This window comes from Geodermatophilus dictyosporus, from assembly GCF_900115505.1.
GTDB classification, from domain to species: Bacteria; Actinomycetota; Actinomycetes; order Mycobacteriales; family Geodermatophilaceae; genus Geodermatophilus; species Geodermatophilus dictyosporus.
Genome location: NZ_FOWQ01000010.1, coordinates 1 through 114,431 on the forward strand (window position 1 = coordinate 1; position 114,431 = coordinate 114,431).

General features: G+C 73.3%; 109 protein-coding genes. 56 read left to right on the forward strand and 53 right to left on the reverse strand.

The features are described from left to right. Positions 1-738, forward strand: a 738-nt coding sequence (locus BMZ33_RS19865) for an HNH endonuclease signature motif containing protein (RefSeq protein WP_136697364.1), incomplete at its 5' end; no start/stop codon positions are given. A gap of 35 nt (positions 739-773) precedes the next feature. Here the strand turns inward: BMZ33_RS19865 and BMZ33_RS19870 are convergent. Further along, positions 774-1,196, reverse strand: a complete 423-nt coding sequence (locus BMZ33_RS19870) for a hypothetical protein (RefSeq protein WP_091115372.1) — start codon at positions 1,194-1,196, stop codon at positions 774-776. After that, positions 1,189-4,461 (reverse strand): TM0106 family RecB-like putative nuclease, encoded by a 3,273-nt coding sequence (locus tag BMZ33_RS19875; RefSeq protein ID WP_091115375.1) that lies wholly within the window; start codon positions 4,459-4,461, stop codon positions 1,189-1,191. The genes BMZ33_RS19870 and BMZ33_RS19875 overlap by 8 nt, the downstream gene beginning before the upstream one ends. Positions 4,462-4,527: 66 nt before the next feature. Between BMZ33_RS19875 and BMZ33_RS19880 the strand changes: the two genes are divergently transcribed. Together BMZ33_RS19880 and BMZ33_RS19885 are read left to right on the forward strand one after the other, a co-directional pair. After that, entirely contained in the window at positions 4,528-5,931 is a 1,404-nt protein-coding gene (locus BMZ33_RS19880) for an ADP-ribosylglycohydrolase family protein (RefSeq protein ID WP_091115379.1), read from the forward strand. 385 nt (positions 5,932-6,316) lie between these two features. Continuing rightward, positions 6,317-6,943 (forward strand): Rv1352/Rv1906c domain-containing protein, encoded by a 627-nt coding sequence (locus BMZ33_RS19885; RefSeq protein WP_091115382.1) that lies wholly within the window; start codon positions 6,317-6,319, stop codon positions 6,941-6,943. Positions 6,944-6,994: 51 nt separating this feature from the next. Here BMZ33_RS19885 and BMZ33_RS19890 read toward each other — a convergent pair whose 3' ends face one another. The 4 genes from BMZ33_RS19890 to BMZ33_RS19905 all read right to left on the reverse strand — a co-directional run bounded on the left by BMZ33_RS19890 (position 6,995) and on the right by BMZ33_RS19905 (position 9,530). Then, positions 6,995-7,426 (reverse strand): ester cyclase, encoded by a 432-nt coding sequence (locus BMZ33_RS19890; RefSeq protein ID WP_091115386.1) that lies wholly within the window; start codon positions 7,424-7,426, stop codon positions 6,995-6,997. Between the two features lie 98 nt (positions 7,427-7,524). Then, positions 7,525-7,896 (reverse strand): type II toxin-antitoxin system death-on-curing family toxin, encoded by a 372-nt coding sequence (locus BMZ33_RS19895; RefSeq protein WP_091115390.1) that lies wholly within the window; start codon positions 7,894-7,896, stop codon positions 7,525-7,527. After that, complete coding sequence (locus tag BMZ33_RS19900; protein WP_244524314.1) at positions 7,893-8,093, reverse strand: ribbon-helix-helix domain-containing protein; 201 nt, start codon at positions 8,091-8,093, stop codon at positions 7,893-7,895. The genes BMZ33_RS19895 and BMZ33_RS19900 overlap by 4 nt, the downstream gene beginning before the upstream one ends. Before the next feature lie 45 nt (positions 8,094-8,138). Beyond that, positions 8,139-9,530, reverse strand: a complete 1,392-nt coding sequence (locus BMZ33_RS19905; RefSeq protein WP_091115398.1) for a DUF4407 domain-containing protein — start codon at positions 9,528-9,530, stop codon at positions 8,139-8,141. Between the two features lie 156 nt (positions 9,531-9,686). Here BMZ33_RS19905 and BMZ33_RS19910 point away from each other — a divergent pair, with 156 nt between their 5' ends. Both BMZ33_RS19910 and BMZ33_RS19915 read left to right on the forward strand, forming a co-directional pair. Beyond that, complete coding sequence (locus BMZ33_RS19910; protein WP_091115402.1) at positions 9,687-10,103, forward strand: cupin domain-containing protein; 417 nt, start codon at positions 9,687-9,689, stop codon at positions 10,101-10,103. A gap of 136 nt (positions 10,104-10,239) precedes the next feature. After that, positions 10,240-11,100, forward strand: coding sequence for a trypsin-like serine protease (locus BMZ33_RS19915; protein WP_091115406.1), 861 nt, complete (start codon positions 10,240-10,242; stop codon positions 11,098-11,100). 93 nt (positions 11,101-11,193) lie between these two features. Here BMZ33_RS19915 and BMZ33_RS19920 read toward each other — a convergent pair whose 3' ends face one another. Genes BMZ33_RS19920 through BMZ33_RS19930 form a run of 3 tightly spaced genes read right to left on the reverse strand, consistent with a single transcriptional unit; the run spans position 11,194 to position 12,218 of the window. Next, entirely contained in the window at positions 11,194-11,424 is a 231-nt protein-coding gene (locus BMZ33_RS19920) for a FitA-like ribbon-helix-helix domain-containing protein (RefSeq protein ID WP_091115409.1), read from the reverse strand. 18 nt (positions 11,425-11,442) lie between these two features. Beyond that, entirely contained in the window at positions 11,443-11,787 is a 345-nt protein-coding gene (locus BMZ33_RS19925; RefSeq protein WP_091115413.1) for a DUF5615 family PIN-like protein, read from the reverse strand. After that, positions 11,784-12,218, reverse strand: a complete 435-nt coding sequence (locus tag BMZ33_RS19930; RefSeq protein WP_091115960.1) for a ribbon-helix-helix protein, CopG family — start codon at positions 12,216-12,218, stop codon at positions 11,784-11,786. The genes BMZ33_RS19925 and BMZ33_RS19930 overlap by 4 nt, the downstream gene beginning before the upstream one ends. 182 nt (positions 12,219-12,400) lie before the next feature. Between BMZ33_RS19930 and BMZ33_RS19935 the strand changes: the two genes are divergently transcribed. Beyond that, complete coding sequence (locus BMZ33_RS19935; RefSeq protein ID WP_091115416.1) at positions 12,401-13,612, forward strand: hypothetical protein; 1,212 nt, start codon at positions 12,401-12,403, stop codon at positions 13,610-13,612. Positions 13,613-13,640: 28 nt separating this feature from the next. Next, positions 13,641-14,306 carry a DUF6308 family protein gene (locus tag BMZ33_RS19940; RefSeq protein ID WP_091115419.1) on the forward strand — a complete coding sequence of 222 codons (666 nt, stop codon included), beginning with the start codon at positions 13,641-13,643 and terminating at the stop codon, positions 14,304-14,306. Between the two features lie 12 nt (positions 14,307-14,318). Here BMZ33_RS19940 and BMZ33_RS19945 read toward each other — a convergent pair whose 3' ends face one another. The 3 genes from BMZ33_RS19945 to BMZ33_RS19955 form a co-directional block, all read right to left on the reverse strand. Then, positions 14,319-14,762, reverse strand: a complete 444-nt coding sequence (locus BMZ33_RS19945; protein ID WP_136697366.1) for a DUF4333 domain-containing protein — start codon at positions 14,760-14,762, stop codon at positions 14,319-14,321. Between the two features lie 73 nt (positions 14,763-14,835). Then, positions 14,836-16,200, reverse strand: coding sequence for a DUF4407 domain-containing protein (locus BMZ33_RS19950; RefSeq protein ID WP_091115426.1), 1,365 nt, complete (start codon positions 16,198-16,200; stop codon positions 14,836-14,838). Beyond that, positions 16,197-17,084 carry a hypothetical protein gene (locus BMZ33_RS19955; protein ID WP_091115430.1) on the reverse strand — a complete coding sequence of 296 codons (888 nt, stop codon included), beginning with the start codon at positions 17,082-17,084 and terminating at the stop codon, positions 16,197-16,199. Before BMZ33_RS19955 ends, BMZ33_RS19950 begins: the two co-directional genes overlap by 4 nt. 220 nt (positions 17,085-17,304) lie before the next feature. Here BMZ33_RS19955 and BMZ33_RS19960 point away from each other — a divergent pair, with 220 nt between their 5' ends. Both BMZ33_RS19960 and bla read left to right on the forward strand, forming a co-directional pair. Beyond that, positions 17,305-17,826 carry an HAD domain-containing protein gene (locus BMZ33_RS19960; protein WP_091115433.1) on the forward strand — a complete coding sequence of 174 codons (522 nt, stop codon included), beginning with the start codon at positions 17,305-17,307 and terminating at the stop codon, positions 17,824-17,826. A 10-nt stretch (positions 17,827-17,836) separates the two neighbouring features. Continuing rightward, positions 17,837-18,748, forward strand: coding sequence for a class A beta-lactamase (bla, locus tag BMZ33_RS19965; protein ID WP_169064605.1), 912 nt, complete (start codon positions 17,837-17,839; stop codon positions 18,746-18,748). On the opposite strand, the gene BMZ33_RS19970 is transcribed toward bla, so the two are convergent. Beyond that, complete coding sequence (locus BMZ33_RS19970) at positions 18,745-19,272, reverse strand: DUF4407 domain-containing protein (protein ID WP_169064606.1); 528 nt, start codon at positions 19,270-19,272, stop codon at positions 18,745-18,747. The two genes, bla and BMZ33_RS19970, sit on opposite strands and share 4 nt — an antisense overlap. Before the next feature lie 409 nt (positions 19,273-19,681). Here BMZ33_RS19970 and BMZ33_RS19975 point away from each other — a divergent pair, with 409 nt between their 5' ends. From BMZ33_RS19975 to BMZ33_RS22835, 4 genes are all read left to right on the forward strand, one after another. Then, complete coding sequence (locus BMZ33_RS19975; RefSeq protein WP_280139247.1) at positions 19,682-21,118, forward strand: DUF262 domain-containing protein; 1,437 nt, start codon at positions 19,682-19,684, stop codon at positions 21,116-21,118. A 42-nt stretch (positions 21,119-21,160) separates the two neighbouring features. Next, entirely contained in the window at positions 21,161-21,493 is a 333-nt protein-coding gene (locus BMZ33_RS24730) for an HNH endonuclease family protein (protein ID WP_169064607.1), read from the forward strand. 91 nt (positions 21,494-21,584) lie between these two features. Next, the gene (locus BMZ33_RS19985; protein WP_136697367.1) at positions 21,585-22,451 is read left to right on the forward strand and encodes a hypothetical protein; all 867 of its coding nucleotides are present in this window, start codon (positions 21,585-21,587) and stop codon (positions 22,449-22,451) included. 73 nt (positions 22,452-22,524) lie between these two features. Beyond that, on the forward strand, positions 22,525-23,244 hold the full coding sequence (locus tag BMZ33_RS22835; protein ID WP_136697368.1) for a hypothetical protein: 720 nt from the start codon (positions 22,525-22,527) through the stop codon (positions 23,242-23,244). A gap of 180 nt (positions 23,245-23,424) precedes the next feature. On the opposite strand, the gene dndE is transcribed toward BMZ33_RS22835, so the two are convergent. Genes dndE through dndB form a run of 4 tightly spaced genes read right to left on the reverse strand, consistent with a single transcriptional unit; the run spans position 23,425 to position 28,542 of the window. Continuing rightward, positions 23,425-23,859 (reverse strand): DNA sulfur modification protein DndE, encoded by a 435-nt coding sequence (gene dndE / locus BMZ33_RS24735; protein WP_425283690.1) that lies wholly within the window; start codon positions 23,857-23,859, stop codon positions 23,425-23,427. Next, complete coding sequence (gene dndD, locus BMZ33_RS19995; protein ID WP_091115454.1) at positions 23,856-25,865, reverse strand: DNA sulfur modification protein DndD; 2,010 nt, start codon at positions 25,863-25,865, stop codon at positions 23,856-23,858. The genes dndE and dndD overlap by 4 nt, the downstream gene beginning before the upstream one ends. Beyond that, positions 25,862-27,436: a DNA phosphorothioation system sulfurtransferase DndC gene (gene dndC / locus BMZ33_RS20000; protein WP_169064609.1), complete on the reverse strand. Its 1,575-nt coding sequence runs from the start codon at positions 27,434-27,436 to the stop codon at positions 25,862-25,864. The genes dndD and dndC overlap by 4 nt, the downstream gene beginning before the upstream one ends. Further along, complete coding sequence (dndB, locus tag BMZ33_RS20005; RefSeq protein WP_169064610.1) at positions 27,433-28,542, reverse strand: DNA sulfur modification protein DndB; 1,110 nt, start codon at positions 28,540-28,542, stop codon at positions 27,433-27,435. The genes dndC and dndB overlap by 4 nt, the downstream gene beginning before the upstream one ends. A 289-nt stretch (positions 28,543-28,831) precedes the next feature. Between dndB and dndA the strand changes: the two genes are divergently transcribed. Further along, positions 28,832-29,968, forward strand: a complete 1,137-nt coding sequence (gene dndA, locus BMZ33_RS20010) for a cysteine desulfurase DndA (protein ID WP_091115458.1) — start codon at positions 28,832-28,834, stop codon at positions 29,966-29,968. Here dndA and BMZ33_RS20015 read toward each other — a convergent pair. Beyond that, positions 29,965-31,614 (reverse strand): DNA phosphorothioation-associated putative methyltransferase, encoded by a 1,650-nt coding sequence (locus tag BMZ33_RS20015; protein WP_342027989.1) that lies wholly within the window; start codon positions 31,612-31,614, stop codon positions 29,965-29,967. The genes dndA and BMZ33_RS20015 overlap by 4 nt on opposite strands. On the opposite strand from BMZ33_RS20015, the gene BMZ33_RS20020 reads away from it, so the two are divergent. The 7 genes from BMZ33_RS20020 to BMZ33_RS20045 all read left to right on the forward strand — a co-directional run bounded on the left by BMZ33_RS20020 (position 31,613) and on the right by BMZ33_RS20045 (position 40,101). Further along, positions 31,613-33,850, forward strand: coding sequence for a sigma factor-like helix-turn-helix DNA-binding protein (locus tag BMZ33_RS20020; RefSeq protein WP_169064612.1), 2,238 nt, complete (start codon positions 31,613-31,615; stop codon positions 33,848-33,850). The genes BMZ33_RS20015 and BMZ33_RS20020 overlap by 2 nt on opposite strands. Beyond that, positions 33,847-35,991, forward strand: a complete 2,145-nt coding sequence (locus tag BMZ33_RS20025; protein ID WP_169064613.1) for a DEAD/DEAH box helicase family protein — start codon at positions 33,847-33,849, stop codon at positions 35,989-35,991. The genes BMZ33_RS20020 and BMZ33_RS20025 overlap by 4 nt, the downstream gene beginning before the upstream one ends. A 26-nt stretch (positions 35,992-36,017) precedes the next feature. After that, complete coding sequence (locus BMZ33_RS23540) at positions 36,018-36,182, forward strand: hypothetical protein (protein WP_169064614.1); 165 nt, start codon at positions 36,018-36,020, stop codon at positions 36,180-36,182. Then, a complete protein-coding gene (locus tag BMZ33_RS20030; protein WP_169064615.1) occupies positions 36,179-38,236 on the forward strand; it encodes an AAA family ATPase in 2,058 nt (685 codons plus the stop codon). Before BMZ33_RS23540 ends, BMZ33_RS20030 begins: the two co-directional genes overlap by 4 nt. Continuing rightward, positions 38,233-38,703: a DNA phosphorothioation-associated protein 4 gene (locus BMZ33_RS20035; RefSeq protein WP_091115475.1), complete on the forward strand. Its 471-nt coding sequence runs from the start codon at positions 38,233-38,235 to the stop codon at positions 38,701-38,703. The genes BMZ33_RS20030 and BMZ33_RS20035 overlap by 4 nt, the downstream gene beginning before the upstream one ends. Positions 38,704-38,806: 103 nt before the next feature. Beyond that, positions 38,807-39,490: a PD-(D/E)XK nuclease family protein gene (locus BMZ33_RS20040; protein WP_091115478.1), complete on the forward strand. Its 684-nt coding sequence runs from the start codon at positions 38,807-38,809 to the stop codon at positions 39,488-39,490. Continuing rightward, on the forward strand, positions 39,487-40,101 hold the full coding sequence (locus tag BMZ33_RS20045; RefSeq protein WP_091115481.1) for a hypothetical protein: 615 nt from the start codon (positions 39,487-39,489) through the stop codon (positions 40,099-40,101). Before BMZ33_RS20040 ends, BMZ33_RS20045 begins: the two co-directional genes overlap by 4 nt. Positions 40,102-40,204: 103 nt before the next feature. Here BMZ33_RS20045 and BMZ33_RS20050 read toward each other — a convergent pair whose 3' ends face one another. From BMZ33_RS20050 to BMZ33_RS20065, 4 genes are all read right to left on the reverse strand, one after another. Next, positions 40,205-42,175 (reverse strand): hypothetical protein, encoded by a 1,971-nt coding sequence (locus BMZ33_RS20050; RefSeq protein WP_091115486.1) that lies wholly within the window; start codon positions 42,173-42,175, stop codon positions 40,205-40,207. Between the two features lie 136 nt (positions 42,176-42,311). Then, positions 42,312-43,556 carry a sensor domain-containing diguanylate cyclase gene (locus tag BMZ33_RS20055; protein WP_091115490.1) on the reverse strand — a complete coding sequence of 415 codons (1,245 nt, stop codon included), beginning with the start codon at positions 43,554-43,556 and terminating at the stop codon, positions 42,312-42,314. A gap of 68 nt (positions 43,557-43,624) precedes the next feature. Further along, complete coding sequence (gene fmdA / locus BMZ33_RS20060; protein ID WP_091115493.1) at positions 43,625-44,878, reverse strand: formamidase; 1,254 nt, start codon at positions 44,876-44,878, stop codon at positions 43,625-43,627. A 15-nt stretch (positions 44,879-44,893) separates the two neighbouring features. After that, a complete protein-coding gene (locus BMZ33_RS20065; RefSeq protein ID WP_091115497.1) occupies positions 44,894-45,172 on the reverse strand; it encodes an FmdB family zinc ribbon protein in 279 nt (92 codons plus the stop codon). Between the two features lie 205 nt (positions 45,173-45,377). Here BMZ33_RS20065 and BMZ33_RS20070 point away from each other — a divergent pair, with 205 nt between their 5' ends. The 5 genes from BMZ33_RS20070 to BMZ33_RS20090 all read left to right on the forward strand — a co-directional run bounded on the left by BMZ33_RS20070 (position 45,378) and on the right by BMZ33_RS20090 (position 50,733). Next, a complete protein-coding gene (locus BMZ33_RS20070) occupies positions 45,378-45,818 on the forward strand; it encodes a VOC family protein (protein ID WP_091115501.1) in 441 nt (146 codons plus the stop codon). 9 nt (positions 45,819-45,827) lie between these two features. Beyond that, entirely contained in the window at positions 45,828-46,805 is a 978-nt protein-coding gene (locus BMZ33_RS20075) for a YncE family protein (RefSeq protein ID WP_091115505.1), read from the forward strand. Between the two features lie 75 nt (positions 46,806-46,880). After that, complete coding sequence (locus BMZ33_RS20080; protein ID WP_091115509.1) at positions 46,881-48,425, forward strand: long-chain-fatty-acid--CoA ligase; 1,545 nt, start codon at positions 46,881-46,883, stop codon at positions 48,423-48,425. Further along, positions 48,412-49,758, forward strand: a complete 1,347-nt coding sequence (locus BMZ33_RS20085; RefSeq protein ID WP_091115512.1) for an ABC1 kinase family protein — start codon at positions 48,412-48,414, stop codon at positions 49,756-49,758. The genes BMZ33_RS20080 and BMZ33_RS20085 overlap by 14 nt, the downstream gene beginning before the upstream one ends. A 3-nt stretch (positions 49,759-49,761) precedes the next feature. Continuing rightward, a complete protein-coding gene (locus BMZ33_RS20090) occupies positions 49,762-50,733 on the forward strand; it encodes an NAD(P)H-dependent flavin oxidoreductase (protein WP_091115516.1) in 972 nt (323 codons plus the stop codon). Here the strand turns inward: BMZ33_RS20090 and BMZ33_RS20095 are convergent. Both BMZ33_RS20095 and BMZ33_RS20100 read right to left on the reverse strand, forming a co-directional pair. Beyond that, complete coding sequence (locus BMZ33_RS20095; RefSeq protein ID WP_091115520.1) at positions 50,730-51,767, reverse strand: DUF2332 domain-containing protein; 1,038 nt, start codon at positions 51,765-51,767, stop codon at positions 50,730-50,732. The genes BMZ33_RS20090 and BMZ33_RS20095 overlap by 4 nt on opposite strands. 4 nt (positions 51,768-51,771) lie before the next feature. Next, a complete protein-coding gene (locus BMZ33_RS20100) occupies positions 51,772-52,515 on the reverse strand; it encodes an enoyl-CoA hydratase-related protein (protein WP_091115523.1) in 744 nt (247 codons plus the stop codon). Between the two features lie 124 nt (positions 52,516-52,639). Between BMZ33_RS20100 and BMZ33_RS20105 the strand changes: the two genes are divergently transcribed. Next, positions 52,640-53,698 (forward strand): WD40 repeat domain-containing protein, encoded by a 1,059-nt coding sequence (locus tag BMZ33_RS20105; protein WP_091115526.1) that lies wholly within the window; start codon positions 52,640-52,642, stop codon positions 53,696-53,698. Between the two features lie 61 nt (positions 53,699-53,759). Continuing rightward, on the forward strand, positions 53,760-54,938 hold the full coding sequence (locus tag BMZ33_RS20110; protein WP_091115530.1) for an LLM class flavin-dependent oxidoreductase: 1,179 nt from the start codon (positions 53,760-53,762) through the stop codon (positions 54,936-54,938). Positions 54,939-55,007: 69 nt separating this feature from the next. Here the strand turns inward: BMZ33_RS20110 and BMZ33_RS20115 are convergent, their stop codons facing one another. After that, positions 55,008-55,607, reverse strand: a complete 600-nt coding sequence (locus tag BMZ33_RS20115; protein ID WP_244524309.1) for a TIGR03086 family metal-binding protein — start codon at positions 55,605-55,607, stop codon at positions 55,008-55,010. 50 nt (positions 55,608-55,657) lie between these two features. On the opposite strand from BMZ33_RS20115, the gene BMZ33_RS20120 reads away from it, so the two are divergent. The 8 genes from BMZ33_RS20120 to BMZ33_RS20155 all read left to right on the forward strand — a co-directional run bounded on the left by BMZ33_RS20120 (position 55,658) and on the right by BMZ33_RS20155 (position 61,885). After that, entirely contained in the window at positions 55,658-56,431 is a 774-nt protein-coding gene (locus BMZ33_RS20120; RefSeq protein WP_169064617.1) for a DUF6308 family protein, read from the forward strand. Between the two features lie 109 nt (positions 56,432-56,540). Beyond that, positions 56,541-57,083, forward strand: a complete 543-nt coding sequence (locus BMZ33_RS20125) for a hypothetical protein (protein ID WP_091115536.1) — start codon at positions 56,541-56,543, stop codon at positions 57,081-57,083. 128 nt (positions 57,084-57,211) lie between these two features. Further along, entirely contained in the window at positions 57,212-57,994 is a 783-nt protein-coding gene (locus BMZ33_RS20130; RefSeq protein ID WP_091115540.1) for a hypothetical protein, read from the forward strand. 38 nt (positions 57,995-58,032) lie between these two features. After that, positions 58,033-58,254, forward strand: a complete 222-nt coding sequence (locus BMZ33_RS20135) for an antitoxin (protein WP_091115543.1) — start codon at positions 58,033-58,035, stop codon at positions 58,252-58,254. Then, positions 58,251-58,634 carry a type II toxin-antitoxin system VapC family toxin gene (locus BMZ33_RS20140; protein WP_091115547.1) on the forward strand — a complete coding sequence of 128 codons (384 nt, stop codon included), beginning with the start codon at positions 58,251-58,253 and terminating at the stop codon, positions 58,632-58,634. Before BMZ33_RS20135 ends, BMZ33_RS20140 begins: the two co-directional genes overlap by 4 nt. Positions 58,635-58,681: 47 nt before the next feature. Beyond that, the gene (locus BMZ33_RS20145; RefSeq protein WP_091115551.1) at positions 58,682-60,298 is read left to right on the forward strand and encodes a phytoene desaturase family protein; all 1,617 of its coding nucleotides are present in this window, start codon (positions 58,682-58,684) and stop codon (positions 60,296-60,298) included. Continuing rightward, a complete protein-coding gene (locus tag BMZ33_RS20150; RefSeq protein ID WP_091115554.1) occupies positions 60,295-60,717 on the forward strand; it encodes a DUF1810 domain-containing protein in 423 nt (140 codons plus the stop codon). The genes BMZ33_RS20145 and BMZ33_RS20150 overlap by 4 nt, the downstream gene beginning before the upstream one ends. Positions 60,718-60,826: 109 nt before the next feature. Continuing rightward, on the forward strand, positions 60,827-61,885 hold the full coding sequence (locus tag BMZ33_RS20155; RefSeq protein WP_091115557.1) for a glutathione S-transferase family protein: 1,059 nt from the start codon (positions 60,827-60,829) through the stop codon (positions 61,883-61,885). A gap of 4 nt (positions 61,886-61,889) precedes the next feature. On the opposite strand, the gene BMZ33_RS23545 is transcribed toward BMZ33_RS20155, so the two are convergent. From BMZ33_RS23545 to BMZ33_RS20185, 6 genes are all read right to left on the reverse strand, one after another. Then, a complete protein-coding gene (locus BMZ33_RS23545; RefSeq protein WP_091115560.1) occupies positions 61,890-62,147 on the reverse strand; it encodes a hypothetical protein in 258 nt (85 codons plus the stop codon). Positions 62,148-62,197: 50 nt separating this feature from the next. Further along, positions 62,198-62,416: a hypothetical protein gene (locus BMZ33_RS20165; RefSeq protein WP_136697370.1), complete on the reverse strand. Its 219-nt coding sequence runs from the start codon at positions 62,414-62,416 to the stop codon at positions 62,198-62,200. 320 nt (positions 62,417-62,736) lie between these two features. After that, on the reverse strand, positions 62,737-64,815 hold the full coding sequence (locus tag BMZ33_RS23550; protein WP_169064619.1) for a hypothetical protein: 2,079 nt from the start codon (positions 64,813-64,815) through the stop codon (positions 62,737-62,739). Positions 64,816-64,982: 167 nt separating this feature from the next. Further along, positions 64,983-65,858 carry a hypothetical protein gene (locus BMZ33_RS20175; protein ID WP_091115568.1) on the reverse strand — a complete coding sequence of 292 codons (876 nt, stop codon included), beginning with the start codon at positions 65,856-65,858 and terminating at the stop codon, positions 64,983-64,985. A 117-nt stretch (positions 65,859-65,975) separates the two neighbouring features. Then, positions 65,976-66,710, reverse strand: coding sequence for an alanyl-tRNA editing protein (locus BMZ33_RS20180; RefSeq protein WP_091115572.1), 735 nt, complete (start codon positions 66,708-66,710; stop codon positions 65,976-65,978). Positions 66,711-66,730: 20 nt separating this feature from the next. Then, a complete protein-coding gene (locus BMZ33_RS20185) occupies positions 66,731-67,456 on the reverse strand; it encodes a type 1 glutamine amidotransferase (RefSeq protein WP_091115576.1) in 726 nt (241 codons plus the stop codon). A 129-nt stretch (positions 67,457-67,585) separates the two neighbouring features. On the opposite strand from BMZ33_RS20185, the gene BMZ33_RS20190 reads away from it, so the two are divergent. After that, entirely contained in the window at positions 67,586-68,206 is a 621-nt protein-coding gene (locus tag BMZ33_RS20190; RefSeq protein ID WP_091115579.1) for a putative quinol monooxygenase, read from the forward strand. A gap of 40 nt (positions 68,207-68,246) precedes the next feature. On the opposite strand, the gene BMZ33_RS20195 is transcribed toward BMZ33_RS20190, so the two are convergent. From BMZ33_RS20195 to BMZ33_RS24555, 5 genes are all read right to left on the reverse strand, one after another. Further along, positions 68,247-69,320, reverse strand: coding sequence for an acyl-CoA dehydrogenase family protein (locus BMZ33_RS20195; protein ID WP_091115581.1), 1,074 nt, complete (start codon positions 69,318-69,320; stop codon positions 68,247-68,249). Continuing rightward, positions 69,317-70,486 (reverse strand): acyl-CoA dehydrogenase family protein, encoded by a 1,170-nt coding sequence (locus tag BMZ33_RS20200; protein ID WP_091115585.1) that lies wholly within the window; start codon positions 70,484-70,486, stop codon positions 69,317-69,319. Before BMZ33_RS20200 ends, BMZ33_RS20195 begins: the two co-directional genes overlap by 4 nt. Before the next feature lie 57 nt (positions 70,487-70,543). Continuing rightward, positions 70,544-73,165 carry a SpoIIE family protein phosphatase gene (locus tag BMZ33_RS20205; protein WP_169064620.1) on the reverse strand — a complete coding sequence of 874 codons (2,622 nt, stop codon included), beginning with the start codon at positions 73,163-73,165 and terminating at the stop codon, positions 70,544-70,546. A gap of 14 nt (positions 73,166-73,179) precedes the next feature. Next, complete coding sequence (locus BMZ33_RS20210; RefSeq protein WP_169064621.1) at positions 73,180-73,977, reverse strand: alpha/beta fold hydrolase; 798 nt, start codon at positions 73,975-73,977, stop codon at positions 73,180-73,182. A 90-nt stretch (positions 73,978-74,067) separates the two neighbouring features. Then, positions 74,068-74,202 carry a hypothetical protein gene (locus BMZ33_RS24555; RefSeq protein ID WP_280139243.1) on the reverse strand — a complete coding sequence of 45 codons (135 nt, stop codon included), beginning with the start codon at positions 74,200-74,202 and terminating at the stop codon, positions 74,068-74,070. A gap of 198 nt (positions 74,203-74,400) precedes the next feature. Here BMZ33_RS24555 and BMZ33_RS20215 point away from each other — a divergent pair, with 198 nt between their 5' ends. After that, positions 74,401-75,069 (forward strand): hypothetical protein, encoded by a 669-nt coding sequence (locus BMZ33_RS20215; protein WP_091115590.1) that lies wholly within the window; start codon positions 74,401-74,403, stop codon positions 75,067-75,069. A 202-nt stretch (positions 75,070-75,271) separates the two neighbouring features. Next, positions 75,272-77,596: a HelD family protein gene (locus BMZ33_RS20220; protein ID WP_169064622.1), complete on the forward strand. Its 2,325-nt coding sequence runs from the start codon at positions 75,272-75,274 to the stop codon at positions 77,594-77,596. Positions 77,597-77,728: 132 nt separating this feature from the next. On the opposite strand, the gene BMZ33_RS20225 is transcribed toward BMZ33_RS20220, so the two are convergent. Genes BMZ33_RS20225 through BMZ33_RS20235 form a run of 3 tightly spaced genes read right to left on the reverse strand, consistent with a single transcriptional unit; the run spans position 77,729 to position 81,302 of the window. Next, positions 77,729-78,985, reverse strand: coding sequence for a cytochrome P450 (locus BMZ33_RS20225; protein WP_091115597.1), 1,257 nt, complete (start codon positions 78,983-78,985; stop codon positions 77,729-77,731). A 50-nt stretch (positions 78,986-79,035) separates the two neighbouring features. After that, positions 79,036-80,655: an SIR2 family NAD-dependent protein deacylase gene (locus tag BMZ33_RS20230; RefSeq protein WP_091115601.1), complete on the reverse strand. Its 1,620-nt coding sequence runs from the start codon at positions 80,653-80,655 to the stop codon at positions 79,036-79,038. Positions 80,656-80,714: 59 nt separating this feature from the next. Then, positions 80,715-81,302 carry a hypothetical protein gene (locus tag BMZ33_RS20235; RefSeq protein WP_091115605.1) on the reverse strand — a complete coding sequence of 196 codons (588 nt, stop codon included), beginning with the start codon at positions 81,300-81,302 and terminating at the stop codon, positions 80,715-80,717. Between the two features lie 124 nt (positions 81,303-81,426). On the opposite strand from BMZ33_RS20235, the gene BMZ33_RS20240 reads away from it, so the two are divergent. From BMZ33_RS20240 to BMZ33_RS20250, 3 genes are all read left to right on the forward strand, one after another. After that, on the forward strand, positions 81,427-82,137 hold the full coding sequence (locus BMZ33_RS20240; protein ID WP_169064623.1) for a DUF1206 domain-containing protein: 711 nt from the start codon (positions 81,427-81,429) through the stop codon (positions 82,135-82,137). 66 nt (positions 82,138-82,203) lie between these two features. Then, on the forward strand, positions 82,204-83,046 hold the full coding sequence (locus BMZ33_RS20245; protein ID WP_091115608.1) for a DUF1206 domain-containing protein: 843 nt from the start codon (positions 82,204-82,206) through the stop codon (positions 83,044-83,046). A gap of 6 nt (positions 83,047-83,052) precedes the next feature. Continuing rightward, entirely contained in the window at positions 83,053-83,904 is an 852-nt protein-coding gene (locus BMZ33_RS20250) for a DUF1206 domain-containing protein (protein WP_091115612.1), read from the forward strand. Here the strand turns inward: BMZ33_RS20250 and BMZ33_RS20255 are convergent. The 3 genes from BMZ33_RS20255 to BMZ33_RS20265 form a co-directional block, all read right to left on the reverse strand. After that, complete coding sequence (locus BMZ33_RS20255) at positions 83,901-84,662, reverse strand: SDR family oxidoreductase (RefSeq protein WP_091115615.1); 762 nt, start codon at positions 84,660-84,662, stop codon at positions 83,901-83,903. The genes BMZ33_RS20250 and BMZ33_RS20255 overlap by 4 nt on opposite strands. A 72-nt stretch (positions 84,663-84,734) precedes the next feature. Beyond that, the gene (locus BMZ33_RS20260) at positions 84,735-85,946 is read right to left on the reverse strand and encodes an acetyl-CoA C-acetyltransferase (protein WP_091115619.1); all 1,212 of its coding nucleotides are present in this window, start codon (positions 85,944-85,946) and stop codon (positions 84,735-84,737) included. Positions 85,947-86,070: 124 nt separating this feature from the next. After that, complete coding sequence (locus BMZ33_RS20265; RefSeq protein WP_169064624.1) at positions 86,071-86,442, reverse strand: STAS domain-containing protein; 372 nt, start codon at positions 86,440-86,442, stop codon at positions 86,071-86,073. 272 nt (positions 86,443-86,714) lie between these two features. Here BMZ33_RS20265 and BMZ33_RS20270 point away from each other — a divergent pair, with 272 nt between their 5' ends. After that, complete coding sequence (locus BMZ33_RS20270; protein ID WP_136697371.1) at positions 86,715-87,029, forward strand: hypothetical protein; 315 nt, start codon at positions 86,715-86,717, stop codon at positions 87,027-87,029. Positions 87,030-87,276: 247 nt separating this feature from the next. Continuing rightward, positions 87,277-87,642: a hypothetical protein gene (locus BMZ33_RS20275; protein WP_091115626.1), complete on the forward strand. Its 366-nt coding sequence runs from the start codon at positions 87,277-87,279 to the stop codon at positions 87,640-87,642. A gap of 9 nt (positions 87,643-87,651) precedes the next feature. On the opposite strand, the gene BMZ33_RS20280 is transcribed toward BMZ33_RS20275, so the two are convergent. After that, entirely contained in the window at positions 87,652-90,681 is a 3,030-nt protein-coding gene (locus BMZ33_RS20280; RefSeq protein ID WP_169064625.1) for a hypothetical protein, read from the reverse strand. Between the two features lie 87 nt (positions 90,682-90,768). On the opposite strand from BMZ33_RS20280, the gene BMZ33_RS20285 reads away from it, so the two are divergent. From BMZ33_RS20285 to BMZ33_RS20300, 4 genes are all read left to right on the forward strand, one after another. After that, on the forward strand, positions 90,769-92,307 hold the full coding sequence (locus BMZ33_RS20285; RefSeq protein WP_091115633.1) for an aldehyde dehydrogenase family protein: 1,539 nt from the start codon (positions 90,769-90,771) through the stop codon (positions 92,305-92,307). A 321-nt stretch (positions 92,308-92,628) separates the two neighbouring features. Further along, positions 92,629-93,225, forward strand: coding sequence for a hypothetical protein (locus BMZ33_RS20290; protein WP_091115637.1), 597 nt, complete (start codon positions 92,629-92,631; stop codon positions 93,223-93,225). 28 nt (positions 93,226-93,253) lie between these two features. Continuing rightward, positions 93,254-95,299: a sensor histidine kinase gene (locus BMZ33_RS20295; RefSeq protein WP_091115640.1), complete on the forward strand. Its 2,046-nt coding sequence runs from the start codon at positions 93,254-93,256 to the stop codon at positions 95,297-95,299. Continuing rightward, positions 95,296-95,940 carry a response regulator transcription factor gene (locus tag BMZ33_RS20300; RefSeq protein WP_136697372.1) on the forward strand — a complete coding sequence of 215 codons (645 nt, stop codon included), beginning with the start codon at positions 95,296-95,298 and terminating at the stop codon, positions 95,938-95,940. Before BMZ33_RS20295 ends, BMZ33_RS20300 begins: the two co-directional genes overlap by 4 nt. A gap of 6 nt (positions 95,941-95,946) precedes the next feature. On the opposite strand, the gene BMZ33_RS20305 is transcribed toward BMZ33_RS20300, so the two are convergent. Beyond that, the gene (locus BMZ33_RS20305; RefSeq protein WP_169064626.1) at positions 95,947-97,263 is read right to left on the reverse strand and encodes an MFS transporter; all 1,317 of its coding nucleotides are present in this window, start codon (positions 97,261-97,263) and stop codon (positions 95,947-95,949) included. 73 nt (positions 97,264-97,336) lie between these two features. Between BMZ33_RS20305 and BMZ33_RS20310 the strand changes: the two genes are divergently transcribed. The 3 genes from BMZ33_RS20310 (at position 97,337) to BMZ33_RS20320 (ending at position 100,782) form a co-directional block, all read left to right on the forward strand. Further along, complete coding sequence (locus tag BMZ33_RS20310; protein WP_091115647.1) at positions 97,337-98,347, forward strand: GlxA family transcriptional regulator; 1,011 nt, start codon at positions 97,337-97,339, stop codon at positions 98,345-98,347. A gap of 250 nt (positions 98,348-98,597) precedes the next feature. Next, positions 98,598-100,184, forward strand: coding sequence for a DEAD/DEAH box helicase (locus tag BMZ33_RS20315; protein ID WP_091115994.1), 1,587 nt, complete (start codon positions 98,598-98,600; stop codon positions 100,182-100,184). Between the two features lie 73 nt (positions 100,185-100,257). Then, positions 100,258-100,782, forward strand: a complete 525-nt coding sequence (locus tag BMZ33_RS20320) for a hypothetical protein (RefSeq protein ID WP_091115651.1) — start codon at positions 100,258-100,260, stop codon at positions 100,780-100,782. A gap of 85 nt (positions 100,783-100,867) precedes the next feature. Here the strand turns inward: BMZ33_RS20320 and BMZ33_RS20325 are convergent, their stop codons facing one another. After that, positions 100,868-101,407 (reverse strand): helix-turn-helix domain-containing protein, encoded by a 540-nt coding sequence (locus BMZ33_RS20325; protein WP_169064627.1) that lies wholly within the window; start codon positions 101,405-101,407, stop codon positions 100,868-100,870. A 55-nt stretch (positions 101,408-101,462) separates the two neighbouring features. Between BMZ33_RS20325 and BMZ33_RS20330 the strand changes: the two genes are divergently transcribed. The 4 genes from BMZ33_RS20330 to BMZ33_RS20345 all read left to right on the forward strand — a co-directional run bounded on the left by BMZ33_RS20330 (position 101,463) and on the right by BMZ33_RS20345 (position 103,802). Then, positions 101,463-101,822, forward strand: a complete 360-nt coding sequence (locus BMZ33_RS20330; RefSeq protein WP_091115659.1) for a hypothetical protein — start codon at positions 101,463-101,465, stop codon at positions 101,820-101,822. 2 nt (positions 101,823-101,824) lie between these two features. Next, positions 101,825-102,751 (forward strand): alpha/beta hydrolase family protein, encoded by a 927-nt coding sequence (locus BMZ33_RS20335; RefSeq protein WP_169064628.1) that lies wholly within the window; start codon positions 101,825-101,827, stop codon positions 102,749-102,751. A gap of 107 nt (positions 102,752-102,858) precedes the next feature. Then, positions 102,859-103,383: a cupredoxin domain-containing protein gene (locus tag BMZ33_RS20340; protein ID WP_091115663.1), complete on the forward strand. Its 525-nt coding sequence runs from the start codon at positions 102,859-102,861 to the stop codon at positions 103,381-103,383. Continuing rightward, a complete protein-coding gene (locus BMZ33_RS20345) occupies positions 103,380-103,802 on the forward strand; it encodes a hypothetical protein (RefSeq protein ID WP_169064629.1) in 423 nt (140 codons plus the stop codon). Before BMZ33_RS20340 ends, BMZ33_RS20345 begins: the two co-directional genes overlap by 4 nt. A gap of 21 nt (positions 103,803-103,823) precedes the next feature. Here BMZ33_RS20345 and BMZ33_RS20350 read toward each other — a convergent pair whose 3' ends face one another. The 7 genes from BMZ33_RS20350 to BMZ33_RS20380 all read right to left on the reverse strand — a co-directional run bounded on the left by BMZ33_RS20350 (position 103,824) and on the right by BMZ33_RS20380 (position 112,122). Beyond that, complete coding sequence (locus BMZ33_RS20350) at positions 103,824-104,831, reverse strand: sugar phosphate isomerase/epimerase family protein (protein WP_091115667.1); 1,008 nt, start codon at positions 104,829-104,831, stop codon at positions 103,824-103,826. Beyond that, positions 104,831-106,033, reverse strand: coding sequence for a Gfo/Idh/MocA family protein (locus BMZ33_RS20355; protein WP_091115671.1), 1,203 nt, complete (start codon positions 106,031-106,033; stop codon positions 104,831-104,833). The genes BMZ33_RS20350 and BMZ33_RS20355 overlap by 1 nt, the downstream gene beginning before the upstream one ends. A gap of 61 nt (positions 106,034-106,094) precedes the next feature. Beyond that, on the reverse strand, positions 106,095-107,150 hold the full coding sequence (locus BMZ33_RS20360) for a substrate-binding domain-containing protein (RefSeq protein WP_091115675.1): 1,056 nt from the start codon (positions 107,148-107,150) through the stop codon (positions 106,095-106,097). Positions 107,151-107,252: 102 nt separating this feature from the next. After that, entirely contained in the window at positions 107,253-108,419 is a 1,167-nt protein-coding gene (locus BMZ33_RS20365) for an ABC transporter permease (protein WP_091115679.1), read from the reverse strand. Beyond that, complete coding sequence (locus BMZ33_RS20370; protein ID WP_169064630.1) at positions 108,416-110,116, reverse strand: sugar ABC transporter ATP-binding protein; 1,701 nt, start codon at positions 110,114-110,116, stop codon at positions 108,416-108,418. Before BMZ33_RS20370 ends, BMZ33_RS20365 begins: the two co-directional genes overlap by 4 nt. Before the next feature lie 133 nt (positions 110,117-110,249). Further along, entirely contained in the window at positions 110,250-111,431 is a 1,182-nt protein-coding gene (locus tag BMZ33_RS20375; RefSeq protein ID WP_091115682.1) for an ROK family protein, read from the reverse strand. A gap of 4 nt (positions 111,432-111,435) precedes the next feature. Next, the gene (locus tag BMZ33_RS20380; protein WP_169064631.1) at positions 111,436-112,122 is read right to left on the reverse strand and encodes an alpha/beta fold hydrolase; all 687 of its coding nucleotides are present in this window, start codon (positions 112,120-112,122) and stop codon (positions 111,436-111,438) included. A gap of 126 nt (positions 112,123-112,248) precedes the next feature. Here BMZ33_RS20380 and BMZ33_RS20385 point away from each other — a divergent pair, with 126 nt between their 5' ends. After that, the gene (locus BMZ33_RS20385) at positions 112,249-113,700 is read left to right on the forward strand and encodes an NAD(P)/FAD-dependent oxidoreductase (RefSeq protein ID WP_091115690.1); all 1,452 of its coding nucleotides are present in this window, start codon (positions 112,249-112,251) and stop codon (positions 113,698-113,700) included. Between the two features lie 24 nt (positions 113,701-113,724). On the opposite strand, the gene BMZ33_RS20390 is transcribed toward BMZ33_RS20385, so the two are convergent. Then, positions 113,725-114,408, reverse strand: coding sequence for an alpha/beta hydrolase (locus BMZ33_RS20390; protein ID WP_091115694.1), 684 nt, complete (start codon positions 114,406-114,408; stop codon positions 113,725-113,727). Between the last annotated feature and the right edge of the window lie 23 nt (positions 114,409-114,431).

A 114,431-nucleotide genomic window follows, 5' to 3' on the forward strand; every position in this document is an offset into this window, starting at 1 on the left:
CTGGACCCCGACGGTCCCGAACCCGACCCCACCGAGGGCCGCCGGCTGATGCTGGCCCGGCACGCCGACGGGACGCTCAGCGGCCGCTTCGAGCTCGACGCGGTCGGTGGGGAGAAGCTGCAGGCCGCACTGGAGTCCTTCGTGCAGGCCGACCGGCCGGCCGGGGACGAGCGCAGCCGCGCCCAGCGGCTGGGGGATGCGCTGGTGCAGCTGTGCGACACCGCGCTGGCCGCCGGGTCGCTGCCGGTGCTGCGCACGGTCAAGCCGCACGTCGCGGTGGTGATCGGCCTCGAGGACCTGGCCGGCCCCGCCACCGGCCGCGCGGCCGGGCGGATGGGCTTCGGCGCGGTCATCTCCGCCGCCCGCGCCCGCTGGATCGCCTGCGACGGCACCATCAGCCGCGTGGTGTTCGGCCCCGACGGGGTGCCGCTGGACCTCGGGCGCGAGCAGCGGCTGGCCGACCGGCACCTGCGCCGGGCGGTGGAGCTGCGCGACGGCGGCTGCGTGTTCACCGGCTGCGGAGCGCCCACCTGGTGGGCGGAAGTCCACCACCTGGTGCACTGGCTCGACGGCGGCGAGACCAACCTGGCGAACTCGGCGCTGCTGTGCGAGCGGCACCACACCAAGGTGCACCACGGCTTCCGCGTCGAACGACAACCGGACGGACGGTGGCGCACCTGGCGACCCGACGGCACCGAGATCGGCGTCCCCGAACCCCTGCTCCCTCGCGCCGCCTGACCGGGCTGCTCTGCGCGCGGGAGGCGGAGTCCGTCTCAGTACCGGACGCCGAGGTGCTCCGCCGCGCAGCCCGTGCAGAGGCCGGTGTTGTCGTGCACGTGCTCGCGGCCGTTGACCCGCCGGCAGACCGGACACCAGCGGAACGTCCGCCGCCGCCTGCGGGCGACCTCCTCGGCCGCCTCGGCCAGCTCCGCCCGCTCGTAGAGCACCTCGTCGGAGGAGAACCGGCGGTCGGCCACGAACTCCCACACGAGGTCGTTCCCGGCCCACCGCGGCTCGGGACGGGCCAGCGTGAAGCCGAAGCCATCCCAGCCGACCGCCACCTGCGCCGGCTCGCCGCTCACGAACCACCGCTCGTGCTCCGGTCCGGGCACCTCGGCCCAGCCGTCGCCCAGCGCCCGCACCAGCACGTCGGTCGCGACACCGACCAGCGTGGCCAACTCCGCGGTGTCAGACACCCGCCATCTCCGCCAGCCGGCACAGCGCGTTGACCTGCCGCAACTGCTCCGGCGTCCGCACCTGCGCGTCGAGCAGCAGCGGGCTCATCACCACCACCGCGAGCGCCTTGGCCCGCGAGACCGCGACGTTGAGCCGGTTGAGGTCGTAGAGGAACGACACACCGCGCGGGGCGTCGTCGGCCGACGTCGATGTCGTCGAGTACACGACCACCGGCGCCTCCTGGCCCTGGAACCGGTCGACGGTGCCCACCCGCGCGCCGTCGGGCAGCAGCGAGCGGATCAGCGCCACCTGGTTGTTGTACGGCGCGACGACGAGCACGTCGTCCGGCCCGATCGGCCGCTCGGCGCCCTCGGCGTCCACCCAGCCGACGCCCTGCAGCGACCGCCAGACGGCCGCGACCTCGGCCGCCTCCTCCCGGGACGACGCCGACGCCGACAGCGAGTGGGCCACGGAGCGCACCGCCAGGCCGCTGCCCGACACCAGCCCGCCCGGGCGCACGGTGATCCGCTCCCGCAGCGGCGCCGACTCGAGCCGGCCCTCGTACGCCAGGTCGGACACGAACGCCGTCAGCGCCGGGTGCATCCGGTAGGTCGTGTCGAGGAAGACGCCCCGGCCCTCCGGCACGGTCGGGTGGCCCTCCAGCAGGTGCTCGAGCGCCGAGAGCCCCGAGTCGCCGGGGTGCACGCCCTGCGAGGGCTGGGCGAGCTGCTGGGGGTCGCCGAGCAGCACCAGCGACCGCGCGGATCGCGCCACCGCGACGGCGTTGGCCAGCGAGAACTGCCCGGCCTCGTCGACGACGAGCACGTCGACGGCCTCGGCGAGGTCGGGCTGCGTCCAGAACCACGCCGTCCCGCCGACCAGCGACACGTCGCCGTCGAGCAGCCGGGAGGCGACCTCCCTGCCGTCCCTCGACCACTCGACGCCGGGCGCGCCGCAGGCCTGCTTCTCGTCGCACTTCTGCAGCGCGGGCCGCCCGACCGCCGACAGCACGTTGCCGATGACGGCGTGCGAGGTGGCGGTGACGCCGACCTTCTTGCCGGCGTCGAGCAGCGCGCGGATGAGGTGCGAGGCCGCCCGCGTCTTGCCGCTGCCGGGCGGGCCCTGGACGGCGAGCACCTCGCCGTCGAGTGCGAGCCCGATGCGGACGACGGCGTCGCCGGCCTGCTCGTCGGGACGGCGCAGGCAGTCGGCCGGCACCCGCCGCGCCAGCAGCGCCTGCCCGAGACAGGGCTGCCCGCCCAGGACGGCCTCGGCGGTGGCCGCGATCGCCCCGCGCATGCCCTTGTCGTCGATCGGCCCCTCCGGGCCGAGCGCCCGCGGGGAGGGCTCCTTCGTCGACTTCACGACGACGCGACCGGCGACGGCGTCCAGCTCGCGGATCTCCCCGACCCGGACGCGGGTGTCGACGTCCACGACCTTCGACCCGACCGACAGCTTGGTGTCCTGCGTCGGGAACCCGAGCGCGTAGAGCTTCGACCGCTTCTCGGTGCCCACCTCGACCGGCGCCGACAGCCCACCGAGCACCGTGCCGTCCTCGACCAGGGCGGCGTCGTCGAGGTCCTTGCGGCTGAAGAACTCCCACCAGCCGGGGCGGGCCTCGCGGCGGTGCCACTGGACGAGGTCGGCGAGCAGGTCGTGGCCGGCCTCCTGCAGCCGGCCGACCAGCGCCAGCTCGGCGAGCTCGGTCTCCGACCGCTCGGCCGGGCCGGTCGCCTCCGAGACGAGCGGGCGGTCCTGGCCGCCGAACTCGCGCTCCAGCTCCTCGCGCTGCGTCTCCAGCCAGTCGTGCAGCTCGCGGGTGGAGTCGACGTCGTCCTTGTTGTAGAGCTCGATGTCCCGCAGGCGCTGGGGGTCGCGGTCGGCGAGCCACTTCTCGTAGGCGATGACGCTGCCCATGGCGTCGGCGACGTCGCCGGTGTGCTGCCGGCCGTAGAACGCCTCGACCTTCTTGATCGAGTAGGAGCCCTTGCTGATCCGCATCGACTGCTTGACGACCGGATACAGGTCGACGAACCGCTCGGCGCGCAGCAGCTCGTCGAGCTCGGCCTCGCGGACGCCGTAGCGGCCGGTGAGCCGCTTGAGCGCGCTGACCTCGTAGGCGGCGTAGTGGTAGACGTGCATGCCGGCGTCCACCCGCCAGGCGGCGAGGACGAGGTCGATCAGGTCGCGAACCATCTGCTTCTCGGCGGCGGGGTCGTGCGCCCACAGCGCGGTGAAGCTGCCGTCGCGCCGCCCGATGCCGGCGAGGTACTCCAGGCCGGCGCCGTCGGCAGAGTGCGGGTCGCCCTCGAAGTCGAGGTAGAGGTCGCCGTGGCTGGGCTCGGGCAGCCGGAGCAGGCCGGTGCTCTTCGCCGGCGGTAGCAGGGTGCGGGTGGGGACGCCGGTGGCGCGCTCGCGCAGCTGCTCGCGGGCCTGCTCCTGGACGCGGGTGCGGGTGGCCGCGCCGATGCGCGCGGCCCGCAGCGCCGCGTCGTCGGCGCTGGCGAGCTGCTCGAGGGTGGTGATCCCGGCGGCGCGCAGGGCGGCGCGGGTGTCGGCGCGCATGCCGGCGACGAGGCTCAGGTCATCGGCCGCGAGCAGCTCGCCGTCGCAGCGCGGCTTCCAGGTGCACTGGCTGCAGTAGGGCGTCGGGACCGGCTCGGTGGCCGGCGGGTCGGCGACGAAGGCGTCCAGCTTGGCGCGGGCGCGGCGGGCGTAGGCGGCGACGTCGACCAGCCGCCACGGGTGGGCCACGCCATCGCCGGTGACCACGCAGACGCGGTCGGGTTGCTGGCCCTGGAGGACGGCGAGCCGCTCGGCGTAGGTGGCCATCTGCAGCAGCGCGGGCACCTTGACGCGGCGGGCGAGCTTGGCGTCGGCGACCTCGTAGGACCAGTCCCCCAGCGCCGACGGGGTGGGCACCTTCAGGAGGAAGTCGGCCGCGCCGGCCCACACGCCGTCGGTGAACTGCGCCTGGTGGACGACGTCGACGCCGGCCCGCATGGCCTGCAGGGTCTCGGCCTCGGCCTCCCGGCGGCCGCGCGCGTCGAGGCGGACGGGGATGCGCACGATGCTGCGCCCCTCGGCCTCCAGCGCGTCGAGGTAGCGCAGCTCGTGCTCGGTGCCGAGGTCGGCGATGAGCTCGGCGTGGTCGCCCGGGCCCTCGGCGAGCGGCGCGAGCCGGCCGTCGGCGACGGCGAGGTCGAGCGTCGTGAGGTGGGCGCAGGCCTGGTGGCGGGTCAGGTCGGTGGGGCTCAGGACCAGGGAGCCGTCGGTGCGGTACATCGAGACGGGACGGTCTCATGCGGGCGGCGGAATCGGGGTGACCCGCGCCGGAGGGAGGATGCGTGCGTGACCGCTGGACTGCACCGCTCGCACCGGGTGGCCGGGGCCCTGGTCGGGTCGGCCGTGGGGGACGCGCTGGGCGCGCCGTTCGAGTTCGGCCCGCCCGGGGCGTTCTCGGCGCGCTTCCCCGCGCCCGCCCGGGGCGCGGCCACCGAGATGTGCGGCGGCGGGTCGCTGGACCGGGAGCCGGGCGAGTTCACCGACGACACGCAGATGGCGCTGCTGGTGGCGCGGTCGCTGGTCGAGCGGGATGGGCTGGACGAAGCCGACCTGTTCGAGCGGTTCGCGACCTGGGCGGCGACCGGCCCGCCGGACATCGGCGTACAGACCCGCGCGGTGTTCGACTCGGGGCTGCCGTGGGACCGCGCGGCGGCCGAGCACTTCGCCCGCACCGGGCGGGCGGCGGGCAACGGCTCGCTGATGCGGACGACGCCGGCGGCGATCTGGTTCTCCCGGTCCGGCACCGCGGCCACGGTGGACGCCGCCCGGCGGATCTCGGCGCTGACCCACGGCGACCCCGCTGCTGGCGAGGGTTGCGCGGTGTTCCACGAGCTGCTGCGGGTGGCGCTCGACGGCGGTGACCCGCTGGCCGCCGTCCCCGCGGTGCTGGAGCTGGTCGCCCCTTCGGAACGCGAGCGGTGGGCGACCGTGCTGGCCCCGGACTGGGAGCCGTCGAAGGCGACGGAGTCGAACGGGGCGGTGTGGCCGACGCTCGGGCAGGCGCTGTGGGCGCTGCGGCACGGGCGTGACTTCGCCGAGGTGCTGCGGCTGGTGGTCGACCTCGGCGGCGACACCGACACGGGAGCCTGCGTGGCCGGCGGGCTGGCCGGGGCGGTGTACGGGATGGGCGGCATCCCGATGCGGTGGGCGTCGGTGGTGCACGGCCGCGTCCCCGGGCACGGCGAGCGGGTCTGGCGGCTGGCCGACCTGCTGCGGCTGGCCGCCGACCTCGACGGCAAGGAGTTCTTCCAGGCGGAGACGGGCGTGATCCCGAAGGTGGGTCCGGCGGAGGTGCTGCCGGGGATCTGGGCGGGCAACCTCGACGGCGCCCGCTGGAGCGAGGAGGACTTCGCCGTCATCAGCCTGTGCCGGCTGGCCGAACCGTTCCCGCACACGTTGCACCGGATGGCCTACCTGACCGACAACAACCACAACGTGGACGTCGACGTCGTGCTGGCCGACGTGCTCGACGACCTCGCCGCGCTGCACGCCGAGGGCCACCGGGTGCTCGTGCACTGCCACGGCGGGGCGTCGCGGACCGGGCTGGTGCTGCGCGCCTGGCTGGTGCGCGAGCAGGGCATGACGCCGGCCGAGGCGACGGCGCACGTGGCCGAGCGGTGGCCCCACCTCGGGTTGTGGAACGACAGCTTCACCGCCGCGCTGGAGCGACTGGCCGCCAGCAGGCAGTAGCGGTCCGACCCGTTCGGGCGACTCCTCACTCGACGGTCGATCTTGTGCCGGATACTCCTCCGGCTGCTGACGAGCCGACGAGAGGACCGCGCACATGACCCAGCCGGCGGACGGGAGCCATCCCCGGCCTGGGCAGCCGCCGCGGGGCGGTCCGCGGTCGCGATGGGGCCCGCCCGGTCAGTCGCCGTCCTGGGGTCCGGTACCGTCGTGGGGTCCGCCGCCGGGCACCCCGGCCGGGCCACCGGTGTGGGGTCCGCCGCCGGGACCACCTCCCGCGCCGCCCCTGGGTCCGCCGCCCGGGTGGCAGCCACCGCCACAGCCGTTCGGGAGCCCGCCGCCGAAGCGGCCGTACTCGATCCCGGGGGCGATCGGTGCCACGCTCCTCGTGCTGTTCCTGCTGAGCGCGGTCATCTCGGACATCACCTCGGACGACGAGTCGTCCGAGGCGGCGTCCGACACGACGGAGTCGTACTCCGCGCCCCCCGCCACGGGCGCGCCCACCTCCCCGGTGCTGCCTCCTGAGCCGGAGCCGCCGGGCTTCGGGGACGGGACGTACCTCGTCGGTACCGAGGTCCACCCAGGCCTCTACCGGTCCGACGGCGCGCACTACTGCTCCTGGAAACGGCTCAGCGACCTGAGTGGCGACTACGACGCCGTCCTGGCGTGGGACTACTTCGTCGAGGGACAGGTCTACGTCGAGGTCCTGCCCACCGACGTGGCGTTCACCACGGACGACTGCGGCCGATGGACAGCAGTGACCAGCGGCGGTCCCGACGTCAGCGGCGCCTTCGACGACGGCACTTACCTCGTCGGGAGCGAGATCCAGCCGGGCACCTATCGCTCGACCGGGGGCTCGGGCTGCTCCTGGAAGCGCCTCGCGGATCTGACCGGTGACTACGACGCCATCCTCGCCTCGGACCACTTCGTCGACGGGCAGGCCTACGTCGAGATCTCCCCGACCGACGTTGCCTTCTCCACGGACGACTGCGGCACCTGGAGCCGCGTCAGCTGACGGGCACCCTGTGGCCCGTCACGCCCTCCAGTTCCTCGGCGCGCGGAGCGCTCAGGCCATGGCGGGTGCCGGGACGGCGCCCAGCTGGACCATCAGGCCGAGGAAGTCGGCGGTCGTCCAGCGCTCGACCACCTGATCGCCGCGGAACCGCATGATCGTGACGCCGCCGATCTCGTAGGGTCGGCCCGTCGCAGGCACGCCCATGAAGTCGCCGTGGTGCTCACCGCTCACGACGAAGCGGCAGGCGAACATGTCGCCGTCCGTGAGCTGCTGGTGGAACTCGAGGTGCGGGTTCGGGCGGCCCGGTGCCCCCATGGCCGACCAGAACTGCCCGTAGAACGCCGCCACGGCCGCCTTGTCCATCGGACCCGGCTCGACGCCGTGGAACCGCAGGTCCTCGGCGTACAGCTCGAGGTAGCCGGGCAGGTCCCCGGCGTTCCACCGCTGCCGCGCCCGTTCGGCCAGTTCGGCGGGAGTGGTCATGGCTCCTCCTGGACGTCCCGACCCCGCAGCCTCCAGGGGGACCTTGGCAGCCCAGCCGTGCCGGCTCCCAGAGGCGTTCGTCCCCCGGAGCCGGTCGGTCAGCGTGCCGTGACGCGCAACCGCTCGGCGATGACCTCGACGGCGACGGAGCCCGCCGAGACGTCCATGACCAGCGCGAAGGCGGCGTCGTCGTCCAGGTCCGGCGCGTGCCCGTTGACGTCGAGGAACACGACCGCGGCGAGCCAGGCCAGTCGCTTGTTGCCGTCGACCAGCGGGTGGTTCTTGGCCAGCGAGTGCAGGAGGGCCGCTGCCTTGAGCGGGAGCGTCGGGTAGGCGTCCCGGCCGAATGCCTGCGCGCGCGGTCTGCCGGCGGAGGAGTCGAGCAGCCCGACGTCGGCCACCGGTCCGGCGCCGAGGATCCGCACGAGCAGGAGGAGGTCCTCCAGGTCGAGGTACTCGATCTCCGTCACACGGTGCCGAGGCGGTGGAGCACGTCACCCCACCGGCTCGCCAGCCGCTCGGCGCTCTCGGTCACCCGCGTGGAGTGGCCGCTACGGGCATAGCGCTCGAGCACGGCACGCCGGATGACCTCCTGCCGGGAAGCGCCCTCGGCCTCGGCGAGCGCGGTGAGCGCCCTGTCGAGTTCCTCGTCGGTGCGGAGCGTCATCGCCACCGATACATGATACCGCCGTGATACCAATGCTGTCCTGCGTCAGACCGCGACCCGGTCGCTCGGACGGCGACGGGCGGTGCGGACGGTCCGCGCGGCCGAGCGGGCCAGCCGGATCGGGCCGGTGTCCCAGATGCTGCCGGGCTCCTCGACCGGCGGCGCCGGCTGCGACGTCGCCGGACGGGCCGGCGCCGTCGCCTCGACCCGCGCGGCGGCGAGGGCGGCCTGCTGCCGCGCGACGATGACCGCCTTCTGCCGGTCGAGGCGCTCCTGCTCAGCCATCACGAGCAGCTCCTCCTTGGCCTCGGCCACAGTGCGCCGCGACTGCTGCTGCATCTCCTCAATGTCGACGTCGCCGGAGTCGCGCAGCGCCGCGAGCTGGTCGTAGGCGGTGGGCGGGCCGAAGTTCAGCAGCACCTTCATGAGCACCGGCAGGATCTCCACGCACATGAACAGCAGCGAGAGCATGAACTTCGCCGCGGCCAGGGTGGCGTTGCGGTCGCTGAGCCGGTCGAGCGCCTCCAGCCGCAGCAGGATGCCGCCGGAGCCCTCGTTGGTGGCGTCGAAGGCGGCCTGCAGCCGGTCGAGCTCGGCCGTCAGCCGGGCCAGCTCGGCGGAGTCGGTGGCCAGCGCGGCGGCGGCGAGGTCGGCGCTGCGCGACTCGGCGCCGTCGGCGGAGTCGAGGGCGGCGTCCAGCTCGCCGCGGGCGCTGGCGACGACGGCGGCCTGGGCGTCGGCGGCGGCGCGGGCCTGGACGTAGGCCTCGCCGGTGCCGGCGTCGCCGGTGCCACAGGTGCCGTCGAGCTCGCACTGGGCGCGGGCCTCGAGGTCGCGCTGGGTGGCCAGCGCGGCGTCGTAGGCGGCCTGCCTGGCGGTGACGTCGGCCTGGACGGCGATCAGCGCGGGGTCGGACTGCCCGCCGGTGGCCACGACGTCCTGCTCGCGCGTGACCTTCTCCTGCAGCTCGTCGAGGCCCGCGAAACGCGCGTCGGACTCCAGCGACTGCCGGTAGGCGTCGGCGGCCTCGGCCTGCATGACGGTGATCTCGGCGTCGATCTCCTTGTGGAACACCTGCAGCGTCAGCGGGGTGGCGACGACGACGCCGAGGATCAGCGCCAGCCCCACGCGCGGGACGGCGAGGGCGAGGTTCCGCTTGAGCGAGGCGTCGTGCGCCATGCCGACGAGCAGCATCCGGTCGAGGTTGACCACGACGGCGCCCCAGCCGAGGCCGAGCACCAGCGCGAACGGCCACCACACGCCGAGGGCCATGTGCAGCGCGAACGCCGCCGAGGCGACGGCGAGGCCGCCGGTACTGAGCAGGACGCCACCGAGGGCGGCGAACTTCGGCCGCGCGCCCGGCGCCGCCTCGAGCAGGTCGGGCCGCGCGCCACCGAGGACCGCGAGGCGGTCCTGCAGCCGTCGTCGTCCAGCCATGCGAGAGCCACTCCCCCGAACGACGGGGGTCTGACCGCCGCTCCCCTGGCTCATCGGCAGTCCCGATCGTGGTCGGGACCCCTCCGCCGTCGCGCTCGTCACACCCGTCCCACGCCTCGGCTTGACCGTGGCCCGGCCGCGCGGTCGGCTGGCGCCATGACCGAGCAGCAGGCCGACGGCTGGCACCAGCCGCTGCGGCACGTCCGGGCCGACGAGCTCACCGGGGACACCGGCCAGACCAGCGGCATGGACCGGCGGGAGGCGATCTCGGCGAAGACGGTCGGTTCCCAGCGGGTGTGGATGGGACAGACGCACGTGGCGCCGCGGACGTCGTCCGGCGACCACCACCACGGCGACTCCGAGACCGCCATCCACGTGCTGCGCGGCCACCCGGTGTTCGTCTTCGCGCAGGACGGTGAGGAGGTGCGGCTGGCCACCGGGCCGGGCGACTACGTCTTCGTGCCGCCGTACACCCCGCACCGCGAGGAGAACCCGACCGACGAGGAGGCCGTGGTCGTGATCGCCCGCAGCAGCCAGGAGGCGATCGTGGTCAACCTGCCCGGGCTGACCTGACCGCGCACGGTCACCACAGCCGTCACGCTCCGGAACCGTCCGTCTCCGCTCTGGCGTGTCCTTAGTTCTGCTGTCTAACCTCCCCCAACCGGTCCTGACCGGGACCGTAACCGACAGCAGATCGAGGGAGATCTGGATGCGGAAGACCGTGACCACGGTGGCGCTGACATCGGCGCTGGTGCTCGCCGGGGGGACCGCCGCACAGGCGATCACGGGCAACTTCACCGACGACCACGAGCACGAGTACGTGGGCCTCGCCGTCTTCTACGACGCCGACGGCAACGTGTCCCACCGCTGCTCCGGCAGCCTGCTCACCGACCGGGTGTTCGTGACCGCCGGGCACTGCGTGACCCTGGACGACGAGGGCACCGTGGCCACCAGCGCGCGCGTGTACTTCGAGCAGGACGTCCAGGCCGACGTGCCGGACTACCCGGAGTCCGGCGGGGTCGAGTCGCACACCATCTACTCGTACGGCTACACCGGCCTCGACGAGATCCCGGAGAGCAGGGACGCCGGGCTGATGCTGCTCGACGACCCGGTGCAGAGCGTGTACCCGGAGATCGACGAGTACGCGAAGCTGGCCACCGAGGGCGCGCTCGACCGGTACAAGGCGGCCCACCCGGGCAACTCGGCCACGACGACGATCTCCGGGTACGGCGTGCAGGAGAGCAACGGCAGCCAGACCAAGCGGGTCGCCTACCGCGAGCGGCTGACCGCCGAGAGCTTCATCATCGGGCTCAACGGCACCAACGCCGGCGGCTACAACGTCAAGCTGTCGACCAACCCGGGCAACGGCCAGGGGGGCACCTGCTTCGGCGACTCCGGCGGCCCGATCCTCATCGGCGACACGGTGACCGCGGTCAACTCGTTCGTGATGAACGGCGCCTGCGCCGGCACCGGGTTCGCCTATCGGGTCGACACGGCCGACGTGCTCGCCTGGATCGCCGAGACGGCCGGCAGCGAGGCGGGCGAGATCCAGTACGACACCGTCGCCTGACGGTCCCGACCGGAGGCCGTCCCGCCGTGGCTCGTTGCCGCGGCGGGGCGGCCTCCGTCACGTCGTCCTCCGTTGCGAGGGGCGACGGCCCCGTCACAGGTGGCCGCGGAATCCGAGGATCTCCTCGGCAATCAGCTTGGTCCCGGTCGTCCCGACGCGGTGCTCGACCCGGTCCCAGAGGTCCTCAGGGGCCGGCCGCCGGACCACCTCGATCAGCTGTGCGCGCACGTACTGCTCCAGCGACTGCCCCGCACGGGCGGCTCGCACGGCCAGCTCGTCACGCGTCTCGTCCGGCACGTCGTGGATCGTCAACGGCACGGGCACACGTGCAGGGTGCGCTGCTCACAGCCACTCGACGACCCCTCGGCGCGCCTCGTCACCTCCAGCCCGCGCGTCGAGCCAGGCCTGCAGCGCCGCCAGGAGTCGCGGCAGACCGCTCGGGGCGCGTGACCACCGACGGCCGTTGACCAGCAGCAGGCCGGCGTGCGCGTCGAGATCCAAGGGTGCGTAGTCGCGGACGTTCTCGGTGACGACGATGCGTCCGGTCTCCTGGGCCGAGCGCGCCACCTCGACGTCCTCCCGGCCGACGAGGTCCGGCAGCTCGACGACGGCGACGACGTCGTGCCCCGCGGCGCGCAGCTGCTCGGCGAGCCTCCTCGGGTACATCTCGTCGAGCAGCAGCCTCACCGGCCGGGACCGGCCAGGACCTCCTGCTGGCGGCGCCAGGCCGCCTCCGCCTCCTCCACCGCCTGCTCGTTCGCGGTGATCCGCGCGTCGATCTCGTCCCGGTGGTCGGCGTAGTAGGCGACGGCAGCAGCCACCTGTGCCGGGGACAGCGACATCGTCTCGGCGACCGTGGCCACGACGTCCGCAGGCCGTTCCTCCTGGACGGCCCGGAGCGTGCGGATCACCTCGTCGACGTCCGGCCCCTCGATCAGGCCGGCCCGCCGGCCGCTCGCTCCGTCCCGGAACGTGATCCCCGGGTGGGCCTCGCGGCGCAGCGCCTCATCCAGCAGCCGTTCGATGGTCGACGACACCGAGACACCCCGTCGCCCGGCCAGGTCGGCAAGGCGGCGCAGGACGTCGTCGGACAGCCGCACGGACCTCGGGCTACTCATGAATACATCGTAGTCATCCTGGGAGCGGTGTCCGTTCTGGCGCGCCACGGAGTCCCGTCGTCCGCCAGGGAGGCGAGTGGCCGCACCAGCACCACGGGTCCCTCGTCGGCGCGCCGGAACATCGCCGTCCGCCTCCACCAGCCAGCCTCCCGGGGACATCCGTCCGTCCGTGGGAGACACCCGTGCCCGACACCGCCGCTGCACGCGAGCTGTTCAACCGCTCGCGGGCCCCCGAGATCGCTGCGTCCGTCGACGACCGGCTGGTCCGTGAGCCCTGCCGGTCCGACCGCTTCGCCCAGTTCGGGGACGCCGACACCGTGCTGCTCGTTGCCGGCGACCAGGAGGAGCGGGCCGTCGAACTGGCGCTGGCGTACGGCGTGGCCTGGGCCGACGGGCGCCGCCTGCTCCTGGCACTGCCGGAGCGGTTCCGCACCGCCACCGCCCAGCGCATCCCGTGGCTGCGCTCCGCCGCCCGCCCGACGCTGTGGCTGCACGACGGCCGGCGCGCCGTCCCGGCACCCGAGCGCAGCCGCGAGGACACCGTCGCGGCCGTGACCGCCTCCCTCGGCGGGTCGACACCCGAGGACGAGTTCCGGCGGGCGGCCACCGCGCTGCACCTACGCGAGAGGAGCGACTGGGTCACCGAGCTGGTGGACCTGGCCACGCGCGACGACCGCCTCGACCCAGCGCACACCCAGTCGGAGCGGTCCTGGCACCACCGCGGCCAGCGGGTGCTCTCGGTCGTGCGCACCAGTGGCGGCGTCCGCGTCCGGGCGGGCATCCACCACTCCGCCGACCCTGAACGGAACACCTGGGCGGTGGACGGTCCGCTGTCGGCGGCCGAGCTCGGGGGGATCCGCGAGGTGGTGGACGCCGCGATCGCCTCGCGCTCGAGCGGGGACGACCCGGCCGTCCGGCGCGACGACGAGCACCTGCTGCAGGCCGTGCTGCGCCGCTCCCCCGCGGTGGTCGGCATCGAGCAGCAGGCGATGCGAGAGGTCCCGGCCTGGCGGCCGACGGACACCACCCGCGGGTGGGCGCGCGGGTACGTGGACCTGGTCGGCCTCGACGGCAACGGGGACGTGCTGGTCACCGAGACGAAGCTGGAGAAGAACGCCGACCCGCTCTTCCTGCTGCAGGGACTCGACTACCTGGTCTGGGCGCAGGCCTACCGATCCGCGCTCACCGGCCGGCTGGGCGCGGCCGACGGCGCCCGGATCCGCCTGGCGCTGGTGGTGGGGGCCCGCTCGGACGGCGCTCCGCACCTGCCCGCGTACACGCGCGCGCTGGCCGCCGCCCTGGACGACGACGTCCCGTGGACCGCCCGGGTGGTGCGCGGCTGGGCCGAGCCCGACCCGCGCCCGGTCGGCGAACCGCTCGACCTCCTCCCCTGACGACCCACCACACCGATCCGGAGTCCCCGTGAGCTACCGCCTGCCCGAGGCCCTGCAGACCGACGACGACACCCGCGCCCTCGCCTTCCTGCGCGAGTACTACGGCCGGGACGGGGGCTCGGCCTACACCGGGTCCTACTTCGACGGCTGGGGTGGGCAGCAGGACCCCGACCGCTTCACGGCCGAGGACGTCGTCGCCGTCACCTTCCTGTCCGTGGTCGTCCCGCCGATGGCCGCCCACCGCCTGCTGCACACGGAGGCGGAGCGGTTCTGCCGGCTGCTCCGCGACATCGGCCCGGACCGCGACTTCGCGCAGGAGGCCGAGCCGGTGCACCGCGACTGGCCGGGCTGGCGGCTCGAGACCGCCCTCCGGGAGCTCTCCGGGGTCGGGCGGACCATCGCGACCAAGCTCTGCGCGCGCAAGCGGCCCGGGCTGCTGCCGATCTACGACTCCGTCGTCGGCGAGGTGACCAGCGCGCAGTCGTGGCAGTGGGAGCCGCTGCGGCAGGTACTGCGGGCGGACGACGGAGCGCTGCAGACCCGGCTGCTCGGACTGCGCGACGCCGCGGGGTTGGACGCGTCGGTGTCCGCCCTGCGGGTCTACGACGTCATCGCCTGGATGGAGGGCAAGAAGAGGGGCGTTCAGCCGACCGACCCCGACGACCAGCTGGGTGCCGCGGTTACCGGATCGTGAGGCCCCGCGGCGTCACACGACCTCCCAGGTGTATGACGCGGACACCGCGTCGGTGATCACGACTCGGATGGCCATCGGTTCGTCGTCCTCCGTGCGTCCGGCGCACAGGTACTGCGCGCCGGCGACGACGTGCATCTGCTGGGTGCAGGAGACCTCGGCGGCGACGCCGAAGGTGTCCTCGAACTGCGAGGCGATGTCCCTCTCGGCACGGTCTGGGTCCAGCACCGAGGGGACACCGAAGGCCTGGTCGGCATAGGTCGCGATGCCCTGGACCGGATGCGCGCACGCCGCCGCGCCGAGGGACAGCCCCAAGCCGATGACGACGAGCCTCCGGCACCGCGCCGGAGACCTCACGCCGGCTCGCTTCTCGACCATGGATGAACGCACGGGCTCCCGCTCCTGAGTCGGACAGTCGACCGTGGATACAACGCCGTCGGCCGGATCGCGCTGCGGCACGCCATCGGCTCGGTCCGGTCCGACCTGCGACAGAGGAAGCGCATCTTCACAGCCACCCGGTCAGCGCGGACGTCTACAGGCGCTTGACGAAGTCCGTCTCGTGGCCGTTGACCCGGCGGGTGCCGGCGAGCTGCTCCTTGCGCCAGCGCTCGACGCCGTGACGGGTCACCTCGAGCTGTGCATCGAGCACCATCCCGGTCGCTCGTGACTCGGCCTCCAGCGTGCGCGCCGCCCGGGCCTCGGCCGCGGCGAGCCCCGACCGCGCCAGCACCTCGGCTTCCTCGTACTCGGCCTGCATCCGCAGCCGGACCCGCTCCTCGACCTTCTCCTCCTCCAGCGCGAGCAGCCGCTCGTAGAGGGACGGCGGAGCCAGCGCCAGCATCGTCTTGAAGATGATCGGCAGGCACTCGATCGCCGTCATGAAGGCGAACAGCAGCCAGTGCGCCGTCGCCAGCGTCGGGTTGTCCTCACCCATGCGGCCGAGCGCCGTCAGCCGGGCGAGGATGCCGTCGCTGGTACCGACCGCCGCCTCGTGCGCGGCGACCTCGGCGTCCCGGGCCTCCTGGGTGCCGGCGACCAGGGTCTCCAGCCGGTCGAGCTCGGTCTGCTGGGTGGCGGTGTTCTGCGCCTCCTCGGCGACCAGTTGCTCGAGCGTCCGCGCCTCGAGCGCCTCCAGCTGCTGCGCCAGGTCGTCCCGCTCGGCGCGCAGGCGGTCGCGATCGGCGCGCCGGGCGTCGGTGGCCGGCCCGAAGCCCGGGTCACCCGTCCCGCCGGACCCGTCGATCTCGGCGTTGTAGGCGGCCTCGGCGGTGTTGTAGCGCGCATCGACGTCGTCCAGGCGCTGCCGCAGGTCGGCGACGGCGGGGTCCTCGTCGACGTCGGCCTGCGTGACGCCATCGGCGATGTCGGCCTCCAGCACGGCGATCTGCTCGCGCAGCGCCGGCAGCTCGGCGTAGCGGCTGTCCTCGGCGAGCTGCCGGGTGAAGGCGTCCTCCTGCTCGGCGGCCATCTCCCGCACCTCGGTGCCGATCTCGGCGCTGAAGACGGCCAGCGTCAGCGGCGTCGAGACGACGGCGCCGATGAGGACGGCGAGCAGCACGCGCGGCGTCGCCATGGCCAGGGTGCCGGCCTTGCTCTTCAGCCGCGGCGAGGAGACGACGAGCCAGCGGTCGAGGTTGAGGATGACCAGGCCCCACACCAGGCCGCCGGCGATCGCGACCGGCCACCACAGGTGCAGCGCCAGGTGGAGCGCGTAGCTCGCCGACACCACCGCCAGCCCCGCGGTGGAGACGAGGACGGCGCCCATCGCGACCTGCTTGCCGCGCTCCTTGGGCGCCTCGCGCAGCACCTCGCGGTTGGCGCCGGCGACGGTGAGCAGTTGCTCGGTGACGACGGCGCGGCTGACCAGGCGGCGGGCCGCCGCCTTCCAGGAGCTCACTTGGGGTCCTTCCGGCCGGCGCTGCGGCGCAGGCTGTCGACGAGGGAGGAGGGCACGCCCACGACGCGGGGCGAGGTCTCGAGCCGCGGGCGCAGCGCCTCCTGGGTGGCCAGGAAGTCGTCGAGCCGCCGGGTGACCGACGACGGGGCGCCGACGGTCGCCGCGACGTCGCAGTGCAGGGACACCGGCGGCGGCGCGCTCACGGTCGGCAGGTCGAGCTGCGGCACGGTGACGGCGGCGACCACCGGCGTGGCCGCGGGCGTCGTGGTGAACCGGTTGCGGCCGGCGACGTCGATGCGCCGGCTGGTGTCGATCCGGACCGTCGCCTCGCCGCACGGCGGGTGGCCGCCGCGGCCGTCGACGACGACGTCGAGCGCGTGCTCGAAGCACCAGGTGACCAGCACGCGCGACCCGGGCCGGACGATCGTGTGGCTCACCGACAGCGCGCGCAGCACGGGCACCTGGCCGTCGTGCGGGCCGCCGTCCGCGGGGACGCCGTGCCGGCAGGCGACGGACCGCGACTCGCCGTCCGCCGTGCCGGACGCGCGTCGCTGGGCGTCCTCCTCGCGCCAGTCGCGGATCCAACGGTCGGTCCACGGGAGGGAGGAGTCCGGTCGCCGCGCTCCCCCACCGCTGCTCGCGCGGCGCACCGGACCGCCGCCGGTCCACCGCCACGCCCGCGCGCGCAGCCAGGCGAGCAGCAGGAGGAGGAAGAAGGACCAGAGGAAGGCCTCGGCGAGGTCCTTGAGGAAGCCGGCGACGCGGTCGGGCTGGAGGGAGCCGCTCCACTCGGTGTTGCCATCCAGCGCGACGAAGCCGGCGAGCAGCAGGACGACCGCCCAGCCGACGACGAGCGGATCCCGGTGCAGCGGTTCCCGGAACACGTCTCCCCCAGCCGCGGGTGACGCCCGCCCGTCCGACCATCCGGACTCCGCCGTTCCGGAGTCCTCGTGGTTCGTACCGGGCGCGGCCGACACGAGGCAGCGCCTCCTCACCCGTCCGGGTCAGGCGCGGCCAGGAGCTCAAGGACCTGGGAGCAACCTCACGGCCTCGGCTGGGTAGGGGCTGCCTGCTCGTTCGTCCGCCGCGGCCGGAGGACCGACCATGGGCTCGACCGGGGACCGCCCGATCCTGCTGCTCGACGTCGACGGCGTGCTCAACGCGCCGCGGCGGGAGCTGCCCGAGGGCTGGCGACGGGCCACGTTCAACGGCTTCCTGCTGTCGTGGGACCCCACGATTACCGCGCGGCTACGAGAGCTGCACGAGTCGGGCCGGGTGGAGATCCAGTGGCTGACCACCTGGACCACGGACGCCGACCGGCTGCTGGCCGAACCGATGGGGCTGCCGCGGGGGCTCACAACCCACGCCCGCGCCGACTCCGCGCCCACCGGCTTCCTCGGGGTGTTCGGCGGCGCCTCGGGCTGGTGGAAGCTCGACGCCGCCCGCGAGGTCGCCGAGTCGGAGCCGGACCGGCGGATCGTGTGGGTCGACGACGACCTGGCCGAGCAGGCCGCCGACACCGGCGACTGGCTGGCCGCGAACCCGCACGTGCTGGTGGTGGCCCCGGACCTCTATGTCGGACTCACCCACGAGCAGCTCGACCGGGTCGAGGAGTGGCTCGGGTAGAACGGCGGGCGTGCGCCGCGCCCCGCTGACCGGTCTCGTGTGCGTGCTCGTCGCCCTGGCGGGGTGCGGCTCGCCGTCGGCGCCCACTCCCCCGGCCGCCTCGACCGCTTCGTCCGCCACGAGCACACCAGCCCCCGACGTGTCCGCGGAGTTCGCCGCCCTCGAGGCACGCTTCGACGCCCGGCTCGGCGTCTTCGCCGTCGACACCGGTTCGGGCGCCATACTCGAGCACCGGGCCGACGAGCGGTTCGCCTACGCCAGCACGATCAAGGCGCTGGCGGCCGGCGCGCTGCTGACCCGGACGTCGCCGGCTGACCTGCAGCGGCCGGTGCCCGTCACCCCCGCGGACCTGACGACGGCGTACTCGCCGGTGACGGAGACCCGGGTCGGCGGGAGCATGACGCTCGCGGAGCTGTGCGACGCCGCCGTGCGCTTCAGCGACAACACCGCGCTCAACCTGCTGCTGCGCGAGCTCGGTGGGCCGGCCGGGCTCGACGCGGCGCTGGAGGCCATCGGCGACGACGTCACCGAGGTCGCGCGCACCGAGCCGGAGCTCAACAGCGCCGTCCCCGGCGAAACCCGCGATACGACGACGCCCCGTGCGCTGGCCGGGTCGCTGCGCGCCTACGCGGTGGACGGACCGGGCATCACCGAGGAGGACCGCGCGCAGCTCCTGGACTGGCTGCGGCGCAACACCACCGGCGACGCGCTCATCCGTGCCGGCGTGCCCGCCGACTGGGACGTCGGCGACAAGACCGGCACCGGCGCGTACGGCACCCGCAACGACGTCGCCGTGCTCACCCCGCCCGGGCGGGCGCCGATCGTGCTGGCGGTGATGTCGAGCCGGGACGAGCCGGACGCCGACCCCGACGACGCGCTGGTCGCGGAGGCGGCGCGGGTCGTCGTCGCCGCACTCGACTAGCGCTTGGTGAGGACGGTGCCGTTCATGTGCCGTGAGCGGGCGAGCTGCTCGTCGCGCCAGCGGTCGACGCCGTCGCGGGTGACGTCGAGCTGGGCCTCGAACACCATCCCGGTCGCCCGCGACTCGGCCTCCAGCGTGCGCGCCGCCGGCGCCTCGGCGGATGCGAGCGCCGAGCGCGCCAGCACCTCGGCCTCCTCGTACTCGGTCTGCATGCGCAGCCGCACCCGCTCCTCGACCTTCTCGTCGCCGAGGGCGAGCAGGCGCTCGTAGAGGGAGGGCGGGGCGAGCGCGAGCATCGTCTTGAACAGGATCGGCAGGCACTCGATCGCCGTCATGAACCAGAACAGCAGCCGGTGCGCCGTCGCCAGGGTCGGGTTGCCCTTTAGGCGGGACATCGCGGTGAGCCGCGCGAGGAGCCCGTCGCTGTCGTTGACGGTGGCGTTGTCTGCAGGTCCACAAGCTCCGCCTGCTGGTCGATCGTCTCCGCCTCCGTCCTGGACCTGGTCGAGGACCTGCGGCTGCACCTGGCCCCGCTGCCGGGTCAGCGTGTCCGCTTCGCCGTCAGATGTTCACGCGCTTCCGCCCAAGCCGATGACGCCGCCGAGGAAGTCGTGGAGACCTTCGCGGCTCCGCGGAGGCGCCGCAGAAGCTGCGGTGTCCCCGCGCAGGGAGGGCGATGGCCCGCAACCGCGGATTAGCACCCTCTTGTCGTTCATCACCTGGCGCCGCTGGCAAGTCGCCGTCGGCGAACCAGTGGCGCTTGCCCGAGACCCGCCACACCCCCTACCGACCCGTCCTATGAGGACACGGGCGGTTACCCTGAGCAACCCCAGCGCTTCGCAACGTCATTCCAGTCGCAAAGGAGATGCTTGAATGGCACAGTCGGCCCTCCCCTCCGCCACAGTGACTCCTAAGAGTCTTCCAATCGGCCATATGTTGGATGAAGGCCGCTGCTTTCGCGTCCCAAGGTACCAGCGAGCCTACGCTTGGGAATTGGACGACGTTGACGACCTCTGCGATGACATCGAGGCTGTCGTCGCGACCCAAGACGGACGTGGCACCCTCAAGGGGAGTCACTTCTTCGGCACCCTGGTGACGGTTCTCGTGCCGGAGACTGCGGCTAGTCGAAGCCACTACCACGAGGTTGTCGACGGTCAACAGCGGCTGACAACCTTCTGCTTGTTCCTGCGCGCTATAGCCATGCGCGCCACACAGGAAGCGGAGAGTGCAAAGGCGGAGCAGGATCGCACAGCTAAGAGCTTCAGTACTCTTGCTCAGGAAACAGAGAGCTTTCTCCGATACAACGACTTCGACGTCGCAGCCGGCACTGTCAGTCAGCAACCTCGCCTTTCTCTTTCACTTGTCGATGACCCCTATTTTCAGGACTTGCTGAGCAAGGAGTCGCTTGATTCCGCTAGTCGAGACAGCCACAAGCGACTTCTTGCAGCCTTCAATCGCCTAGACGAACGACTCATCGAGCCGATTGCGACCGAGTCGACCTATAAGGCCAAACTGAAGAGGCTTACCGCAATCAGAGATTCCCTGTTGGTTCGAGGCTACGTCATCCACGTGACAAGTAACGACCGAGCCAGCGGCTACACCCTCTTCAGCGTCTTGAACAACCGCGGCCAGGACCTGACAAACGCCGACCTCCTCAGGAATCACACATTGGAAGCGCTTAATGCATTCCCCAAGGCTCAGGAGAAGGCGGCTCGGGCGTGGGACCGTATTGCCGGAAGCGCAAATGTGGATGCATTTCTTAGGGCCTACTACCCGTCCGTCGCTGGACGACGAGCGAGTCAAGACAAGTTGTTCGAGGATGTTCGACAACTCCGCTTCCCCAAGCGACCACAAATCACGGCGGACGCAGATGACTACGTCGCGACGGTCGAGCGACTTGGCGCGGAACTCGATGTATACAAGTCCCTTATGACTGGCGACTGGCCTTTTGCAAGTCCCGTAGCGAGCTTGTGGCAACGCGACCGCCTTCGCCGTCTAATTATTAGCCTGCGACACGAACTCGCAATCCCCCTCCTGCTCTCGGCCTCCACCGCGGCAGACGAGACCGGCTTTGCGGACCTAGTCCATATGCTAGAACTGTTCGCCTTCAGATACAAGAATATCTGCAACGCGCATGCCACGCCCGCAGCCAACGCCTATTACCGCGCCGCTAGAGCTGCGCGGACCAGCCATGCCACTCGCAAGCCGGTGTCATGGAAGGATTTGCGAGCTGATCTGCGCGACCTGCTTAACACTCGAGCGGGAGCGGCCATCTTCGCATCCCAGCTCGACGAACTTTCGTACGAGTACCAGAGCGACAAGACCCTACTGCGGGAGCTTCTAACCACCATCGAGGACTATCACACCTAGCTGCAAAATACAGCCACTAAGCGTCGTGCGGACACCAGCCAGGTGATCGACCTGGCGCAGGCTACGCTTGAACACGTATACCCGCAGAACCCGCCAAGTACAGCACAGGTCGACTCCACCCTGGAGCGCCACAAGCACTCATTGGCAAACCTCAGCTTCTGGCCTCCCCAGGAAAACAGTCAGGCAGGAAATCGCCCCTTCGCACAGAAGAGATCGGCTTACGCAAACAGTAGGGTGAGCTTGAATCGTGACCTTAGCGCCCTGGCCAGCTGGGACGCGACGGAGCTTTCCAAGCGCCGCTCGCAACTTAAGAGCTGGGCGGAAAGGTCTTTATGTTATGAGCCACTTTCGGTGGGTGGGTGGGTGGGTGAGTGAGTATCTAACCACCCACCCACCAAAGAGGAAATCCGACGAGACGGATTGGCCTCCTCGGCAGGGTCGGACGCGCAGGCTTCAGCTTCCTTCCATGGTCACCGTACTGAACCGTGGTGACAGCCGCAGCTGGTTAGATCTGCAGCGAACTGCCGATTGGGTCAACGACGCGCTTGGTTCGGACTACGCGGCTCTGGGTGTCACATTCGGCGGCATGCTGCACGTCGACGACGTCGAGCGGTTGCGGCTCATTCAACCGGCTGCGCGACCAGGCACGGAAGAACGGACCAGCGCTCGTCTGCGTCGAAAGGCCGCGATGTTGCACTTCTCGCTGTTCGCCTCGCGGACCCCGTTCAGCAGCATGGAGGAGTTGCTAGCTCGGCTGCTGGCCACTTGCGGCCGCGCCGAGGAGCTCGTCGAGCTAGATGGCGTCCTACCCGAGCGGATCCACCTAGTGGCGCGCCCGCTCAGCGCTGCCGGCGACCGTCCACTACACGTCCATGCGCGCTACGGCCGCGACGTGGCGCTATCGGCCTTCCGGCTTGAGGGCCTTAACAGGCCATGCGGCTCCGGCGTGCGCTGGGTGTCCGGCGATGGCGCAGACGTCTTTTTCGTCACGCTGCCGAAGACGGCGGCGTACTTCTCTCCTACCACGATGCACGCCGACGACGCCATCACGCCGACACTGATCGGCGGGAGTCGCAGAACGCGATGGCCAAGCGATCACAGCCGGGGCAGCGCGACGTCAACCACCGGCATCGGGCACGTCCGTGCATCTCTCGTCCGCGAGTTCAAGACGGCGGACGGCACGCTTGGCACACGCCCTACCTTTACGCCGGACCGACGTCCTACGTCTCCCACACAGGCGAGCGGCCAAAGCGCATCCTTTGGGACCTTGAGGACGAGCTACCGGCGGTTATATTCCACGCAGCCAAGGTCGCATGACAATTTAACCAAGTGAAGTGGTGTTACCGGAGCTAGTGTGAGAGCCAACGCTTCAACTCTACAATTACCGCCAAGGAGGTCGCTCGGAGATGAACGAAGGAGCATACAAACCCAAGGAGACCGTATCCGTCGACGAGTTGCTGGGACTTCTCTCCCCTCCGGAGCGGAGCACTGAAGATCCCTTCGCTCATCAACTCGCTCCTCAATCCACGTCCGCAAGCTATAGGGAGATGTGGCAGGGCGTCTCCTTAAAGCCTGCCGTCATTGCAACGGTAAGACAGATGGGGACTGTAGCGCCTCTGACTAATCAGTCGGTGCGGGAGGAGTTAAGTCTTACGAGAGATGAAGCCCTCGAGGTCTTGCGCGTCCTCACACGGGACGGATATGTCGAGAGGCGTGGTTCAAAAAGAGGGACACACTACGTCCTCCGCAATCACGAGGCCCTTGAGGGGCGGCGCCTCAATCTATCCCCGACGCCAGCGCCCTCAATCCCGAAGCTTGCGGAAGTGCGAAATGATTTTGACATGCGGGTCCGCGCGGCGACGAATCGCGCATCTGCCTTGCTTGGGGAGTGGTACGTTGCACGACTCGAGAGGTTGGGGCCTTTGAGTTTCGCCCAAGAAACTCTGCAACGAGAAAAGCCACTGAGAAGTTTGAAGCGCCTGCATAGGGAGGGCATGCTTGAATCCAGCATAGAGGCGATCGCGATTGATCCCGCATACTCCCATCTTTTCTCGGACGTGGAGATAAAGACCGCCCGCCTTCGACTCCTTGAGCTGGGTGCCGTCCGCCGAGGACACAACGGATGAATCTGCGACGTGCTGTCGAATGTCGACCTGGCGACGTTGCAGTCCACGCAGGTCTCACCACCGGACTGCGAGGACCGTAACTGTCTGCGGTCCAGTGGATGCCATGCACTTCCGAGGGACGACCTTCACTACCGTCCCCACTCCGGAGGAGCGCTCGCCGGACTGTATGCGTTCGAGGTCCTACCGATCTGACGCGGATGTGAGTGCTAGGCGCCCAAGGCTTGATACATCCTTGATCGTCGGGTCCCCGACAAGATAGGACATGCCGCGAGCAACATGGCCCCGGAGCAATGCATCCGCCTCGGATGCCGATAGGCTGTCGCCAGAAGACGCGGAACGTTCGAGTAGTAGAGACCACCACAACAGTCCGCTAGCGCCGGCGAAGACTGCCCACTCGATCTCCGTCGCGGTATCCGTCGCTGGCGCAGGCGGCGGAGCCGATTCTAGCAGGGAGCGACATAGCGCCCACCTACAAAGCACGTTCATGTGCCTAATGCCGGTGCGACGCTTCAAAGTCGCGACCTGCTCCCGCGTTTGCTTGGACAACCGAAGCGACGGTGGCGGACTAGGAGGCGGCCCGCCGGGCATCTCGGTCTCTACGCTTGATTTCATCATGCGACCTCTCCACTCGACTCGGTCACGTAGCCGGTCTCGATGCGAGAACTGCGTGTCGTGGCGTCATGCACTAGGTGGACGGTATGGCTGACGGAGGATCCAAGCCGTCGAATCGCTTCCTCATCAACCTCAGCGTCTGTGGACAACACGATCACCTGATGGGAAGCGTTAGGCAGATAGTTGTCCACGAAGGTTCTGCGATGACTTCGGTCGAGGCGCCCTAGCGGCGTGTCGATTACGACGGGCAGCGGCCGGCCTGCGGCCTTCGCCAGGCCCCACAACAGGCTGACGGCAATCATCTGACGCTCGCCGGCTGAGAGCTTGGACGGAAGGATGTCCTTGCCAGCGGCGTCGATAAGCGTCAGCTTGTGCGTTGTAGGGTCAATCTCGACAGCCTTGAGGAGCCTGTCCTTCCGGAGCAGACTCTGTGCGGCCTCAAGAACATGGGCTTCGATCTGCTGAGCATGCCGCGCCGTGGCGATCCCCCGAAGCTGTCGAAGCGTGGCTCGAGCTTTCTCTGAATGACGGAGCAGCCGCTCGCCATCTTCCGCCGCCAAGCCGGTTCGGGCAGCTCTCTCGAGCTCAATCTTTCGCTTCGCCTCCGCCCGCGTCAGCTCAGCGAGGACCGCGGCGTGCGCCTCATGCGCACCGGCAAGAGCGTGGCTGGCTGCCTGCTCCGCCTCCGTGGCGCGCTCACGCTCGAGTACCAGCTCGTGAACGGCTTCTGCGTTGGGGACAGAGGCCAACTCCACATCGGCACGGTCGACAGCCTCGACCGCCTGCTCCCAATTCGCGAGGAGCTCCTCCACGGACTTGCGGAGCCTCGCCATCCCGCCGCTTGCAAGGTCCCGCAGCATTTCGGCGCTCTCTGGCGTAACTGCGAACACCGGCTCGACGTGAACCTGCGACCTGCGCTGCCTATCCTCAGTGAGGCTTGTTTCGACAACCCTTAGGGCCTCTCCCTGAACACTCCCCTCCTTGACGAGGTTGCTCAGGAGGGCAAGAAGCTCCTCGTCGCGGCTCGTCAGCGCCTGCACCACCCGACGGTCGTTCTCCTGGGTTTGCAGAGCGGACGCCCGTTGCGCGGTGGCCTTCACTAGATCGGGCACTAGGAGTAGGGGCGTGAAGTCTGCCATGGCCTCGATCAGGCGCGTTTCCGCGAGTCCTCGCGCCACCCGGGCATCCCGGACCTGCTCTTCGATTGCCAGCCGGCTCTCGTGCGACCGTCCACCTTCACGCTGAAACCGCTCTTCGGCAGCCTGCTTGCGCTCCGTGGCCCTGGCCAACTGTTGCGCCGCCTGGTCGACCTCCTGACGCGCGTCCCGCTCGCGCCCGCGCGTGCTGTCGAGTGCCGCCTCGAGGTTGCGGAGGTACCGCTCGTCCTCCTCGTCCTTAACGGCTTCGGTGCGCTTACGACGTTCGAGTACTTCAAGGTCCGCGACGAGGCGGTCAACGAGGTTCAGTCCCAGGAGTCCGCCGATCGCGGTCTCGAGGAGCCCTCGGCTGACATCGAGGTCAGCGAAGGCTTCGATCTGCTCGCCGTCGAAAAAGAAGAGTTGGGCCACACCACGGGGTACGAACGCTTCGACGTGCTCGACCCACCGCTCCGACAGCGCCGCGGACGGCAACCCCTCGACTTCGACAAGCACGTCCTCACGGATCTTGCCGTTACGGGCCTCCCACCAGGTGCGGCGGATGCGCAGCGGTCGAAATACACCGTCCATGTGCGCCCGAAAGGCCAGCTCGACTGCGGCTCCGACAGCCGGGTCCTGGGCGTCGTTGATCGCAGCCCGCAGGTAGGCCTCATAACTCATGCCGCGTCGACTACCCGCAGGAGCCAATGCACCGAAGAGCGCGAGCTGCAGCGCTTCGAGCACGGTCGTCTTGCCCGTGCCGTTCAAGGCACCGATCAGGATGACCGGACGGTCTTGCTGGGGCGTCAGCGGCAGGACCTGGCGACCGGCGAAGGCGCCGAAGTCCTTGAGGACCAGTTCATCGAGGATCACGGCGTCGCCTCAACCTCATGCTCGTCCCTGCGCTGAAGCCAGCCCGGTATGGCCTCGGCGTCCTCTGCGGCCTCAGCAAGCTTCTCCTTACGTCGCCGTGCTCTTGCAGCAGCGTCCTCAGCATCGTCATAGAAGCCCTTGTGGAGCGCGGACTCCAGGGCACCGAAGAGTCCACTGCGGCGCACCATGAGTCGGTGACGCTGCTCGACGTCGAGGAGCTCTCGCACCATCTCGAAGTGCACTCGATCGCCAGCACAGAGCTCGGCGAGGATCTCCACCTCGGTGCGCCCGAGTGCGAGTCGTTCGCTCAGCTCCGGACCGGTGTAGGACTGGCCGGTCGCTTCTTCGTAAATTCTCGGGAGGGCGTCCTCGAACTCGTGCTTGTCCACGACCCAGATCCGCCGGATCTCCTCGAGCTCGGCTGGGGTGATCAGCTGGATGTCCTTGACGTTCTCAGGACCGTGGGTGCGGATCTCCGTTTGAGCGGCAAGCAGCCGGCGCAGCCAGTCGTGCCGAGCTGACTGGAGGTAGGGGCCGTGGATCGGCTCGTCGTTGAAGAGCTGAACCCGGCCGTTCATGCGTCGGAAGTCCCGCAGCTCCCGGTCGTCGCCGAGGTCGAGTGCGTTGCGCAGTTCGAGAAGGGGACTCATCCACTCCTTGTCCGCGTCATTCGTGATCATCGCCGTCATGGACTTGTCCTGATCGACGAGCGTGCACGTCCAGCAGCCGAAACGGCTGGAGCCACAGGATGGTGTCGTCGAATCAACGACCAGAGGACACTCGCCGTCCGAGCTGGCGCCTTGATAGAGGGTGAGCAAGTCCCTATTCGAGTAACCCCACGGGTTGTCCACCTGCATGAGGAAGGTCCAGACGTCGTCGTTCGTCCAGTCCTCGATCGGCGAGTAGACGAGTGAGTTCGGAAGGCTGACGTTCGGCGAGAGGCGGTCTCGGATTCGTCCGGCAGCAGCCGCAGCAGCCATCGTCTTCGCTCGAGCCTGCGATTCGGCCTTGCGGACACCGAGCACGAGGATGGCCTCGCCGTGGCTCCGTACGACCGAGCGGATGAAGTTGTTGCTCGGCTTGATCTTGAGACGCTCGGTGCACCAGCGGAACTTCGGCCGTGGTGCTGGATAGCCACGTCCTATGAGGTTGACCCAGAAGCTGTCCTCAACCGCGGGCGTCAGGCGGTGGGGCTCGATCGGCAAACCCTGCGCCACAGCGGTCTCGCCGAGCACATCGAGGCTCCGGCCAACCCAGGCAGCCACGATGGGGTTCTCGACGAGCGTGTCAGTCGTGATGACGTAGACCGTCTTTCGACGCTGTCCGTCAGGGATCCGTGAGAGGGCGAGCCACACCAGCTGGAGTACGGCGGTGGAGTCCTTGCCGCCGGAGTAGCCGACCACCCAGGGCACGTCGTCCTCGAGGTACAGGCGTGCCGTTTCATCGACGAGCGCATCGACCGCAGCTCGCATGCCGTCGACGAAGGCGGACCGACGAGTCAAGCCAACGGCGACGGGCTTCGTCCGTCGGTCCGCCGGTCCTGTCGTCACGGTCTCCGGGCTGGTCGTCACGACTCACTCCTCGATGCAGTGTCTGATGCAGTGCTGAGACCTGCGCTGGTCAGTGCTTCTTCAGCGCGTCGTTCGTCCGGCGGCAAGTCCATACCGAGGTGCTGACGAATCACGGCCGTCGTGAGCAGTACGTTGGTCTGTCCCTTGACCACGCGTCCTCCCACGAGTGCGCGGCCCTCCCAGAGCGGGTTCTGCCGGCTCCAGTCGAGCGTGCGAAGGGCCCGCAACGTGGCCTGCCAGGCATCGATGTCCCGGTTCTCTCGAAGCATCGTGTTGCCTACGCGCGCCAGAGCGGCGAGCGTGATGCCGTGCGTGTGGATGAAATCGGCACGGACCTCGGGAGACCTCATCGCACGGTCACGGACGCCCTGCCACTCGGGGAGTTGCTCGTCAACCGCCCGCCACCAGCCATCAGCCAGCGCGAACGCTCCGTCCTGGTCCACATCACTGAGTCCCTCGAGCAGCGTCCGCGTCGCTCCGTGGATGGCCGAGAGGGTGAACAGCTTGCGTGAGGCCTTGGCGAGACTCGAGCTCTCCATCTCGACGAAGCCGCGAAAGACCGGACACCGGAGCACGAGGAGCCTCGAGAGACTCGCGTGCAGGTCTCGATGGTCGTAGAGAACACCGATCGACTTGGACGGGCGCACGGCGTGGCGGTTCAGGTCGGCGAACATCTGTTGGCACCGCTGCAGGCCGACGTCCAGGTAGAAGACGACGGCGATCATCTCTTGTCCCAGCTCGGGAAGCTGCTGGATCGCCTCTTTGATGGCGGCATGACGATGCTGCCCGTCGTTGATGACGAAGCGGGACTCCATCGGGATGCGGAGGTTGCCCAACAAGCTCGTCTGCGGTCCGTCTCCGACGGCATCAAATCGGACGGTGCCGTCGATGCTCGCCGTCAACGCGGAGAAGGTGTAACCGGTCGGGTTCTCCACCATGTACCGGACCATCTCGGGGAGGCGCCCCTTATTGAGGCTTCGCTGCGCGCGGAGCTCGGGGGCTAGTTCGTCCCCGTCGAAGAGGAAGAGCTTGGCGATGACCTTCAGTGGGATCATCGTCACGAAGAACGTCGTGCCGGCCTGGACACCGCGGATGGCGGGCAGCACATACTCGTAGCCCGACTCGCCACCGTCTCCTAGCTCCCCGACGGGGTCGGGGCCCCCTTCAACCGGTCCAGTGCTCCGGGCGTCCCGGGGCGCCTTCGTGCCACTGTCCATAGTGCCTGCCATGCTCGTGCCGCTCCTCCCCATGCCGCGGCCGCTTGCCACGACAGACGTTAAGTCGACGACGTCGTTACGTCAAAACTTTCACGTAACGTGTCGCTCTGCGCCGCTAGCATGGCGTCGTCGAGGGACGGGCTCCGCCGTTGTCCACAGCTCGAGTGGGAGGATCCCCATGCCGGCCTACTGGGACGTCAGCGCCACCACCCCGGTGGACCCGAGGGTGGCCGAGCTGGTCCTCCGGCTCATGACGGAGGAGTTCGGCAACGCTGGCAGTCGTACTCATGAGTACGGGGCTGCAGCCCTGTCTGAGGTGTCGACCGCACGGCGCCGCATCGCCAGCTGCCTTGCGGCCACGCCAGAGGAAGTGGTCTTCACCTCTGGAGCCACGGAGGCAGACAACCTCGCCCTCCTCGGCCTTCGGGCGCACGGCGAGACGACGGGAAGGCGACACGTCGTGACGACAGCCGTCGAGCACAAGGCGGTCCTCGAGCCAGTCGCCGAGCTACAGAAGTCCGGTTTCGACGTGGATGTCATCCCCCCGAACAGCAACGGGATCGTCGACGCAGAACGGGTGCTCTCTGCTGTTCGAGACGACACGCTGCTCGTCTCCGTCATGCACGCGAACAACGAGACGGGTGCGATTCAGCCCATCCCGGACATCAGCGCAGGCCTAGCGGGTCGAGAGGCCCATCTCCACGTCGATGCTGCACAGACGTTCGGCAAGCTGGATGACGAGTTGAGTCACCCGCGCATCGACCTCATCTCGCTCAGCGGCCACAAGGTGTTCGGCCCCAAGGGCGTTGGCGCCCTCATCACTCGACGTCGCGGCTGGCGGCGACCACCCCTCACGCCTCTCACCTTCGGCGGAGGGCAAGAGCGAGGCCTTCGTCCTGGCACGTTGCCTGTTCCCCTCGTGGCAGGACTCGGTCTTGCAGCCCGCCTGGCTCATGAGGAACGAGCGAGCCGCCATCAAGCCGCTGAGGCGTTGCGAACGACGGTGCTGGAGGCGCTCTCCCCCGCCGAACCCCAATTGAACGGTGACCCCGACCGCCGCCTACCGCACATCCTCAACATCTCTTTTCCCGATGCTGACGGGGAGGCTGTCATGCTGGCCTGGCGGGACCTGGTAGCAGTATCGAACGGCAGCGCTTGCACGTCGGCCAGTTACCAGCCGAGCCATGTGCTCACCGCAATGCAGCTACCCGAGGCGCGCGTACGGGGCGCCCTCCGTCTGTCCTGGGCTCACGACGCCGCGGAAGTGGACTGGAGTGAGGCAGCGCGTCGGGTCAACGGTCTCCGCGGCGTCTAGTCCGCCGGCCTCCTGACGAGGCGGTGTCCCCGCAGTTCGACGCCACAGCGGGCCAGTTCGTCCTTCCAACCCTTCTCCAGCCCGATCACCTCGGGCCGCTCATACAATCCCGCCCGAACCTCCTGCGCCGTCAGCCTGCGGTACTTGGGCACGGCAGGGTCATCGGGCGACACGAACTCTTCCTTGCGATGGAGCAGCGGTCGGTTTGCACGCTCCTCATATGAGGTGTGCACGGCGTCGAGCGTTGACATGGATACGGCGTACGACCAGGCCAACCGTGGGTGGGGGTCGGTGTCGAAGTCGGGGTAGGCCGACCACGACACCTGACGACCGCTGTGGTTGAGCTTCAAGACGTCCCAGCCGTCGGGCCGCCCTGCCGCTACGGCGCCACAGTGCTCGTAAAGTCGTAACACAACCGGCATGTGCTCGGTTGCGCGGCGATGGACGTACAGGGCTGTGGGCGTCAACTTGCCGACGCTGTTGCGCATGGCACCTCTGACATATGAGTCGTCCCTCAGCTTGAGCAGTAGCCGGTCCGCGCGCGCACAAGCTTCCCGATAGCTGTCAAAGCACGCGCGCAGGTCCAACTGCACGCTCAGCGGCAACTCCGAGGGCTTGGGTCGTCCCACGAACGCGGACACCCCCAGGAACAAGAGGGTGTCCAGGATCGCCTTCGTCCGTCCACGCTCCACTCGCTCAGGAGCCGCACCTTGTATCACGAGGCGACGCAGCTCCCCCTGCCTCACATGGCGGAGTAGTGGCAGCAAGTGGTCGGGATACTCCTCGATCGCAGGCAGACGACCCCGCCGCTCGAAGTAATCGATCACCGCGGCGAGGGCGGAGGCTTCGTCCTCCCCGGTGAGCCACACTCCTTGACCCGCGACTCGGTGAGCGAGGAACCGGAGTCGTTGACGCTCGCTCTTGAAGGCGTAGACGACCCCGGGAGCTCCCGCGGCCGTCCGCGCGCCGGTGACGGACTCCACGAGGTCCCTGAGCTCGCGTGGCCTGAAGAGTCGCTGGAAAGTCTGACGACTGGTGAGAGTGCCATCGGCGGAAGGCGTACCAGTGAGCTTGTGTCGCTCCCAGGAGAGGCGCGTACTCACGATCAACACCTGGTCAGCGAGCGCCCACGCTCTACGCAGAGTGTCGTTGCGCTCCCGTGGGTCCTCGATGACGTTGAGCACGTAGACGAGCAAGACCGCGTCATGTCGGGTGGGCACCGTGTCCTTGGCCCAGTGAGGGTCCCATCCCTGAACGTCGAAGCCCATGGATTGAAGCCGCTCGACGTCACCTCCGCGCCCACTACCGAAGTCGAGAACCGACATCTCGGTCTGGATGACTCCATCGAGGAGCGCCTGCTTCGTCGGCATGGACAGGCCCTGACGAACCAAGGCCGTTCGGTGCCGGAGAACAGGCTGCCCGCTCACGCGGCGGCTCGTCGACGAGCGATGACGGACCAAGGACATCCACCTCCTCAATAGCCACGTGCGTCTCAGACGCTCCTCTATGGGGGCACTCCGGCGGCGTCCTGCCATACGGATGCATCCGGTCGTCGGAGAATCTGGCACGCCGAACGGTGGGTGGTCGACATGGAGCCCTAGAGAACCTGACGGCATCGCATCGACGGGGATACGAGGAAGAACCATGCAGCAGACAAGCTCGTCAGCCGATCAGGACGTCGTCCTGCGATGGATTGACGCCTTCCCCTGGATCGGCGCGCTCAGCGGCGAGGGCGATGGCGAGGGCGGCTGGTGGCTACTCGCTGTGGATCCACCAGCCAGCACCGCTCGGTGGCAGCGTCTCGGCTGGCTCGCCGAGATGGCGATCGAGCGCCTGACGCGGTGGACCATCGGGCAGATCTTCCCCGGGCTCCCGGGCAGCACGGACCTCGGCGCACTCAACCTGCCGACCCGGATCCGCAACGCCTGTATGCGCGAGGGCTACTCGTCCGTGGCGGAGTTGCAGGTCCTCTACCTCGAGGACGTCCTCGGATGGCACTACGTCGGCGTCGGCAGTGTGGAGAGCTTGCTCCGGACCCTCGGGGACGCGGCGATGACCCGGACAGATCCCCTGCCCGAACGAGCGGCCGGTCCTGCCGCCCAATTGGACCTCCTGGAATGGTCCACTACGGTTTGGCCGGCTGACTGGACCTTGACGACGCCCACTGTCGCCCCGGTGCTCGATGAGATGCGGCGCTTGGCCACCTTTCAAGCTCTCATCGGGCGAGCGGACGAGTCGATGCTTGTCGAGACGCCTTCGGCGCTGCTGCCGTGGGAGCTACGAGAGCTGCAACGGCGGCTCCGCGACCTCAGCGCTACCGACGTCATCGGGGAGGACGTCGATCTGCTGAGCGCCTCAGCGGTGATCGATGCCGCCCTCCGAGTTTTCGAACCCCGCGTCCTCGCGATCCTCGCTCAACGCTTCTTCGCTGACGAACCGCGGACCCTGGACGAGATCGGACGCCAGCTTGAGGTCACACGCGAGCGCGTGCGGCAGCTGGAAGGGAAGGCCCGCGCTCGCCTCATCAGCTTGATCGATCAGGGTGGATCACTCGCGGATCTCGCTGCCGTCGTCCGCTCGCGTATCGACGGCTTGTTGCCGTTGGCGGATCTGCTGGTCGACATCCCCGCACTAGGTGAACGCGTCCCCGCTGTCGGCTGGCCTGCGTGGCGCGTCATCGACCGGATCGACGACGCCTACGAGATCGAGGACGGTTGGTGCGCAGCCCCGTCAATGGCCGCCGCTCGCGACAGAACCCATGCGCGACTGCAGGACCTGGCCGACCGTCACGGGGTCGTGCCCCTGGCCGACTACGGTGACCTGAATCAGGTGCATGCCGCACCTGATCCGCTCGAGACGCTGAGGAACTGGCTCCAGTACTGCGGCTACGTCGTTGACGGGACCTTCGTCTACATCCGCACGCAGTCGGTTGATGACCGAGCCGCGGCCATCCTGTCCGTCACCGGCTCACCCCTGTCGGCTCAGGAGCTCGTCGACCGCTTCGAGGTGGAGAGGAGTGCCGGCTCACTACGCAACGCAATGTCCACGGACGACCGTTTCATCCGGGTCGACCGCGATCGATGGGCCCTCGCTGAGTGGGGTCACGAGGCGTACGGCGGCATCAAGGACGTCATTCGACAGCAGGTGGCGCAGGGAGGGGGGTCGGTGCCTCTCACCGCGTTGATCGAGTATGCGACGAGTCGCTACAGCGTCTCAGCGAACAGCGTGACCGCCTACGCGAACGCCCATCCCTTCGAGACCATCGCCGGCACTGTCCGCCTGTCCCGTGGGGACCGAACCGCGAGGAAGACGCCCAGCCGGACCCGGCGCTTATATCGGCGAAGTGACAGCTGGGTCTACCGGATCACCGTGACGAACGACCACCTCCGCGGAAGTGGCTCCGTTGCGCCGATCGCCATCGCCGGCGTTGTGGACCTTGCACCGGACCGGACGGTCTACCTCGAGTCACCCCTAGGACGGCAAGCGATCGCCTGGACGGGGATTCAGCCCGCTTTCGGGACGATCAGACGATTCCTCGCTCGCGATGATGCCGCGCCGGGTGAAGAGTTCTTCTGTGTCATCGCGGACGGCGGATGGTTCGACCTACAGCGTGTGGCTCCGCTCAGCGGAGCACCGCTGCAGGCCGCCCTCCGACTGTCAGGGCAGGACGACGCGCTCACCGGGGCCGATGCACTTACCGCCCTGAGTGCCGCCATCGGACTTCCCGAGCACTCCACAGCGGTCACGGTCCTCGGTGGCTTCCGCGAGCGCGGCGACCAAGACATCGCGGACCTGCTCACGTCAGCTCGTCACCTGCTCGAAGAGACGCAGTCCTCTGCGTTCGTGGACGCAGATGTGAACGAGATCCTGGACCTGCTGTGACGGTGATTGGTGCTGTTGCACCGACCGGACTGCGCTCGATAGCCCTCGCCAGTCGATACCGCAGCGACCGCGAGGACGTCGTCCAGTCCTTCTACGTACCTGCGCTGTCGCAGGCCGTCAGCTACAGCCGGGCGGTCGGCTACTTCACGTCGACCAGCCTCGCTCTGTTCGCTCGCGGAATCCGCCGACTGGCAGACCGCGGCGGGAAGATGCGGCTCATCGCGTCACCGCACCTGGACGCGGCGGACATCGCTGACATCGAGCGGGGCTATGAACTCCGCGAGGTGATGGAACGAGCCATCGTTCGGGAGCTCGCTGCCGCAGACTCAGAACGATTGCTCGATGGGTTGAGCTTGGTCGGCCAGCTCATCGCCCAGGGCGTCCTCGACATCAAACTCGCTTTCGTCGAGCGCGATGGGCGAGTCGGGCTGTACCACGAAAAGCTCGGCATCTTGCGCGACGAGTCTGGCGACCTCGTGGCGTTCACGGGAAGTTCTAACGAGACGATGGGTGGACTCATTGCGAACTTCGAGTCCATCGAAGTTTACCAGGGTTGGGTTCCAGGAGACGGGTCGCGAGCGCTGCGCCTTGAGGCCGACTTCGACAACCTCTGGGCGAACGACACGTCTCATCTCCAGGTGATGGACTTCCCCGCGGTGGCACGAGATCGGTTGATCGAGGTCGCCAGGGACCGGCCGGACCGCGCACCCCACGAGAGTGATGAAGCTCTTACGCCGCGTCGCGCCGAGGTGTCCCACCTCGTCCACCTACGGCTGCCGGCCGGCTTCACGCCCCGGAACTACCAGGGCGAAGCAGTCAAGGGTTGGCTGAGCAACCGAGGCCGCGGCATCCTCAAGATGGCGACTGGCACCGGCAAGACCAAGACAGCCCTCGTGGCGGCGACTCACCTGAGTCACGTCCTGCAACGCCGCGAGGAACCCCTCGTCGTCGTGATCGTCGCGCCGCTCCAGCACCTGGTCGACCAGTGGGTCGATGAGGTGGAGACCTTCGGCGTCCGGCCGGTCGCCATCTATGAATCGAGCCAGCGATGGCTGCCGGCCGTCGAGGAGCAGCTGACTGCGTCTCGCCTCGGACAACGGCCGGTCGTCGTCTTCGTCGCGACCAATGCGTCCTTCTCGGGCGCACGCTTCCAGGAGATCCTCGCCCGGATCGCTCAACCTCTGCTGATCATCGCTGACGAGGCTCACAATCTGGGATCCGCGGCTTATCGCACGGCACTGCCGACGCGCGCAACGTACCGACTCGCTCTGTCCGCGACACCGGAGAGGTGGCTGGACGACGAGGGGACAGCTGCCCTCACTGAGTACTTCGGTCCTGTCGTCTATGAGCTCGACCTGGGCCGGGCGATCGAACTCGGGGCCCTGTGCCGCTATCGCTACATCCCTCGACTGGTGGAGCTGACGGATGCAGAGACCATCCTGTACACCGACCTCACCGCCCAGATCGCACAACGACTAGCCGCCGGTGAGTCCGTTACGGATGACTCGGATTCGCCCCTCGGCCAGTTGCTCCGTAAGAGAACGGGGGTCCTCGGGCACGCCGCCGGCAAGCTGACGGCAGTAGGGCAGGACGTCGAACAGCGCACAGGCGCTTGGTTCCAGCTCATCTACTGTGCCGAAGGTCGGCGACCCGGCGAGCCAGGCGACCCGCCTGGACCCAGGCAAATTGAGCAGGTCATGGACCTCGTCGGCAATCGACTGGGGCTGAGCGCACATACTTACGTGTCCGATACTCCGCGACGCGACCGCAGCGGGCTCCTACGGCGCTTTGGATCCGGCAACGATCTCCGAGCTCTCGTTGCGATGAAGTGCCTTGACGAGGGAGTCGACGTACCCGACGCCCGCGTCGCTTACCTATTGGCGAGCAGCAGCAACCCGCGCCAGTTCATCCAACGGCGCGGCAGGATCCTGCGCCGCGCACCTGGGAAGGAGCAGGCGGAGATCCTCGATTACATCGCTGTCCCAAGGGCGGATGCGCCCGTTAACTTCGATGTGGAGAGAAAGCTCCTCATCCGCGAGTTGGCAAGGGTGAATGAGTTCGGCCGGCTCGCAGAGAACTACGGAGACACGCTGGCGGCACTTCGTCCCCTCAAAGAGCGCTACCAACTTATGCACCTCTGACCCATCTCACGAAGAAGGACGAACCAATGACACAGAGCCGTCGCACCGAGCAAGAGGTGCTGCAGCAATTGTCCGCCGAGGAGAGGCTCCTCCTGAAGCGCGTATTGGAGATCGAACGAGCGAAGCTCCACATTACGGCTCACGATCCGACGGACGACATCATCCGAGCGGTCAAGGAGATCATCCCGTGAGACTCCACGAGATCACTCTCAAGAACTTCCGCCAGTTCGCGGGCGAGCAGAGACTTCCACTGACCTCGGACGGGCTTCGACCCGTGTCGCTGGTCTTCGGCGGCAACGGCGCAGGCAAGACCACCCTCCTGAACGCCTTCACGTGGGCTCTGTACGGCACTGTCTCCGAGGACGTCGAGGAGCAGCAGCGCATGGTGAGCGACGGCGTGTGGCGCCAGACGCCGATCGGGCTGAGCGTCGAGCTGTCCGTGGAACTCCTCTTCGACCATGACGGACTCAGGTATCGACTCCTGCGGACCGCAGATGTGCGGAAGGAGTCGGACGATCAGAGGCAGCCGACCGGCGTTCTGCACCTGTGGCAGACGCTCCACGACGGCTCCACCGAGGTGGTTAACGCACCTCAGGAGCGGGTTCTCAGCATCCTGCCCATGGGTGTCAGCCGCTTCTTCTTCTTCAACGGTGAGCGCATCGAGAAGCTGGTGCAGAAGGGCGCTTACAGCGAGGTGCAGGAGGACATCAAAGTCCTCCTCGACCTCGAGCAGGTCGAACGCGCCCTGCAGCATCTGCCTCGAGTGGACCGCCGACTCAGCGCCGACCTGAAGCGGCACGGCGGAGACCGAGCAAACGAGATCCAGACCGCCATCGAGGCACTGCAGGACCAAGAAGGCGCAACTCGCGAAGAGCTCTCGGTGATCGAAAGGGACCTGGCCCTCCTCATGGAGGAGCGCGAGCAGGTTACCGATCTGCTCCGCCAAAACGCCAGTGTCGCTCCCCTACAGCGAGAGCGTGACACCGTTGCTCAGGAGCTGGAAGAGGCCCGCTCCGCCCGGCGGACGGCAGAAGCTCAGCGGTCGACGATCATCGCCACGCGGGGCTTCATCGCCTTCACCGGTCGGCTGTCAGGCACCACGATCGCCATGGCCGAGAAGTTGTACGAACGGGGGGCACTTCCCGCACCCCTCAAGCGGGAGTTCGTCGATCAACTCCTCGAGCAGCAGGCATGCATCTGCGGCACCTCCTTGGCAGACCACTCCCCGGCGCGGCACGCCGTCCAGGACTGGAGGCAACGAGCGGGGCTGCAGGCGGTGGAGACCGCATGGCAACGTCTACACGGGCAGCTCGACCAGCTAGACAAGGCTCGCGACCAACTCCAGGAAGACCTTCAGCAGGTCGCCGGGCGCATGGTCGTCGAAAGCGACCGTGTCGAGCGCCTAGAGGCACGGAAGTCCGAGCTCGACCGGCAGCTCAAAGACAGCCGGCTGGAGGAAGTCCAGGAGCTCGAGAGCAAGCGCCTGGGCCTGGAAGCGCAGATCGCCAGCAAGCAGCAGCGACTCGGCCTCCTGCAAGCCACCCTCGAGTCCATCGCGAAGCAGCTGGGCCAGAAGGAGACGGAGCGGACCCGTGCCGCGGTGACCGACGAGCTGGCGACCAAGGCTCGCTCACGGTCGGAACTCGTACAGGCAGTACGCCGAGCGTTGAATGAGATCCTCACGATCCGCGCCGACGACATGCGGCGGCGGTTGGATCGCAAGCTCAAGGACGTCTTTGCGAGCATCTCCTTCAAGCCGTACGTACCCCAGCTCAGCGAGCGCTTCGAGTTGTCACTCACCCAGATGGTCGACGGAGTGGAACTTCCGGTCCCCAAGTCCACGGGAGAGAACCAGATCCTGAGCTTGTCCTTCGTCGCGGCGGTGTCCGAACTCGCTCGTGAGATCAGAAAGGGCAGACGAGCCGAAGGTGAGAGTTCTGAGGACGCGGGCGCTTACCCCATCGTGATGGATGCAGCCTTCGGCTCTCTGGACGAGAACTACCAGCGGGAGGTGTCGCGTGCGCTCGCGGAGATGGCGCCTCAGTTGGTCGTGTTCGTAAGCAAGAGCCAAGGCATGGGACATGTCGTCGAGAATCTGCTACCGCACGTCAGTCATCTCGGCGTCATCGTCACTCACACCTCGCAGCCCGACGTCGGCGAGACGATCGAGCTCGAAGGCATGACGTACCCCTACATCATGTCAGGGGTTGAGATGAACCGCGCAGAACTGAAGGTGATCCGATGACGGCGCCACTGCTCGACGTCCGAATCAGGCGACCAAAGCAGCACGAGAGACTGCTGCAGGAACTTCGGGACGAGGCCGGCTTTCCGACGTTTCGCGATGGTCTACTCTTCGCCGCGGCCTTGGGTGTCCGACACGAACGCCGAGAGCCCTTCACTGAGACGGCCGGCGATCCCATTCGGTACGAGACCCTGACTGTCCCGGCCTTCGCGGAAGCCTTCGTCAGCATGCTGGCTGCGAATGAGGTGCCGGACGATCCCGAGGTCATGGACGACCGACGTCTCGAGGAGAGGGTGCGGATCTTCGAGGAGTACGCCCACGGCGGACTCAGCTATCTCCAAGGGGAGATAAACGTAAGGCACCAACCCATCTCGGCGATCGTTTGCGACGAGGTGACCAATGCCCTGACGGAGAGTGAAGGTGCGGAGGCCGCATCGGTCGAAGAACTCCTTGGCGGAGTGAGTTGGTGACCCCTCAGTCCGCTGACTTGCTCTCCCCCCATGTCGCGTCCCGACTCCTGTCCCGGATGCCATACATCGCGCGGTCCGCCATGAGGGCGGAGGTGAGGTCAGAGTGAAGGACGTGCTGACATGGAGTGATCGACTCGCTCAGATGACGGATGAGTGGTCGGAGCTCCGTGACTCATCCGCTGCCGACGCCATGAAGATCGCCGGGTGGGAGCAAGACCTGCGCACGATGACGGTGGAGGAGCATGCCCTCCGCCGTGCAGGACGGTGGCGCTCAGGTCCGCGCACGCTCCTCGCCGCACTCGGCCTACAACAGCGGGAGTTGGCACTCACCGCAGGACTAGCTTGGATCCTCAATCCCGAGGGCCATCACGGACTCGGGTCGCTGTTCGTGAAGGAGTTTGCCGTCCTCTGCGGAGCTGATGCACCCGACGGCGGTCCCGTCACCATCACCGTGGAGGAGACCCGTGAGGACACCCGGGCAGACCTGGTGCTGCGGTGCTCGACGTTCACGCTCGTACTCGAGTGCAAGGTGTGGGCCCTCGAGCAGCCCGATCAGTGTCGAAGGCTGGCGAACCTCTGGGCAGACGAAGACCCCGTTCTGGTCTTCCTGACGCCACGCGGGCTGGCACCAGTCACAGCCGGCGACACGGAGGAGCGGTGGCGATGCCTGACGTGGGCGGATGTGACCAACAGGCTGCGCGCAGCGACTCTCGAAGCGCCACAGCCGGCGTACGGCGTCCTCGACTATCTCGAGACCCTGGCCAACGACCTTGGGAGGACCATATGACCAACCCCGCTGGCGCGGACGCGAAGACCGACTTCTACTTCCGGCACCGAGCCGTCATCGAGGAGTGGGCCGCGCTCCGAGCCACGGCCAGGGCCGAGTTCAACCTCGGATTGAGGTCTTCCCTCTCTGTCTTCGAACCCACGGACGTTAGCGAGGGCGTCATCACCATCGATGAGACTGGGCCGTGGTCCAAGATTGGGCTGGCTGACCCGGAGTGGGGACAGCGAGGATGGCCTCTGGCCATCGTGCTCGGCTGGAACACGGGTCAGGTGCTCGACCCCATGGGACATGGCCTGCCGTGGGTAGGCCTCTTTGTGGCTGACAGTCCGGACCGTGCCGCGCGGTCCAAGCAGATCGCGACAGCCCTGGGGATGCCTGCACGAGCCCTCGGTTGGACCGCCCCCAGGGAGGACGGGTACCCGTTGTGGCGGCACGTCGAGCAGCCAACCGGGTCAGAGACCATGCAGGCCTGGCTGCGAGACTGCCGGCAAGCGCTCAATGAAGGCTGGGCCAGCATGGCGCCAGCCGTCACGGACTTCTGCCGCAGCAATGAGAGGAAGCCGGAAGCTGTATCGGACTCATTCGAGTCCGATAGACGTACCCGAGCCTGACCGCTGTCGCGGGCTCAACCACACGGGTTGAGCCCACGATCAGCAATGCGAAACGCCCTCGTCCTTCGCGATCGTGCAGTCGTGCGACCTCTGCGCTGAGCAACTACTTCGTGTCGGCCGGAGGACGCCCAGACTCAAGGGCCTGCCTAACCTGCGACACGGCGCTGCTGACCTCCGTACTCAGGGAGTCGAGAGCTTCGACCGCGCGCTCGAGCCGCGACACCTTCGCCGCCCAGTCCTTGGCCACCCGACTGCCTGGCGCCACCTGCTCATGCACGTTCCACTCACCGCGGGCGATGTCCAGAGCGTTCATGAGGGTCGTGCGCACCAAGCCCTCCGAACTGTCGAACGACAGTTGCAGTTGCGCGTGGACGATGGCGAGCATGCCGGTGAGCATCACCGTGAGGGAGTCGGGCGCCGCGGCCGCCAGTTCACTCGCGGACTGTCCGGCCAGCCTTTGGGCCTGAGCTCCCTCGCCATCCTGGAGGGTGTCCGCAACGCCCAAGGACGCCAAGGACGCTCCGGTCCCGGTGAGGATCCCGAAAGTGATGAGCCCACCGACCATCCCGCCAGGTCCGAAGCCGGCCAGAGTGGAGGTCACGATCGCCGCCCCGGCCAGGCCCGCCGGGGCTGCCGCAGCGAGGCCGACACCGGTGGCCGCGAGCAGGACGACACCCGTTGCTATAAGCACGGTGCCCCAGGGGAAGCCGCCGCCTGCCATCCGGGACTCAGCCCACTTCAGTGAGTCGGCGACTTGCTGGGCAAATGCCTTGTCAGCGAGGTTCCCGCGTCGATTGCGGATGAGGTTCATTGTGCTCTCGAGCGCCTCACGACGTACGTCCATAGCGAACTGGATGTCGAACGGAGGAACGACGGGAAGCAGCATCAGGCCGATGGCGTAGGACAGCAGGTCCTCATCCCGCCACTTGCCATTCAGCAGGCTCGCAGCGTCGCGGGTCAGACACTCGTGGTCGGGGTAGCGCCCGTCGGCGAGCGGGTTGTCATCAAGGCGGCTGTCCGAGACGTCCGCACCCATCTTCTGGAGTTCAGCTAGCTGCTCGTCCCTGGCGCGGCGCCGGGCGGCGATGTCGAGGACGACGCGCTCCGCGACCTCTCGTCGAGCCGTGTCCAGCCTGGCCTTATCCGCCCAGCGGTTCACATGGAGCCCGTTGGAGATCTGGAGGCTGAAGGCAGTGCTCAATAGAAGCGGGTCCCATGAGTCATGGATGCGACGGCTCGGCCTCGCGTCTGTGAGGCCCGAGGAGGCGGCACGATGTGCGCCACCGAAAGCGACGTACCCGACGGCGGCGGCCACCGATGGATGTGACATGTATCCCGCTGCTGCATGGGTGAAAGACAGGTCAGCATGCAAGTCGATCACCTGAGGAACGGCGGCCGACAGGCCTCGACCGCCGCACACGCCATCCAGGGGGGCGGCCACGTTGAGCCATCTTTCGACTCGGCTGTAGGGGAAGAGGTCCTTCGTCAGGCGAGCATTGGAGCGGTAGCGGGCAAAGCCGAGCGGGCTGCCGATCGTGACCAGCAGGTCGATCTTGAGCCCTTGAGGAAGCCGGTGCAGCAAGTCGGCCATGACGACACTGCCGAGACTGTGCGCGACAACGATGACGCGTCCCTCGTCCGGCAGCTGATTCAGCACCTGACTCCACACCGAGTACCTGGCAGAGCGATCCGCCATGTAAGCGGCTACCTCGGGAAACCGGAGAAACTCCCCAACCTCCGCAACTGGGTCCACAACAGAGTCCGGGAGGAGGCGGAGTCCGCGGGCGCACTGATCGCCGAAGGGACGAATGAACCGCTCGAGTTCCTTCTGACGAGCGGTGTGTTCGAGGGTCTGACGGACCAACGCCTCGCCCTTTAAGGGCTGGTAGGTGCCAGGCGGCTCGGTGGGATCGGCGGCCTTCGCGACCGCATACGATGGAGTGCGAATCGTGTCCCCAAAAGCCGTGCGGATCTCCGGGTACCCGAGCTCACTCAATCGAACGTTCAGCGGGTCGAGCCAGCGCTCCTGGCTCTCGATGCCGCCGACACCATGAAGAAGAACAAGCGTGACCAACGCGCTGCCTCGTCTGACTCGTGCACAAGAGTGCGGACCGTCGTGGAACGCCCTGGGATGGACCTCGGCCTACTGGCATGTGCAACGGCTCAGACGACGAGCCCCTCAAGCCCAGCGCTGGTGACGCTAAACGGTCTCAGCCGTCAACCATGTGAAGCACGCCGCGGCCGCGTTCCTTGGCGCCGTACATCGCGCGGTCCGCAAGCGAGAGCACCTCGTCCAGCGTCGTCCCGGGCGCGGCCATCGCGAGCCCGATGGAGGCCGACACCCGCACCGTCCGCCGTCCCACCTCGACCTCGTCCACCAGCACCGCGGCCAGCCCGTGCCCGATGGCCTCCGCCGTAGGAGCGTCCACCCCGGGCAGGACCGCCACGAACTCGTCCCCGCCCAGCCGGCCGACCACCGCCCCCGGCAGCTCCTTCTCCACGTACCGGCGCATCCGCTCCGCGAGCCGGACGAGCAGCTGGTCCCCCACCGCGTGCCCGCCGCGGTCGTTGACCTCCTTGAACCGGTCGACGTCCACGAACAGCACCGCTCCCCCGGCGGCCAGCGCCGCGCGGCCGGTGTCGAGCAGGTGGCTGCGGTTGGCCAGCCCGGTCAGCGGGTCCTGCCGGGCCGACCGCAGCAGCGCCTGCTTCCAGCCGTCGGCCTTGGTGGCCACTGCCGTCAGCCGGTCCACCGTCTCCTGCAGCCGCTGCTCCTGGTCGGCGTCCGCCTCATCGGCCAGGCCGGCCGTCGCCGAGGCCAGCAGGTCGAGCGTGTCCTCCAGCGGCCGCCCGGCCGCCACCGCCTCCAGCGTGCGCCCCTGCGCCGCCAGCAGCCCGGCGTCCCACCGGTGCCAGGCCACCTGCCGCCGCAGCGACAGCACGCTGCGCACCAGCCGGACCTGGATCTCCAGCACCGCCTGCTCCGCCGGCGTGAACTCCCGCGGCTCGTCGTCGAACACGCCCAGCGAGCCGAGCACGAAGCCGTCCTCGTCGATCAGCGGCACCCCGAGGTAGGAGCGGATCGCCCCGGCCACCACCGCCGGGTTGTCGCGGAACACCGGGTGCTCCGCCGCGTCGGCCACCTCCAGCGGCGCCCGCAGCGCCACCACGTACGCGCAGAACGACAGCTCGTCGGGCACGTGCGAGTACGGCGCCCCCGCGCCCTTCTCGGCCGGGTAGCACTGCTCGTCCGGGCCGACCAGGTTGATCATCGCGATCGGCGCGTCCACCGTCCCGGCCATGTAGGCGACGACGGCGTCGAGGTCCTCGATCCCGGCGTGCCCCGGCACCCGGTAGCTGGCGATCGCGGCCAGCCGCGCCTCCTCGGCCACCGCCGGCCGCGGATTGGGCAGCTCGGTCACGGGCAGGCGGGGCGTCGGGATCAGGGCGCTCACGCGCGGCCACGCTAGCTGCCGAGCGTCACCAGCGGAACACGTTCCGGCACGGCACCGCGCCGGACCACTCAGGCGGACGACCTCGGTGCGCCCATCCCCGGGTCGATCCGCACCGGTCCCGACGCCGACGGCTCGACGTCGAAGTCGAAGATCCCGGTCGGGATGTAGACGGTGGCGCAGGAGTTGGGGATGTCGACGACACCCGACAGCCGGCCCTCGATCGGCGCCGACCCCAGCAGCAGGTACGCCTGCTCCGGGCTGTAGCCGAACTTGGTCAGGTAGTCGATCGCGTGCAGGCAGGCCCGCTGGTAGGAGAGGTCGGAGTCCAGGTAGCGCTGCTCGTCGTCCAGCGTCACCGAGGTGCCCGAAAAGGCCAGCCACCGGTCGTAGCGCGGCTCGACGTTGCCGGGCAGGAAGATCGCGTTCTCCGCCACCCCGTACGTCTCCATCCCGCCCTTGAGCAGGTCGACGTGCAGGTCGATGAAGCCGCCCATCTCGATCGCGCCGCAGAAGGTGATCTCGCCGTCGCCCTGGGAGAAGTGCAGGTCGCCCACCGACAGGTTCGCCCCCGGCACGAACACCGGGTAGAACACCCGGCTGCCGCGGGTGAAGTTCTTGATGTCCTGGTTGCCGCCGTTCTCCCGCGGCGGCGCGGTCCGCGCGGCCGCGGCGGCGACCCGGTCGAAGTCCGCGCCGGACAGCGACCCCAGGATCGCGTCGTCCGGCAGCGGCGGCAGGGCCAGCGGCGGGTTGCGGTCGGGGTCGGTGGCGATCAGCGCGCCCTCCCGCCGGTTCCAGCGCGCCAACAGGTCCGCCGACGGCGCGGTGCCCATCAGCCCGGGGTGGGTGATCCCGGTGTAGGACACCCCGGGCACGTGCCGCGACGTCGCCGTCTGCCCGCGGAAGTCCCAGATCGCCTTGTACGCATCGGGGAACTGGTCGGTGAGGAACCCGCCGCCATTGGTCCTGGAGAAGATGCCGGTGTAGCCCCAGCCCTGGCCGGCCAGCGGGCCGGAGTCCTCCTGCGGGATGGGGCCCAGGTCGAGGATGTCGACCAGCAGCAGGTCGCTGGGCTCGGCTCCCTCCACCGCGATCGGCCCGGACAGTGCGTGCACCCGGGACAGCGGCGCGTCGCGGACGTCGTCGGCCGAGTCGTCGTTGTGGATGGCGCCGTCGAACCACTCGCGGCAGTGCACCCGGAAGACGTCGCCCGGGCGCACCGTCACCGCCGGCGGGATGTCGGGGTGCCAGCGGTTGTGGCCGACCAGCTCCTGGTCGGTGAACGACCTGCTGGAGTCGAGGGGGAAGACGACCTCGGGCACGGCGGACCTCCAGGATCAGGGACGGGGCAGGCGGGCGAGCGCCGGGTTCGTGGCCCGGGGCGGCGGACGACGGGACGGCGGGGCGGAGACCACCGCGGGCTCGTCGGCGGTCCGCACGGTGCGGTCGATCAGCGCCCGATTGCGGGCCGACCCCAACGACAGGCGCGGCGCGGTGAAGACCCGGGGCGCGGGCGCCGCGCAGTCGGGACAGGGCTCGGACTCGGCCGCGGTGCCGATCGGCCGGGCGACCTCCAGCAGGCCGTGCTCGGCGCACCGGTACTGGTAGACGGCCACGCGGTCCCCTTCCGCTCCGACCCGGAGCCTCGGGGGACACGTGGCGCCGGGCCAAGCCCCGTGGCCCACGACCCGTCCCCCGACCTGCGCGTGCTCACCCGGTGGCACGGGCGGCTCACCCCACGGCGTCGGGGCCGTCCGCCTCTGTCGCCGCGGACGCCGCCGGCCCCACGCTCCGGACGCCACCGGATCTCAGGAGGGCGACGTGACCGCTGCCACCCGGGCCCGACCAGCCATCGCGGGCTTCCACCACTTCTCGATCACGGCCACGGACCTCGACGCAAGCGTCGCCTGGTACCAGCGAGTGCTCGGACTCGAGCCGCTCCCGATGACGTTCCCCCACTACGGCGCGGAGGAGTCCGGGCACGCCGTCGTCCTCCTCGAACCTGCCCAGAGGTGGGCGATCGGGATCCACCGCCACGTCGCCAACCCCGGCACGCCAGCCAGCGAGACGGTGACCGGCCTGGACCACTTCGCGCTGGCGGTGTCCTCACGCGAAGACCTCGACGCGTGGGCCTCCTGGCTCGACGCGCAGGGCGTGGCGCACTCCGGCGTCACCGACACCACCGACCCCATGCCCTACTCGGTCCTCGTGTTCCGCGACCCGGACAACATCCAGCTGGAGCTGGTGCACCTGCCGGGCTGAGCCACGGGGGTGTCGCGCGCCGCCGCGACCGCACTGGTCGTCCTGCTCGCGGCCGCCTGCACCGCCGGACCCAACCCGCCGGGCGCCCGGGCGACCATCGAGACCGTCGACCTCGACAATGCACTCGGCACGGACGTCACCGTCCTCGACCTCGTCCCCACCCCCGGCGGCCCGCCCGTGGCCCTGGTCAGCGGCGCCGGCCGCAGCTGGCTCGTCGCCCCGGCGACCGGCGTGGTCCGCGAGATCCCCGCCGCAGAGCCGGGCAGCCGGCTGGTCATCACCCACGACGACACGCCGCTCGTCGTCGGCACCGCGCTGACGCGGGTCGGCGGCGAGGTCCTCCCGCTGCCGCTGGGCGGACCCCCGACCGCCGCCCTCATCGGCGACACCCTCTACGTGGCCAGGGACACCCGGCTGGCCGCCGTCGACGCCGGCACCGGGGAGGTCCGGGCCACCGCCACCGCGCCCGCTCCGGTCACCCACCTCGCCGAGGCACCGGACGGCGGCCTCGCCGTGCTCGTCGACCACCCCAACGGGGTCGTCCTGCTGTGGCTCACCCCCGACCTCCGCCCGGACGGCGATCCGGTCGCCGTCGTCCCCGAGCAGGTCAGCACGCCCACCGACCTGGAGGTCACCGCCGACGGCACGGTCGTCGTCACCGCCTACGTCGGCCGGGCGCTGGACGCCGGGCGGCTGGTCACGGTCGTCGACGGCGCGGTGCCCACCGCGGTCGACTTGGCAGGCACCGACGACACTGCCCTCGACGTCGCCGTCGACGGCCGGTCCGCCTACGTCGTGCTGTCCGCCGCCTACCACCCGGCCGAGCTGACGGCGGTCGACCTGGTCACCGGCGAGGTCACCGGGGTCGCCGGGCTGTGCGGCGGTGCCGGCGCCTTCGGGGCCGTCGCCGCGGACGGTGACACCCTCACCGTCGTCGGCTCCTGCACCGGCGCCGACCCGCACACCACCGCCTTCCTCGTCGGCTGACCGGGCCGTCCGCCCCTGGCCCGCCGCCCTCGCCGGCGGGACGCTCCGGACCCACCGGAGAGGGAGGTCGGCACCGTGTACGTCACCCAGGGTCTGCACCGACACGTCCAGCAGCGCCCGCACGACATCGCCACCGTCTGCGCCGGCCGCACCCGCACCCACGCCGAGTCGGTCGACCGGATCGCCCGCCTGGCGGCCGCGCTGCAGGAGCTCGGCATCCGGGACGGCGAGCGCGCGGCGATCCTGTCGCTGAACTCCGACCGCTACTCCGAGTTCCTCGGGGCGACGCTGTGGGCCGGCGGCGTCCTCGTCCCGGTCAACATCCGCTGGAGCGTCCCCGAGATCGCCGACTCCCTCGCCGAGGTCGACGCCCGCGTCCTCGTCGTCGACGACGTCTTCGCGGCGTGCGTCGACGGCATCCGGGCGGCGCACGCCGGGCTGCGGCACGTCGTCCACGCGGGCGACGGCCCGACCCCCGACGGCACGCTCGCCTTCGAGGAGCTGATCGGGACGCACGACCCCGTCGAGGACGCCCGCCGCGGCGGCGCCGACCTGGCCGGCGTCTTCTACACCGGCGGTACCACCGGCCGGTCCAAGGGCGTCATGCTCAGCCACGACAACCTGCTGACGTCGTCCATGGGCGGGCTGTCCTCCGTCCACTTCCCGCCCGGCCTGGTCGGCCTGCACTCCGCGCCGATGTTCCACCTCGCCGCGTTCTCCAACTGGGTCGGCGCCACCGTCGTCGGCGGCACGCAGGTGATGATCCCGGTGTTCGACCCGGTCGCCGTGCTGACCGCCGTCCAGGAGCACGGCGTCACCGACGTGCTGCTGGTGCCCACGATGGTCCAGCTGGTGGTCGACCACCCGCGGGTCGACGAGTTCGACCTGACCAGTGTGCGCCTGGTCCTCTACGGCGCCTCCCCGATGTCCGACGCCCTGCTCGGCCGGGCGATGAAGGCCTTCCCCAACGCCCGCTTCATGCAGGCCTACGGCATGACCGAGCTCGCCCCGGCGGCCACCGTGCTCACCCCCGAGGACCACGAGGACCCGCGGCACCGGCGCTCCGTCGGGCGCGCCGCCCCGCACACCGAGGTGCGCGTCGTCGGCCCGGACGACGCCGAGCTGCCCCGTCGCGAGGTCGGCGAGGTCGTCGTCCGCGGCGGCAACGTGATGCTCGGCTACTGGGACCGGCCGCAGGAGACCGCCGAGGCGCTGCGCGGCGGGTGGATGCACACCGGCGACGCCGGGTGGATGGACGACGACGGCTACCTCTACCTCACCGACCGCCTCAAGGACATGATCATCTCCGGCGGGGAGAACGTGTACTCGGTCGAGGTGGAGAACGTCCTCGCTCAGCACCCGGCGGTGGCCACCTGCGCGGTCATCGGCGTCCCCGACGAGACGTGGGGCGAGCGGGTGCACGCCGTCGTCGTCCCGGCGGCCGGCGCCACCGTCACCCTCGAGGAGCTGCGGGACTTCTGCGCCGACCGGCTCGCCGGCTACAAGACGCCGCGGTCGATGGACGTCGTCGACGCGCTGCCGCTCTCCCCCGTGGGCAAGGTGCTCAAGCGGACGCTGCGCGAGCCCTACTGGGCCGGGCAGGACCGTGGCGTCCACTGACGGGGACGGCCGGCCGACCAGCAGCCGGCTCGCCCGCACCGCCCGGCTCGCCGCGCTGCCCGCGGCCTACGCCGGGCGCACCGCCCTCGGCCTCGGCAAGCGGATCGGCGGCCGCCCCGCCGAGGTGGTCGCCGCGCAGGTGCAGCAGCGGACCGCCGAGCAGCTGTTCGCCACCCTCGGCCAGCTCAAGGGCGGCGCGATGAAGGTCGGCCAGGCGATGTCGGCGATGGAGGCCGCGCTGCCCGAGCAGCTGGTCGGCCCCTACCGCGAGGCGCTCGTCCGGCTGCAGGACGCCGCCCCCGCCATGCCGGCGCCGATGGTGCACGAGCAGCTCACCCGGTCCCTCGGCGAGAGCTGGCGGGAGTGGTTCCGCGCCTTCGACGACCGGCCGGTGGCGGCGGCCAGCGTCGGGCAGGTGCACCGCGCCACCTGGTCCGACGGCAGCCCTGTGGCGGTGAAGGTCCAGTACCCGGGTGCCGGCGACGCACTGGTCGCCGACCTGAACGTGCTGCAGCGGGCGGCGCCGCTCATGCAGGCGGCCATGCCCGGCCTCGACGCCCGGCAGCTGATCGCCGAGCTGCGCGACCGGCTCGTCGAGGAGGTCGACTACGTCGCGGAGGCCGACGCGCAGACCGCCTTCGCCGACGCCTACCGCGACGACCCCGACGTCTACGTCCCCGAGGTGCTCGCCGGCGAGGACCGCGTGCTGGTGAGCCGGTGGGTCGACGGGACGCCGCTGTCGCGGGTCATCGCCGACGGCGCCCCGGGCGACCGGGACCGCGCCGGCCTGCTGCTCGTGCGCCTGTTCTGCTCCGCTCCCGAGCGCGCGCGGCGGCTGCACGGCGACCCGCACCCCGGCAACTTCCGGCTGCTCCCCGACGGCCGGCTCGCCGTCCTCGACTTCGGCGCCACCGAGGCCCTGCCCGACGGCTGGCCGGCCCGGCTCGGGCCCCTCCTGGCCGCCGGCCGGGACGGCGACGCCGCGGCTCTGCACCGCATCGCCGCCTCCGCGCAGCTGCTGCGCCCCGAGGAGGTCACCCCACGAGCCCTCATGGACCTGCTCGCCCCCTACCTGCAGCCGCTGCGCAGCCCCACGTACCGGTTCACCCGCGCCTGGGTGCAGGAGCAGACCCGGGTCACGTCCGACCCGTTCAGCGCCGCCTCCCGCACCCAGCGCCGGCTGGCCATCCCGCCACGCCACCTGCTGCTGCAGCGCGTGGCCGTGGGCCTGGTCGGCGTCCTCTGCTCGCTGGGCGCCACGGTGCCCGTCGACGGCGAGGTCCGCCGTTGGCTGCCCGGCTACGCGGACGCGACCCCCGCCGCGAGGAGCTGAGCCGTGCGGACTCCGTTCACTGCACTGGTCGGCTGCCGGGTCCCGATCCAGCAGGCCCCGATGGGGACCGTCTCCTCCCCCGACCTCGCGGTCGCGGTCGCCGAGGCCGGCGGCGTCGGCACCCTCACTGCCCTCGGCCTGCCGCCCGCGGTGCTGCTGCGACGGCTCGACGAGGTGCGCGGGCGCACCTCCGGCGCGCTGTCGGCCAACGTCGTCACCCCGGACGTCGACGACGACCTGCTCACCGCCGTCGCCGAGCGGGTGCGACTGGTCGACTTCTTCTGGTTCGACCCCGCGCCCCGGTTGGTGGAGCTCGCGCACCGGTCGGGGGCGCTGGTCGGCTGGCAGGTCGGGTCGGCGGCGGAGGCGCGCGCCGCGGTGGACGCCGGCTGTGACGTCGTCACGGTTCAGGGCGTCGAGGCCGGCGGCCACGTCCGCGGCGCCACTCCCCTGCTCCCCCTGCTGCGGGAGGTGCTCGGCGCGGTCGACGTCCCCGTCCTCGCCGCCGGGGGCATCAGCGACGGGCGGTCGTTCGCCGGGGTGCTGGCGGCCGGCGCGGCCGGTGCCCGGATCGGCACCCGCTTCCTCGCCACGACCGAGTCCGGCGCCCACCCCGCGTACAAGCAGGCCGTCGTCGACGCCACGGGCGACTGCACCGTCATCACCGGCGCGTTCGCCGTCGACTGCCCCCTGTGCGCCAGCAGCCCGCGGGCCCGGGTGCTGCGCGCCGCGGTGGAGCGGCTCGCCGAGCTCGACGACGACGTCGCTGCCACGATCGGCCGCAACCGGGTCCCCGTGCCGCGCGCGTCCGGCATGCCGCCCGTGGCCGGCGCCGAGGGCCGGCTCGACGCGATGGCCATGTACGCGGGCGCCGCCGTCGGCTCGGTGACCGACATCCGGCCCGCCGCCGAGGTGGTCGCCGAGCTGGTCGCCGCGGCCGAGCAGCGCTGGCCCGTGCCCGGTCCCACCGGCTAGGAGTCCGCGAGCCAGGACAGCAGCCGTCCCCGCGACCAGCAGCGGCCCACGGCCTCGGCGTGCAGCACCGACCCGCCGAGCACCGCCACGCCGATCGTGCTGTGGCCGGAGGCCCGGCGGTCGCCCAGCGTCGGGACCGCCGGTGCCACGCCGACCCCCTCAACCGACACCCACGCCACCGCCCGACCGGCCGCCGCCTCGTCCAGCCGGTGCAGGAAGCGCAGCCGGCTCTCCAGCGGGTACCGCGACAGCGCCCACGTCGTGGTGACGACGGGCAGCGCGCCGTCGGGCACCCGGCCGACGGCGTCGGGCAGCACCTCGACGGCGTCCCCGCGCACCAGCTGCGGAGGGTCGGCCCTCATCAGCGCGAGCTCCGCCTCGAGCCGCGCGGCCCGCTCCGCCTGGTCCGGCGCCACGCAGGCGCGCAGCCACCGGGCGTCGTCCGCGTCGGTCACGTCGACCGGGTCGGGGTCGACGGCGACCCGCGCGACGACCTCGGGCACCGCCGTCGCCGGCACGGGCCGGTTCCCCACCACCGACGCCGACAGCTGCACCGGCGACGACGGGTCGCCCAGCACCTGCCCGGTGCTGTACGTGATGCCGAGGCGGTCCAGGTGGTGGTCGAGCCCGACGGAACCGACGTCGACCAGCCCGACCGCGTCCGCGCCCGCCCGCCGCGCCGCCTCGACGACGGCCGGGTACAGCACGGCGCAGCGGGCGGTCTCGACGGTCCGCACCGGACGTCGCGCGGCGACCGCGTCGGGCGTCCGCAGCAGCGTGTCGACCGCCGCAACGGCGGCGGCCTCGCCGTCCCCGGCCGCGTAGGCCGCGGCGAGCGCCGGAGCACGTCCGGCCAGGACCAGGTCGTGCAGCGCGGCGAGGACTCCCGCGGGCTGCCGTGCCCGCGCCGTCTCCAGCGCCCGCAGGGCCTCGGCCGACCCGCTCAGCGCGACGGTGACCCGCGCGGACAGCGGCGACGTCCCCTCGGCCTCGGCGAAGCGCCGGTACACCTCGGCGAGGTCGCGGGCGGGCATGCGCTCAGCGGGCCTGCCGGCGCATCGACCACATCTGCGCGGGGCGCTCGAACTGGCTGGCGACCTCCCAGCTCACCGCGCCGTTGACGACCTCCCGCCGGAAGTTGCCCACGGCCACCCGCGCCAGCTCCGGGTCGGCGGCCACGCGGCCGGCCAGCTCCAGCGCGCGCGACTCGACGTCGGCGTCGTCCACCGACTCCCACGCCAGCCCCAGCTCGACGGCCTTGGTGCCGTTGATCTCCTCGCCGAAGAGGGCCATCGCCGCCGCGGCCTCGCGGCCGATCAGCCGCGACAGGATGACGAAGTGCCCGCCGCCGGGGTGCATGCCGCGCTTGAGGAAGCCGGCCAGCAGCCGCGCGTCGTTCGCGACGATCCGCAGGTCGGCGGCCAGCAGCATGTTCATCCCGGCGCCGACGGCCGATCCGCGCACGGCGGCGATGGTGGGGACGCGCACCTGGCCCAGCCGGTAGAAGGAGTCGTAGATCCGGCTCATGCCGTCGTAGGCGTCCGGCGCCGCGGGGTCCTTGCCCGCGCTGGTGAGCGTCGCGACGTCCCCGCCCGCGCAGAACGACCTGCCCACCGCCCGCACGACGAGCGCGCCGACCTCCGGCTGGGCGTCCACCTCTTCCAGGACGCCGATCAGCTCGGACGCCATCTGCGGCGTCAGCGCGTTGCGGCGGTCGGGCGCGTTGAGCGTCACCACCGCCACGCCGCCGTCGACCTCGAGCAGGACCTCGGCGTCAGCCACGAGCGCACCTCCACGTCAGGGGCCCGGCACCGCTGCCGGCCCGCCAGGGCATCAGACCACGGCGCCCGGTTGCCGCCCCCGCCGGGACGGACCCACACTCGGCCCCCGACTCCCGGAGCCCCGCATGCCGTCCGCCCGCCGCGCCACCTGTGTCCTCGTCGCGGTGGTGGCGACCGGGTGCACCACGGTCGAGGGCGAGCCCAGCCCGGCGCCGCGGACGTTCACCGAGTTCCTCGGCACGGTCGCCCTCGACACCGTCTCCCCCGCCGGCGTCGACGTCCTCGACCTCGCGCCCGCTCCCGACGGCGGCACGCTGGCGCTGCTCGCCGACACCGCCGACCCGCGCGTCGGCTACCTGACGACCGTCGGCGCGGACGGCCTCGGCGACGTCCGCCGGCTCGACGACGTCGGCACGCAGCTGTCCACCACCGCCGACGGCACCGTCCTCGTCACGGGCCCCGGCCGGCTCACCCGGATCACCCCCGGCCAGGAGCCCGCCGTCGTCGAGCTCGACGTCGGCGGCGATCCCGCGGCCCTCTCCCCCGACGGCCGCCGCCTCTACGTCGCCACCGACCGCCGGCTCGCGGCGGTCGACGCCGGCACCGGGGACGTCGTCGCCAGCACCGACCTCGGCGAGGGGCTCACCGTGGCCGCGCTCGCCGTCGGCGCGGACGGCGGGCCGATCGCACTGCTCAGCGACGCCCGCGCCCCCGACCTGGCCGACGTCGCCGTCCTCGGGACCTGGGACGCCGACCTGCAGGGGACCGGCCTCGTCGAACTCGCCCCCGACGAGCCGGCCAGCATCCCGTCGGCGCTGGAGGTCGCCGACGACGGCACCGCCGTCGCCACCCTCACCGCCGGCGGTGACGAGCCCTTCCGCGTGGTCACCGTGGCCGACGGCGAGGTGACCGCCTCGCACGCCATCCCCGGCACCGACCGCACCCCCGCCGACCTCGCCGTCTCCCCCGACGGGCGGGTCGCCTACCTGACGGTGGTCGGCTTCGAGGTCGAGTCCGGCGTGGTCAGCCTCGACCTGGCCGGCGGCGGCCAGCTGGCCGCAGTACAACTGTGCGAGGGCCAGGGCGCCTTCGGCCGGGTGGAGCTCGCCGGGGACGCGCTCACCGTCGTCGGCTCCTGCATCACCAGCGCCCCGCCGTCGACCACCGCGTTCATCGTCCGCTGACCCTCGCCAGATGGGTGTGACGTGCGCCACGATGAGGCCCTTCCGACCCTGAGGAGGACCCATGGACCGGCTGCGTTTCGGCACCTTCCTGGCCCCGTTCCACCCCGCCGGGGAGAACCCGACGCTCGCGCTGCAGCGCGACCTCGAGCTCGTCGAGCACCTCGACCGGCTCGGCTACGACGAGGCGTGGATCGGTGAGCACCACTCGGCCGGCACCGAGATCATCGCCTCGCCGGAGATCTTCATCGCCGCCGCCGCCGAGCGGACGAAGCACATCAAGCTGGGCACCGGCGTCACCTCGATCGCCTACCACAACCCGCTCTGGGTGGCCGAGCGCATGGTCCTGCTCGACCACCTCACCCGCGGGCGGGTGATGCTCGGCTGCGGTCCGGGCTCGCTGCCCACCGACTCGATGATGCTGGGCCTGACCCCCACCGACACCCGCGAGCTCCTCGCGGTCGACCTCGACATCATCATGCGGCTGCTGCGCGGTGAGACGGTCACCGAGCAGACCAAGACGCACACTCTGGTCAACGCCCGGCTGCACCTGCGGCCCTACACCCAGCCCTGCTTCGACATCGCCGTCGCCGCCGTCGCCTCCCCCACCGGGCCGCGGATGGCCGGCACGCACGGCATCGGGCTGCTCTCGATCGGCGCGACCCTCAGCAAGGACGGCTTCGACGCCCTGGCCCACCACTGGAACGTCGTCGAGGAGCGGGCGGCGCACTTCGGCCAGACCGTCTCCCGGCGCGACTGGCGGCTGGTCGGGCTCATGCACATCGCCGAGACCCGCGAACAGGCCTACGCCGACGTGCAGTTCGGCATCGAGACGTGGTTCCGCTACTTCCAGAAGACGGCGGCCTTCCCGCAGATGGCGGTGGAGGGCGGCGACGCCAAGGAGATGATCGACTTCATCAACGAGGCGGGCATCGGCGCCATCGGCACCGTCGAGGACGCCCGCGCGCAGGTGCAGCGGCTGTGGGACCAGTCCGGCGGCTTCGGCGCGATGCTGCTGCTCGGCCACGAGTGGGCCAACCCGCAGGCCACCAAGCGCTCGTGGGAGCTCATCGCGCAGCACGTCATGCCGCACTTCCAGGGCGGCGAGATCACCCACGCCCAGGCGACGCTGAGCGCCAAGGAGTACGCCGGCGGCAAGCGCGAGGACTACGCCGCCGCGCAGTTGCAGGCCGTCGCCACGATGACCGAGCGGTACGAGAAGGAGAAGGCCGGTCAGAGCTGACGACGCCGGTGGGGTGACGGCCCGCCCGTCACCCCACCGGCCCCGGCGAGGGTCGCACGTCCGCGAGGCTCAGCCGGGTGGCACCCACCCCGGATCGCGTCCGGTGGCGCCGAGCAGCCGGTCGAGCGCCGGGGCGTCGTCAGGCACGGGGACGCGCGGGCCGTAGAGATCGGGCGGCCGGTCCTCGTCGCCGAAGGAGTCGGCGAAGGCGCGGCACGCCTCGGCGGCGGCGTCGTCCACGGTGTAGGGCTGCCCCGTGGCGACGGCGAGGTCCCACCCGTGGACCACCACCTCGTCGAGCGCGACCACGACGGCCACCTCGGCGGGCATCTCGACACCGCCGGCGGCGGTCGTCCCCTCGTGCGCCGCCGGGTCCCGCCACGCGGCAGCCAGCGCGTCGAGCTGCGTCGGGACGTACGTGCGCCAGTCGGTGGGCAGGTGCGCGGGGTCGGTGGAGGCGGTGCCGTCGACGGGCGTCTTCTCCGCGGCCATGCGGAAGGCGTACGCGAGTCCGGCCAGGTGGCCGAGGACCCCGGCCACGGTCGTGCCCTCGCACGGGGTGGGCGCGGTCAGCTGGTCGTTGCGGACCCCGGCCACCACGCGCGCCACCGCGGTCGCCGCCGGTCCCAGGTCGAGCATCGGCATGTCGGTCATGACCCGCCGCGCCACCAGGACTCATCGGCCACCGGCGCCCGACGTCCGGGGCGAGAATGGCTCCCGTGACCGGGGGACGGAGGGACGACGCTGCCCTGGTCCTCCCCTCCGCAGGCCCCGACCCGATCCCGCTGGGCACCGCGCTGGCCGCCGTCCTCGGCTACGCCCGCGGACGCCGCCCGCTCTTCTTCCGCTCCCCCAGCGCGCCGCACGGCCGCTGGTTCCAGGTGCTCGCCTACGGCTTCGACCGCTTCGACGGCCAGCCGCCCGAGACCGGCGAGCGCCCCACCGACCGCGACGTGCTGCTCGCCGAGGGCCTGCACGGCCGGCTCGACCGGGCCGGGTGGCGGGCGGTGCGCACCGATCTGGACGAGGTCTGGCCGCTGGTGCACGACCTCCGGGCGCGGGCCGACGGGCGGGCGTTCTGGGAACTCCCGGACGACGAGTTCTCCGTGCTGGCCGAGCCGGGCACCGTGGGCGCCGTCCTGCGCTCGCTCACCGACCGGCCGCACGCGCGCCACGTCGCCGCCGCGCTGCACCACCGGCACCCCTCGCTGGTGCCGCTGGTCGACGGCGTCACGCGCCGGCAGCTGTGGGGCCACGTGCGCGAGGGCGACAGCGGTCCGGAAGCGGTCGTCTCCCGGGAGGTGCACGCCAACGCCGCGGCCCTCGCCAGACTGGAGACGGCGACGGCGACGCTGCTCGGCCGGCCGGTGACCCGCCTGCGCCTGCACGACGTGCTGGTGTGGCTGGCCGGGTCGCTGCGGATGACGCACGCGGTCGCGGTCGGCCGCGCGCTGGCCGCCGAGTCGGGGCTGGAGGCCGCGCTCGCGCGGTGACGCCCTTCGGGTGGCTCTCCACAGGGTCGGCCCACGGGGTGTCGTGATCTGGCTATCGTGCCGAGCCGTGCGTGATCATCGGGAGCGGACCCGACTGACAGCGGCACTCGTGCTGGGGACGACGCTGCTCGCCGGCTGCTCCGAGGACGCCGCGGCGCCCAGCGAGAGCCTGCCGTCGGCCACCTCGAGCGCGCCGACCACCGAGGCGCTGCCCGTCGTCGGTCCGGCCGACTTCCCCGTGCCGCCGGAGGCCCGCACCCAGGACACCGCCGGCGCTGAGGCCTTCCTCCGCTACTGGATCGACCTCCTCGACCGCCAGCGCGCCATCCCCGCCGGCCAGCCGCTGCGCGACCTCGGCCCGGACTGCGGCGAGTGCCTGCGCATCGCCACGAACTACGACCAGGCGGCTGCTGCCGGCAACAAGTACGTGGGGGGTGAATTGACCCTCAACGACGTCACGACGCCCAGGTTGGACGGTGACGCAGCGGCCTTCGGGTTCGGCATCCGGCAAGAAGCGGTACAACTCGTCGACAGCGCCGGAACGCCATTGGACGAAGGTCAGCCTGCGGCACCCAATGTCTTCGGCGGCATTGACCTCCTCTGGTCAGCGGCTCAGCACTCGTGGGTTGTCACGAGTTTTGGCATCGGATGAAGCCAACCTCAACTCGCTGTCTGCTTCTCCTGTTGATCCTCATGACACATGCCCTACTGAGCGTCGGCATCGCTGCGGCCGACTGCACGTACGACAGGTGCCCCGAAACCCAACTCGGCGGCGGGGCTGTGACGACCGAGTACTCCGGTGCCGAGATCGGTGGACTCGTCGGCGACGACGGCAGCGGAGGCGACGGTCTCGGCCCGCTCTACGTCTACCGCCTGCGCCAGCCGTGCGGTCTCGTCGAGGAGCGCGGCGACGTCTGCAACGCGCTGGACTTCCAGGCCTGTCCCGCCGATCCGGGCCGGGTGGTCGAGTACCTGACCGTGCAGCAGCGGCCGGTGGTCCGCACGGACGGCACCGCCGCAGTAGAGATGCCTGCTGGCGCCCAGCCGGGCGACCTGCTCGAGGACTGGATCGACCTCCGCACCGAGTGCCTCGACATCACCGCGCTCAACCCGCCGCCGTCACCGGAGGAGGTCTTCAGCTACTTCCAGCGCCTGCCGCTCCCCCAGCTGACCACCCGGCACGCCCCCCCGGGAGCCGGCCTGTCCGGGCTGCCGGTCGTCTTCTGGACCGACTCGCCCACCACCCAGACCTTCACCGTCGACATCCGCGGCTTCACCGTCGTCATCGCCGCGGAGGCGCAGCAGTACACCTGGCGCACTGGCGACCCGGCCATGCCGACGCTCACCAGCACCGAGCCCGGCGCCCCCTACCCCGACCAGGCGGCCGAGCACCTCTACCGCTCGGGCACCTACACGGCCGGCCTCACCGTGACCTGGGGCGCGACCTTCACCGTCGACGGCAGCGCACCGGCCGACGTCCCCGGCACCACCACGACCAACGGCCCGCCGGTCACCTTCGACGTCGTCGAGGCCACCGCCGTCCTGACCAACCCCTACGACTGACGTCGCACGGCGCTTGCAGGCTGCTAGCATCGTGCGACATGCGGACCCTGTACCTGCGCAACGTCCCCGACGAGGTCGTCGAGCGCCTCGAGCGCCTCGCGGCCCGCGAGGCGACGTCCGTCGGTGCGCTCGCCGTCCGCGAGCTGGCGGACGCCTCCCGCCGGGCGGACAACGCGGCGCTCCTGGGTGACCTGCCCGACCTGGGCGTGTCCCGGGACGAGGTCGTCGCAGACCTGGACGCCGAGCGCGCCGGACGGTGATCGTCGCCGACGCCTCGGCCGTCGTCTCCGGCCTGCTCAACGCCGGACCGGCCCGCGAGCTCCTCGGCTCCGAACGGGTGCACGTGCCGCACCTGGCCGACGTCGAGGTCGCCAGTGCGCTGCGCCGTGCCGTCGCTGCCGACCGCATCACCGCGGCCGAGGGGTGGTCGACGCTCGACACCTGGCGCCGCCTGGGAGTCACCCGCCACGCCGCGCCCGGCCTGCTCGACCGCGTCTGGCAGCTCCGCGCGAACGTCACGGCCTACGACGCCACCTACGTCGCGCTCGCGGAGGCCCTGGGGTGCGCACTGGTGACGGCGGACGGCCGGCTGACCCGCGCACCCGGCCTCGCGTGTCCCGTGACGGTGGTCCCCCGCTAGGTCCCGGCGTCCGTTCCACCGCTCGACCCGCCGGGTAGGGCGAGGCGATGACCGAGCACGACGTCGTCGTCGTCGGCAGCGGCATCAACGCCCTCGTCGCCGCGGCCACCCTCGCGCGGGCCGGCCGGGACGTCGGCGTCTACGAGCGCGCTCCCCGGCTCGGCGGGGCCATCCGCACCGAGACCGACACCCCGGCCCCCGGGTACACGACCGACCTGCTCTCCTGCTGGCACCCGCTCTTCGTCGGCGGTCCCGCCTACCCGGCGCTGCAGGACGAGCTCGACCGGCGCGGCGTCGTCTACCGCAACACCGACCTCCCGTCCGCCGCGGTGCTGACCGACGGGTCGACGGCGGTGCTGTCCACCGACGCCGACGTCACCGCCGCGGACTTCGAGCGGCTGGCCCCCGGCGACGGCGAGGCGTGGCAGAGCTTCCTCACCGAGTTCGGCAGCCGTGCCGGCCTGGCGTTCGGCGCGCTCGGCACCGAGCTGGTCTCCCTCGACGGGCTCAGGCTGGCGCTCACGGCGCTGTGGCAGCTGGGTCCGCGCGGCCTGCTGCAGTTCGGCGCCGAGGGCCTGGAGTCGGCGCGCAGCTGGCTGTCGGGCCGGTTCACCTCGCCCACGGTGCACGGGCTGCTCTCCCCGTGGGTGGGCCACGAGGGCCTCGGCCCCGACGACGCGTTCAGCGGCTTCATCAACAAGGTCATCGCGCTGGCCCTCGCCCAGGGCGGCTGCCCGGTGCCCGTGGGTGGCGGCGTGCGGCTCGTCGAGGCGCTGGCCGGCATCGTCACCGACGCCGGCGGCACCGCGCGCACCGACGCGGACGTCGTGCGCATCGAGACGGCGGGTGGGCGGGCCACCGGCGTGGCCCTGGCCGACGGCGAGCGGATCGGTGCGCGCGAGGCGGTGCTGGCGAGCGTCACCCCGCAGGCGCTGTACCTGCGGCTGCTGCCCGGGTCCGCCGTCCCCGCCGACGTCCGCGACGCCGCCCGCGGCTACCGGTACGGCCGCGGCGACATGCAGGTTCACCTCGCGCTGTCGGAGCCGCCGCGCTGGGCCGACGACCAGGACCGGCTCTCCCGGGCGGCCATCGTGCACGTCTCCGGCGGGATGGACGACGTCAGCCGCGCGGTCAACGAGGCGCAGCGGCACCTGCTGCCCGCCCACCCGACCATCGTCGCCGGGCAGCCCGCCGCGCTGGACCCTACGCGGGTACCTGCGGGCGCCGGAGCCCTGTGGCTGCAGCTGCAGGAGACGCCGGGCCGCCCGGTCGGGGACGCCGCCGGGGAGATCGACGTCGGCGACGGCACCTGGACCGAGGACCTCCGCGAGCGCTACGCCGACCGCGTCGTCGACCGGCTCGGCCGGCACGTGACGAACCTCGACTCCGCGCTCGTCGGCCGCCGCGTCCTGTCCCCGGGTGATCTCGAGGCCTGGAACTCCAACCTGGTCGGCGGCGACCCCTACTCGGGCGCCTGCACGCTCGACCAGTTCCTCGTCTGGCGGCCGACGGCGCGCACCCGCGGGCACCGCACCCCCGTGCGGGGCCTGTGGCACATCGGCGCCTCCACCCACCCGGGGCCGGGGCTCGGCGGGGCCAGCGGCCTGCTCGCCGTGCAGCAGGTGCTCGCCCGCGGCCGCCGTCCCGCGCTGCTGCGGCGATGAGCGGCGACCTGTTCGGCCTGCAGCGCTTCGTCGACGCCCAGGCCGGCAGCTACGAGCAGGCGCTGGCGGAGCTGCGCGCCGGGCGCAAGACCAGCCACTGGATGTGGTTCGTCTTCCCGCAGGTCGCCGGGCTCGGCCGCAGCCCGACGGCGCAGCACTACGCGATCGCCGGCCTCGATGAGGCACGCGCCTACCTCGCGCACCCGGTGCTCGGCCCGCGGCTGATCGAGTGCGCACGGGTGCTGACCGAGCTGCCCCGTGCCGACCCGGTGGCGGTGTTCGGCCCGATCGACGCGGTCAAGCTGCGCTCGTCGATGACCCTGTTCGCGCGCGCGGACCCGGACGAGGCGGCCTTCCGCGCCGTCCTCGAGCGGTACTTCGGCGGCGCGGAGGACGAGGCGACGACGGCCCGCCTGTAGTCCCGAGCCCAGTCGTGCTCTGAACACTGCTGTGGTCAGCGCACGACTTGCCACCAGGACAGGTGCCGCCCGGCGCGCGGTGGCACCGGGTGTCGGCGAGGCTGGGCCGGTGAGCGACGACAACAGCGGGTCCGGGTACGTCACCAGCGGGCAGGAGTACGCCCGCGACACCAACTACCTCGAGGACCGGATCACCGCCGACGGGTCCAGCGGGTGGCCGGTGGAGCCCGGCCGCTACCGGCTGGTCATCGCCCGGGCCTGTCCGTGGGCCAACCGCGCGGCGATCGTGCGCCGGCTGCTCGGCCTGGAGCCGGTCATCTCGATGGGCATCTGCGGACCCACCCACGACGAGCGCAGCTGGACCTTCGACCTCGACCCCGACGGCCGCGACCCGGTGCTGGGCTACGAGCGGCTGCAGGAGGCATTCCTCGCGCGCGACCCGCAGTACCCGCGCGGCATCACGGTGCCGGCGATGGTCGACGTCCCGACGAAGGCCGTCGTCACCAACGCCTTCATGCAGATGACGCTCGACTTCTCCACCGAGTGGACGGCGCACCACCGCGACGGCGCCCCCGACCTCTACCCCGAGAAGCTGCGCGACGAGATGGGCGAGGTCATGCAGCGCGTCTACACCGAGGTCAACAACGGCGTGTACCGCTGCGGCTTCGCCGGCTCGCAGCGTGCCTACGACCGGGCCTACGACCGGGTGTGGACGGCGCTGGACTGGCTGGAGGAGCGGCTGTCGACGCAGCGGTACCTGATGGGCGACACGATCACCGAGGCCGACGTCCGGCTGTTCACCACGCTGGCCCGCTTCGACGCCGTCTACCACGGCCACTTCAAGTGCAACCGGCAGAAGCTGACCGAGATGCCGGCGCTCTGGGGCTACGCGCGCGACCTCTTCCAGACGCCGGGGTTCGGCGACACCACCGACTTCCCGCAGATCAAGGAGCACTACTACGTCGTCCACGCCGACATCAACCCGACGCAGGTCATCCCGATGGGGCCGGACACGTCGGTCTGGCTGACCCCGCACGGCCGTGAGGAGCTCGGCGGCTCACCCTTCGGCGACGGCACGCCGCCCGGACCGGTCGCGCCCGGCGAGGAGGTCCCGGCCGACCACGGACCCGGCGGGATCGGCCACCGCCCCGACGGGGAACGGCACTAGCCGCTCAGCACCCGCCTCCGCCGTCGCCCCCGCCGCCACCACCGCCGTCGAAGCCGCCGCCCCAGCCACCGCCGTCGGAACCAAGACCTGCGTGGCCACCGCTGAGGTAGGCCCCGCCGGCGAGGTAGCCGACGTCGTCCACGCGGGGAGAACGCCGGCCCCGGACGGCGGGACGCCGTCCGGCACGCGCTCGGGAGCGCTGCACGCCGAAGGCCACCAGGAGCACCGCTGCCACCACCACGAGGAGCACGACCGCCGTCATGGCGGAACTGTCCCGCGGGGGAGGCCGGTGCGCCAGTGCCGTCCGCCGGGTCAGTCGCCCCCGCCGCCTCCGCCACAGTCGCCGCTGCCGTCGGAACCGCCCCAGCCGCCGCTGTCGGACGAGTGGCCGTCGTGGTCGTAGCCGCCCGATCCGCCGTCGCCGGCCGAGTGCCGGCCACGGTGGTGACGACGCGGTGCGGCACCCCGCGCCACCCCGACACCCAGGCCGAGAAGGACCGCCAGCACGACCAGGACCACGACTGCCGTCATGGCGCGCACTGTGCCCGACCGCCGGCGCGTGCGGGGCCTCCCCGATCGTGGGGACCCGTACGGTCGGCAGCGCGGCCGGCGGAGGCGGCGACCGTCTCGTCGAGCGCCGCCTCCGCCGCCCTCACGTCGGGCGGGGAGGTCAGGGGTCCCGCGCGCGAGCGCAGGCTGCCAGCAGCGGTACCCCCAACCCCGATACCTCCCCGCCCGGTGGCCCCGGCCCAGTCGCCCAGGTCGGGGTCACGCCAGGGAGGCGTGCACGAGCGACCGGTGCGGGGAGCGGGAGGACCGGTCCCGGCGGTCGCGTGCACGCCGGGGAGGGGTCAGTCGGGCGAGAAGCCGGGGGTGGCGAGGGTCGGGGACGCGACGTGGTGGACCTGGGCCCCGCCGCTGGTCGCCGCGGTCACGAACCCGGGCAGGCCGGCCACGAGCACGGCCTCCGGGAAGGCCAGCAGCCCCGAGGACGACGCCGAGGCGACCGGCGCAGGCGCGGGCGCGGGCGCTGGAGCGGCGGGCAACGGCACCGGGTCGGACGCCGGGCCGCCGGCGGGGACGGTGCCGTCGGCGAGTGACGGTGTGGGCGGCGTGGACGCGTGGGTGGATCCGACGTTCCCGTCGGACCGCTCGGAGGAGACCCGGGAAGGCGGGTCGGCCACCGGCAGGGTGAGCGCGGCCACGGCCGACAGCAGCGACTGCTGGACGATCAGCGCAACGGCCGGGCCGGCCGCGGGCGCCACGGCGACAGCTGCCGAAGTGACGACCGGCGCCGCCACCGTGGTGTCCGGCGGCACGACCTCGGTCACCGGCGCGACGAGTGGCTCCACGGCGTCGGCGTCGGCGACCGGAACGAGGTGCTTGCCCACCGGCGCCGCTGCGACGACCTCGACCACCGGCGTCACGGCCTCGGCGACCACGTCGGCCACAGGGAGGTCGACCGGCGCCGGCACCACCGCGTCGACCACCGGCGCGGCGATCTCGGTCGCCGGCACGACGATGGGCGCGACCGCGTCGACGATCCCGGTCACCGGCGCCGGCACCACCGCGTCGACGACGGGCGTCAGCGTCGCGACGAGCGGGACGGCCGGCGTCCGGAACCCGGTGGCCCCCGCCGGCACGCGCTCGACGACGGGTGCCGCCACGTCGACGACCGGCGCCACCGACCCGGTGAGCGGGGCGGCCATCTCGACGACCGGTACCCCCGCCGCGACCACGGGAGCCACCGATCGGACCACCGGTGCCACGTCCTCGACGACGGGACTCACCGACCCGATGACGGGTGCTGACACCTCGACGACCGGCGCCTCTGGCGCGACCACCTCGGCCACGGGCGCCGGAACGGGCGCCACCGCCTCGGCCACCGCCTTGGCCACCGGGGCCATCACCTCGGCCGCGCGCGCCAGGACGGGCGCTCCTGTCTCGGTGACGGGCGCAGCCACCTCGACGAGCGGCGCGGCCACCTCGACCGCAGGCGCGAGGACCGGCGTCACCGCCTCGACGATCGGCGCGGCGACCGTCGGAGGCCTCGCGACCTGGAGTCCGGGCGGACCAGCTCCCAGGACGGGGACGACCGGTCGGGCTCCCGGGCCAGCCGCCTTGACGACCGGGCGTGCCACCGGGGCCACGTCCTCGACCACCGGCGTCACGACATCGATGACCGGTACTGCGACCGGGGGCACGACCTCAGCGACCGGCTCGACCACCGGCTCGATCGCAGGCTCGGCGACAGTCTCCACGACGGGCACGACAGTCTCGGCCACCGGCTCGGTGGCGGTGTCGCTCACCGGCTCGACGACCGGTTCCACGACCTCGTTCACGACGGGCTCGACAACGGCCTCGGTCGCGGGCTCGACAACGGGCGGCGCGTCCTCGGCGACGTCCTCGGCGACGTCCTCGGCGACGTCCTCGGCGACGTCCTCGGCGACGTCCTCGGCGACGTCCTCGGCGACGTCCTCGGCGACGTCCTCGGCGACGTCCTCGGCGACGTCCTCGGCAACGTCCTCGGCGACGTCCTCGGCAACGTCCTCGGCAACGTCCTCGGCAACGTCCTCGGCGACCGGTTGCACGACGGCCTCGACCGGAGCCGGCGGCTCGACCACCTCGTCGGTCACCGGCTCTACGGCCGGCGGTTCGTCGTCCACCACCGTCTCGACGACCGGCTCCGCCACCTCGACCACCGTGTCGGCCGCCGACTCGACGTCCGCCTCCGCGACCGGCTCGGTCGCCGCGTCGACCACGTCCCCGGCCGGGTCGGGCAGGCCGTCGTCGGCGCGCGCGGCGCCGGGGAGAGCGAGCGCCAGCGCGCACAGGCAGCCCAGGAGCCCGATCAGCAGGAGGACCCGGCGCGCCCAGCACCCACTGACCGCGGAACCCGCGGCCGCCTCGGCTGAGCGCCCACCGTCCATCACCGACAGGCTAGAGCCGGACTATCCGGTCCGCACCGCGGACGGAACGGGATCAGACGATTCGTACCCGCACCCGCCCAGGAGCACAGCCAGCCACGAGTGCCCGCGGTGCTGCTGGGGTTCACCTGCGGGGTATCGATCGTCACGCGGAGGACAGGTGGGTGTTCCTAAGCCGCAGGCTGCAACAGTGCGTCACGTAGCTGTTGGGCCACCCGGGGGCTCAAACCCGCGCGCGTCAGGACCGTGACCGCGATGACGCTGACCACGAGACCTCCGGCCGTCCCGGGAAAGCCCCACACGGAGCCGACGATCGGCAAGGCCACCGCGATGACGAGCAGGACCCCTCCCAGCGCGTAGGTGAGGATCCGAGCGCTCCTCGACGAGCCGTCGAAGTCCTCAGGTGTCACTCCCAGAGGGAGGCGATCCCACCTGTTGCACACCTGCAGGCTCAGGTGCCTGCGCAGGTGGACGAGCAGGTGCTCGACCGGGAACGTCGAGGGTGTGTGCACGCGGCGTTTGAGGGACCTCAGGTCGCCCGCCATCTGTGCACCCCGGCGCCGCAACTCCTGCCTCTCCTGCCGTGAACCCGTAGCGAGCATGAGCGGGAGACGCTCGTACTTGCGTGCGAGGGACTCCAGACGCAACAGGATGGTCCGCTGGGTCCCCAGGTCCCCCCAATCGGCCTCGTGGCGTTCCAGGAAGAGGACGAGGTCCTTCGTGTCGATCACCGTGGTGGCCGGCGTCGCCACTCGGTTGCCGAGCACGAGCAACACGATCTCGATCACGTAGCCGGCACCGCTGATCACGGCGCCGACGACGACCCACGGCGTCGAGGCCCTGAGCGCGCCCGCGTATCCGACGAGCAGCCCCAGCCCCACCATCAGCAGCGCCGCGATCAACGGGCGGATCACACGGATCCAGGAGACCGCGACTCGCTGCCGAGCGAGGATTGCCGGGAGCGAACCACCGAGGCCAGCGTCGACAGCCGAGAGGACGCCGCTGTTGCGGATCTGTCGCCGCAAGATGAAGTGGCCCAGGCTCACTCGACGCAGGAGGCGCGAGGAGGACCGCAGTCGGGACACCGCCGCCATCGTCACATCACAGAGCGTGACACAACGATCACGATGCGGCTGGCACAACGGCCGTGTCGAGAGACAGCATCAGACGATTCGCACGCGCAGCCGCCGGAACCCACGGCCCTTGCTCTCCATCTTGACCACCTCCACCCGGCCGACCATCGCCGTCGAGGCCACGTGCGTGCCGCCGTCGGCCTGCAGGTCCAGCCCGACGACGTCGACGATCCGCACCTGCTCGATGTCCGGCGGCAGCAGGTCGGTCGCGGTGCGGATCAGGTCGGGGATGGCGTAGGCCTCCTCACGCGGGAGGGTCCGCACGACGATCGGCCGGTCGGCGGTGATCTCGGCGTTGACCGCCTCGGCCACCCGGTCCTTGAAGTCGGCGGGCACCTCGGCGAGGTCGAAGTCCATCCGGGCGGTCAGCGGCTCCATGTTGCCGCCGGTGACCTTGGCGCCGAAGTCGCGCAGCACGACGCCGGTGAGCACGTGCAGCCCCGAGTGGGTGCGCATCAGCGCCGTCCGCCGCTCGTCGTCCAGGGCACCCCGGACGGCGGTCCCCGGCGGCGGTACCGGGTCGCCCTCGACCGGGAGCAGGTACAGCTCGTCGCCCCTGCGGGTGCCGGCGATGCGGGTGCGGACGCCGCCCCACAGCAGCACGCCCTCGTCCGGCGGCTGCCCGCCGCCGCCCGGGTAGAAGGCCGAACGGTCGAGCACGATGCCCTGCTCGGGGTCGGCGGCCACGACGGTGGCGTCCCACTCGCGGACGGTGGCATCGGCCAGGTCGAGGCGGTGGGTGTGTCCGTGCCGGTCAGCGCTCACCCCGGCATCGTGCCCCGCGGTCAGGCCGCCCGGTCGCCGGACAGCCCATCGGCGCGCGCCAGGAACGCCGCGACCAGCCGTGCGCACGCCGCGGCCGAGGTCTCCCGCCGGGCCGCGATCTGCGCCCGCAGGCGAGGCACCAGCGCGGCGGCCTCCGGCGGCGGCGGGCCGGTCAGCTCCCAGGTCTCCTCCCACGCGGAGAACGCGCCCGGGTCGATCTCCGGGTGGAACTGCACGCCCAGGTGCGGCCCGAGCGCGAACGCCTGGACCGCACGCGACGTGCGGGCCACCTCGACGCCGCCGGGCGGCACGGTGAACCGGTCGCCGTGGTACTCGAACCACGGCCCGGCCGGCACCAGCGCGGAGTCGGCCGTCTCGACCGTCAGGAACCCGTGCTCCCCGGCCGGCGCCGCGCTCACCGCCCCGCCGAGCACCCGCGACAGCGCCTGCCCGCCGAAGCAGACGCCGAGCACCGGCGTCCCGGCGTCCACCGCGCGGCGCAGGTAGGCCAGCTCGGCGGCCAGCCAGGGCACCGTGTCGTCGTAGGCGGCCGCGCCCGAGCCCATCACCACGAGCGTGCGCAGCAGGCCCGGGTCGGGCAGGTCCGTGAGCAGCGGCGAGTGCCCGACCGTCGTCCCGACGACGACGTCGAGGCCCTGCGCCTCCAGCGCCGGCCGCAGCGTGCCGACCAGCCGGTGTCCCCGGGAGGGCTCGGCGTCGTGGACCAGGACGAGCGCGGTCTGCATGCACCCATCATCGGCACCCGGCCGACACACCCCGACGCACGGGCAGGGGCTTCCCCTGGCGCGCGACCGCGAGCAGGCTGTCGTCGCGGCGGTGCCGCGCGGGCGCCGCCGTCCTGTGAGGAGGACGGCATGTACGCACGCTCGACCACGCTCAACGGCGCCCCGGTGACCATCGACGACGGCATCTCCTACGTCTGTGACGAGGTGATGCCCGCGGTCACGGCGATGCCGGGCTGCGTCGGACTGTCGATGCTGGCCGACCGGGAGAGCGGGCGGTGCATCGTCACGTCCTCCTGGCACGACGCCGAGGCGATGCGGGCCAGCGCCGAGGGCGTCCGCGGGCTGCGCGAGCGGGCGGCGAGCATCTTCGGCGGGCCCCCGGAGGTGCACGACTGGGAGGTCGCGGTCATGCACCGGCGCTCGGAGGCGCCGTCGGGTGCGTGCACGCGGGTGACCTGGACCAGGGCCGACCCCTCACAGGTCGACCGCGTCCTCGACGCCTACCGATCGGTCATGGTGCCGCGGATGGAGGACTACCCCGGCTTCTGCAGCGTGAGCCTGTTCCTCGACCGCGAGCAGGGCCTGTCGGCGTCCGCGGTCACCTTCGAGGACCGCGACTGCATGGAGTCCTCCCGCACGCACGCCCGCGCCAGCCGCGACGACTTCGCCCGTCTCATGCGCATCGAGATCACCGACCACGACGAGTTCGACCTCGTCCTGGCGCACCTGCGCGTCCCCGAGACGGTCTGAGGGCCGAGCCAAGCGGAGCCGGGCCGGCGCCGGCCCGGGTTCACACCACGCGGGTGAGGGCCGGCCAGAGGTCGTCGCCGCCGCCGGCGACCAGGCCGGCGCCCAGCGCGCGCGACCACACCAGCTCGTTGCCGCCCTCGTCGCGCCACGACCAGCAGCGGCGGGTGAGGTGGTGCAGCCGGTACTCCTGGGTGAACCCGATCGCGCCGTGCACCTGGTGGGCCCGCTTGGCGACCACCTCGACGGCCGACCCCGCACGCACCTTGGCCGCCGCGGCGGCGAGCACCACGGTGTCCTCGCCGCGGTCGAGCGCCTGGACGGCGGCGTCGACGAGCGCGGCGGTGGAGGTGACCTCGCCGGCCATCTCCGCGAGCTCCATCTGGATGGCCTGGAACCTGCCCAGCGGCCGGCCGAACTGCTGCCGCTCCCCGGCGTACTGCACCGTCCAGGCCAGCACCTGCTCCAGGGCCGCGGAGACCTGCACCGCCCGCGCCAGGGCGAGGCGGGCGCGCACCAGCTGCGCCTGCGCCGGCGACAGCAGCGCCCCGGGCACGCCGACGCCGTCGAGCACCAGCGACCCGCGCGGCTCGCCGGCGAGGTTCACCGCCCGCGACGCGGCCAGCCCCGCGGTGTCGACGACGGCCAGCACCGCGCCCTCGATCCCGGCCGGCGGGCTCGCCAGCACCGCCACGTGCTGGGCCACGCCGGCCCACGGGACGTCGACCGCGGTGCCGGTGAGGGTGAACCGGCCCGGGCCGTCCCCGTCGTCGGAGGGCTCGGCCGTCACCGCGCCGTCCACGGCGACGGTCAGCGGCTCCTCGGGCGACGGCAGGTCGAGGTCGGCGGCCAGCAGCGCGGGCGCGGCCACCAGCAGCTGCTCGGCCACCGGCACCGCCCCGGCACCGGCGGCCAGCGTGCGCACGACGGCCACCGCGTCGGCCAGCTCGCCGCCGGAGCCGCCGGCCTCCTCGGGCAGCCCCACCCCGGTCAGCCCGGCCTCGGCGAGGTCGGCCCACAGGCCCTCGTCCCACGGGCGGTCCGCGGTGAGCAGCAGCGGCTCGTGCCCGGTGAGGATGTCCCGGACGGTCTCGACCACCAGGTCCTGGTCGCTCATCGCAGCCCCAGCCCCCGCGCCACGATCCCGCGCAGGATCTCGTTGGTCCCGCCTCGCAGCGTGTAGCCCGGCGCGTGCAGCTGCGCCTCGGCCAGCGCCCGGCCCAGCGGGTCGGGGCTGTCCAGCGACGCCGGGACGTCGACCACACGGCGCACCTCGTCGACGACGTCCTGCTCGAACGTCGTCCCCACGTCCTTGACCAGCGCCGCCGGGATGTCGGGCAGCTCGCCCCGGTCGAGGGCCGCGGCGATCCGCAGCGACAGCTGCCGCAGCGCCAGCGCCCGCGCCGAGAGCCGGCCCAGCGTGGCCAGCTGCGCGGGGTCGCCGGTGGCGGCGGCGCGGCGGCCGAACTCCGCCAGCAGCGGCCAGGTGGAGAGGAACCGCTCGGGCCCGGACCGCTCGAAGGCCAGCTCCGCGGTCACCTGGTGCCAGCCGGCGCCCTCGGTGCCCAGCAGCATGTCGCCGGGGACGACGACGTCGTCGAACACGACCTCGTTGAAGTGGTGGCCGCCGTCGAGGATGCGGATCGGGTTGACGGTGATGCCCGGCAGCGACAGGTCCACCAGCAGCTGGGTCAGCCCCTGGTGCTTGCCGCGCGGGCCCTCCCCGGGCGGGCCGGTGCGCACGAGCACGATCCCGTAGTGCGAGTGGTGCGCGTTCGACGTCCACACCTTCGCGCCGTTGACCACGAAGTCGCCGTCGGCGTTGCGCGCGGCGCGGGTGCGGATCGAGGCGAGGTCGGAGCCGCTGTCGGGCTCGCTCATGCCGATGACGAAGTAGCACTCACCGGCCGCGATGCGCGGCAGGATCTCCTTGCGCTGCGCCTCGGTGCCGTAGCGCAGCAGGTTCGGCCCCGACTGGCGGTCGGCGATCCAGTGCGCGGCCACCGGCGCCCCGGCGGCCAGCAGCTCCTCGGTGACGGCGTAGCGCTCCATCGCGGTGCGCTCGTGCCCGCCGTACTCCCTGGGCCAGGTCATCCCGAGCCAGCCGCGGGCGCCCAGCTTGCGCGAGAAGTCGGGGTCCACGCCGGACAGCCAGGTGTCCACGTGCGTGGTGAAGGTCCCGGCGGCGAGCTCCTCGGCGAGGAACTGCCGCACCTCGAGCCGGACCTGCTCGGCGGCCTCGGACGGTGGCGCGGGCGCCAGGGTCAACTGGTTGCTGCTCATAGCGATCGGTCCCCACGTCGGCGTGGCGGTCTGTCACCGTCGGTTGTACAGCACCCCTCAGCGGTCCTCGTCCCCGCCGGGGCGGACGTCGCGGGCCAGCTGGCGCAGCTCGCCGACGGCGTCGCCGACGGCGCCGGACAGGCGGGTGAGCGCGCCCGACACCAGCCGGCGCACCGCGGCGGGGTCCAGGCCGAGGAACGAGCCCAGCCCCGCGGCGACGTCCACCCCGGGGAAGCCGGACGACGGCGGCCGCTCCTCGGTCCGCTCGGGTGACCAGCGCATGGCGTCGCCGGAGACGGTGACGTCACCGGCGGCGCCGTCCAGCGCGTCGGCCAGGGCGTGCGGGCGGGCGTGCGGGAGGGCGTGCGGGAGGGCGTGCGGCGCGGCGGCGGTCTGCGGCAGGGCATCCGCACCGGGCAGCCGGGTGAGCACCAGCAGCGCGACGTCGTCGGCCCGCCGGGAGCCGGTGAGCGCGGCCAGCAGCCGGTCGCACAGCGCGTCGGGGTCGGCCGGCCCCTCCCCCGCCGCGTCCGCGGCCACGGCGCGCAGCCGGTCCAGGCCGGCGTCGAGGTCGGCGGTGCGGCTCTCCACGAGCCCGTCGGTGAACAGCACCAGCGTCGCGCCCTCGGGCAGCCGGCCCGACCACTCCCGCGGCGGGACGGGCGGCGCCCCGAGCACGCGGCCGGGCGCCACGGGCAGGTACTCCGCGCGGCCGCCGTGCACCAGCAGCGGCGGCAGGTGCCCGGCCGAGGCGATCCGCAGCTCCCCGGTGGCCGGGCGCAGCGTGGCGAACAAGGCGGTGGCCATCCGCGGCAGGTCCAGCAGCGGCCAGCTGCCGTGCAGCCGCTCCACCAGTGGCCCCGGGTCGGGGCAGTCGACCAGCAGCGCCCGGTGCACGCTGCGCAGCTGGCCCATGGTCGCGGCCGCGGTGACGTCGTGACCGACGACGTCCCCCACCGCCAGCCCCACCCGGTCGCCGCCGGGCAGCGGGACGACGTCGTAGAAGTCCCCGCCGACGTCGGCGCCGCGACTGCCGGGGAGGTAGCGCACGGCCAGCGCCAGCCCGGGCACCGCCGGCGGCTCGGGCGGCAGCAGGCTGCCCTGCAGCGCGTGCGAGGTGCGCGACTCCAGCTCGAAGCGCTGGGCGACGTCCATCCCCTGCGACATCTGCAGCGCCAGCTGCTCGGCGGTGTCGACGTCGGCCTCGGTGAACCGGCCGCGGCGGGCGTCGGCGCCCAGCGAGATGACGCCCAGCGGCCGGTTGTCCACCAGCAGCGGCACGCAGATGAGGTCGGCGAGCTGCAGCGCCCGGCTGACCGCCAGGTGCTCCGGGGAGGTGCTGATCCGCACGAGCATCGCCTCGTCCACCCCGCGCGCCCAGATCGTGCGGCGCTCCACCATCGCCCGCACCGAGGGGTGGCTGCCGTCGCGGTGCGGCAGGTGCTCGTCGCGCAGCTGCTCGACCAGGTGCCGGCGGGCCGGGTCGGCGTGCGCCACCACCGGCGCGGTCAGCCCGCGCTCGGTGAGCAGGTCGATCACGCAGATGTCGGCCGGCCCGGCGACCGCCAGCTCGGCCAGCCGCTCGAGGGTCTCGCCGACCTCCCCCGCCGCGGCCAGCAGCCGGGCGGCGTCGAGCAGGAACGCCGACCGGGCCGCCTGCCGCACGGTCTCCTCGTGCAGCCGCACCCGCTCCAGGGCCTGCCCGGCCTGCCGGCCGAGGGTGGCCAGCAGCTCGGCGTCGGCCGGCGACAGCGCACCGCGCGTCCCCGGCTCGGCCAGGCTGATCAGCTCGCTGTCGTCGGTGACGCCCAGGACGAGCACCAGCGCACCCAGGTGCCGGTCGTCGGCGGCCGACACCGGGACGACGACCAGCGCCTCCTGCCCGGCCTCGGCCATCGCCCCGGCCAGCCCCGGCCAGCGCTGCCGCAGCTCCGGCCCGACCGGCGCCGCGCGCACGCCGCCGGTGCGCACCAGCTCGGCCCCGGCCGGCGCGGCGGTCGCCAGCTGGGCGAGCAGCTCGGGGCTGAGCCCGTCGGAGGCCGCGAGGTCGACCGGCACCGTCCCCTCCGGCCGCGCCCCGGGCACCCGGTCCACCAGCCACAGCGCGGCGCCACCGGCCTCCAGGGCCCGGCGTGCCCGGCGCACCACCACGTCGGCGACCTGCTCGGCCGACCGCGCCGCGGCCAGCTCGGAGACGACCTGGTGCATCGTGCGGGCGCGCACCTCGGCGTCGGTGGCGGCCTGCTGGGCGGCCAGCAGCGCCCGCTCGTAGCGGCGGCGCGAGCTGGCCTCGAACACCGTGGCGCGGACCAGCAGCGGCCGGCCCTCGGCGTCGCGCACCTCGACGGCGTTGAGCAGGCAGGGCAGCACCGACCCGTCGGCGCGGACGACGTCGAGCGCCACCTCGCGCACCGCGCCCTGCAGCCGCAGCAGCGGCGCGAGGTGGGTCTCGAAGAACACCCGGCCGCCGGCGCTGAGCAGGTCGGGCAGCCGCAGGCCGAGCACGTCCTCGGGACGCCGTCCGGTCCAGGCGCAGAAGGTGCCGTTGACCTTGACCACGTGCGCGTCGGGCAGCATCGACAGGTACCCGCACGGGGCGTTCTCGTAGAGGTCGGCAGGGTCCTCCTCGAGCAGCCGCGCCAGCCCCTCCGGGCGGGCCGGTCCCTCGTCGTGCGCCACCGCGCCCCCTCGCCTCAGGTCCCCGCGAGGAACGCCCGGATCGCCGCCGTCGTCTCCTCCGGCGCCGACAGGTGCGGGCAGTGACCGGTGGCGGCCAGCTGCCGGAACACGCTGCCCGGCACGTGCTCGTGCACGTAGCGGCCGACCACCTCCGGGGCGATGGCGTCCTGGGTGCACTGCAGCACCAGCGTCGGCACGCGCACCCGCGGCAGGTCGTCGCGGTTGTCGGACAGGAAGGTGACCCGCGCGAACTGGCGGGCCACCGCCGGGTCGGTGCGGCAGAAGCTCTGCGCGAGCTCGGTGGCCACGCCGGGGTTGCCCGGACCGGCGACGACCGGGGCCAGCACGGCCGACCACTGCTGCGGGTTGGCGTCGAGGGAGTCCAGCAGCGCGGCGACGTCGGCGCGGGTGAAGCCGCCGGTGTAGCCCTCGTCGTCGACGTAGCGCGGGCTCGGGCCGACCATCACCAGCGCACCGAAGCGCTCGGGTGCCGCCTGCGCCGCCAGGACGCCGATCATCGCGCTGACCGAGTGCCCGACGAACACGACGTCGGTCAGGTCCAGGTCGCGGCAGATGTCCACGACGTCGGCCGCGTACCCGCGCAGCGAGCCGTAGCGCTCCGGGTCGTAGGCGGCCAGGTCGGAGCCGCCGGACCCGACGTGGTCGAAGGTGACCACCCGGTGGTCGACGGCGAAGTCGGGCGCGACGGCCCGCCACATGCTCTGGTCGCAGCCGAAACCGTGGGCGAACAGCATCGGCCGGGCGCCGGCCGGACCGCTCACGTGGACGCAGTTCCGCGTGATCACGCGCACCCCCCGAACGTAACGGACGACGCCGTCCCTGTCGCCGTCCGTCAGCGCCCGAGTGCGAGCCGGAACCGCGCCGTGCCGCCCCGGATCAGGTCACCAGCGCGAGGTGCCGCAGTCGGCGCAGCGCTTCTTCGCGGTGGTGGTCTCGCCGCGGCAGTTGGGGCAGGTCCAGGTCGCCCGCCCGGTGGACCGCTCGGCGGTGGTGCTCTCCAGCGTGGTGGTGCTCACGGTGCCCTCGTCTCCCTGTCGTCCGGGTGAGCACCCCAGGGTAGGGACACGACATGTCGTCCTGATGACTTCCCGGTTGCGTCCGAGTCGTCGTGCAAGTCGGCGTGCAAGAGCAGTCCCAGTGGTGCACAGGTGTCCCGCGCGAGCGTCCTCGCAGCGAGCCGGAGGACCGGCTCCTCACCGAGGAAGGCACCCGCCATGACCCGCACCCGCCTCACCCGCACGCTGCTCCGCACCGCCGTCCCGACCGCCGCCGTCGCGGCCGCGGTCGTCGCCGGCGCCGGCACCGCGTCGGCGACCGGCGTCGCGTACAACGCCTACGACACCGACGCCAACGGCTACCACGACGCCTACGCCTTCGACGACAGCGGCGACGGCTACGAGGACACCTGGGCGATCGACTGGGACGAGAACGGCCTGGTCGAGCAGGTCGCCCTCGACACCGACCTCGACGGCTGGGCCGACACGTGGGCCTTCGACACCGACGAGGACGGCTACGTCGAGGAGGTCGGCGTCGACACCACCGGCAACGCGCAGCCCGACGAGTGGGGCGCCGACACCGACTACGACGGCTACGTCGACCTGCTGGCCCACGACGTCGACGACGACGGGTACGCCGACTACTCCGAGCCCGCCACCACGGCCTCCTACGCCTACGCGACGGTGAGCTACGTGTTCGCGGAGGCCGACGGCTGGGTGTACTGGGAGAGCACCGTCGAGTACGGCTACGGCCTGGCCTCCGACGGCGCGACCGCCGACAGCGGCATCTCCTCGCGGACCGGCGACCAGCCGGCGCTCACCGCCCAGATGGAGGACACCGAGCCCACCGGCGGCCTGGTCGCCCAGGCGCTGCTCGAGCTGTTCTGATCCCGCGGACCGTCCCGCCGGTGCCCGGGCCCGTGTGGCCGGCGTCCCCGCGACGCCGGCCACACGGCGGTCCGACACGCGGTGCCAGAGGTGACAACAGGCCGCCGAAAGGCGCAGGATGGTCGATTGCCGCTCGTGCCAGGAATGGTGCGGGAATGGCATCCGCACGAGAGTGACGACCATTCTAGCAGAGGGAAGTGCATTGCCGGCGACCCCGTCCGACGTCGTCCCCGACCCCGAGCTCGCGCAGGAGCAGACCTACGTCAGCGACCTCTACACACGCCTCGACGCCGCCCGCGACCTGGCCACGCGGCGGCTGCGCCAGGCCATCTCCTGGCCGGCGGTCGACCCGCAGGCCCTGCAGGAGCGCGACGCCACCGTGCGCTTCCAGACCGAGCGGGTGACCGCTCTCGACGCCGCCGAGGCCGGCCTGTGCGTGGGCCGCATCGACCGCACCGGCGACGGCCCGCTCTACATCGGCCGCATCGGCCTGCCCGCCGACGACGCCGGCGGCGACCCGGCGCTGGTCGACTGGCGCGCGCCCGCGGCCCGTCCCTTCTACACCGCCACCCCGGTGCACCCGCTGGGCATCGAGCGGCGCCGGCACATCCGCACCCGCGGGCGCACCGTCGTCCGGCTCGACGACGAGGTGCTCACCGGCGGGGTCGCCGGCTCCGGGCTCACCGGTGAGGCCGCGCTGTTCGCCGCGCTGGACGCCTCGCGCACCGGGCGGATGACCGACATCGTGCGCACCATCCAGGCCGAGCAGGACCGGATCATCCGCGCCGACGACCGCGGCGTGCTCGTCGTCCAGGGCGGCCCGGGCACCGGCAAGACGGCGGTGGCGCTGCACCGGGCGGCCTACCTGCTCTACACCCACCGCGAGCGGCTGGCCCGCCGCGGGCTGCTCGTCGTCGGCCCGACGCCGACCTTCCTGCGCTACATCGCCGACGTGCTGCCCGCCCTCGGCGAGACCGGCGTGCTGCTGGCCGGCCTGGGCCAGCTGCGGCCGGGCCTGGACGCGCGCGGCGAGGAGTCGCCGGCGACGGCGGCGGTCAAGGGCCGGCTGGAGATGGTCGACGTGCTGCGCGCGGCCGTCGCCGACCGGCAGGTGGTGCCCGAGGGCCCGCGCGAGCTGGTGGTCGACGGGTTCGCGCTGCGGCTGCGGCCGGTCGACGTCACCCGCGCCCAGAACGCCGCGCGGCGGGCCGACCCGCTGCACAACCTGGCCCGGCCGGTGTTCGTCCGGCGGGTCGTCGACCTGCTGACCCGCCGCTACGCCGAGCGCATCGGCGCGGGCATCGACGCCGGCCGCGAGCTGTTCGACTCCGACGACGTCGCCGCGCTGCGCCGGGAGGTGGCCGAGGACCCCGGCGTGCGGTCGCTGATGGCCGAGCTCTGGCCGGTGCTCACCCCCGAGCGGCTGCTCACCGACCTCTACGCCGACCCCGACCGCGTCGCCCGGGCCACCCCCGGGTGGTCCGACGCCGACCGCGCGCTGCTGCACCGCCCCCGCGGGTCGGCCGGGTCGACGCAGCAGTGGACGCCGGCCGACGTGCCGCTGCTGGAGGAGGCCGAGGAGCTGCTGGGCTTCGACGACAGCGCGCAGCGGGCCCGCGCCGACCGGGACCGCCGCCGCGCACTGGCCCGCGCCCAGGAGACGCTGGACGTGCTGCACGGCTCGCGGTCGGTGGACCTCGAGGACGAGCACCTGGAGGCCGAGGTGCTCAGCGCCGGCGACCTGCTCTCCGCCGAGGACCTCGCCGACCGGCACCGCGAGCTCGACTTCCGCACCACCGCCGAGCGGGCCGCCGCCGACCGCACCTGGACCTTCGGGCACGTGGTCGTCGACGAGGCCCAGGAGCTCTCGCCGATGGCCTGGCGGCTGCTGGTGCGCCGCTGCCCCACCCGCTCGATGACCGTCGTCGGCGACGTGGCGCAGACCGGCAGCCTGGCCGGGGCCGACCGGTGGGACGCCGTGCTGCGCCCGCACGTCGGCGACGCCTGGCGGCTGGAGGAGCTGACGGTGAACTACCGCACGCCCGCCGAGGTCATGGAGCTGGCCGCCGACGTCCTCGCCGCCTCCGGCACGGGCCTGCGCCCGCCGCGGTCGGTGCGCATCGGCGGTACGCCGCCGGCGGCCGAGGTGACCGGGTCGTCGGGGCTGGCCGGCCGCGCGGCGGCGGTGGCGGCGGACCTGGCCGGCGGCGAGGGGACGACGGCGGTGCTGGTGCCGCCGAGCCGGCTGGCCGAGGTGGTCGAAGCACTGCGGGAGCTGCGCCCGGACGTGCAGTCGGGGCCGGGCGCGGACTCCTCCGCCGGGCCGGTCGTGCTGACCCCGGGCGACGCCAAGGGGCTGGAGTTCGACTCGGTGGTGCTCGCCGATCCGCAGGGGGTGCTCGACGAGGGCGTGCGCGGGGTCAACGACCTCTACGTCGCGCTGACCCGGGCCACCCAGCGACTGGTCGTGCTCTCCCCCGGCCCGCTGCCGGCCGTGCTGTCCCGGCTGGAGGAGGCCGCGGCCTGAGGGAGGACCTCCTGCCGCGCGACGTCGTGCTCTGGACACAGGGGTGTTCAGAGCACGACTCGCGCCGGAGGGGAGGGTGCCCGGCCGCCCGGTCGTGCTCTGCCCCGCCGGTGTGGGCAGAGCACGACCTCGTCAGGAGACGGGTGCCACCGCCGTGGGTCCCCACAGCGCGGCGGGCCGGAGGACGACCCCGCTGGCCGGGCGGGCCGGGATGCGGCGCAGCGAGATGGTCAGGTCCTGGTCGGCGGGGATGTCCAGCGGCAGCCGGGCCAGCCGGGGTGCCAGCGCGGCCAGCAGCGCGACGGTGAGCTGCTCGCCGGGGCAGCGGTGGTTGGTCCGCGGGTCGCCGCCGCCCTGGGGCACCAGCTCGAACTCGCCGATGCCGCGGTCGAGGAACCGCTCGGGCCGGAACGCGTAGGGGTCCTCCCACAGGTCCGGGTCGTGGTTCTGCCCGAAGAGGTCGAGCAGCACCATGGCGTTGCGGGGGATCGTCTGCCCGCCGAACTCCAGCCGCCGGGGCGCGCGGCCGCCGATGAACGGCGCGAAGGGGTAGAAGCGCCGCACCTCGTGCGCCCACGCCTCGGCGAAGGCCGGGTCGGCCGCGGCCAGCCGCGAGCGGTACCCCGGCCAGCGGGCCAGCGCGTGCCCGGAGAAGGCGGTGAACCAGGCGACGGCGGTGGTCGGCCGGATGACGTTGAGCAGCTCGACGGCGGCCACCCGCGGTTCGAGCGGCTGCCCGTCGGCGTCGCGGTGCGCGGCGACGACCGCCAGTGCCGACCCGGCGGGTGCCAAGGTCCCGCCGGCGCGGACCTGCTCGACCAGGCCCGCCAGCCAGCCCTCGCGCCGGCCCCGCGCCCGCCGGGCCCGCCAGTGCCGCGGCCCGCCGGTCGCGAAGCCGTCCACCATCGCCAGCAGGTCGCGCGCCAGCGCCGGCACCTCGTCCTGCGCGACCGGGACCCCCGCCCACCGGGTGACCGCGCCGGCGATCACCTGCGCCGACTCCTCGAACAGCACGACCTGCGGCCGGGTCAGCCAGTCCCGCGCGGCGGCGTCCCAGTCGGCGCAGGCACGCTCCACCAGGTCCGCGATGCGGTCGCCGTCCATGAGGACCGACACGAACATCGCCTTGCGGACCCGGTGCGCCTCGCCGTCGAGGGTGTGCACCGCGCCCTTGCCGAAGAGGGTGCCCTGCACCGGCTCGGGGATGGCGTGCGCGCGGTGCACGTGCCGCTCGTCGTAGAGGAAGCGCGCCGCCTCCGGGCCCTCGATCGCGATCGCCGGCAGACCGCCCAGCCGGGTCCCGGCGGCGTGCCGGCCGCGGGCACGGCGCAGGTCGGGCATCCAGGCGTAGCCCTTGGACAGCAGGGCGAGGGAGTTCTCCAGGCGCATGCACCACCCCTGCCCTGGTCGGGCGGGCGGCAACCCCGGGCGGGCGCGGCTCAGCCGGGTCGCTGCTGCTGCAGCCGGTCGTCGCGCGGTTCGGAGGCGGCGTCGGCCGGCTCGTCCGGGCGGTCGTCGCGGCGGCCCGCCGAGCGGCCGTGCCCCAGCCGGCGCAGCAGCGCGGCCACCTCGCCGGCCGCCGACGGCGCCACCGAGCCCTCGGGGACCCGCGCCGCGACGTCCTGCAGCGCCTCGGCCAGCGCGCGCTCCTCGTCGCTGAGCATGCCGCGGTAGGCGGGGTCGAGCAGGTAGCCGGTGGGCGGGGTGGACAGGCAGCCGATCAGGTCGAGCAGCACCTCCAGCCGGCGGGCGGCCTCCGTCGGCGAGGTGTCCGACCGCGACATCGCGACCGTCTCCACGTCCTGCTCCCACAGCCGCGCACGGGCGGCGTCCTCGCGCAGCGCCAGCACCGTGCCCGACCGGCGCCGCGGCTCCCGGTCGGGGCCCTGGACGGCGCTGCGCACCTGGTGGGCGATGCGGACCAGGTCGTCGTCGAGCATCGAGGTGCCCACGAACAGCACGTGCCGGGTGAGCAGCAGCGAGTGCAGCACGCCGGCCAGCGCCGCCCGTGAGTCGCCCAGCTGCAGGTACTCCTCGCGGGTCAGCACCACCGACTCGGGGTGTGCGGCGTCGCCGTGCAGCTTGAGCAGCCACGGCCGGCCCGGCTGCGGCTCGTCGTAGGGCAGCACCGAGAGGTCCCGGCCGATGTCGGCGGCGGCGAGCTCGACGAGCGGGTCGTAGTTGGTGGTCACGAACTCCTGCACCGGCAGGTCGGCGATCAGCGCGTGCGCCAGCGCGTAGGGACCGGGACCGAACCGCTCCCGCACGAACTCCTGGAGCCGGTCGCGGCCCAGCTCGCGCGCCAGCAGCGCCGCGGAGTCCTCCGGCGGCAGCCGGCCCAGCCCGGCGCGCAGGTCGTCGTCCAGGCCCGAGCGGCCGGCCAGCTCGTCCAGGAGCTCCTCCCAGGTCGGCAGGCCGGCGGCCGCGCTGACCCCCGCGCCGATGAACAGCGCCAGCTGCCCGCGGCGGGCCCGCTCCCCCAGCTGCTCGGCCAGCGCCCGCAGCGGGTCGGGCAGGTCCCACGAGGTGGACTCGCCGCGGCGGATCCGCTGGGCCGCGGCGAGGTCGCTGGACCCGCGCAGCACGAGCGCGACGTCGAAGCCGTGCTCGTCGGCGGCCTCGCGCAGCACCGGCAGCAGCTGCTGCAGCAGGTCGCCGCGCCGGCCGGCCGCCCCGCCCCAGCCGGTGCCCAGCGCCGGCAGCCCCACCAGCCGCCGCGCCCGGCCGTGCACCGGCTCGGGCACCTCGCGCCGGGCAACGGCGGCCAGCGCCTCGCGGGCGCCGTCGAGCAGCCAGTCCAGGCCGCGGCCGCAGTCGTCCACGGTGTCGAGCAGCCACGCTCGGCGCGGCCCGGTGCCGGGCACCTCGAGCACCCGCTCGCCGCCGGACCACGCCAGGTCCACGCAGATCCCCGAGGCGTCCTCGTCGGCGACGAGGTCGGCGGGCAGCACGTCGCGCCAGCTCGCCGCCACCCGCAGGGTGCGGCCGGTGGGCACGAGGACGTCGTCGCAGGACAGCCGGGTCAGGTCCGCACCGACGACGAAGACGTGTCCGCTCACGCCGCTGCCCTACCCACGGACACGCCGGGCGGGAACCCGGCTGGGCCCGGAGGGGCGGGTCAGGCCCCGCAGCCCCCGGCGCCGCAGGCGCAGCCGCCGCAGCCGGCCGGGCGGGCGAGGACCGGCCGCACGGCGACCGAGCGCAGCGCAGCGGCGCCGACCAGCAGCGGCACCGCGGCCAGGCCGGTGGCCAGCGCGGCGACCACCGTGGCGACGTCGGCCGCGCGCCCGGTGCCCTGGACGGCGGCGGTCCCGGCGAGCAGCCCGCCGACCAGCACGGTCCAGACCGCCAGCGCGGCGCCGGCGCGGCGGGCGGTGCCCCCGCGGGCGACGACGACCGCCGTGGCCACCACCAGCACCAGCGGCACCCCGGCCAGCAGCGCCCACCCGGTGGCGACGACGGAGACGGCCGCGGCAGCGACCGCCGCAGCCCCGAGCAGCAGCGCCGGCGCCCCGGCCGGCGTCGCGCCGGCGCGCAGCAGGACGGCGCCGCGGGCGGCGGCCAGCAGGCCGAGGCCGCCGAGCAGCAGACGGGCGCCGAGGTCGCCGGTCAGCACCGCCACGGCGGCCAGGACCAGCAGCGCGACGCCGAGCGCCGCGCGCACCGGCCACGCCCGGCGGGCCGCGTCGTGCTCGCTGCGCGTCACCGCGCGGAGGGTCCGTCCTGCCGTTCCGGTCGCCGTCGGTGTCGCCACGCCCCCAGTGTCCCTGATGCCCGGAGGGGCGGGACGCCCGGCGCGGGGGACGTGCGCGTGGCACGCTCGCGAGGCCGTGCGCACGACGCGGCAGGGCGGCGGGGGCGTGGCCGAGGACACAGCCGGTGACACGGCGCCGGTGACCCAGCGGGCCGCCCACAGCCCCCTGCTCCGGCACACCGCACGCCTGGGCCTGCTCGGGTACGCCCTCATCCACCTGCTGGTCGCCTGGCTGGCCCTGCAGCTGGCCTGGGGCCCGGGCCGCGCCCGCACCGCCGGCCGCTCCGCCGACTCGGCCGGTGCACTCGACGTGCTGGCCGAGTCCCCGTTCGGGGACGGCCTGCTCTGGGCGCTGGCCGCCTCGCTGGCCGGGCTGTGCGCGTGGCAGGCGGTGGAGGTGCTGCGCCACCACCGGTCGGTCCCGGGCCCGGGGCCGCGGCGGCGCGCGGCGCTGGTGCAGCTGGTCAAGACGGTGGGCACCGCGGTGCTCTACGGCTTCCTCGCCGTCTCCGCCGTCCGCGCCGCGCTGGGGCTGCGGGCCGGGCGGCGGGAGGAGCAGGAGACGGTGCGCGGCGTGCTGTCCTGGCCCGGCGGGCAGCTGCTCGTCGTCGCGGTGGTCGGCTGGGCGGCGGCCACCTTCGACGCGGCCACCGCCACCGGCCTCGACGGCGCCCTGCGGGCGGTGGCCACCGGCCCGCTCGGCCCGGTGCTGCTCACCGTCGTCGCCACCGGGCTGGCCACCTTCTCCGTGTACCTGCTGGCCCGCGCGCGGCACCCCGTCGGCTGAACCGACGCGGCGCCGCGCGCTGTGCCACGCTGGTCCGTCACACGGGGTGTGAGAGGAGACCTGGCCATGAGCGGTCCGGGGACGGCGGCGGGCGCGGCGGGCCGGGCGGGCCAGAGCGACGCCCTGGAACACCTCGCCCGGGTGGGGCTGATCGCCTACGGCATGGTCCACGTGCTGGTGGCGTGGCTGGCGCTGCAGCTGGCCTGGGGCGGTGGGAGCAGCGAGTCCGCCGACCAGTCCGGCGCGCTGGCCACCCTGGCCGAGTCGCCCGTCGGCAAGCCGCTGCTGTGGGTGCTCGCCGTCGGGCTGGTCGCGCTGGCGCTGTGGCAGGCCGCCGAGGTGGTCCGCTGGCGCTCGGGCTGGTCGGCGTCCGGGGACACCCGGAAGAAGGCCGTGGAGAAGACGGTCAAGGCGGTGGCCAAGGCGGTCGTCTACGCGGCGCTGGCGGTGCTGGCGTTCCGCGCCGCCACCGGCGGCGGGCAGTCCGGCTCGGGCCAGCAGCAGCAGACGACGGCCGGCGTGCTCGGCTGGCCCGGCGGCCGCTGGCTGGTGGCCGCCGCGGGACTGGTCGTCATCGGCGTCGGCGCCCACCACGTGCTCAAGGGTCTGAAGAAGGGCTTCCTCGAGGAGATCGACCTGGCCTCGGCGCCGCCGACCGCGGAGCGGACGGTGACCCGGCTCGGCCAGGTCGGCTACCCGGCCAAGGGCGTCGCCTTCGCGGTGGTCGGCGCGCTGCTGGTCTACGCCGCGCTGACCTTCGACCCCGCCAGGGCGAGCGGTCTCGACGGCGCGATGCGCACCATCCTCGACGCCCCCTTCGGCCGCGTCCTGCTGACGCTCGTGGCGCTGGGCATCGCCGCGTTCGGCGCGTTCTGCTTCGTGCGGGCGCGCTACCCCGAGCGAACCTGAGCGCGCGTGCTGCTCGACCGGGTGCACCGGGCGGTGACCGCGGCGCGGGAGGTCACCGACCACCCGGTGCTCGAGGCCCTGGCGCGGGTCGGGCTGGTCGCCTACGGCGTCGTCCACCTGCTCATCGGCTGGCTGGCCTGGCGGCTGTCCCGTGGCGCGGGCGGCACCGACGCCGACCAGACCGGGGCGCTGGAGACCGTCGCACGCACACCCGGCGGGGCGGTGCTGCTGTGGGCGATCGGCCTGGGGCTGCTCGCGCTGGCGCTGTGGCAGGGCGGTGAGGTGCTGCTGTGGTGGCGCGGGCTGCTCGACCGGGAGCACCGCACCCGCACCGCGGTGGTGTGCGCCAAGTGCCTGGCCAAGGCCGCGGTGTACGCCGTCCTCGGGGTCACCGCGCTGCTGTTCGCGGTGGGCGCGGAGTACGAGGCCGACGAGCGGCTGCGCGAGCTGACCGGGGAGACGCTGGAGGTGCCCGGCGGCGCGGTGGCGGTCGGGACGGCGGCGGTCGGCGTCCTGGCGGTGGGTGCCTACTCGCTATGGCGCGGGGCCACCGGCGGGTTCATGCGCGACGTCGACCTGCCCGCCGCTCCCGACCGCTGGGAGCCGGTCATCGAGGTCGTCGGGCGGGTCGGCTACGTGGCCAAGGGCGTGGCGTTCGGCGTCGTCGGCGTGCTGCTGTTCCGCGCGGCGACGACCGCCGACGTCTCCACCGCCACCGGCCTCGACGGCGCGATGACCGCGATCGGCCGCACCGACGCCGGGCCGTGGCTGCTCGGCGTCGTCGCGGCCGGGTTCGCGGCGTTCGGCGTCTACGCCCTGGCCCGCGCCCGCTACCCCGACCGCGACCCGTCCTCCTAGGTCCGCGGGCCGCCCGCGACGTAGACGACCTGGCCGGAGACGAAGCCGGCGCCCTCGCTGACGAAGAACGAGACGGTGTGCGCGATGTCCTCGGGGACGCCGCCGCGGGCCACCGGGATGGCCGCCGCGCGCTCGGCCACGTACTCGTCCCAGTCGCGGCCGAGCCGCTCGGCGGTGGCCTTCGTCATCTCGGTCTGGATGAAGCCCGGCGCGATCGCGTTGGCGGTGACCCCGAACTTGCCCAGCTCCAGGGCGAGGGTCTTGGTGAACCCCTGCAGGCCGGCCTTCGCGGTGGCGTAGTTGGCCTGGCCGCGGTTGCCGAGCGCCGAGGTCGAGGACAGGTTCACCACCCGGCCCCACCTCGCGTCCACCATGTACTTCTGGCACGCGCGCGTCATGAGGAACGAGCCGCGCAGGTGGACGTGCATGACCAGGTCCCAGTCGGCGTCGGTCATCTTGAACAGCATGTTGTCGCGGGTGACGCCCGCGTTGTTCACCAGCACGACGGGTGGGCCGAGCTCGGCGGCGATCCGGTCGACGGCGGCCTGCACCTGCTCGGCGTCGCCGACGTCGGCCCCCACGCCGAGCGCCCGCCCACCGGCGGCCTCGATCGCCCCGACCGTGCCGGCGGTCGATGCCTCGTTGAGGTCGATCACCGCGACGGCGAAGCCGTCGGCGGCCAGGCGCAGCGCGGTCGCCGCACCGATGCCGCGGGCGGCGCCGGTGACGATCGCGACGCGGGCGGGGGTCTCGGTCATGGGTGCCTACTCCTCGGGGTCGGGGGCTGCCGGCCGATCATGCCGGGCAGCCCCCGGTACCCGCCTGCCGGCCTACGCGCGCTCGAACAGCGCGGCCAGGCCCTGCCCGCCGCCGATGCACATGGTCTCCAGGCCGTAGCGGGCGCCGCGGCGGTCCATCTCGCGGGTCAGCGTGGCGAGGATGCGGCCGCCGGTGGCACCCACCGGGTGGCCGAGCGAGATGCCGGAGCCGTTGACGTTGGTGCGCTCGAAGTCGGCCTCGGTGAAGCCCCACTCCCGGGTCACCGCGAGGACCTGGCTGGCGAAGGCCTCGTTGAGCTCGATGAGGTCGACGTCGGAGAGCTTCACGCCGGCCAGCTCCAGCGCCTTGGCCGTCGCCGGGACCGGGCCGATGCCCATGGTCCGCGGCGGGACGCCGGCGACGGCCCAGGACACCAGCCGGGCCAGCGGGCGCAGGCCCAGCTCGGCGGCCTTCTCCGGTGAGGTGACCACGCAGACCGCGGCGCCGTCGTTCTGGCCGCTGGCGTTGCCGGCGGTGACGGTGGCCTCGGGGTCGTCCCGGCCGAGGATGGGGCGGAGCCTCGCCAGGGTCTCCACGTTCGAGTCCGGGCGGATGTGCTCGTCGCGGTCGACGACGGTGTCGCCCTTCCGGCCCGTGATCGTGACCGGGACGATCTCGTCGGCGAAGCGGCCCTCCGCGGTGGCCGCGGCGGCGCGCTGGTGGCTGCGGACGGCGTACTCGTCCTGCTCCTCACGGCCGATCGAGTACTCCCGGCGCAGGTTCTCCGCGGTCTCGAGCATCCCGCCGGGCACCGGGTGGTTCACCCCGCCGGCGGTCACCCGGCCGCGGGCCAGGCCGTCCTGCAGCAGCACGCCGGGACCGGCCTTCACGCCCCAGCGCATGGCCTGCGAGTAAAAGGGCGCGTTGCTCATCGACTCCGCGCCGCCGGCCAGGACGACCTCGGCGGCGCCGGTCTGCACCTGCATGGCCGCGTAGAGCACCGCCTGCAGGCCCGAGCCGCAGCGGCGGTCGACCTGGATGCCACTGACGGTCACCGGCAGGCCGGCGTCCAGGGCCGCGACCCGGCCGATCGCGGGGGCCTCCATGGTCGGGTAGCAGTGCCCGAGGACGACGTCGTCGACCGACTCCGGCGGCAGGCCGGTGCGCTCCATCAGCGCCCGGACGACCGTGGAGGCGAGGTCCTGCACCGGCACGTCGCGCAGCGATCCGCCGAAGCCCCCGACCGGGGTCCGCACCGGCTCGCAGATGACCGCATCCCGCACGGCGTCCTCCTCCTCGACACGGCCGGCTCCGCCTCGGACCGGCGCCGTCGCCGAGTCTGCTCCTCCGGCCCCGCGGGCGCGCAGCCAGGTCGGGGAGGTGCCGGGCCCCTGCCGGGGCCCGTGCTCAGGCGGCGCCGGCTCCGGCGCGGCGCTCGACCTGCTCGACGGCGAGGAGCTCCCACAGGCCGGTGACCTGCAGGGCGCGGGCCACCGCGCGGGTACCGACGAGCACGCGCAGCCGGACGCCGGTCCCGACGGCGGTGCGGTGCGCGATCGCGAGGGTGGACAGGCCGGCCGAGTCGAGGAAGGTGACCGCCTCGAGGTCCACGGTCACCGAGCGGGAGCCGTCGGCGAAGGCCGCGTCCAGGGCGCGGCGCAGCTGGGGTGCGGTGGAGCAGTCGACCTCGCCGGACAGGACGAGGCGCGCCGCCCCGTCGACGGCGTGGGTCTCGACGCGGAGCAGGTCGTCGGTGGGGCCAGGGGAGATGATGGTCACGGTGCGCTCCTCGGTCGAGGGCGGGCCCGTGCGGATGAGCGGCCCGTGAGCCACACCACGACGCAGAGTCCAGCGTTGGGGTTCACGGCTGTCGGTTGAACCGCACCCAGGACGTTAGGCCCGGGACCCATGGCGCGCAAGGGTCCCGGACGCCCGGCGGAGTGCCGCCGACCACGGTCCCCGCCCGTCCTCCACCGGCCGGACACCGGCCCGCCACCTGCGAGGACGCGCTCCCGACCGGCAGCGCGGCCGGCGCGGGGATACTGGTGGGCGTGAGCAAGCGGCTGGCCCTGGCGGGGCTGATCTGGGCGGCCGTGTCCGTCGTCGCCTTCGTCGCGGTGAGCGACGTCATCGTCGCCGCGGGCCTGGTCATCTTCGGCTTCGTCCTGCTCGTCGTGCTGGCGATGGCGAGCGACTGGGAGCAGCACCCCGACTTCGAGGAGCGCGAGATGCACCGCGCCCAGCGCCGGGCGGCCCGGTGGCACCGCGGCGCCGGCGCCCGGGCCCGCGACCGCGAGCGGTGGGAGGCCCACCAGGCGCGGAAGGCCGCGCGCACCCGGACGCCGGGCGACGACGACCGGGCCTGACCCGGAGGACGTGACCCCGGGGACCCGTCCCGGACACCGGTCCCGGAAAACCGGTCGACCGTGCGGGCGGCCGGTCCTACGGTCGGCGCATGCGCTCCTGAGCCGCCCTCGCGACGACGCCCGCGTCCGCACCGGACGCCCGCGGGTCGAGCCCCTGGCTCCCCGCCCCCTCCCGCCCGGCTCCCGGGCGCCCCTCCCCTGGCTGCCGGCTGCCCGCGGCCGGTCCGACCTCCCCCAGGAGGCCCCCGTGTCACGCCCTCTCCGCTCCTCCGGCCCGGCGGTCACCGCCGCCCGCGCCACCCTGTCCGCCGACGACGCCGCCGCCTTCGACCGGCTCGTCTCCGCCGTGCTGGCCTCCCCCGGGACCGCCCTGGGCCCGGCCCTGCGCGCCCAGCTGCCGGGCCCGTCCGGGGTGCGGTGGCTGCGGACGGCGGGCCTGCCGCCCACCACCCGGGCGGCGGCACTCACCGCCGAGCAGTGGTTGTCGCTGTACCGCTGCTGGTCGTCGGTCGCGCCGGTGCCGCACACCGGCCGGCCGGGCCGGGGAGCGGTCGGGCGGCCCTCGGCCCACGGCCACGCGCCGGGCGCCCTCGCCGCGCCCCGCTGGCACTGAGCGGCCGGGCTAGCCGAGCGCGTCCTCGGCGGCGAGGTCGGCGGCCCGGCCGGGGTCGGCGAACGCCTCGGCCAGCGCCTGCCGCAGCGGCCACGCCCCGGCCCGCCAGGCCAGCGCCCGGCCGAGCGCGGGCGGGCTGCCGTCGACGTGGTCGGCGGCGCCGTCCGGCCACCAGGCCACCGGCCGGCCGTCGACGAGCAGCGGCTCGTGGACGGCGACCTCGCCGTCGAGCTCCGCGACGCCCAGCCGGGCCGCGGCCAGCCCGGCGCCGGGCAGCGCCGACCAGGCCTGCCGCCGCGCCGGGCGGCTGGTCACCGTGCCGGTCACCCGCTCGGAGGCCAGCGGCAGGTCGAGCAGGTCGGCCACCGCTGCCGGCGCCCCGCCCGCGGGGACCAGCGCCCCGTCGACCAGTGGCTGCACCCAGGGCGCGTCGAGCACCAGCACCGGCTCGCGGCCGGGGGCGGCCACCCGGTCCGGCGCCACCCGTACCGCGGCCGGCGGGGCGACGTCCACGCCGTCGAGGGCCTCGGCCAGCCGCGCGTAGACCGTGCGCAGGACAGCCGCCGACACCGTCCGCTCCGGGTCGCCGAGCCGGTCGAGCAGGTCGAGCGCGGCGTCGACGTCGGCGAGCACGTCCCCGACGGTCGCGGGCGGGCGCAGTCGCTCGAGCACCTCGCGCGGGCCGGACGCCGGGTCGTACAGCCCCTGCAGCTCGCGGCTGCCCGGCGCGCGCAGCCGGTCGGGTCGCCGGCCGGCGAGCACCGGGTGGGTGGTCAGCCACCAGCGCAGGTATCCCGGGGCGGCGACGCCGTCGAGGACGACGTCGGCCCACGCCTCCGCAGGCAGGCCGGCCAGCAGCGCCAGCGCGCCGGCCCAGTCGGCGACCAGCTCCAGGTCGCGGACGGCGCACAGCGGCGGCCAGGCCGGCGGCGGGCCGGGGGGCAGCCGGTCGAGGACGGCGTCGGCCCACGCGCCGGCGGCGTCGACGTCGAGCTCGTCGGGGTCCTCGGCGCGCACCAGCGCGAAGGTGACCAGCACGCCGGCCGCCCGCAGTGCCGCCGGGTCCTGGCCGTCGGCGAAGGACGGGTCGAGCAGGCCCAGCGCGCCGTCCTCCAGGACCGCGGCGAGCGGGGCGCCGGGCATGAGCAGCTCCCCCGCCGGCGCCCAGGCACCCTCGGCGTCGGGGAGCGCCAGCTCGGCCAGCCACGGCAGCTCCCCGGGGGCGGTCCCCGCGGCGGTCACCAGGGCGAGCACCGCGCGGGCCAGGTCGGCGGGGTCGGCGTCGCCCCAGTCCTCCTCCACGGCGTCCACCGACTCCTCCACCGCCGCGCGCACCGCGGGGTCGGCGAGCACCGCCGCCGCGGTGGCCGGCGAGGCACCGAGGCGCTCGAGCAGCCGCCGTGCCGCGGGCGGCGCGACCGCGTCGGGGTGCGCCACCCGCAGCGACAGCGGGCCGAGCCGCCCGACGGGCAGGTCGTCGGCGGGCAGCAGCACGCCGGCCGGACCGGGCGCGGTCCGCCCGTCGGCCAGCGGGACGGGCAGCGCGCCGAGCTCCTCGCGGTCGGCGCCGTCGAGGGAGGCGTAGAGCCGCGCCCACCACTGCGGGGGCCGGGCCACCCCGCCGACGGCCTCGGCCACCTCGGCCGGCCCCACCCGCCGGAGACCGAGCGCGGCCAGCGCCGGGGCGCCCTCGCGCCGGGCCCAGCCGGCCGGCAGCAGGCCCGGCACCACCCCGGCCAGGACGGCGGTCCGCTCCTCGGAGGCGTCGTCGAGCACCGTGGCCCGGTCCGGCCTCTGCCGGGCGTCGGGGTCGTCGGCGAGCGGCAGCCAGGCCGTCGTGCGCAGCCGGTCGAGCGCGGCGCTGCCCAGGGCGGCGTCGAGTTCGGCGGCGGCCAGGCCGATGCGCGGCACGAGGGCCAGGACGGCGGGGTCCGGCGCCAGCGCGGCGAGCAGGCCGGCGTAGGCCTCCGCGCAGACGTCGACCAGGGCGTCGGTGACCGGGCCGGGGGCGACGTGCCGCCGGTCGGGGCCGAGCGGGAACGGGGCGACCAGCCGGGCGGGCAGCGACAGCGGCTCGTCGCTGGGGGTCGGCGCGTGCACCACCTGGCGCACCGGCAGCGGCTCGGGCCGGCCGTCGTCGTCCAGCGGCACCGCCCAGGTGACGGCGTAGCCGCGGCGGGCGCGCTCCTCGACCGGGCGGCCGGCGAACAGCTCCTCGGCCAGCTCGCCGGTGCGCTCCTCCAGCCGCCACGTGCGCGTCCGGTCGCCGTCGCGCAGCCGGGCCAGCGGCGAGGTGTGCGTGCAGGCCAGCGTCCGGGTCGCGCCGTCGACGACCACCTCGATCTCGGCCAGGCCCGGCAGCGCGAGCAGCAGCTCGGCCGGCAGCTCCTCCAGCGCCGTGCGGACGGCGACCCGCGAGCCCGGGCGCAGCGGCAGCACGACCTCGGTGGCGTAGCCCTCGGGCGGGGTCCCCTCGGCCGGCCAGGGCAGCCGGAGCACGGGGACCGCGCCGTCACGGCGGGCCAGCTCCCCGGCCAGCGCGGGCACGTCGGCGACCTCGGCGCGGGTGCGGGCGGCGCTGAAGCGCACACCCCCGCCGGCCGAGTGCACGGCCGGCTCGTCGGTGACGGTGAGGACGGCGGCGAAGCCCACCCCGAACCGGCCGACGGTCGGCATCGGCGGCCCGCCCGCGCCTCCGGAGTGGCCGACCGTCTGCGATCCGTCGCGCTTGGCCGACGCCCGCAGGCTGGCCAGCCCGCCCACCCCGGCGGCGTCGAGCGGCGCCCCGGTGTTGGCCGCGTGCAGCACCTCTCCCCCGCCGCCGACGTCGGCCAACTCCAGCCGCAGCCGGCCCGGGACCCCCGCGCGGGCGGCCGCGTCGGCGGCGTTCTGCGCCAGCTCGACCAGCAGCCGGTCGCGGTAGCCGCCGCGGACGAGGTCCTCCTCGGCGTTGGCGTCCTCGCGGAAGCGCGCCGGGGAGTCGGTCCACGCGGCCAGCACCCGGCGGCGCAGCTCCGCGGTGGCGAAGGGGTCGGACACGGGGCTCAGCATGGCAGCGCGCGGGGCCTCCGAACGGGTCCGCGAACGGACCTACGCACCGGTAACTTGCCGGGTACCATCCGCCGCATGTCGCTCGCCGAGCAGATGGACACGGTCACCGACGCCACCGCCGGCACCGTCGACCGGCACGCCACCACCGAGACGTTCGAGTCCACCGACCCGGCCACCGGCGCCGTCGTCGGCGTCTTCCCGGTGCACGACGCGCGGGCTGTGGCCGCGACCGTGGCGCGCGCCCGCCCGGCGGCGGAGCGGTGGGCCGGGCTCGGCTTCGACGACCGCCGGCAGCGGCTGGCCGCCTACCGCGGCCACCTCGCCCGGCACGTGCACGAGCTGGCCGACCTGGTGCACCGGGAGAACGGCAAGCCGCACGCCGACGCGGTCCTCGAGATCACCCTGACGATCGACCACCTCGCCTGGGCCGGGGCGCACGCGCGCCGGACGCTCGGGCCCCGCCGGGTGCGGGTCGGCCTGCTGGCCGCCGACCACGCCGCGTACCTGGAGTACCAGCCGCTGGGCGTCGTCGGCGTCATCGGCCCGTGGAACTACCCGGTGTTCACGCCGATGGGCTCGATCGCCTACGCGCTGGCCGCGGGCAACGCCGTCGTCTTCAAGCCCTCGGAGCACACGCCCGCCGTCGGCGCGTGGCTGGCCGCCGCGTGGCGGGCCGCCGTCCCCGACGTCGCCGACGCCTTCCAGGTCGTCACCGGCTCCGGCGAGACGGGCGCGGCGCTGTGCCGGGCGGGCGTGGGCAAGGTGGCGTTCACCGGCTCGGCACCCACCGGCCGCAGGGTCATGGCCACCTGCGCCGAGACGCTCACCCCGGTGCTCATGGAGCTCGGCGGCAAGGACGCCATGATCGTCGACGACGACGCCGACGTGGCCGCGGCCGCCGACGCCGCCGTCTGGGGCGCGATGAGCAACGCCGGGCAGACCTGCATCGGCATCGAGCGCGTCTACGCGACCTCCGCCGTCTACGACCGGTTCGTGGCCGAGGTGACCGAGCGGGTGCGCGGCCTGCGCCCCGGGTCCGACGACGCGGCCGCCTACGGGCCGATGACGATGGCCGCGCAGGCCGACGTCGTGCGGCGGCACCTGGACGACGCGACGTCGTCCGGGGGGCGGGCGGTCCTCGGCGGCACGGTGGACGGCGGGTTCGTCGCCCCGACCGTGCTGCTCGACGTGCCCGAGGACTCCGCCGCGGTGCAGGAGGAGACGTTCGGGCCGACGCTGACGATCAGCCGCGTCGCCGACGCCGAGGAGGCTCTGGCGCGCACCAACGCGACCTCGTACGGGCTGGCCGGCGCGGTGTTCTCCCGCTCGACGGCACGCGCGATGGACCTCGCCCGCCGGATGCGCAGCGGCATGACCAGCGTGAACTCGGTGCTCACCTTCGCCTCGGTGCCGGCGCTGCCCTTCGGTGGCGTGGGCGACAGCGGCTTCGGCCGCATCCACGGCGAGGACGGGCTCAGGGAGTTCTGCCGCGCCAAGGCCATCACCCGCCGGCGCTTCCGGCTGCCGGTGGACCTCATGTCGTTCAGCCGTCCGCCGGCCGCGGCCGACGCGCTGGCGCGGGTCGTGGGCCTGGTGCACGGGCGCCACCGCTGACCACCTCCTGACGCCACCTCCTGACGCCACCTCCTGACGCCACTGCGGGCGTTCCTCGCGCACCCGGGGTCCGGCAGGACCGGCCGTGCACGGGGAACGCCCGCAGTGCGCACCGCAGGGGCTGTCCCCGGCTCCGCGCGCGGAGCATCCTCGGGTGCTGTGCGCCTGACCTCGGGCACGGGGTCGATCCCCCTCCCGGCCCGGTCGACCGGGACATCCCTCCCGACGCCGCCCGGCCGCCGCCCCGTGTGCGGGGACGTGCGCCGGATCGACGCTTCCTCCACGCGGGCGATCGGAGCCCGGGGAACCGAGGGAGGGGACATGTCCACGTTGCTCGTCAAGGTCGGCGGCGCCGCCGCCGCGCTGTCCGGGGTCCTGGTCGTCGTCCAGGACGTGTGGTCGCTGGCCGTCGGCGGACTGACCGAGGGGCGGGCGGAGTCGGCCGTGCACGCGACCCAGGTGCTGCTGCTCGTCCCCGGGGTGGTGGGGCTGTACCTGGTCCAGCAGCACGCCATGGGGCGCTTCGGTCAGGTCGCGACCCTGCTCGCCCTACTCGGCAGCACGGCGTTCTCCGGCGCGGCGCTCACCGAGGTGACCCTGCTGCCCGAGCTCACCGCGGCCGGGTCACCGCTCGCCGAGGACCCCGGGACCGTGGGCGTCGTCGTCGGACTGGTCGCCATGGCCACCTGGATCGGCGGGCTGCTGCTGTTCGGGGTCGCCACCTGGCGGGCCGGCGTGCTGCCCCGACCGGCCGCGGCGCTGTTCGTGGTCGGGCTGCTGGCCGGGCTGGCGCTGGGGGGTCTCCTGCCGGGGGTCCTCGCCGTCTACGCCGCTGGCCTGGTCTGGCTGGGGATCGCAGCCGTGGTCCGGCCGGCACCGCGGCCGGCGGTCGGCGCACCGGCGGTCCTGGTCCCGTGACCGCCGCCCACGCACGGGAGGCCGGACGGTGCCCGCCGTCCCGCTGACCCCCCGGGCGCACAGCGACCCCGGCTCCGGCCGCCTCGTCGGGGCGGTCGGGGCCGCCGTCACGCTGGGCCTCGGGGTGTTCACCGTCGTGGGGGCCGTCCGCACCGGCACCGGGGCCTCCCTGCCGCTGCTGGCCACCGTGGTCCCGGCGGGACTGCTCGGCAGCGTCGTGGTCGCCGCACGCCGCGCGGACCCGGTGGGCCGCTCGCTGCTCGCCGGGGCCGTGCTCTTCCTCCTCGGGTGCGCCGGTGAGGAGTGGGTGCTGCTGGGGCTGCCCGGCCGCGAGCTCGCCGTGTGGTCGCAGACCTGGACGTACCAGACCGGACTCGTCCCGCTCTTCGTGCTGGTGCCGCTGTACTTCCCCGACGGCCGGCTCCCCTCGCCTCGGTGGCGCCCGGTCGCCCGGGCTGCGGTGGTCCTGACGCCGGTGGTGGGGCTGGTGGTGTCCTGCTCGACGGGCGCCGTGTCGATCGGGGGCGTCGAGCACCCCAACCCGTTCGCGCTCCCGGTGCCGGCCTGGACGGGCGACGCGCTCGGGATCCCGGTCCTGGTCCTGGTGGTGCTCGCCGCGGCGAGCGTGGTCGTCCGGCTGCGGCGCACCCGCGGTCCGGAGCGCGCACGCGTCGCCCTGCTGGTGTACGCAGTCGTCCTCACCTCGCTCGCCTTCCTCACCGACGGTGTCGTCGCCCACTGGTGGCCCGACGCGTACGAGGGCGTGTTCGCCGTCGTCCAGGTGGTGCCGGTGACGGTCGTCGCGGCCGCGACGGTGTCGGTGCTCCGCCACCGCCTGTTCGACGTCGAGCGGGTGCTGGACCGGACCCTGCTGTGGTCCCTGCTCACCGGCTGCGTCCTGCTGGGCTACGTCGCCGTCGTCGGGGCGTTCGCGGCCGTGTCGGTCGACGGGGCGGGTGTCGGGTTCCTGGCGGTCGCCGTCGTGGCCGTGGCGGTCACGCCGCTGCGGGCGCGGCTGCAGCGGCGGGTGGACCGCCTCGTCTACGGCGACCGGGCCGACCCCTACCGGACGCTGACCCTCCTCGGCCGGCGGCTGGGGTCGGCGCTCACGCCCGCGGCCGCGCTGGCGTCCGTCGTCACGGCGGTCGCCGACGCCCTGCGGCTGCCCTTCGTGGCGATCGAGTCCCGCACGCCGCGCGGGTACGAGACGGCGGCGGCGCACGGCGACCCGCCGTCTGCGGACGCCGAGCCGGTGACCGTCCCGCTGGTGCACGCCGGCGAGGAGGTGGGCCGGCTGGTGCTCGGCGGTCGCGGACGGCGCGTGGAGCTGGCGCCCGGCGACCGCCGCCTGCTCGAGGACCTCGCACGACAGGTCGGGGTCGCGCTGCACGCCGTCCAGGTGACGGAGGAGGCCCGCCGGCTGGCGGCCGACCTGCAGCGGTCCCGCGAGCGCCTCGTCCTGGCGCGGGAGGAGGAGCGCCGCCGCATCGGCCGGGACCTGCACGACGGTCTCGGCCCGCAGCTCGCCGGCCTCACGATGACCGTCGAGGCCGCCCGGGACCTCGTCGGCGTCGACGACACCCGTGCCAGGGAGTTGCTCGACGGCCTGCTGCGGCGATCGGACGCGGCGGTCGGCGAGGTCCGCCGCATCGCCCACCTGCTGAGGCCGCCCGCACTCGACGCCCTGGGTCTCGAGGGGGCCCTGCGCAGCCACGCCGCCACCGTGCGGGCCCCCGACGTCGAGGTCGCCGTGGCCGACCTGCCCCCGCTGCCGGCGGCGGTCGAGGTGGCGGCCTACCGCATCGCCCTCGAGGCGGTGCACAACGCAGCCGTGCACGCCGCCGCGGCGACGTGCCGCGTCGTGGTGCGGTGCGAGGACGACGCCCTGCACCTCACGGTGACCGACGACGGCCGCGGGCTGCCGCCCGTCCCGCCGGCCGGGGTGGGACTGTCGTCGATGGCCGAGCGGGCCGCCGAGCTCGGCGGCCGGTGCACGGTCACCCGGGGCCCGACCGGGGGCACCGTGCTGGAGGCGGCGCTGCCCTGCACGGCCGGCGCACCGGGCGGGAGATGAGCACCGTGGACGTCCTGCGGGTGCTCGTCTGCGACGACAGCGACTCCTTCCGGGAGGGACTGCGCGCGCTGCTGTCGACCAGCCCCGAGGTGGACGTCGTAGGCGAGGCGGCCGAGGGCGCGGCCGCGGTCGAGGCGGCTCTCGCGCTGCAGCCCGACGTCGTCCTCATGGACCTGACGATGCCCGGGACCGGCGGGGTGGAGGCGACCCGGCGACTCCTCGCCCACAGCCCGCACATCGCCGTCCTCGTGCTGACGATGGCCGAGGACGACGCCTCGGTCTTCGCCGCCCTGCAGGCCGGCGCACGCGGCTACCTGCTCAAGGGGGCGCGCAAGGCCGAGATCCTGCGCGCGGTGCAGGCGGTCACCGACGGCGGGGCCGTCCTCGGCGCGCCGGTGGCCACCCGGCTCGCCGCCCTCGTCGCCGGCCGGCCCCGCCCGGAGTCGGTGTTCCCCGAGCTGTCGGCACGCGAGCGGGAGGTGCTCGTGCTGCTCACCGAGCACCTGACCAACGGGGAGATCGCCGCCCGGCTCGGGCTGTCGGAGAAGACGGTGCGCAACCGCGTGTCCAACGTCCTCGCCAAGCTGCGGGTGGCCACCCGCGCCGAGGCGGTCGCGGCCGCCCGCCGCGCCGGCCTCTGACGCCCCTCAGCCGTGGGTGGTGGCGGCCGAGGCGGTGGTGGGCTCGGTCGGGACGGCGGGCGGCCCGGTGGGGGCCGGACGACGGCGGATCGAGATCGACAGCGCCGCGGCGAGCAGGCACAGCGCGCCCGCGCCGAACCAGGCCAGGTCGTAGGAGCCCGTGACGTCGCGGATCACGCCACCGCCGAACGCCGCGACCGCCGAGCCGACCTGGTGGGAGGCGAACACCCAGCCGAAGACCACCGGAGCCCGTGCGCCGAAGTGCTCGCGGCACAGCGCCAGCGTCGGCGGCACGGTGGCCACCCAGTCCAGGCCGTAGAAGACGATGAACGCGATCATGCTGACGTGCAGGTCCGGTCCGAACAGGGGCGGCAGCAGGAACAGCGAGAACCCGCGGAGCGCGTAGTAGGCCAGCAGCAGGACGCGCGGGTCGACCCGGTCGGTGAGCCAGCCGGAGAACACGGTGCCGGCGATGTCGAAGACCCCGACGACCGCGAGCAGTGCGGCCGCCGTCGTCACCGGCATGCCGTGGTCGTGCGCAGCGGGGATGAAGTGCGGCTGCACCAGCCCGTTGGTCGACGCCCCGCAGATGAAGAAGCCCGCCGCCAGCAGCCAGAACGGCCGCGACCGCGCCGCGTGGGCCAACCCCTGGACCGCCGCGCGGGCCGCGCCGGTGCGCACCGGGTCGACGTCGTCGGCCGCGGTCCCGCCGTAGGGGACGGCGCCGACGTCGCGCGGCCGGTCGCGCAGCAGCCAGACGACCAGCGGGACCACGGCGAGCGCGGCGGCCGTCGTCCCCAGCGACGCCGCACGCCACCCGCCGCTCGTCTGCGCCACCGCGGCGACCACGGGCAGGAACACCAGCTGCCCGGTGGCGCCGCCGGCGGTGAGGATGCCGCTGACCAGCCCGCGGCGCGCCACGAACCAGCGCCCGGTCACCGTGGCCACCAGCGACAGCGCCATCGACCCGGTGCCCAGCCCGACGGCGAACCCCCACAGCAGCACCAGCTGCCAGCTCGCCGTCATGAACACGGTCAGCCCGCTGCCCAGGGCGGTGAGCAGCAGCGCGCCGACGACGACGCGGCGGATGCCGAAGCGCTCCATCAGCGCGGCCGCGAAGGGCGCGGTCAGCCCGTAGAGCGCCATGTTGACCGCGACGGCGGCCGAGATGGTCGACACCGACCAGCCGAACTCCGCACGCAGCGGGTCGATGAGCACGCCGGGCACCGCGCGGAAGGCCGCGGCGCCGACCAGCGCCAGGAAGGTCACCGCGGCGACCCACCACGCGGGGTGGATGCGCCGGCGGGGCACGGTCGTCGTCACGAGGACAGAGCATGACCCACGGCCCGACGGACGGACCAGTGGCCCGACGGCCAACACGTGCAAGGATCCGGCCATGTCATCAGGCCCGGGTCCGGCCACGTCCACGGTCTCGTCGAGACACGAGGTCGCCGTCCTCGCCCTCCCCGGCACGATCGCCTTCGAGCTCGGCCTCCCCCACCGGCTGCTGGGCAGCGCCGTCGACGCCGACGAGCGCCCGCTCTACCGGGTCCGCGTCGCCACCCTCGACGGCGGGCCGGTGCGCACCTCGGCCGGCTACTCGGTCACCCCGGAGCACGACGCCGCGCTGCTGGAGACGGCGCGCACCGTCGTCGTCCCCGGGGTGCAGGGCGGACCGGCGATGGCCGAGGGCCGGCTGCCCGGTGAGCTCACCACCGCGCTGCGCGCCGCCGCCGGGCACGCCCGGACGGTGTCGATCTGCACCGGCGCGTTCGTCCTCGCCGCCGCCGGCCTGCTCGACGGCCGGCCGGCGACCACCCACTGGATGCACGCCCCGGCCCTCGCCCGGCTGTTCCCGTCGGTGCGGGTGGACCCCGACGTGCTCTTCGTCGACGACGGCGACGTGCTGACCAGCGCCGGCAACGCCGCGGGCATCGACCTGCTGCTGCACCTGGTGCGGCGCGACCACGGCAGCGAGGTGGCCAACCGGGTGGCGCGGCGCAACGTCGTCGCCCCGTGGCGGGAGGGCGGGCAGTCGCAGTTCGTGGAGCGCCCCCTGCCCGAGCCCGGGGACGCCGGGACGGCACCCACGCGCGCCTGGGCGCTCGAGCACCTGGCCGAGCCGCTCACGCTCGCCGACCTCGCCCGGCACGCGCGGATGAGCGTGCGCACCTTCACCCGCCGCTTCCGGGAGGAGACCGGGCTCTCGCCGCTGCGCTGGCTGGCGGCGCAGCGGATCGCGCTGGCCCGGCGGCTGCTGGAGTCCACCGACGCCTCGGTCGACCGGGTGGCCGCCGAGGCCGGGTTCGGCACGCCGGCGTCGCTGCGCCAGCACCTGCGGGCCGCGATCGGGGTGGCGCCGGGCGCCTACCGCCGCACCTACCGGGGGGCCGGCCGCACCGCCTGAACGGGTGAGGTGTGACACGCGACTCCCCCCGATGGCGGCAGGTCCGGCGCCCGCGTCTGGTTGAGTGGGGTGTACCGGCGCCGCCCCCGCTCACCCGGAGCGCGAGGACTCGACGTCGGGCTGGTGCAGCGCCACCGAGGCGCGCCCGGCTGTCCGACGTCACCGACGGCGCGACCCGCCCGAGCCCCGGGCCGGCGTGCGCCCGCGTGCGGCGACCGAGGACGGCGACCCGAGCACCACCGAGGAACCCATGACCTCCCCGCAGTCCCCCACCTCCGCCGGCTCCCGGCCCCGCCGCCGTCGCGGCGGCCGCGGCCGCGGCGCCGGCAGCCCCACCGCCGGCACCCCCGCGACGACGGCCCCGGTGGCCGGGCCCGCCGAGATCCCTGCCGAGATCCCCGCCGGCGACGTCGCCACCGTGCTGCCCACCGACGCGACCTTCACCGAGCTCGGCGTGCCCGCCCCGCTGGTCGAGGTGCTCACCGCCAGCGGCATCACCGCGCCGTTCCCGATCCAGGTCGCCACGCTGCCCGACAGCCTGGCCGGCCGCGACGTGCTCGGCCGCGGCCGCACCGGCTCGGGCAAGACCATCGCCTTCGCCCTCCCCCTGGTCGCCCGGCTGGCCGCCTCGACCACCCGGCGCCAGGCCCGCCGGCCGCGCGCGCTGGTGCTCGTGCCGACCCGCGAGCTGGCCAACCAGGTGCTGGCCACCGTCGAGCCGCTCGCGAAGGCCCTCGGCCTGCGCGCCACCACCGTCTTCGGCGGCGTCGGGCAGAACCCGCAGGTGCAGGCGCTGGCCGCCGGTGTCGACGTCGTCGTCGCCTGCCCCGGCCGGCTCGAGGACCTCGTGGGCCAGGGCCACGCCGACCTGTCCGCGGTCGAGGTCACCGTGCTCGACGAGGCCGACCACATGGCCGACCTGGGCTTCCTGCCTGGCGTCAAGCGGCTCCTGGACCGCACGCCCCGCGGCGGCCAGCGGCTGCTGTTCTCCGCCACCCTCGACAACGGCGTCGACGTGCTCGTCAAGCGCTACCTCGACTCGCCGGTGACCCACTCGGTCGACCCGGCCGTCGCGCCGGTGGCCGCGATGACCCACCACGTGTTCCAGGTGTCGGCCGCCGACAAGGCCGACGTCGTCCGCGAGCTGGCCTCCGGCCTGGGCCGCAGCGTGCTGTTCACCCGCACCAAGCACCAGGCCAAGAAGCTGGCCAAGCAGCTCACCGCCGCCGGTGTCCCGGCCGTCGACCTGCACGGCAACCTCAGCCAGAACGCCCGCGAGCGCAACCTCGAGGCGTTCAGCACCGGCGGCACCCGGGTGCTGTGCGCGACCGACATCGCCGCCCGCGGCATCCACGTCGACGACGTCGCGCTGGTCGTGCACGTCGACCCGCCGACCGAGCACAAGGCCTACCTGCACCGCTCCGGGCGCACGGCCCGCGCCGGTGCCGGCGGCACGGTGGTCACGCTGTCCACCCCGGACCAGAACGCCGAGGTCCGCACGCTGACCCGCCAGGCCGGCATCTCCCCCGTCGTGGCCTCGGTGCGCCCCGGCGCCGAGCAGATCACCGCGCTCACCGGCCCCGCGGCGCCGCACGTCGAGCCGGCCCCCGCGCCCGCCCTGCAGCCCCAGGGCCAGGGTCAGGGCGGTGGTGGTGGACGGCGGCGCCGCGGCGGCCCGGGCGGCGGCGGGTCGGCCAGCACCCCGGCGGCCGGCGGCGGCCGCGGCGGCTCGGGCCGCGCCTCGGGCCCGGCGCGCACCCGCGCCGAGCTCGCCGCGCGGGCCGGCACCCACACCGCGGCGTCGTTCAGCGGCCGGTCGCGGCGCGGCGGTCGCTGAGCCCGGCGAGGTTCACGCCGGGGACGGTCGGGAAGAGCACCCCCGACCGTCCCCGACGACCCGAGGAGTGCCCGTGGCACTGCCCATCACCCTGTCCGAGATCGGCCCCCGCATCTCGGCCGGCGCGTTCATCCTCAACAGCGGGCTGGGCAAGCGCGCCGCCGACGACCAGACCGCCGCCGGGCTGCACGGCTTCGCCAGCGGCTCCTACCCGTTCCTGGAGGACGTCGAGCCCCAGCAGTTCGTCCGGGTCCTGTCGACGGCGGAGATCGCCGTCGGCGCCGCGCTGCTGACGCCGTTCGTGCCCACCGCCCTCGCCGGTGCCGTGCTCACCGGGTTCGCCGGCGGCCTGCTGGGCCTCTACCTGCGGACGCCCGGCATGCACAAGGAGGGCAGCCTCGCCCCGACCGAGCAGGGCCTGTCCATCGCCAAGGACGTCTGGCTGCTCGGCATCGGCGTCGGCCTGCTCACCCGGGGCACCGTCGACCGCGGCGACCGCAAGGTGAGCCGGGCGGCCAGGACGCTGGCCAAGGCCAACCGGAAGGTCTCCCGGGCCGAGCGCCGGGCCGAGCGCAGGGCCGTCCGCGCCGCCGCCTGAGGAGGGACCCCGTCCCCCCACGCCTCGCAGACCCGGCGCGAGCCTCTGGACGGGGCCGAGGGCTGCCGGTGCCTGCGGCGCCGCATCAGCTCCCCGGTAGGAACACCGTCCCGACCAGGCGGCGGCGGCGGGACCCGCCGGGCCCGTGCGCCAGCCGGCCGGCCAGCACCCCGCGCAGCTCCGCGAGCAGGGCGGCGAACTCCTCGTCGTCCAGCCACAGGCCGGTCATCCGGTAGCCCACCCCGTCCCGGGCGGCGTCCAGCCCGCCCGGGACGGCGGCCGCGCCGTCGACCCACCGGTCGAAGTCGGCCAGCAGCGCGGCGACGAACGTGCCGAAGGCCCGGCGGTGCTCCTCGGGCCCCATGGCCGCCGCCTCCTCCGGCCCGACCGAGGCCGCCGCCGGCACCAGCCGGTAGGTGCGCTCGGTGCTGCCGCGCACCCGCCGCTCGGCCACCACCTCCAGGACGCCGGCGTCGGCGAGCACGCCGACGTGCCGGTAGAGCGACGCGACGGGGACGTCGGGCAGTTCGGCGTGCAGGTCGCCGGTGGTCAGCGCCCGGTCGCCGAGCAGCGCCTGGACGACGCGCAGGCGCACCGGGTGCAGGAGCAGGTCCGCAGACGCCACGCGCCCCACCTCTATCAATCTTGACAACGGTCTCAGTTTCGAGAACGATCCTGCCATGGCCACCATCCGGACGACACCCGGCACCCTCACCGTCACCCTCACCCGCGCCGAGAAGGTCCTCGGCCTCCTGCGCGACCTCGAGGTCCCGCTGTCCGCGGTGCGCTCGGTGGAGGCCGTCCCCGACGGCCTGGCCGCCGCCCGCGGGCTGCGCGCCCCCGGCCTCGGGCTGCCCGGCCTCCGCCTGATCGGGACGTGGCGGCGGCGGGGGACCCGGACGCTGGTCAGCGTGCGCCGCGGCGAGCCCGCCGTGCGGATCGAGCTCGCCGGTCAGCGCCACGACACCGTGCTGGTGTCCGGTCCCGACGCGGCCGACGTCGCCGCCTCCCTGGCCGCGGCCGTCCCCACCGGGCGCTGACCGTGCGCGAGCTCGCCGTGACGGTGCCCGGCGAGCCCCCGCTCGCCGGCACCCTCACCCTCCCCGACGCCCCCGGCCCCGTCCCCGCGGTGCTGCTCGCGCCGGGCTCGGGCCCCCTCGACCGCGACTCCGACCACCCGCGGGCGCGCTTCGGAGTGACCCGCGCGCTGGCGCACGCCCTCGCCGAGGGCGGGCTGGCCTCGCTCCGCTGCGACAAGCGCGGCGTCGGCGGCACCCCCGGCGACTGGCGGCGGGCCGGCCTGTACGACGGCGCCGACGACCTCGCCCGCGCCCGCGACGCGCTGGCCGCCCGGCCCGAGGTCGACGGCGACCGGGTGCTGCTGGCCGGCCACAGCGAGGGCGCGCTGCTCGCCGCCGCGGTGGCCGCGCGCGGCGTCCCGGTGGCCGGCGTCGTCCTGCTCGCGGCGTCGGCGACGCCCGGTGAGGAACTGCTGCGCTGGCAGGCCCGGCAGATCGGCCCGACGCTGCCCGCGCCGGTGCGGGGCCTGCTGCGGCTGCTGCGCACCGACCTGGAGGCGAGGGTCGCGGCCGACCACGCGCGGATCCGCGCGACCACGACCGACGTCGCCCGCGTGGGCGGCGTGCGGGTCAACGCACGGTGGACCCGCGAGTTCCTCGACCACGACCCGCGCACCGACCTCGCCCGGCTGCAGGTGCCGGTCCTCGCGGTGACCGGGAGCAAGGACCTGCAGGTCCGCCCCGGGGACCTCGAGGTGGTCGCGGCCACCGTGCCCGGGCCGGTCGAGACGCACCTGGTGCCCGACCTCACCCACACCCTGCGCCGGCAGCCGGGCGCGGCGTCGCTGCGCGCCTACCGGGGCGAGCTGCGCCGGCCGGTCGACGCGGAGGTGCTGGCGACGGTGGTCGCCTGGTGCCGGCGGACCAGCACCGTTCCGTTCCCGTCGTGATCCGGGACCCGAAGGGGTTACGGGAACCGCTGCGGGGTTGGCAGCATCGCGAGCCACCGGGGGGCCGCTGAGGGGGCGGGACCCCCGCCGGCTCCCAGGAGGCTCGCGTGCCCCGTCCCACCCGCCGCTCCGCGGCACTGGTCCTCGCCCTGGGCCTCGGCCTGCTGAGCGGCTGTTCCGACGACGGCGGCACCAGCGTCGGTGCCGCCACGACCAGCAGTCACGAGGGTGAGCACTCGGAGAGCCCGTCGGCGAGCGCGTCGACCGAGGGCACCCCGTCGTCGAGTGCCGCCGGGGGCAGCGCCGCACCGGAGAGCGCCGTGCCCACCAGCGAGGCCGCTCCGGTCGAGGCACGGGCCGTCACCGCCACCGAGGGCGAGATGTACATCGAGCTGTCCGAGGACTCGTTCTCCCCCGGCGAGTACACGATCGAGGTGGTCAACGAGGGCAACGGCACCCACGACCTCGTGGTCGAGCGCGACGGTGCCGACATCGCCGCGAGCGACACCATCGGCCCCGGGCAGTCGACCACGCTCACCGTCACCCTCGAGGCGGGTGAGTACGTCTTCTACTGCTCCATCGCCAACCACCGGGCCATGGGCATGGCGACCAGCGTGACGGTCGCGGCGTGACCGGGGGCACCGCGACCCGCACCGCGCGGACCGGCGTCGCGATCGGGGTGCTGCGGCTGGCCGGCGCGGTCCTGCTGGCCGCGATCGCGGCCATCCACCTCTACCTGTGGCAGGAGCAGGGCTACAGCGGCATCGAGGTCATCGGCCCGGCGTTCCTGCTGCAGGCGGTGCTCGGCGCCGGCGGCGCGCTGCTGCTGCTCGTCGCGCCGCCGCGCCTGGTGTCGTGGGCGGCCGTGCTGGGGGCGCTGTTCGCCGCGGGGTCGCTGGCCGCGCTGCTGGTGTCGACGACGGTCGGGCTGTTCGGGTTCGTCGAGTCCACCGCGGCGACGCTGTGGTGGGAGTCGTTCTGGGTGGAGGTCGCCGCCGTCGTGGTGCTGGTGGCCCTGACGGTCCTCGCCCGGCGGCGCGCCGCCCGCTGAGTGCGGGCGGCGCGCCCTCGCTCAGCTGCCGGACGAGAACGCCGCGTCGAACGCGGCGGCCGGCGGGTCGAACGCGAGGCGGCGGACGAAGGCCAGCGCCTCCGGGGCGCCGACGAGGCGGTCCATGCCGGCGTCCTCCCACTCCACCGAGATGGGGCCGTCGTAGCCGATGGTGTTCAGCATCCGGAAGCACGCCTCCCACGGGACGTCGCCGTGGCCGGTGGAGACGAAGTCCCAGCCGCGCCTCGGGTCGGCCCAGGGCAGGTGCGAGCCCATCCGGCCGTTGCGCCCGTTGCCCACCTGGCGCTTCGCGTCCTTGCAGTCGACGTGGTAGATCCGGTCCTTGAAGTCCCAGATGAAGCCGACCGGGTCGAGGTCCTGCCACACGAAGTGCGAGGGGTCCCAGTTCAGGCCGAACGCCTCGCGGTGGCCGATGGCCTCCATGGTGCGGACCGTCGTCCAGTAGTCGTAGGCGATCTCCGACGGGTGCACCTCGTGGGCGAACCGCACGCCGACCTCGTCGAAGACGTCGAGGATCGGGTTCCACCGGTCGGCGAAGTCGCGGTAGCCGTCCTCGACCATCGACTCGGGCACCGGCGGGAACATCGCCACGGTCTTCCAGATCTTCGACCCGGTGAACCCGACGACGGTCCTCACGCCCAGCTTCGCCGCGGCGCGGGCGGTCAGCTTCATCTCCTCGGCCGCCCGCTGCCGGACGCCCTCGGGGTCGCCGTCGCCCCAGACGCGCGGGTGGACGATGCCGCGGTGCCGCTCGTCGATCGGGTCGTCGCAGACGGCCTGGCCGTTGAGGTGGTTGGAGATCGCGAAGACCTGCAGGTCGTACCGCTTGAGCAGGTCGAGCTTCTCCTGCACGTACGAGTCGTCGCTCGCGGCGCGCTCGACGTCGAGGTGGTCACCCCAGCAGGCGATCTCCAGGCCGTCGTAGCCCCACTCGGAGGCCAGCCGGGCCACCTCCTCGAAGGGCAGGTCGGCCCACTGGCCGGTGAACAGGGTGACGGGACGGGGCATCAGTCGGTCCTCTCGGGGTCCTGGGCGGCGATCGGGGTCCACACGGAGTCGGCCGCGGCGCTGCGCTCGACGGCGTCGAGCACCCGCTGCACCTGCAGCCCGTCGGCGAACGAGGGGGCGGGGTCCTCGTCCTTGGCGATCGCGGTGACCAGGTCGACGACCTGGTGGGTGAAGCCGTGCTCGTAGCCGAGGCCGTGCCCGGCCGGCCACCACGCGGCGACGTAGGGGTGCTCGGGCTCGGTGACGATGATCCGGCGGAACCCGGCGCGCTCGGCGGGCTCGGTGCCGTCGAAGAACTCCAGGACGTTCATGTCCTCGAAGTCGAACGCCAGGCTGCCCTCGGAGCCGTTGACCTCGATGCGGATGCCGTTCTTGCGGCCCAGCGCGAACCGGGTGGCCTCGAAGGTGGCCACCGCCCCGCCGGAGAAGCGGGCGAGGAAGACGGCGGCGTCGTCGACGGTCACCTGGCCCATGCCCTCGCCGGCCGTGCCGGACAGCGACCCGGCCGAGGCCGGCAGCGGGCGCTCCTTGACGAAGGTCTCCATCAGCGCGCTCACGCCGGTGAGGGTCTCGCCGGTGATGTACTGCGTCAGGTCGACGACGTGCGCGCCGATGTCGCCGAGCGCGCCGGAGCCGGCCTTGTCCTTCTCCAGCCGCCAGGACATCGGCGCGGCCGGGTCGGCGATCCAGTCCTGCAGGTAGGCCGCGCGCACGTGCCGGATCCGGCCGAGGCGGCCCTCGGCGACCAGCCGGCGGGCCAGGCCGATGGCCGGCACCCGGCGGTAGGTGAAGCCGACCATCGAGCGCACGCCGCGGGCCGCGGCACGGGCGGCGGCCTCGGCCATCGCCTCGGCCTCGGCGACGCTGTTGGCCAGCGGCTTCTCGCACAGCACGTGCTTGCCGGCCTCCAGCGCCGCGATCGCGATCTCGGCGTGGGTGTCGCCGGGCGTGCAGACGTCGACCAGGCCGACGTCGGCGCGCTCGAGCACGCGGCGCCAGTCGGTCTCGGTCTCCGCCCAGCCGAGCCTGCCGGCGGCCTCGGCCACCCGGTCGGCGTCGCGGCCGGCGAGCACCCGCAGGTCCGGGCGCAGCGGCAGGTCGAAGAAGTGGGGGGCGGTGCGCCAGGCCTGGGAGTGCGCCGCGCCCATGAAGGCGTGGCCGATCAGGCCCACCCCGAGGGTCGGCCGGTCGGGCGGGGTCATCGGGTTCTCCTCGGGGAGGGAGGCGGGGCCGCCGGCGTCCGGCGGCCCCGCCCCGGGTGGCTCAGGACTCGAAGGCCGCGTCGAGGTACTGGTCGACGTTGTCCGCGGTGACGACCGGCGCGTTCAGCACGATCCGCTGGGGCACCGCCTGGGAGACCAGGTCGGACATGCTCTTCCCCTGGGCGATCAGCCGGGCCAGGGTGATGCCGTCGGCAGCCTGGGTGTGCGGGTAGATGACCGTCGCCTGCAGCACCGACTCGCCGGACTCGATCTCCCGCATGGCGTTGGCCGAGCCGGCGCCGCCGACCATGATGAACTCGTCGCGGCCGGCGCTCTGGATGGCGGCCAGGACGCCGACGCCCTGGTCGTCGTCGTGGTTCCAGATCGCGTCGATCTGCGGGGCGGCCTGGAGCAGGTTCGAGGCCGCCTCCTCGCCGCCCTCGACGGTGAAGTCGGCGGCGACGCGGTTGTCGACGTCGAGCCCGCACTCGGCCAGCGCGTCGGCGAAGCCCTGGCTGCGGTCCTGGGTCAGCGGCAGCGAGTCGATGCCGGCGATCTCGGCGACGACGGCGTCGGGGGTGTCCCCGAGCTGCTCGCAGACGTAGGTGCCGGCCGAGACGCCCATGCCGTAGTTGTCACCGAGGATCGTGGCGCGGGCGGCGAACGGGCTGTCGAACTCGCGGTCGACGTTGATGACCGGGATGCCGGCCTCCATCGCCTGCAGCGCGACCGGGGTCATCGCGGCGCCGTCGAAGGGCAGCAGCACGATGGCGTCGACGCCGTCGTTGATGAACGTCTCCACCTGGCTGATCTGGGTGCTGACGTCGTTGGTGCCCTCCGCGACCACCAGCTCGACGTCCTCGTAGTTCTCGGCCTCGGCGCGCGCGGCCTCGGTGATGCCGGCCATCCAGCCGTGGTCGGCGGCGGGCGCGGAGAACCCGATCGTGACGGTCTCGCCGGCCTCGTCGTTGTCGCTGGCGGCCTGGTTGCCCCCGCCACCGCCGCCGGACTCCTCCGGGGTGTTGCTCGTGCAGCCGGCCACGAGCACGCCCGCGCTGAGCAGGGCGACCGTGGCGTACGGCAGGCGGCGGAACGGACGCTGCCTCGTTGCGGACATGCTGTCTCCTCGGGTGTCGCCCCCTCTCAGGAGGCGGTGGGCTGCCACCGGACGGGAGTCCGGTGGGTGCTGCGGTCCGGCGCGCAGGTGGCGCGCCGGGTGTCAGAGGGTCGTGCCGCCGGCCGCGGACCGGGTCCCGCCGGGACCGCCGTCGGCGGTGGTGCCGCCGGAGACCGACCCCGACGGCGCCCCGCTGAGCGCAGGGCCGCCGGCCGTGCCGCCGGAGGACGGCCGGCGGAAGCTGAAGCCGCCGGTGGCCAGGCGCTGCTGCAGCAGGACGGCGAGGACGATGATCACGCCGGTCGCCACGGCCTGCGCCGAGCTCGACAGGTTGTTGAGCGTGAAGATGTTGCCGAGCGTCTCGAAGACGAGGACGCCGAAGACGGTGCCGACGATCGTCCCGCGCCCACCGATCAGCAGGGTCCCGCCGATGACCACCGCGGCGATGGCGTCGAGCTCGTAGAGCGTGCCGTGGGTCGAGCTGCCGGTCGTCGTCCGCGCCATCATCATCACCGCGGCGATGCCGCAGGTGATCCCGGACAGCACGTACAGCTTGACGGTGTGCCGCTGCACCCGGATGCCGGCGAGGCGGGCGGCCTCGGCGTTGCCGCCGACCGCGAAGGTGCGCCGGCCGAAGGTGGTGCGGTTGAGCAGCACCCACCCGGCGACGGCGACCAGCGCGAAGATGATGACCAGCGTCGGGACGCCGAGCACGTCACCGGAGAAGAAGGACAGGAAGTCCCGGTCCCGCACGATCTGGGTGCGCCGGTTGGCGATGATCTCCGCCAATCCGCGGGCGGCGGTGAGCATGGCCAGGGTCGCGATGAAGGCGGCGAGCCTGCCGTAGGCGATGACCACGCCGTTGACGAACCCCGCGACCGCGCCGACGACCAGCGCGGTGAGGACCATGACGATCCAGTGGACGTCCTCGGCCATCTGCTGCGTGGCCAGCGTGGTGGCCCACACCGACGCCAGCGCCACCAGCGCGCCGACCGACAGGTCGATGCCGCCACCGATGATCACGAAGGTCATGCCGATGCTGACCACGCCGATGACCGAGGCCAGCCGCAGGATCGTCAGCACGTTGTCGACGCTGGCGAAGCGGTCCCCCGCCGTCGCCACGCCGACGACGCAGAGGATCACCAGTGCGACGACCAGGCCGAGGTTGCGGCCGAGCGGGCCGGCCAGCAGGCCGCCGCCGGGGCGGCCGCGGCTCTCGGCCGCGCCCGTGCTCGTGCCCGTCGTCGTCACCGTGCTGCCCTGGCTCATGCCACGGTCCCTTCGTGCTGCGTCTTCTCGAGGCGCGTCGTCCCGGCGCCCGTCGTGTGGTGGAGTTCCGGCGCGACGCCGTGCGTGGTGGTCCCCTGCATGACGAGGTCGAGCACGCGGTGCTCGTCGAGGGCACCGGCCGGCTCCTCGGCCATGACCCGGCCCTCGGCGATGACGAGCACGCGGTCGGCCAGCCCCAGGACCTCCGGGATCTCGCTGGAGACGACGACCACGGCCACGCCGCGGTCGGCGAGGTCGCGCACCAGCGCGTAGATCTCCGAGCGGGCGCCGACGTCGACACCGCGGGTGGGCTCGTCGAGCAGCAGCACCCGGCAGTCGCGCAGCAGCCACCGGGCCAGCACGACCTTCTGCTGGTTGCCGCCCGAGAGGGTGCGCACCTCGCGGGTCTCGTCGGCGGGGCGCACGTCGAGCGAGCGGACCTGCTCGCGGGCGGCGCCGCGCTCGGCGGCCCCGGAGAGGAAGCCGCCACGGGCGAACCGGGCCAGGCTGGAGATGGAGATGTTGCGGGCCACGGACTCGCCGAGCAGCAGCGCCTGGCTCTTGCGCTCCTCCGGGGCCAGGCCCACGCCGGCGGCGACCGCGGCACCGACGTCGCCGCGCCGCAGCACGCGTCCGCCCACGCGCACGGCCCCGCCGGTGGCCCGGCGCGCGCCGTAGACGGTCTCGAGGATCTCCGAGCGCCCCGAGCCGACGAGCCCGGCCAGGCCGACGATCTCGCCGGGCCGCACGCTGAAGGAGACGCCGGAGAAGGAGCCGCGCAGGTCGAGGTCCTCGACCTCCAGCAGCGGCCGGGTGCCGGCCGGCACCGCGGTGCGGCGCTCGGGGAAGACGTACTCGATGGTGCGGCCGGTCATCAGCGTGATGACCTCGCGGGTGGGCGTCTCGCGGGCCGGGAGCCCGGTGGCCACCGTGCGGCCGTCCTTGAGCACGGTGATCCGGTCGCCGATCTCGCGGATCTCCTCCAGGCGGTGGGAGATGTAGACGACGGCGACGCCGGCGGCGGTGAGGTCGCGGATGACGGCGAAGAGCCGCTCGACCTCCTCGTTGTCCAGCACCGCGGAGGGCTCGTCCATGATGATGAGCCGCGCGTCCTGCGACAGCGCCCGCGCGATGCTGACCATCTGCTGCGAGGCCGCCGACAGCGAGCCGACCTCGGCGCCGGGCCGGATCTCGGGGTGGCCGAGCCGGGTGAGCAGCTCCGCGGCCCGCCGGTTGATCTCGCGAGGCCGCACGAACCCGAGCTGCGCCTGCTCGCGGCCGAGGAAGACGTTGTCGGCGACGGTGAGCCCGGCCACAAGGTCGAGCTCCTGGTAGATCGTCGCGATGCCCAGCCGCAGGGCCGCCTGGGGGTTGCCCAGCGCCACCCGCTCGCCCTGCCAGGAGATGGTGCCCTCGTCGGGCTGGTGCGCACCGGCGAGCACCTTGATCAGCGTCGACTTGCCCGCGCCGTTCTGGCCGAGCAGGCAGTGCACCTCACCGGCCCGCACGTCGAGGTCCACACCGCCGAGCGCGCGCACGCCGGGGAAGGTCTTGACGATGCCCTGCATCTCCAGCAGCGGCGCACCTGCCGGCGCCGCCTCCCGTGCCGTCGCGGTCACCGGGCGCCTGCCCGCGTGCCGCCGGTGGTCGGCCGTCGCGTCCTGGTCGTCACGGCGCTCCTCCCGACTTCTGCTCATCGTTGACCATTAGTCCGCTGAGCGGAGAACATATGAGCCGAGTCACGGGAGGTCAAGCCCCTGCGGGCGCAGTGACCGGATCGAGACGTGCGCGGACGCCGGGTGGCGCCGGGGGTGGGGCGGTGCCCCGGGGTCAGTGGGCGACGGTGGTGCGCGCCAGCGCCTGGTGGACCGAGTCCTCGTCGAGCCAGCCCTCGATGGCCATCAGCGCGGCACCGACCCGGCCGGTGAGGTCGGGCGCCTCGCTGACGGTGATCTCCAGCGCCCGGGCGGCCAGGGGCATCGAGCGGGCGTAGACGGCCTCGCGGATGCCCGCGAGCAGCGGCACGCCGGCGCGGGCGACACCGCCGGACATGACGATCCGGTGCGGGTTGAAGAAGTTGACCAGCGCGGCCAGCACGGTGCCGATGGTGCGCCCGGCCCCGCGGACCAGCTCGAGCGCCTGCCCGTCGCCGAGGGCCGCGCGCTCCACGACCTCACGGGTCGTCGTCACCTGCATGCCGGCCGCCTGGGCGTCGCGCAGCAGCGCCGTGCCGCCTGCGATCGCCTCGAGGCAGTTCACCTGGCCGCAGCGGCAGACGACCTCGCGGCCGTCGGCGGTCGGGACGTGGATGTGCCCGATGTCGCCGGCGCTGCCCTGGGCCCCCCGGTAGACCCCGCCGTCGACGATGATGCCGCAGCCGATGCCGGTGCCGACCTTGACGACGAGGACGTCCTGCACCGACCCGGCGACACCCATCTCGCCCAGCGCCATCACGTTGACGTCGTTGTCGACGAACACCGGGCAGCCGTAGCGGCCGAACGCCGACGGGATCGGGTGGTCGTGCCAGCCGGGCATGATCGGCGGGTGCGAGGGCCGCCCGGTCGAGAACTCCACCGGGCCGGGGACGCCGACGCCGACGGCGCACACGTCGGCCGCCGTCAGCCCGGCCTCGGCGAGCACCTCCTGGGCCAGCCGGTCGACCTCGGCCAGCACCCGGTGGGGGCCCTCGGCGATGTCGATCGGGTGGCCGACGGTGGCCAGGACCTGCGCCGAGAGGTCGGTGACCGCCACGTCGACGCTGGTGACCCCCAGGTCGACGGCCAGCACGCACCCGGCCGCGCTGTTGAAGCGCAGCAGCGTCGGCGGCCGCCCGCCGGTGCTCCAGCCGCGGCCGCTCTCCTCCAGCAGCCCCGCGGCGATGAGCTGGTCGACGCGGGCGCTGACGGTGTTGCGCGCGGCGCCGGTCAGGGCGACGAGCTCGGCCCGGCTCCGCGCGCGGCCGGTGCGCACGTGGTGGAGCAGCGCACCGGCGGAGGCGGAGGAGGAGGCCATGCGGTCATGGTGACACGCCGCGGAACCCGTCCCCGCCCGTCGACGTCGCCCCGGCGAGTGCCGCGCGCAGCACCGCGGCGACGGCGTCGGGGTGCGTCTGGAGGGTCATGTGCGCCGCGCCGGGCAGCTCCACGAGCGAGCCCCGCGGCGCGGCCGCGGCCACCTGCCGCGCCCAGTCGGCCGGGCACAGCCGGTCACGGGTGCCGCGGACGACGGTCACGGGCACGCCGACGGCGCGCAGCCGCGCGTCGATCCGGTCGGGGGAGGCGACCCGCCACAGCGCCCGCATCGCGCGCGGCCCGGTCGAGAGCCACTGGACGAGCACCAGCGGCAGCTGCCACGTCGGCTCGCGCAGCGCCGTCCGCAGCCACCACCCGGCCAGCCGGCGCACCGAGCGCAGCCGCGGGTCGGTGGTGGGGCCGAGCAGCACCACGCCGGCCACCCGGGGGTCGACGGCGGCCGCGGCGACCACCTGGCAGCCCTGCGAGTGCCCGACGAGCACGACGGGCCCGGTGCCGAGGCGGGCGCGGAGCCGGGCGGCCAGCACGTCGAGCCCGGGAACGGGTGCAGAGCGTCCCATCCCGGGTAGGAGCACCAGGTCGGCGGGCACCCGCCGGCGCAGCCGCCAGGACGACCGGCCGTCGAGCCCCAGGCCCGGCACCAGCACGAGTCGGGGGATGACCGGGGGCACCGGACCGGTTGTACCGAACGGCAGACCCAGCCGCGAGCGCACCGAGAGGCCGCCGTGACAGGGTTCACCCGCCCGACCGGCCGGCCACCGGACGCCGGACCTCCTGACAGGAGAGGATCAGTCATCATGACGACATCACCTGCGCCCACCGCCCACGGCACCTCCCCGACCGGCCGGCCGCGGGTCGTCGTCGTCGGCTCGGGCTTCGGCGGCCTGTTCGCCGCCAAGGCCCTGCGGAAGGCGCCGGTCGACGTCACCGTCATCGGCAAGACCGGCCACCACCTGTTCCAGCCGCTGCTCTACCAGGTGGCCACGGGCATCCTGTCCGAGGGCGAGATCGCCCCGGCCACGCGCGAGGTGCTGCGCCACCAGCAGAACGCCCGCGTGGTGCTCGGCGAGGTCGTCGACATCGACGTGGACGCCCGCACGGTGACCTCCACCGTCCTCGGCCGGACCACGGTGCACCCCTACGACGAGCTGATCGTCGCCGCGGGGGCGGGCCAGTCCTACTTCGGCAACGACCGGTTCGCCGAGTTCGCCCCCGGCATGAAGAGCATCGACGACGCCCTCGAGCTGCGCGGTCGCATCTTCGGCGCCTTCGAGCTGGCCGAGCTGGCCACCGATCCCGCCGAGATCGACCGGCTGATGACCTTCGTGGTCGTCGGCGCCGGCCCCACCGGCGTGGAGATGGCCGGGCAGATCGCCGAGCTCGCGCACCGCACGCTGCGCCGCGACTTCCGCAACATCGACCCCGAGCGGGCGCGGATCATCCTGCTCGACGGCGCGCCGCAGGTGCTGCCGCCGTTCGGGCCGAAGCTCGGCGACAAGGCCCGCCGGCACCTCAACGAGATGGGCATCGAGGTGCAGCTCAGCACGCTGGTCACCGACCTCGACGCCGAGGGTCTCACCGTCAAGGACTCCGACGGCCAGCAGCGCCGCATCTCGGCGGCCACCAAGGTGTGGGCCGCCGGCGTGCAGGCCAGCCCGCTCGGCCGGCTGCTGGGCGACGCGACCGGCGCCGAGGTCGACCGCGCCGGGCGCATCACGGTGCAGCCCGACCTCACGCTGCCCGGCCACCCCGAGATCCACGTCGTCGGCGACATGGCCAACCACCCCGACAAGTACCCCGGCGTCGCGCAGGTGGCCATCCAGGGCGGCCGGTACGCCGCCGACCAGATCCAGCGGAAGCTGGCCGGCAAGGACCCGAAGGGCCCGTTCCGGTACCGCGACAAGGGCAACATGGCGACGATCTCGCGGTTCTCCGCGGTCGCCGACATCAAGAAGCTCAAGTTCGAGGGCTTCATCGCCTGGGTGCTGTGGCTGGTCGTGCACCTCTTCTACATCATCGGCTTCAAGAGCCGGGTCACCACGGTGCTGCACTGGATGGTCAGCTTCCTGGGCCGGGGCCGCTCGCAGCGGGTGGCCACCCAGCAGCAGGTCTACGGGCGACTGGCGCTGGAGAAGCTCGGCGCGGGCTTCGCGGCGTCGAAGACCGGCGGCCCGAAGGACCACCCGCAGGCGCCGGACTCGGTCAACCCCGACCAGCAGCACGACCTGGTCGGCCGCCGGACGGCGTAGCAGGACCCCTCGGCCCGCCCGGCCTCAGCCGGGCGGGCCGAGCCAGGTGTCGAGGGCGGCGGTGACGAGGTCCGGCGTGACGACGTGGCCGCCGTCGAACTCGTCGTAGTCGACGTCGTACCCGGCCGCGGCCAGGCTCTGCGCCACCCGGCGGCCGCAGCGCGCCACCGGCAGCACCCGGTCGTGCGTGCCGTGCGCGATCCACACCCGCGGCCGGCCCACGCGCCCGGGCGGCGCCACGAAGCCGGGCGAGAAGGCCAGCAGCGCCTCGAACAGCCCGCCGTTGGCCAGCCCCAGCGACAGCGCGTACGAGCCGCCGTCGGAGAAGCCGCCGAGCGCCGTCCGGGTGACCGCGAGCCCGGCGGCCACCTGGTCCAGGGCGGCGTCGAGGACGGCGACGTCGCGGCCGAGCCCGCCGGCCAGCAGGTCCCAGGTGCCGGCGGCGGACGTGGTCGCCAGCACCGCGACCCCGCGGGCGGTGGCCACGTCGCCCACCGCGGCCAGCGACTGGGCGGCGGTCCCGCCGGCGCCGTGGCAGAAGACCAGCAGCGGCCGCGGCCCGGGCGGGCCGGGCGGGACGGCGACCAGCGCCTCCGCCTGCCCGCCGAGGTCGAGCGCGGTGGTGCCGGGCGGCAGCGGCGGGCCGGGCGGATCGGTGCCGGGTCGCGCCTCGAGGCGCCCGTCGGCGGCCGGGTGGGACGCCGTCACCCCGGCCGGTCCCCGGACTCGTC

Excerpts from the sequence above, each read along its gene's own strand:
- BMZ33_RS19875 (WP_091115375.1), bottom strand. The coding sequence starts at position 4,461 with ATGTACCGCACCGACGGCTCCCTGGTCCTGAGCCCCACCGACCTGACC.
- BMZ33_RS19890 (WP_091115386.1), bottom strand. The coding sequence starts at position 7,426 with ATGACCACTCCCGCCGAACTGGCCGAACGGGCGCGGCAGCGGTGGAAC.
- BMZ33_RS19900 (WP_244524314.1), bottom strand. The coding sequence starts at position 8,093 with ATGACGCTCCGCACCGACGAGGAACTCGACAGGGCGCTCACCGCGCTC.
- BMZ33_RS19905 (WP_091115398.1), bottom strand. The coding sequence starts at position 9,530 with ATGGCTGGACGACGACGGCTGCAGGACCGCCTCGCGGTCCTCGGTGGC.
- BMZ33_RS19910 (WP_091115402.1), top strand. The coding sequence starts at position 9,687 with ATGACCGAGCAGCAGGCCGACGGCTGGCACCAGCCGCTGCGGCACGTC.
- BMZ33_RS19915 (WP_091115406.1), top strand. The coding sequence starts at position 10,240 with ATGCGGAAGACCGTGACCACGGTGGCGCTGACATCGGCGCTGGTGCTC.
- BMZ33_RS19930 (WP_091115960.1), bottom strand. The coding sequence starts at position 12,218 with ATGAGTAGCCCGAGGTCCGTGCGGCTGTCCGACGACGTCCTGCGCCGC.
- BMZ33_RS19960 (WP_091115433.1), top strand. The coding sequence starts at position 17,305 with ATGGGCTCGACCGGGGACCGCCCGATCCTGCTGCTCGACGTCGACGGC.
- BMZ33_RS19975 (WP_280139247.1), top strand. The coding sequence starts at position 19,682 with ATGTTGGATGAAGGCCGCTGCTTTCGCGTCCCAAGGTACCAGCGAGCC.
- BMZ33_RS19985 (WP_136697367.1), top strand. The coding sequence starts at position 21,585 with ATGGTCACCGTACTGAACCGTGGTGACAGCCGCAGCTGGTTAGATCTG.
- BMZ33_RS22835 (WP_136697368.1), top strand. The coding sequence starts at position 22,525 with ATGAACGAAGGAGCATACAAACCCAAGGAGACCGTATCCGTCGACGAG.
- dndE (WP_425283690.1), bottom strand. The coding sequence starts at position 23,859 with ATGATGAAATCAAGCGTAGAGACCGAGATGCCCGGCGGGCCGCCTCCT.
- dndA (WP_091115458.1), top strand. The coding sequence starts at position 28,832 with ATGCCGGCCTACTGGGACGTCAGCGCCACCACCCCGGTGGACCCGAGG.
- BMZ33_RS20020 (WP_169064612.1), top strand. The coding sequence starts at position 31,613 with ATGCAGCAGACAAGCTCGTCAGCCGATCAGGACGTCGTCCTGCGATGG.
- BMZ33_RS20015 (WP_342027989.1), bottom strand. The coding sequence starts at position 31,614 with ATGGTTCTTCCTCGTATCCCCGTCGATGCGATGCCGTCAGGTTCTCTA.
- BMZ33_RS23540 (WP_169064614.1), top strand. The coding sequence starts at position 36,018 with ATGACACAGAGCCGTCGCACCGAGCAAGAGGTGCTGCAGCAATTGTCC.
- BMZ33_RS20035 (WP_091115475.1), top strand. The coding sequence starts at position 38,233 with ATGACGGCGCCACTGCTCGACGTCCGAATCAGGCGACCAAAGCAGCAC.
- BMZ33_RS20045 (WP_091115481.1), top strand. The coding sequence starts at position 39,487 with ATGACCAACCCCGCTGGCGCGGACGCGAAGACCGACTTCTACTTCCGG.
- BMZ33_RS20095 (WP_091115520.1), bottom strand. The coding sequence starts at position 51,767 with ATGCCCGCCCGCGACCTCGCCGAGGTGTACCGGCGCTTCGCCGAGGCC.
- BMZ33_RS20105 (WP_091115526.1), top strand. The coding sequence starts at position 52,640 with ATGCCGTCCGCCCGCCGCGCCACCTGTGTCCTCGTCGCGGTGGTGGCG.
- BMZ33_RS20110 (WP_091115530.1), top strand. The coding sequence starts at position 53,760 with ATGGACCGGCTGCGTTTCGGCACCTTCCTGGCCCCGTTCCACCCCGCC.
- BMZ33_RS20135 (WP_091115543.1), top strand. The coding sequence starts at position 58,033 with ATGCGGACCCTGTACCTGCGCAACGTCCCCGACGAGGTCGTCGAGCGC.
- BMZ33_RS20145 (WP_091115551.1), top strand. The coding sequence starts at position 58,682 with ATGACCGAGCACGACGTCGTCGTCGTCGGCAGCGGCATCAACGCCCTC.
- BMZ33_RS20150 (WP_091115554.1), top strand. The coding sequence starts at position 60,295 with ATGAGCGGCGACCTGTTCGGCCTGCAGCGCTTCGTCGACGCCCAGGCC.
- BMZ33_RS23545 (WP_091115560.1), bottom strand. The coding sequence starts at position 62,147 with ATGACGGCGGTCGTGCTCCTCGTGGTGGTGGCAGCGGTGCTCCTGGTG.
- BMZ33_RS20165 (WP_136697370.1), bottom strand. The coding sequence starts at position 62,416 with ATGACGGCAGTCGTGGTCCTGGTCGTGCTGGCGGTCCTTCTCGGCCTG.
- BMZ33_RS23550 (WP_169064619.1), bottom strand. The coding sequence starts at position 64,815 with ATGGACGGTGGGCGCTCAGCCGAGGCGGCCGCGGGTTCCGCGGTCAGT.
- BMZ33_RS20185 (WP_091115576.1), bottom strand. The coding sequence starts at position 67,456 with ATGCAGACCGCGCTCGTCCTGGTCCACGACGCCGAGCCCTCCCGGGGA.
- BMZ33_RS20190 (WP_091115579.1), top strand. The coding sequence starts at position 67,586 with ATGTACGCACGCTCGACCACGCTCAACGGCGCCCCGGTGACCATCGAC.
- BMZ33_RS20195 (WP_091115581.1), bottom strand. The coding sequence starts at position 69,320 with ATGAGCGACCAGGACCTGGTGGTCGAGACCGTCCGGGACATCCTCACC.
- BMZ33_RS20200 (WP_091115585.1), bottom strand. The coding sequence starts at position 70,486 with ATGAGCAGCAACCAGTTGACCCTGGCGCCCGCGCCACCGTCCGAGGCC.
- BMZ33_RS20215 (WP_091115590.1), top strand. The coding sequence starts at position 74,401 with ATGACCCGCACCCGCCTCACCCGCACGCTGCTCCGCACCGCCGTCCCG.
- BMZ33_RS20225 (WP_091115597.1), bottom strand. The coding sequence starts at position 78,985 with ATGCGCCTGGAGAACTCCCTCGCCCTGCTGTCCAAGGGCTACGCCTGG.
- BMZ33_RS20245 (WP_091115608.1), top strand. The coding sequence starts at position 82,204 with ATGAGCGGTCCGGGGACGGCGGCGGGCGCGGCGGGCCGGGCGGGCCAG.
- BMZ33_RS20255 (WP_091115615.1), bottom strand. The coding sequence starts at position 84,662 with ATGACCGAGACCCCCGCCCGCGTCGCGATCGTCACCGGCGCCGCCCGC.
- BMZ33_RS20285 (WP_091115633.1), top strand. The coding sequence starts at position 90,769 with ATGTCGCTCGCCGAGCAGATGGACACGGTCACCGACGCCACCGCCGGC.
- BMZ33_RS20290 (WP_091115637.1), top strand. The coding sequence starts at position 92,629 with ATGTCCACGTTGCTCGTCAAGGTCGGCGGCGCCGCCGCCGCGCTGTCC.
- BMZ33_RS20300 (WP_136697372.1), top strand. The coding sequence starts at position 95,296 with ATGAGCACCGTGGACGTCCTGCGGGTGCTCGTCTGCGACGACAGCGAC.
- BMZ33_RS20310 (WP_091115647.1), top strand. The coding sequence starts at position 97,337 with ATGTCATCAGGCCCGGGTCCGGCCACGTCCACGGTCTCGTCGAGACAC.
- BMZ33_RS20315 (WP_091115994.1), top strand. The coding sequence starts at position 98,598 with ATGACCTCCCCGCAGTCCCCCACCTCCGCCGGCTCCCGGCCCCGCCGC.
- BMZ33_RS20330 (WP_091115659.1), top strand. The coding sequence starts at position 101,463 with ATGGCCACCATCCGGACGACACCCGGCACCCTCACCGTCACCCTCACC.
- BMZ33_RS20350 (WP_091115667.1), bottom strand. The coding sequence starts at position 104,831 with ATGCCCCGTCCCGTCACCCTGTTCACCGGCCAGTGGGCCGACCTGCCC.
- BMZ33_RS20355 (WP_091115671.1), bottom strand. The coding sequence starts at position 106,033 with ATGACCCCGCCCGACCGGCCGACCCTCGGGGTGGGCCTGATCGGCCAC.
- BMZ33_RS20360 (WP_091115675.1), bottom strand. The coding sequence starts at position 107,150 with ATGTCCGCAACGAGGCAGCGTCCGTTCCGCCGCCTGCCGTACGCCACG.
- BMZ33_RS20365 (WP_091115679.1), bottom strand. The coding sequence starts at position 108,419 with ATGAGCCAGGGCAGCACGGTGACGACGACGGGCACGAGCACGGGCGCG.
- BMZ33_RS20370 (WP_169064630.1), bottom strand. The coding sequence starts at position 110,116 with ATGAGCAGAAGTCGGGAGGAGCGCCGTGACGACCAGGACGCGACGGCC.
- BMZ33_RS20375 (WP_091115682.1), bottom strand. The coding sequence starts at position 111,431 with ATGGCCTCCTCCTCCGCCTCCGCCGGTGCGCTGCTCCACCACGTGCGC.
- BMZ33_RS20385 (WP_091115690.1), top strand. The coding sequence starts at position 112,249 with ATGACGACATCACCTGCGCCCACCGCCCACGGCACCTCCCCGACCGGC.